Genomic DNA, 98,882 nt, shown 5'->3' with positions numbered 1-98,882 from the left:
AAAATAAATCTGGGAAACATCGAAAATGCATCCCCTGAAATTTGTTCTCCATCGCCGTCTTATCATATCCGTCATTCGCAAGTTGACGAAACGTTGACCATTGCGGGCGAAATGAGAGTAATGCATTGTTATCGGTGCCCCCCAAATATTCATACGCCGTTAACAGCGAAGCCAGCGCATTTTGCGCCGGGAGACTGTCGTCGTCCAACAGCCATATGAATTCTGCTCTCGTCTGTAAGGCACATTCAAGTGCACGATAAAACCCACCTGCCGATCCCCAGTTCTTACGTAACGTCACAACGCGGACGCGGGCGCCGAAACTCCCATCCGCTAGCTCTGCGATTTTTTCTTCTGATCCGTTATCGATAACCACAACATTTCCGACACCTTGCGCTAATACTCTACGCAGAACTTGTTGTAATAATGCCCAGCGGCGCCCATAGGTAACCGTCGCAACACACACATTTTCCGCAGCAACGCTATGGTCGGCCAGCATCGCAGAACTCTTTCTTGCAATAGACGCTAATAACCTCGCGAATTCCCGGATTCTTGGCTTCCTTCAGCATATCCATGATAACAACGGGCGTGAACGCGTAGACCGGAGACACTTCATATGGATTCCTGCCCCGTGCAAGCGCATGACTAGCAACATACATCAACGGGACTTGAAGCCCGCACTCCCCAGCATCGCTGGGCACGAATCCCGCATTGCGCAACGCTTGCTTAAGCGACGATGATGAGAAAAGCACCAAATGCCGCGGTGGCTCGAGTCCACGCCAATTCGGTCCGAATCGTTTACGCCCCAGACTGTCTATATTCGGTGTTTGGAGCCACAATATACCTTCTGGCTTTAGTAAACGATAAATGTCCGACAGAAGGCTAAGTGGGTCGTGCACATGCTCAATGACATGACTACAAGTTATCATATCGTAGGCTTCTCGTTCGTGCGCCAACACTCTAATATCACCATGTTTCACATCCAAACCACGTGAACGTGCCACGGCAACGGCATCCGAATCTAGTTCTACCCCTCTCGCGCTCCACCCCATGTCCCGCGCAAACGAAAGCATTAGGCCGTTTCCACATCCAATATCTAAAAGCTGCCGTCCGCCTGTCGGCAACTCGCGTAGGTGCTGGATCACTGCATCCGCATGAGCCCGCACAGGTGGAACTGCCGGTATTAACCATTTCCCGATAGATAACGCCGGATAGGCGTTGATTCCAAAGCGGTCCTTCCGATAGCCGTTAACTAACGCACGCATCCAGTGACTCAATCCACCCTTTCCGACGCCGTTAACCGCCACCTCACGGTCGTTATGCGTATAATAGGCTGCATACGCAAGCCCGATAGTCGCCGCCGTAGGCCTCGGATCTAGGTACCCGGAACCGCATCCTTGACACTGATATAGGTTCCAAACGCCCGGGGCGCAGTGGAATACCGTATCCGTTAGGTCTTGGTACAGCAAGACGCGCTCGCTATTCCAACAGACAGGGCACGTCTCCACGCGCTCCAATCCGTTCGTAGGCCATGCCTCAGCTGAGTAATTCGCGTCCATTATGCGATTTTTCTAATTTGGAACGCAGCGCCCGCGACCACGCTTCCCGCTACGCCCAGTAAAAACAGACTCAGCGCAACGGGTTCAGACAGATGGTCTTCGAAGAAGAGCGCCGCAAGCAATAGGAGGGTACCACTCGCTAAAAATAATAGCGCACGATAACTTTCTCTGCGCTGAATCGGATACAATCTTATCGCCGCAACGAAAAGCAAAACGGTATCAAGACTGACACGCGATGTCCACGCAATAGCGACACCTTCGATTCCGGAAACTGAGATTCCCACAATCAACATCAAAACATAAACGGGCAGCTCGAAAAAATGAAATTTTGCAGTAAGATCCGAACGGCCGGCACTTAGGAGAAGATTATATGGTACATGGGCAAACCCGTTTATGAAAACACCTACCACTAGCCAACGCCATACCCGAAAGCTATGCCACGCCATTTCCGGACCCACCCACCACGCGAGTATTTCCTGGGCAAAGAGCATAGCCACCAACAATCCGGGAAACCACGCCACCAACAAAAGGTTCGTGACAGTACGCACAATGTGCGACAGTCGCGCAGTCGATACGGTATGCGCATTCGTCAGGGCTGGAAACAGTGCACCCATCATGGCCACTGGTAGGGAAGTTAAACGCACAATTGCGTCGTATGGAACCGTGTAATACGCGACGGCCGTAACGGACAAGATGGCGCCAATATAAAAACGGTCAAGATATGTCATCATTGGACCAAGTACGTTCGAAACGGTTAACCATCCTCCAAAATGAAACAACGAACGCAGGTCAGACTGACTGCAGGATGAACTAGTAGGCACACGTTCTCGCGCATCAACAAGCATGGCAAGCGAAATGCTCGCCGCAATACGTACTACCAGCAGAGAGAACAGTACCCATTCCAGGTCATGCGTGTATATCGCCACCCCGAGTGGGGCCAAGAAATACGCCACCCCCGTCGGAATCCGAACCAGATTGACGTGTGCGAATCGCTCCCGGCCCTCGAGCAACGCGATGCGCGAATTCGAATAAAGCATGAATGGAGCACATCCAGCTAGCCAAAAAAAGCCAATTCGAGCTTGCGCGTGCAGGTCTGCGGGGATTTTAATGGCGTCCCCGACCAGCCACGGAATAAGAGCTACAATTAACAACATCCAACCTATACCGATGGCTACCATAATTTGTGTGGCACGTCGCGCGAGCACGAACTGTCGTGCGACCGGTACGTCTTGCCCAATTTGCTCGGCGATAGCGCGGGTCAGTGCGCGCCCGAGCCCAAGATCGAGCATTCCGATATAGCCGACTAACATCCACCCTAGGGATAGGATCCCAAACCGTTCCGCCCCTAACCGCTCTAACAGCTGGGGAATCGCCGCCAGACCAGCCAGCATCGGCAACAAAACCCCGAGCACGTTCCAAAGGATGTTGCGGCGCATGCGTCAGATTGCGAATGGCTTACGAAGGTTCAAAGTTACGTGCTTTGATAAATAAATGAGTTCGGTGAAATTGCATCGGCGTACAGCACGATCGCATCTACGCGGCCGCACCGTCCCAGCTTGGTTAAAATGTCGTCAGTGCCGAGAAATACGATTCAACCGTTCGACGGATACCTTCCGGAAGTGATGTCGTCGGCCGCCATCCGAGTCCGCGTAGTTGGCCCACGTCCAGCAGCTTACGCACCGTGCCATCAGGTTTGCTGGTACCGAATACGAGTTCCCCTTCAAACCCCACCGCAGCGCGGACCAGCTCCGCCAGCTCACGGATGATGACGTCCTCGCCGACCCTGACGTTGACGCCCCCCCGCCATAGCGCTCCAGGAGAAACCGGCAGGCGTCGGCGAGATCGTCCACGCGCAGGAACTCGCGGCGCGGGCTTCCGGTGCCCCATACGGTGACGCTCGGCGCCCCGCCCCGACTCCTTGGCCTCATGGAATTTTCGGATCAGCGCCGTTAGGACGTGGGAGATAGTCAGGTCGAAGTTGTCCCCGGGCCCGTAGAGGTTGGTCGGCATGGCGCAGATCGCGTTGAACCCGTATTGACGCCGGTAGGTCTGGCACATCTTGATGCGGGCGATCTTGGCCACAGCGTACCACTCGTTGGTGGGCTCCGGCGAACCACTCCATGTAAATCACAGCATCTTAAACCCCGCGACACCCTTCGCGCGCTTATCGAAAGACCCGGTTTCACCGCAACCGTGAGCGGCGTTGCGGTGTCCGATCAGGCAGTCCGTAAATCCGGCAGCCGATCGACGATAATCGTGCAAGGCGGCCAACGCCACGTCGGCATCCTCCACCTCAACCTCGTGGGTGGACAATAACCGTTCCAGAGCACTGATAATAGCCTCCTTATCGTATCCGTAGGCTGACTCCAGCACCCAAACGACTTCGCTCAGCACGATGCAGTTGACATAACTGGTGCCGGACTCGAGGTAGCGTTTGGCCTAGGCGGCCTGAGCCTCGTCGTCGACCACCAGATAGCGGATGAGCACGTTGGTATCGAGTCCGTTCATCACGGAGCCTTGACGCGGTGACGGATTGCCTCGTCCATCGACTCGACCGCGACAGGCTTGCGGCCTTTGCGGCGCAGCAGGCCGTACAGCTCACCGATATGATGCCTGGCAGCTTCCAAAACGACCTGGCCATCATCTGCGATCCTAAACCGCACCTTGTCTCCACGATTGAGCTTCAACCGCTCGCGAATATCGCGCGGGACCGTGATTTGTCCTTTGGAACTCAACCGGGCTTCCGACATGGCGCACCCCTGATAGGCGGGAATAATCCTTACCAAGCGTAAGTATCCGTAGATCCACTGTCAATGCGGGGTGGAACTGTGGCGTTGTCCCGGACATATTGGTAAATCGAAGCATCCGGTAACATGGCATCGAGGTACGCCCCGTGAGCACCCGGGCGGCCACAGTACCGACGCGTCCCGGTCAAGGGGTGGTCGCCACCGGGGAATACGATTCAACCGTTCGACGGATACCTTCCGGAAGCGATATCGTCGGCTGCCAACCGAGTCCGCGCAGTTTGCCCACGTCCAACAGCTTGCGCGGGGTACCGTCCGGTTTACTGGTATCGAAAACGATCTGGCCCTCGAAGCCCACCGCTCCCCGTACCAGCTCCGCCAGCTCACGGATGGTGACGTCCTCGCCGACCCCGACGTTGACGATCTGCTCGCCGTCGTAGTTCCGCATCAAGAACAGACAGGCGTCGGCGAGGTCGTCGACGTGCAGGAACTCGCGGCGCGGGTTTCCGGTGCCCCATACCGTGACGCTTGGCGCCCCCGCCTCCTTGGCCTCGTGGAACTTGCGGATCAGCGCCGGGAGGACGTGGGAGGTCTTTAGGTCGAAGTTGTCGCCGGGACCGTAGAGGTTGGTCGGCATGGCGCAGATGGCGTTGAACCCATATTGACGCCGGTAGGCCTGGCACATCTTGATGCCGGCGATCTTGGCCACCGCGTACCACTGGTTAGTGGACTCCAGGGCGCCGGTGAGCAAATATTCTTCCTTGATCGGCTGGGGCGCAAGTTTCGGGTAGATGCAGGACGAACCGAGAAACAGGAGCTTCTTCGTGCCCGAGTGGTAGGCCGCATCGATGGCATGCGTCTGGATCAACAGGTTGTCACGGATGAAGTCCGCGGGATAGGCGTCGTTGGCGAGTATCCCGCCCACCTTGGCGGCCGCGAGGAATACGTATTCCGGGCGGTGCTCCTCGAAGAATGCCCGGACCGCGGCGCCGTCCGTCAGATCGAGCTCCCTATGGGTCCTGGTCAACAGATTGGTATGGCCATGTTGCTCCAGTACGCGGCAGATCGCGGCCCCCACGAGCCCACGATGGCCAGCGACGTAGATGCGCGAGCGTGGATCCATCGGTGCCGCCGGCGCGCTCATTCGTGCCGGTCCGGGACGGTGAAACCGGCGCTGCGGCAGAGTTCGTCGCGGCACGCGGGGGCCAAGGCCGGAGCGGCATCCCGTGCGGTGGCGGGGGCGGGCCGGGCAATCCATCCGCCCAGGCGATTGTCTGCATCCACGCTGCGCGTGGTTCGCGCTCTATCCAATGCGCTCATTTCTCAGCACCCCCCTGCGGTAGGCGGGTGAAGTCGACGACCGCCTGCGCATACGCGCTGAAGTCGCCGAGTCGCGTGGTGGCGATCGCATGGACGATCTGCCAGTCGATGGCCTGGTAGTTGTGCACCGCGATGTTGCGAAACCCGACGGACTTTTTCAAACGGGCGGCCAACTCGTGGTTGATGCAACCAATCTCGGACAGGGCATCGAAGGTTCCCCCCATCGTGTCGGGCGCCGCGATATTGCTATAGGCGATCAGGTGGGCACCGATATCCACGCAGAGCTGCACCGCCCGGGTAAGATTGATCGCTACGATGTCCTGGGCATCCACGTCCTTTACTAGCGCCGCGGGCTCCCGCGGGCATTTCTCCTGTACGCGCTGTATGCTCCGCCGCAGGGCCTCCAGCTTTTGCTCGACTATTTCCCGATCCATGCGCGCCTCCGCTCGGCCAGGATCCGGCGCTGGTAGGGCATGAAATCCGCCTCCGCGAAGACATGGCGCTTGATGAGTTCGGCGTACGCAGCGTTACTACCGAAAATGCGCCGACCCCCTTTGAGGATTTGCCCCAGCAGCGGTTCCCCCACGACATGCAGGTCGATCAGATCGACTGGCCGCCCCGTCGCCTCGGCCACTTCGCCGATGAGGCGCATCCGCTCCGCCACGCTCAGCGCCCGCCCGGCGTCGACGGCCAGATCAATATCGCTGTCGGGATGACCCCGGCCGGCAGCCAGCGAGCCGAACACCACCGCCATCCGGAGATCCGGATGGCGGTTGAATACGCTTAGCATTAAATCCAGAAGGTTTTGATCCATTTTACTTCAACCTGATCGGTGCTGAATTCCTGCTACAACCCGGCGTGATCTCACGTTGCGAGCACCGCGCTCGTATGGGTTATCTGTTACTTCGCCTGAAGCGGAAACCGCTCGGGGTGTGAAATGATTTCTTCTGTTAGATCGACGTCCAGATCCGGCCAGTAATAGTGCCCCGGAGTCGGTTCCTCAACATTCAGGATTTTTCCCATAGCCACGTCCGCGAACCACGGGAAGTTGTCATAGGGCATGAACAACTCACGGTCACCGGCCAGTAGCCAGACACCGTGATTTGAAATGTGCGTGACCTCAACCGGGGGAGTGCTTTTGCCAAGCGCGCTCATTCGTGCCGGTCCGGGACGGTGAAACCGGCGCTGCGGCATAGTTCGTCGCGGCGCGCGAGTTCGAAATCGGCATTGATCATCTCGCGCACCAACTCCGCGAACGATAGTTGCGGGCGCCAACCGAGCTGGTCGCGCGCCTTGGCCGGATCGCCGAGCAGGGTCTCGACCTCGGTGGGACGGAAGTAGCGCGGATCGACGCGCACGATCACCGCCCCGGGGGCGAGGCCCTGCGGCAACGTGTAGCGGCCGGCGGGGTCTACCGTCTCTACGGTGCCGGTCTCCGCGCGGCCGGAACCCTCCCAGCGCAGCCCGATACCGAGCCCGCGCGCGGCGGAGTCGACGAACTCGCGCACGCTGTGCTGCTCACCGCTGGCGATAACATAGTCCTCAGGGGCCTCCTGCTGGAGCATGAGCCACATCATCTCCACGTAGTCGCGCGCGTGCCCCCAATCGCGGCGCGCGTCGAGGTTGCCGAGATACACGCAGTCCTGCAAGCCCAGGGCGATGCGTGCCAGCGCGCGGGTGATCTTGCGGGTGACGAAGGTCTCCCCACGGATCGGGCTTTCGTGGTTGAAAAGTATCCCGTTGCAGGCGTAGATACCGTAGGCCTCACGGTAGTTGATGGTGATCCAGTAGGCGTAGAGCTTGGCCGCCGCATAGGGAGAACGCGGATAGAACGGTGTGGTCTCCCGCTGAGGCACTTCCTGTACCTTTCCGAACAGCTCCGACGTGGAGGCCTGGTAGAACCGGGTGCGCTTCTCGAGCCCCAGGATGCGGATCGCCTCCAGCAGCCGCAACGCGCCGAGCGCGTCGGAGTCCGCGGTGTACTCGGGTTCCTCGAAGGAGACCGCCACGTGGCTCTGGGCCGCCAGGTTGTAGATCTCATCCGGCTGCACCTGTTGGATCACCCGGATCAGGCTGCTGGAATCGGTCATGTCCCCGTAGTGGAGGATGAACCGGGGGTTGGCGGTGTGGGGGTCCTGGTAGAGATGGTCGATCCGGTCGGTGTTGATCAATGAGGTCCGGCGCTTGATGCCGTGGACCTCATAGCCCTTCCCCAGAAGGAGTTCGCCCAGGTACGCCCCGTCCTGTCCGGTGATGCCGGTGATCAATGCCTTCTTCATCGTTCGCCCGTGGTGGTTGGTTGGTGGTTCATCCAGCCGGCGCGATGGGCATGATACGCCCGCCGCGCGGATCCGGTACCGGTTCGGTCAGCAACGCTTGTACTTGTCCTCGAAGCGCACGATATCGTCCTCGCCGAGGTAGCTGCCGGATTGCACCTCGATGATCTCCAGGGAGATGGTGCCCGGATTTTCCAACCGGTGCCGGGTCCCCAACGGGATATAGGTGGACTGGTTCTCCGTCAGCATGAACACTTCTTCGTCGCGGGTCACCCGGGCGGTGCCGGTGACCACGATCCAGTGCTCGGCGCGGTGGTGATGCATCTGCAGGGAAAGCGATGCGCCGGGGTTAACGGTGATGAGTTTGACCTGGAACCGCGGCCCGGTGCAGATCCCCTCGTAGGCGCCCCACGGGCGGTAGACCTTGCGGTGGACCTTGTGTTCCTCGCGGCCCTGGTCCTTGATCTGCTGGACGATCCCCTTCACCTGCTGGGCGTGGTCCCGGTGCGCCACCAGTACCGCATCGGCGGTCTCCACGATCATCAGGTCCGTCACCCCGACAGCGGCCAGCAGCCGGTGTTGGGAGATCATCAGGGAGTTGGTCACCTGTTCGGTCATGACATCGCCCTGCACTACGTTGCCGGACGCATCGCGCGGACAGACATCCCACAACGCCGGCCAGGATCCGATGTCCGACCAGCCGGCATCCAGCGGGACCACCGCGGCCGCCGCGGTCTTCTCCATGACCGCATAGTCGATGGAGTCCCCGGGGCAGGCGGCGAAACTCGCCGCGTCGACGCGGTAGAAATCCTCGTCACGGCTGCCCTGCTCGTAGGCCGCCCGCGCGGCGCGCGCGATGTCCGGGCGGTGCGTCTCCAGCTCTTCCAGCCAGCGCGCGGCGCGCATCACGAAGATGCCGCTGTTCCACAGGTATTCGCCGGAGTCCAGATACGCCTCGGCGGTGGCACGATCCGGCTTTTCGACGAACTCGGCCACCGCGTAGGCGCCCGGCAGGCCGTCGCGCGCGGCGCGGATGGCTGTCCCCTTGCGGATATAGCCGTACCCGGTCTCCGCGCCCATCGGCACTACCCCGAAGGTGGCCAACCGGCCCTCTTGCGCAAGAACGGTGGCCTCGCGCACTGCGGCCTGGAAGGCCGGGGCGTTGAGAATCACGTGATCCGCGGGCATCACCGCCAGCACCACGTCCTCGCCCCCGGCACAGGCCGCATGGGCGGCGATCGCCAGGGCCGGCGCGGTATTGCGACCGGCCGGTTCCAGCAAGATGAGACCGCCGGTGCGCCGGAGCTGTCGCAACTGCTCCGCCACCAGAAACCGATGCGCCTCGTTGCACACCAGGATCGGCGGTGCCAGCTCCGGGAGCCCGTCGAGCCGGCACACCGCCTCCTGGATCAACGGCCGGTCCGCCACCAGGGGCAACAAGGGTTTGGGGTAGTATTCCCGCGATAGTGGCCACAAACGGGTACCGGAACCGCCCGCCAACACCACCGGCTGCAACTTCATCGGATATCTCCCGGGGTGGGCTTGCGCCGGTTCGAAGGTACTGGCGCACATCGAAGCGCGGCGGTAAAGCCAACTACGACGGCGCGCAGGGCGCGCGTCCCACCGGTGACGCGCGCCGTTCCCCCCGGGTAGGATCCGGAAAATCCTCTGATCCGCGGATTCATTTTGGTGAGATCTCTCATCGAGTCAGTGGTATCCGTCCGCGGCCGGCCCGAGTGCGTATGGCACTTAAACTCCGGGCGTTGAAGCCGGACCAGACGGTTGAATTGAGCCACGAAAACCTCGGAAACCTCATATCTTGATCGGTCGGTTCCGCAGCGGTTGTGGCGTTCGGTCGTCTGGATGGAGCGCAGCGCACTCCTCGGGACCCGCCTTCCAGCCCGGCGCGATCCCCGGCTACGGCCTGCATCCACGCTACGCAAGCGATTCGCGTTGAAATCAGCGCGAACCGGAACCGTGATGATAATACGCCCGGTTGGATTCCACCAAAGGCCGGGAGCCGGCCCTAGCCGCGGGCTGGTGTAATGTTTAGGCACGCTACCGCCCCGTCATGCCGCGCGCCCCTCGGCATAACCGCCACCGGACCCCGCAGGGCCAACAAACCCCACTGCCCTCAATCCCGGGGCTACCGCCCCTCCGCCACCGGGAGGATATCGGGAACCAACACCGGCTGGCCGCCGAAGGCCGCCACGAGCCGATCATGACCGGCCTGGGCGTTCGTGACATCCGTCAGCAGACAGGCATCGTGACGGGGGGCAGCCCGCGCTTCGCGGTATACCGGCCGGCCCAGAAACTGCGTCCGATCCGTATCCGGGTCGAAAGTCCCCACCACGTTGAGTCCCCGCTCCACCGCACGCACCGATGCAATCTCCGCCAACTCGGAGACACCGGCCAGCAGCAGCCGGCGCCAACCCTGGGCGTCGCACACCCGCAGCGCCCGGTCGCAGGAAGTGGCCGCGCGCCGGTAGAAATCGAAGGAGACTTGAAGATATTGGCCAGTAAGCCGCGCCTTCTCGGTGAAGCCTTTCGGGGTCAGGTAGTAAAGGTAGCGGTTGGCTGGCGCGTGCTGGACCTTGACGTATCCCTTGCGGATACAGCGTTTGAGGTAGGAATTAGCCAAGCCCAGGGCCACTCCCAGGTGGCGCGCCAGGTGGCGCTGGCTCACATCGGACTCGTGCCCGATGGCCTCCAGCAGCGCCCGGGTCAGTTCCTCCTCCCGCCCTATCGCGTTCATGGGATGAACACTATAGGGACCTCGAAATGTAGGGTCAAGCGCGGCTTACGTGATATCAACGCAGGGGTTCCAGGTAGGCGGCGTCCAACTGCACCGGGGTATGTTGCCCGCACACGTGGAGCAGCACCGTCACCCGATCCCGCCCGTTGGCCCCGTGAAAGATGCCTTCGTAGCCCGCCAGGGGACCGACCACGATGCGGACCCCCGCACCGGGCCGAAAGCCCGGTGCGGGCAAGTCCTGTACGCCTTCACCATCTTCCCGCGAGCGCAGCAGAGCCACCAGCGAATCGGGGACCCGGGCCAACGCGGCGCCAAAACGCACCAGGCTGACCACCCCCAGGGTGGAGCGGATCGGCCCCCAATGATCCCGCTCGGCGTCGAAACACACGAACAGGTACCGGGGGAACATGGGCTCCACAGTGAGCACCGCCTGTCCACGGCGGCGCCTGCGTTGCCGGACCAACGGGAAGTAGGCCTCAAAACCCTGCCGGCGCAGGTTCTCCAGCGCGACGCGTTCCTGGCGCGGTTTGCCATAGACCAAGTACCAGGATTTGCGGTTGGATGTCATCGAACACCGTCCGGCAGTGGCACGCCGCGATCGCGGCTACTTCTTGTGGTCCGACTCGCGGTCCGACTTGGGGTCCGGGCCTACGGTCAGCCGATCCCGGTTGCGCTCCAATACCCGGGGTCCGACCCCCTTGATCGCGCTCAACTGGTCCACTGACGTAAACCGACCGTGGGCTTCCCGGTAGCGGACGATGGCCGCGGCCCGGCCGGGACCCACGCCGTCGATGCCAGCGGCCAGAGCCGGTGCATCCGCCTCGTTGATATTGAGCGCACCGGCGAAACCGGACCCGGGAAGCACGCACAGGAAGAGCGTGAACAGCGTCGTGCGGAATGTGTGTGACATGGCAGTTCCCTCCTATGGAAAATGGGGTGATTCCACCCCGCTACGTTCCTTGTATTGCCGTATTGCCCGGAAGGGCGGTGCTGCCGCGCGGCCGATCCATTCCTGAATCGTGTCGTACTGCGGACCCCGTGCCCCGACCTTCCCGGCCAGACCACAGCGCCCACCTCCTTCCGTCTGCCGATCCTAACATCCCGGCGGATCATGTCAATGCGTCGATCTCCGTCTGGATGGCCGCCAACGCCGCAATGGGATCCGGGGCCTGAGTCACCGGACGGCCCACCACCAAGTAACTGGCCCCCGCCTGTAGCGCCTGGGCGGGGGTCATGATGCGCCGCTGATCGTCCCGCCCGCTCCCCACCGGGCGAATCCCGGGGGTCACCAGCAGGAACCGGGGACCAAACTCGGCACGCAGCCGCGCCGCCTCCGCGGGCGCGCAGACCACACCGTCCAGTCCTGCGGCGCGCGCGAGGCGCGCGAGCCGCAGTACGTTTTCCTCCGGCCCGCCGTTGAGCCCGACCTCCGCCAACTCATCGGCACCCACGCTGGTCAGTACGGTCACGCCCACCAGAAATGGCCGCTCCCCGTGCCCAGCCAAGGCATCCCGCGCCGCCTCCAGCATGCGCCGCCCACCAAGGGTGTGCACATTCATCATCCATACGCCGAGATCCGCCGCAGCGGTGCAGGCCTGGGCCACGGTGTTGGGGATATCGTGGTACTTGAGATCCAGAAACACGTCGAACCCAGCGGCCGTGAGACGCGCTACCACTTCGGGACCGGCCCGGGTAAAGAGTTCCTTCCCCACCTTGAGGCGGCAGTGCCGGGAATCCAGCCGGCCGGCCAGGGCGAGGGCGGTCCTGGAGTCGGGGCAGTCCAGGGCCACGATGATCCGCGGGCCTTCGATGCGGAACGGGGACGACGCGGCGGCGTTCATTTTAGCGATACCCTCCTGACAGGGCGCCCGTGCTGCGCGGTGGGACTTGCGAAGGCCGCGTCATCATTGGGTCTGGCGCGTCTTCAGGCTGGTCGTGGTGGTGGCGAGGAACGCATGGACGCTCATCCCGCGCATCGGCTTCAGGGTACTCCAGCGGCCACACCCCGGACACTGCCAGTGCAGGGCCTTGCCGTTGAAACCGCAATGGGTGCAAAAATAGGCGGGGACATCCTCGAAGAGTCGTTCCATACGCTCCCCCAAGGTACGCAAATCCGACCGCCGCTCCCCTTCCGCCCGCGTTCGGTACAGACGGACCAAACGTTGGATCCCCAACAGGGAGGGATTGCGGTTCAAACACTCGGCCAGGAATTCCGCGGCATCCGGAGTACCGCGCTGCTGCTCCAGCAGGTCCGCCATGGCGACCACCGCCGCGGTGTTGGGGTGACGCTCCAGCAGATTGCGCAGGAAATCCCCCAGGGCGTCCGGACGTTCCTGGGCCTGGAAACACTCCTTCAGCGGCGTCAGGACTTCCGACAGATATTCGACGTCCTGCTCCGGGACCCGCATGAAACTCTGGCATGCGGCCTTGTAACGGCCCAGTTCCATCTCGATGTGCCCCTGCATGATGGTGGCCCGCACACACCCGGGGTCGTGAGCCAGGGCGCGTTTGATGCCGCGCAAGGCACCTTCAAGGCCGTCTTCACGCCGTGCCTGCTCCGCGAGCTCACAATGATACTGCGCGATCACGGGACCGAGGGGTTTGCCGCTGACGCTCTCCAGGCGTTGCGCCGCGTCGATGGCGTCCGCCCACTCCTTCTCCTGTTCGTAGATCCCCACCAAGTGCCGCAACGCCGCTTCGGTGTGGAGTTTAGCGTCGGTGAGTTCCTTGAACAGGCTTTCGGCCCGGTCCAATAGGCCGGCGCGCAGGTAATCCTCCCCGAGCTCCAACAGCGCCATGGCGCGTTGCACCCGGGTCAGGCTGGGACGCGCGATCAGGTTCTGATGGATGCGGATAGCGCGGTCTACCTCGCCTCGCCGGCGAAACAGATTGCCCAAGGCCACGTGGACCTCGACGGTGTCGCTGTCCACCTCCACCATCCGGGTGAATACCTCGATGGCCTTGTCGGGCTGTTCGCTGATCAGGTAGTTGAGGCCCTGCACGTAGTGAACGTCGAGTCCTTTGGTCGACCGGCGAGCGCTGCGACGCGCGGCGTACCAGCCGGAAGCCGCCGCGACGGGGAGCAACAGCCACAGGAGTTGCAGCATGTCAATGTTCGTGCTTGATCGGAAGGGTGCGGAGATTTTCCAGCTCCGCTTCCACCTGGCGCGCGGTCCTTCGCAACCGCAGGACTTCACGTTTCGACCTGAGGACCATGCCGAGACTGGCCACCACCCCCAGCACGGCTCCGATCACCACGGCCAGCACCAGCGCCAGTGCCAAGGGAACGTGCCGGGTGCCAAAGTAGAAGTTCAGCGGCACCACCCCGGCGTTGAGCACGGCAAAACTCAGGGCCACCGCGACCACCACCACCAGGACCACGAAACCGACGATCCGCACCATGCTTCCTCCGCCTCCGGCGACCTCCCACTATTCTAGCCCGCATTGCGCGCCGGCGTCCCGCCGCTACACCCCCGGTCCGGGCGTCGTCTCTGCCCCAACTCGGCGGCGTGCCCGCTACGCCGTCGGCAGCGCACGCGCCGGCGCCGTGACCAGACGCTGCGGGAGAACACTGAAGGGATCCCACGCGCGGAACACGACACGAGGCGTTAGTCCGAGCAAGCACGACGCTACCGCGGCGGTGTCACATCGGTCCTCGATTTTCTACGCGCAGATGGCGCGGACCGGCACTTGGGCATGGCCCTGGGCCGCTGTATATAACCCGTTGGAACAAAAACGACGCGGAACAGGCCGCCGATGACCGGCATCGGAAAGGGATGGGATAATGCGACGAAACGCACTGCGTGCGTCGACGCGGGAACCCGTGTCAGGGGTTCTCGGGATTGAGGTCGTTGTTGACCCGTTCCCGCAGTTCCTTGCCCGGCTTGAAATGGGGGACGTATTTCCCGGGCAACTGCACGGAGTCTCCGGTCTTGGGGTTGCGGCCGATCCGCGGCGGGCGGTAATGCAGCGAGAAACTCCCGAAACCCCGGATTTCGATCCGCTGGCCGGTGGCCAACGCCTGGCTCATCTGCTCCAGCAGGCTCTTGACGGCCAACTCCACGTCCCGGTATTTAAGATGGCTTTGCTTGCGGGCCAGTATTTCGATCAATTCGGACTTTGTCATTCTTCGAATCCTTAAGGCCTGTTAACCGGATTCAGCTGTCGTCCAGGGCGCGGCGGCGGCAACGCAAACCAGTCTCCCCCGCCTGGTGGAGCCCGCGCTAATAATCATTGCACTCCTGCGGCAATGTCAAATCGGTCCTCGCCTTCCAACCGCGCCGCGCTACGCGCAAATGACTCGGGCCGGCTGCTAGTTCGACCCCCGCCCAACCACGGGACGCGGGAGCGGGACCGCCGCAATCAGTCGTTCTTCTCCAACTGTTCCTTCAGGAGATCGCCCAGGCTCGTGGTCCCGGAGTTGGAAGAGCGGTTGTACTCCTGCACCGTCTCCGCCTCATCCTCGTGATCCTTCGCCTTGATCGACAGGTTGATCGTGCGGTTCTTGCGGTCCACGCCGATAAACTTGGCCTCCACCTCGTCACCGACCGTCAGTACGGTGCGGGCGTCCTCCACCCGGTCACGGGCCAGTTCGGACGCGCGCAAATAACCCTCGACGCCATCGCCCAACTCCACCACCGCCGCCTTGGCGTCGACCTCACGAACCACACCCTTGACCACACAGCCCTTCTCGTGGGTGGCGAGGAAATTCGACATTGGGTCCTTGTCCAGCTGCTTGATCCCGAGCGAGATCCGTTCCCGCTCCGGGTCGACGCTAAGGACCACGGTCTCAATCTCATCACCCTTTTTGTACTGATGAATGGCCTCTTCGCCGGGTATGCTCCATGAGATATCCGACATATGCACGAGGCCGTCGATCTCCCCGTCCAGCCCTACGAAGATGCCGAAATCGGTGATCGACTTGATACTGCCCACGACCCGGTCATTCTTGTTGTGGGTGGCAGAGAACGCCTCCCACGGGTTCGACTGGCACTGCTTGATGCCGAGAGATATACGGCGGCGTTCCTCGTCGATGTCCAGGACCAGGACCTCCACCTCTTCACCCATCTGCACGACCTTCGCGGGACTGACGTTCTTGTTGGTCCAGTCCATCTCGGACACGTGCACCAAACCCTCGACGCCCTCTTCGATCTCCACGAAGCAGCCGTAATCAGTGATGTTGGTCACCTTGCCGAACATGCGGGTGCTGACCGGGTATCGGCGCGCCAGATCGACCCACGGGTCCTCGCCAAGCTGCTTCAGGCCAAGGGAAACCCGGTTGCGTTCCCGGTCAAACTTCAGGACCTTGACCTCGATCTCGTCCCCGATGTTGCAAACCTCCGACGGATGCTTCACGCGCTTCCACGCCATATCGGTGATATGCAGCAACCCGTCGATGCCGCCCAGGTCCACGAACGCGCCGTAGTCGGTGAGGTTTTTGACTACGCCCTTGATCACGACGCCTTCCTGAAGTTTATCCAGCAGGGCCTCGCGCTCAGCCGAGTATTCGGATTCCAGCACCGCGCGGCGCGACACCACAACGTTGTTGCGCTTGCGGTCGATCTTGATGACCTTGAATTCCAGCTCCTTGCCTTCCAGGTACGCGGTATCGCGGACCGGCCGGATGTCGACCAGAGAGCCCGGCAGGAAGGCGCGCACCGTGTCGAGATCCACGGTGAAACCGCCCTTGACCTTGCCGCTGATCTGCCCGGTGACCGTCTCGCTCTGTTCGTGGGCGCGCTCCAGATGGACCCAGGTCCGTGCCCGTTTGGCCTTCTCCCGGGACAACCGAGTCTCGCCGAAGCCGTCTTCCACCGCGTCCAGGGCAACCTCGATCTCATCGCCAACCTTGACTTCGAGGCTTCCATCCTCGGCGTAAAATTGATCGATGGGGATCACCCCTTCGGACTTCAGCCCGGCGCTGACCACAACCATGTCAGCGCGTATTTCCACCACCATACCGGTGATGATGGAACCCGGCCGCATCTGGGTATTCACCAGGCTCTGTTCAAACAACTCCGCGAAGCTTTCACTCATTCCAGGTCATCTCTAGGGTTCTGTCCCGCCAGTTATCCACACGCCGGCCCGCGCCGACCTCCGCCGCGACCGGTACCTACGGCGCCCTCAAGCGCCGCCGCAAGCCGGGGAAAGTTACAGCAACTCGCAGATGCACGCCACCACTTCCTCGATTCCCAACCCGGTGGTGTCCAGCAGGTGCGCGTCCGGACTGGGCTTCAAAGGGGCCAGGGGCCGGGCGGCATCCCGGGCATCGCGCTGCGATATCTCTTCCGAAAGTGCGGCTAGGTTAGCATTCAGCCCTTTCTCTTTCAACTGCTTATAGCGCCGCAACGCACGCTCCTGCGGGCTCGCGGTGAGGAATATTTTGCGCCGTGCGTCCGGGAACACCACGGTGCCCATGTCGCGCCCATCGGCCACCAGCCCGGGGGCGCGGCGAAACGCCCGCTGACGCCCCAGCAGGGCCTCCCGCACCGCCGCCAACACGGCCACCTGGGATGCCTGGTCCCCACACGCCTCGGTGCGGATGGCGCGGCTCACGTCCACCCCCCCCAGCCGAACCCGGGGATCCCCCTCTCCCGCGGTATCGAATTCAACCGGAAGGCCACGGGCCAGGTCCGCCAGCCGGTCCGCGTCCGTCAGGGGCACGCCCGCGCCCTGCGCCGCCAGGGCCACCAACCGGTACAGCGCGCCGCTGTCGAGGAAGTGCCAGCCCAGGCGGGTGGCCAAGCACCGCCCCACGGTGCCCTTGCCCGACCCCCCGGGGCCATCCAGGGTGATGACCGGAATGTCCTTCGGGCGGTTCACCCCACCGCTGCCTCGATCCCGAGCCCGCTGCGCGCCGCGGCCTCGACGAATCCGGGAAAGGAGGTCTCCACGTTGCGGCAATCGTCCACCACCACCGGTCCCGCCGCACGCAGGGCGGCCATCGCGAACGCCATTGCCACCCGGTGATCCCCCTGGCTGTCGACGTGTCCGCCCTGCAGGGCGCCACCGCGAATGCGGATCCCGTCCGGGGTCGGCTGTGCCTCCACTCCCAACGCCAGCAATCCCTGCGCCATCACCTGGATCCGGTCGCTCTCCTTGACCCGCAGCTCCTGTGCCCCGGTAAGGACGGTCTCCCCCGCGGCGCAGGCGGCAGCCACGAACAGGGCCGGAAATTCATCGATGGCCAGGGGCACCAGTTCCGGCGGGATGCGGATCCCGCGCAGCGTCCGCGCGCGCACCCGCAGATCCGCCACCGGCTCTCCGCCGCACTGCCGGGTAGCAATAATCTGGATGTCCGCTCCCATCCGCTGCAGGATCTCCAGCACCCCGGTGCGCGTCGGATTGATGCCGACACCCTCCAGCACCAGGTCCGAACCCGGCGCGATGCTGGCCCCCACCAGAAAGAACGCCGCCGACGAGAGGTCCGCGGGAATCTCCAGGTCCTGCCCGCGCAGGCGCCCGCCCCCTTCCAGACACACCCGGCGTCCGTGCACCTCTATCGGGTATCCGAGACCGGCGAGCATGCGCTCCGTATGGTCCCGCGCCGGAGCCGGCTCGGTGACACAGGTCCGCCCGCGGGCGTACAGGCCCGCCAGCAAGATGCAGGACTTGATCTGGGCGCTGGCCACCGGTAGCGCGTAGTCGATGCCGTGCAGGGTGGCTGCGCCCGCCAGGTGCAGGGGCGCAGTTCCCTCCGGGGTGGTTTCGATGTGCGCCCCCATGGACCCCAGGGGTTCCGTCACCCGCTTCATGGGGCGCCGGGACAGGGAGCGGTCCCCAGTGAGTTCCACACCAAACCGCTGGCCCGCCAGCAACCCCGCCAACAGCCGCATGGAGGTGCCGGAGTTACCCAGATCCACGGGGCCCGAGGGGGTACGCAGGCCGTGCAGCCCCACGCCGTGCACCGTGACGCGCCCGTGCTCCGGGCCCTCGATGGACACCCCCATGGACTGGAATGCCCGCAGGGTGGCCATGCAGTCTGCCCCCTCCAGGAAGCCCTCGATTCGGGTGGTGCCCTCGGCGATGGCGCCAAGCATCAGCGCGCGGTGGGAAATCGACTTGTCCCCCGGGACCCGGACGGTTCCGGACAGGCGACCGCCCGGCCGGACCTGAAAGATAAGGGGCGCGGTCATGGGGACTCGGGGCCTCCGCCGCCGCTACTGGCCGCCCCGCCCGTGGTCCACCGATCCCGGGCCGCCTTCGCACCGCGGAACAGGCCCTCCAATTGAGCGCCATCTCCGCGCCGGAGCGCATCCAGCAAACCGCCCAGATGTGCGTGGAAGCCGCTCAACGCCGCCACGATCGCATCCCGATTGGCGGCGCAGATGTCACGCCACATTACCGGGTCGCTGGAGGCGATGCGGGTAAAGTCCCGGAATCCGCCCCCCGCGTAGCGCAGCAGCTCGACTCCGTCGGGACGTTGGACCACCCAATCCACCAGCCCGTAGGCCAGTAGATGGGGCAGATGGCTAACCGCGGCCAGCACCGTATCGTGATGGTCGGGTTCCATCTCCACGACCCGGGACCCCACGGCTTCCCAAAGGCCCCGGATCCCCGCCAGGGCGTGGGGTGCGGTCTCGGCTAACGGCGTGAGGATCGTGCAGCGGTCCTGGAATAGGTCGGCCCGGGAGGCCTCCACACCGCTCTGCTCGGTGCCCGCGATGGGATGTCCCGGCACGAAGCGCGCACACCCGGCGCCGAGTGCCGCGCGCGCCGCCGCGACCACGCTGCCTTTCGTGCTGCCCACGTCGGTCACCAGGGCATCAGGTGCCAGCCGCGGCGCCAACTGCACCAGCAACGCGCCGATTCCACCAAGGGGCACCGCCAGCACCACCAGATCCGCCCCCGCTACTGCCCGCACCGGGTCCTGCTCGTAACGGTCGATCACCCCCAACTCCAGGGCCCGATCCAGGTTTGCCACACTGCGCCCGCAACCGACCACCTCGGCACAGACCCCGGCGCCGCGCGCGGCGCGTGCCAGGGAGCCGCCGATCAGGCCGACGCCGATCACGCACAGACGCTGGAACGCCATCAGGCCGGTCCCGACACGTTGGAGCTGCCGCGGTTCACAGGCTGGCGCGGGGGTAGGAACCCAGCACCTTGAACAGGGTGGCTTCCCGTTCCAGTTCCACCAGGGCCTGGGCGACGGCCGTATCCGCGATGTGGCCCGCAAGGTCCACGAAGAAGACATATTCCCATACCCCGCGGCGCGACGGGCGGGACTCGATCCGGGTCATGCTGATCCCGTTGCGTGCCAGCGGCTCCAGCAACCGCGCAAGGGCGCCCGGCTGATTGCGGGTGGACACCAGCAGCGAGGTCTTGTCGGCACCGCTGGGCGGCACTTCCTGAGGCCCGATCACCAGGAAGCGCGTGGTGTTGTCCGGCTCGTCTTCAATATTCGACGCCAGCACCTTCAGGTCGTAGAGTTCCGCCGCGGTGTCACCGGCGATGGCCGCCGCCCCCGGCGCGTCGCGCACCTGACGCGCCGCCTCCCCGTTGCTGCTCACCGCGATCCGCTCCGCCTGCGGCAGCGTGCGATCCAACCACCCGCGGCATTGGGCCAGCGACTGCTGATGCGCGAAGACCTGCCGCACTGCCTCGATACCATCCACGCGGCCCAGCAGGTGATGGTGGATGCGCAACTCCACTTCTCCGCAGATCCGCAGCGGCGAGCGCAGGAATCGATCCAGCGTGTGGTGCACCACACCTTCGGTGGAATTTTCCACGGGCACCACGCCGTAGTGGGCGCCACCCGCCTCCACTTCGCGGAACACATCCTCGATGGTCCCCAAAGCGGCGGTGCCGACCGCATGGCCGAAATGGCGCAGGGCCGCGGCCTGGGTGAAGGTCCCCTCGGGGCCCAGGAACGCCACCTTGAGGGTCTCCTCCACCGCGAGGCACGACGAGATGATCTCGCGGAAGATCCGCAACAGGTCCTCGTCGGGCAACGGGCCGCGGTTGCGGGCCCGGACCTGGCGCAGCACCTGGGCCTCGCGCTCCGGCCGGTAACAGCCATTGGCATTGCCGGCGGTGCGCTTGAACTGGGCGATCTCGCGCGCATGGCCGGCACGCTCGCTGATCAGGTCCTGGATCTGCTCATCCAGGCCATCGATGCGCGCGCGCAACTCCCGCAGTTTGTCTTCTTCCCCCATGGGGCACCGTAGGCGGCGGGCGATGGACCCGCGCCCCGTCAGTCACCGTTGTTCAAAACCCGTACCGCCAGCACCCCCTGGATGGAGCGGATCTCCTGAACCGTCGATTCGGGCACCGGCGCGTTAACGTCCACCAGATTATACGCGACCTCGCCCCGGGATTTGTTCAGCATGTCCAGGATGTTCAGCTGCGCCTTCGCCAGCGCGGTGGAGATCTGGCCCACCATGTTCGGGACGTTGGCGTTGACCACGGCGAGCCGGTAGCCTTCGGTGCGCGGCATGATCACTTCCGGGAAGTTGACCGAGTTGTGGATGATGCCATGCTCCAGATAGTCGCGGACCTGATCGGCCACCATGACCGCGCAGTTCTCCTCCGCCTCCCGGGTGGAGGCCCCGATGTGGGGCAGGGCGATCACCCGCTCATGGGCCATCAGATCCGGGTGCGGGAAGTCGCACACGTAGGCATGGATCCTGCCGCTCTCGATCCCCTCCCGCAGCGCCGCGTACTCCACGATCCCGTCGCGGGCGAAATTGAGCAGTACTACGCCTTTCTTCAGGACCTTGAGCCGCTCCTGGTTGATCATGTTGCGGGTCGCGTCGGTAAGCGGCGTATGGAAGGTCACGAAATCGGCGCGCGACAGCAGATCGTCCACGCTGGTCGCCTGCTGCACGTTCGAGGAGAGCTGCCAGGCACGCTGCACCGTGATGTCCCGGTCATAGCCGATCACCTTCATTCCCAGCGCGACCGCCGCGTTGGCCACCTGCACGCCGATGGAACCCAGGCCGATCACCCCCAGGGTACGGCCCGGCAGCTCGAAGCCCACGAACTGCTTCTTGCCCGCCTCCACCTGCTTGTGGACCGCGGCGCCGTCGCCGCGCAGCTTGCGCGCGAAGTCCCACGACTGGCAGATGTTGCGCGCCGCCAGCAACATGCCCGCCACCACCAGTTCCTTCACCGCGTTGGCGTTGGCACCGGGCGCATTGAACACCGCGACGCCGCGTTGCGTGAGCGAGTCCACCGGGATGTTGTTGACTCCTGCACCCGCGCGGCCCACCGCCTTTAAGCTCGCGGGGACCTCCATGGCGTGCATGTTCGCCGAGCGCAACAGGATCCCATCCGGGCGCTGGATCTCAGAGGCCACCTCGTAGCGCTCGCGGGGCAGGCGTTCGAGCCCGACGCTGGATATGTTGTTCAGGGTGAGTATCTTGAACATGGATCGGTTATCCTGTGTGCAGTGTACGCCGCGTGGGCGCGGGTTCCGGTTCCACAGCCCGGGCGCTGTGCGCGCCAAGCCCGCGCTACCGCCGCGCCGTCATCCCCGGCGCCGTTCGAACTCCGCCATGAAGTCCACCAGCGCGTCCACTCCGGCTTCGGGCAGCGCGTTGTACAGGCTCGCGCGCATGCCGCCCACGGAACGGTGGCCCTTCAGGGCCACCAGGCCCGCCGCCTTGGCCGCGGCGAGAAAGTCGGCATCCAGCGCCGCGTCGGTCAAGGTGAAGGGGATGTTCATCCACGAGCGCGATGCAGGCTCCACCGGGCTGTGGTAGAAATCCGAGGCATCCACCGCCGCGTACAGCTTCTCCGCCTTGCGCCGGTTGCGGACCGCCATGGCCTCGAGACCGCCTTGGCGCTTGATCCACTGGAAAACCAGCCCGGCGACATACCAGGCATAGGTGGGCGGCGTGTTGTACATGGAGTCGGCATCGGCCTGCACCTTGTAGTCCATGGCCGTGGGCGTGGCGGGATGCGCCTGACCGATCAGGTCCTCGCGCACGATCACGACGGTAAGCCCAGCCGGACCGATGTTTTTCTGGGCACCCGCGTAGATCAGACCGAAGCGTGCGACGTCGATGGGCCGGGACAGAATGGTCGAGGACATATCCGCCACCAACGGCACATCACCGGTCTGCGGCACAGAGTGGAACTCCACGCCGCCAATCGTCTCGTTCGGTGTGTAATGCACATAGGCGGCGCCGGCATCGAGGCGCCAACTCTCCCGGATCGGAATGCCGGAGTATCCCTGTGCCTCGCTGCTGGCCGCCACGTTCACGGTGCAGTAGCGTTTGGCCTCGGCGATGGCCTTCTTCGACCACGCGCCGGTGTTGACGTAGTCCGCGCGATCACGCCCACGCAGCAGGTTCAACGGCACTGCCGCGAACTGGCCGGTGGCGCCACCCTGCAGAAAGAGCACCTTGTACGCCGGCGGCACGGCGAGAATCTCCCGCAGGTCGGCCTCGGCGCGCTCCGCGATGGAAACGAAGTCCTTGCCGCGGTGACTCATCTCCATCACCGACATCCCGCTACCCTGCCACTCGGGCAGCTCCTCACGCGCTTGTTGCAGCACCTCCTCAGGAAGCACCCCGGGACCGGCACTGAAATTGTATACGCGGCTCATGGTCGATCACCTCGAACGATGGATATGCCGGGGACTACGGCCGACGCGGCACACGGTAGACCGGTAGGACCGGATCAGGTTTTGCGCGCCACGCGCGCGCCGGCCCCTACTTACTCCTCCAGGATACGCTCCACGCCTACCAGCTTCTCGTCTGCGCCGAGACGGATCAGACGCACGCCCTGCGTGTTGCGCCCCAGCACCGGAATCTCCGCGACCCGGGTACGCACCAAGGTACCGGCCTCGCTGATCAGCATGATCTCGTCTTCGTCATCCACCAGGGTCGCGCCCACCACCCGGCCGTTGCGCTCGCTGCACTGGATCGCGATGATTCCTTGGCCACCGCGCCCCTGGGGGGAATACTCGCTCATCGCGGTACGCTTGCCGTAGCCGTGCTCGGTCACCGTAAGCACTGCGCTCTCGGTCGCGATCATGAGGGCAATGACTTGCTGGCCTTCCTGGAGCCGTACACCCCGCACGCCACCGGCGGTGCGTCCCATGGCGCGGACCTCTCCTTCGGGGAAGCGGATCGCCTTTCCGGCGCTGCTGATCAACATGGCTTCCTGCGCCCCGTCGGTGATCGCCACCCCCACCAACTGATCGTCGCCGCGCAACTCAATGGCAATGATCCCGCTCGCGCGAGGGCGGGAGAAGTCCGTCAAAGGCGTCTTCTTGACCGTCCCGCCGCGCGTCGCCATGAACACGAAACGGCCTTCCTCGTATTCCCGCACCGGCAACAGGGCGTTGATCCGCTCCCCTTCTTCCAGTGGCAGGAGATTCACGATCGGCTTGCCGCGCGCCGTGCGCCCGGAATGGGGGAGCTGGTACACCTTGAGCCAATAGACGCGGCCGCGGCTGGAGAAACACAGCAGGGTGTCGTGGGTGTTGGCGATAAACAGCTTGTCGATGAAGTCCTCTTCCTTCATGTTCGCGGCGGCCTTGCCCTTACCGCCGCGGCGCTGCGCCTGGTAGGCATCCACCGGCTGGGTCTTGGCATAGCCGGCGTGGGAGAGGGTCACCACCACGTCCTCCTCGCCAATGAGGTCTTCCATGGTAAGGTCTTCGTGGGTGGACACGATCTCGGTGCGGCGTGCGTCCCCATAGCGGTCGCGCACATCGGTGAGCTCCTCGCGTACCACCTGGGCGAGCCGCTCCGGATCCGACAGGATCTGGAGAAAATCGTCGATCTGATCCAACAAGGTCTTGTACTCGGATACGATCTTGTCCTGTTCCAGCCCGGTAAGCTGATGCAAGCGCAGGTCCAGGATCGCCTGGGCCTGGTTGCTCGAAAGACGGTACTGTCCGTCCACCAGCCCCAACTCCGGCGCCAAGCCATCGGGCCGCGACGCCGCCGCGCCGGCCCGTTCCAGCATCTCGGTTACCACCCCGGCCTTCCAAGCGCGCGCCATCAGCGCTTCGCGCGCCTCAGCGCGCCCCGGTGACGCCTTGATCAGGGCGATCACCTCGTCGATATTGGCCAGGGCAACCGCAAGGCCTTCCAGAATATGGGCGCGTTCCCGCGCCTTGCGCAGGTCGAACAGGGTGCGCCGCGTCACTACCTCGCGGCGATGGCGGATGAACGCCTCCAGGATGCGCTTGAGATCCAGCAACTGGGGCTGGCCATCCACCAGCGCCACCATGTTTATCCCAAAGACGCTCTGCAGCTGGGTATGTTGATAGAGGTTATTGATGACAACCTCAGGCACCTCGCCACGGCGCAGTTCGATCACCATGCGCATACCGTCCTTGTCGGACTCGTCGCGCAGCTCGGTGATCCCCTCGACGCGCCGCTCCTTGACCAGTTCCGCGATCTTCTCCAGCAGGCGCGCCTTGTTGACCTGGTAGGGCAACTCGGTGACGATGATGGCCTGACGCCCGCGGCTGTCGTCCTCCACGTGGCTGCGGGCGCGCACATAGATCCGCCCGCGCCCGGTACGGTACGCCTCGCGGATGCCGGCGGCGCCGTTGATGATGCCGGCGGTGGGAAAATCCGGGCCCGGGAGATGCTCCATCAACTGACCGATGGTGCACTCGGGGTCGTCGAGCAGCGCCAGGCAGGCGTTGATGACCTCGGTCAGATTATGCGGCGGGACGTTGGTGGCCATGCCCACCGCGATACCCGCCGATCCGTTGACCAGGAGATTGGGAACCCGGGTCGGGAATACCGCCGGCTCGCGCTCGGACTCGTCGTAGTTCAACGAAAAGTTGACCGTCTCCTTGTCGAGATCGGCGATGAGTTCGTGGGCGATCCGCGCCATGCGCACTTCGGTATAGCGCATGGCGGCCGGCGCGTCGCCGTCCACGGAACCGAAGTTGCCCTGGCCGTCCACCAGCATGTAGCGCATGGAGAAATGCTGAGCCATCCGCACTATGGCATCGTAGACTGCTGATTCACCGTGCGGATGGTATTTGCCGATGACGTCACCGACGACGCGCGCCGATTTCTTGTAGGCCTTGTTCCAGTCGTTGCCCAGCTCGCTCATCGCGAACAGGACCCGGCGATGTACCGGTTTGAGCCCGTCACGCACGTCCGGAAGCGCCCGGCCCACGATCACGCTCATGGCGTAATCGAGGTAGGACTGCTTCATCTCATCTTCGAGATTGACCGGGAGGATTTCTTTGGCGAACTGTGCCATTCGGTGGGAACGATGCCGTTGCTCGGGTTACGTGATTGAGTAAAATCCGGGTTTAAACCGCCCGGATGGCGTTCCAGTACCTTACGCCATTCTTGAAGAGGCCATAATACCATAGGGTCACGCCGGGTGGCATCCGCACGGCTACCCGCCGATCAGACGTTCGCCGGGTATGTCTTGAGCAGCGCCTCGATCTGGCCCCGGTCCGGACGGTGCACTACACCCTTCTCCGTCACCAGCACGTCCACCAGTTCGGCGGGCGTGACGTCGAACGCCGGATTCCATGCGTCCACGCCCTCCGGGGCCACCGGCTGCCCGGCCAGATTCAGCACCTCCCGGGGCGCGCGTTGTTCGATGGGAATCGCGGCGCCGTCCGGGGTTTCCAGGTCCAGCGTGGAACTTGGGGCCACCACCATGAACCGTACCCCATGGTAGCGGGCGGCGATCGCGGCGGAATAGGTGCCGATCTTGTTCGCCACGTCCCCGTTGGCCGCCACCCGGTCGGCGCCCACGATGAGCCACTGCACCTTACCGGAACGCATCAGGTGGGCGGCGGCGCCGTCCACGAGTATGGTCACCGGGATGCGGTCCGCGAGCAGTTCCCATGCGGTCAACCGCGCGCCTTGCAGCCACGGGCGCGTCTCGTCAGCATAGACCTGCTGCAGTTTGCCGGCCCGGTAGGCACTGCGGATCACCCCCAGCGCGGTCCCGTATCCGCCCGTGGCCAGCGAACCGGTATTGCAATGGGTCAACACACCGCACGGACCCTGAATCTGCGCGGCGCCGAGTTCGCCCATGCGGCGGTTGGCGGCGATATCCTCCTGATGGATCGCCCGTGCCTCGGTCAGCAAGTCTGGGGTCGGATCGCCGGGCGCCAGGGCCGCGATGCGCCGCCCCATACGTTCCAGGGCCCAGGCCAGATTCACAGCGGTGGGACGCGCCGCCGCCAGGGCTGCGAGGTCTTCGCGCAACGCCTCGGTCCAGTCCGGCCCGGCCTGCGCCCAACGCGCGGCGGCCGCCAGTACCACGCCGTAGGCCGCGGTGATGCCAATAGCCGGCGCCCCGCGCACCACCATTTCGTGAATCGCCCAGGCAACGCCCGCGGCGTCGGTCAGTTCCAGGTGCTCGGTACGCCCCGGCAGCACCCGCTGGTCCAGCAGCCGCAGCCGGCCATCGTGCCATTCCACCGCGCGCACGGTGTCGAAACGGTCGTTCATCTCTGACGCCCCTTGCGGCCCGCCGCGCCGGCGGCCGAGCCCGGATCCACGGGCATGATACACGAAAGCCCCATCCATCGGCGGACCCGCCGGCACCCTATGGCGTTCCCCGTCGCCCGGATGGAGCGCAGGCCGGAATCTGGGGATTGCGACGCGCCGGTAGGCGCGGTCCCCGGGTTGCGCTGCGCTCCATCCAGGCTACCCGAGCACCAGGCGTTAACGCCGGCCCGAACCGCGTTGCGTCCCGCCACGGAAAAGCCGCGCCTTGATCCGCGCGCGCCGTCGCCATTTTTCTACGATACCAGCACGAAGTGAAGTGTCATGCGGGCTGGTGCCATCGACCGCATCGGCCCATAACGAAACGGCGGGGGCCGTCGCCGGTATCCTTGGGTTCATATTGGTATACTACGCGCCGGTCACACCGGGAGGCGGATTCCGGCCATGGAAGAAATCGACACGCTGATCCAGGCACGCTGGGTGATCCCGGTGGAACCCGCCGGGGTGGTCCACGACCACTATGCGCTGGCGGTACACCAGGGACGGATCCTCAACCTGCTGCCGCAGGCCGCCGCGCGGGCGCGCTACCGCGCCGCTCAGGTTCACGAGCTTGCCGACCACGCCCTGATCCCGGGCCTGGTCAACGCCCACACCCATGCGGCCATGTCCCTGCTGCGGGGGCTGGCTGACGACATGCCTCTGATGACCTGGCTCACGGAACACATCTGGCCCGCGGAGTCGCGCTGGGTCGGCGCCGAGTTCACCCACGACGGCGCGCGGCTGGCGTTCGCCGAGATGCTGCGCGGCGGTACTACGTGTTTCAACGACATGTATTTCTTTCCGGAGGTGACCGCCCGCCAAGCGTCGGCCTGCGGTATGCGCGCCTGTGTCGGAATGATCGTCATCGACTTTCCCAGCGCCTGGGCATCGGGATGGGAGCAATACCTGGAGAAGGGCCTGGCGCTCCACGATGAGTTTCGCAACGACCCTCTGATCCGCACCGCCTTCGCGCCCCATGCGCCCTACAGCGTGTCGGATCCCGCTCTCGCCCGAATCCGCGTGCTGGCCGACGAGTTGGAGGTCCCGGTGCACATGCACGTGCATGAGACCGATGACGAGATCCGGCAAAGCATGGAGCGCTTCGGCGTACGCCCGCTGGAGCGGCTGCGCGGCCTGGGCCTGGTGTCACCGGCGCTGCTGGCGGTACACATGACGCAACTCACCGACACGGAAATCGAATCTGTGGCGCTGGCGGGCGCCCATGTGGTGCATTGTCCGGAGTCCAACCTCAAACTGGCGAGCGGCTACTGCCCGGCGGACCGCCTCACCCGGGCGGGCGTCAACGTGGCATTGGGAACCGACGGGGCGGCCAGCAACAACGATCTGGATCTGCTCGGCGAGATGCGCACCGCCGCGCTGGTAGCCAAGGCGGTGGCCGGCAATGCCGCTGCCGTACCGGCAGCGCTGGCGCTGCGCATGGCCACCCTGAACGGCGCGCGGGCCCTCGGCCTGGGTGAACAGATCGGTTCCCTGGAACCGGGCAAGGCCGCCGACATCACCGCGGTGCACCTGGGCGAACTGGAGACCGAGCCGGTGTACCACCCGGTATCGCAACTGGTCTATGCCGCCGCGCGCCATCAAATCACCGACGTGTGGGTAGCAGGCCGCCAACTGCTCAAGAACCGTGTCCTCACCACCCTGGACGCCGCCGAGATCCGCGACAAGGCGCGCCGCTGGCGGGATCGGATAGCAGCGCCAGACGCGCAGTAGCGGCACGAACGCGGGCCCCGCGTGTATACTGGCTGGGTTTCCGGCGGGACCCGCGCGCGCGACGCGATCGGCGCGCCGGCCCCGCACATCCGATCCGCAGGCCATGTCCATGAGCGTCCCTGAACCGAACATCGATCCCCAGGAACTCGCCCACTTCGATGCCCTGGCGTCGCGCTGGTGGGACCCCGACGGAACATTCCGCACCCTGCACCATATCAACCCCTTGCGCCTGGACTTCATCCGGCGACGCGCGCCGCTGGCAAACCAACGGGTGCTGGATGTGGGCTGCGGCGGCGGGCTGCTCACCGAGGCGATGGCCGGCCAGGGCGCGCAGGTCACCGGCATCGACATGAGCGAGGCGCTGTTGTCGGTGGCGCGCCTGCACCTGCTGGAATCAGGTCAGCAGGTGAGCTACCGGCAAACCACCGTGGAGCAGTTCGCCCAGGAGGCGCCGGGGATGTTCGACATCGTGACCTGTTTGGAGATGCTGGAGCACGTCCCGGACCCCGCCTCGGTGGTCCACGCCTGCGCGACCCTGCTGCGCCCCGGCGGCCACATCTTCCTATCCACGCTGAACCGCAACCCCAAGTCGTATCTGTTCGCGGTGCTGGGCGCCGAATATCTGCTGGGCTTGATACCCAAGGGCACCCACGACTACCAGAAGTTCATCCGCCCCTCGGAACTGGAGACCTGGATGCGCCGCGCCGGCCTGAGCCTGGCGGAATTGACCGGCCTGCACTACAACCCGATTGCCGGCAGCTACCGTCTGGGCGCCGGTATCGACGTTAACTATCTCGTCCACGGCCGGCTTCCGGGGGGCGCGCATGAAGGCTGAGCGCCGCGCGCTGGGTTCGGCCGATCCCACCCGCTGGCCGGTACGCACCGTTCTCTTCGACCTCGATGGCACGCTGCTGGATACCGCGCCCGACATGGCCTATGCCCTGAACCGGCTGCTGGAGGAACGCCACCGCCCCTGCTTGCCCTTCGAGCGCATCCGTCCGCTGGTCTCCAACGGCAGCGCTGGCCTGATCCGCTACGCGTTCCAACGCGCGCCCCAGGACCCGGATTTCGAAGACCTGCGTCAGCGTTTTCTGGCGCTGTACCGGGACAACCTGGTGCGCGATACCCGGGTATTCCCGGGTATGGACGAAGTGCTGTCGACATTGGAATCGGCGCGGATCCAATGGGGCGTGGTCACCAACAAGCCTGCATGGCTCACCGACCCGCTGCTGCAACAACTCGGACTATGGGAACGCGCCGCCTGCGTGGTAAGCGGCGACACCACCCAGAACCGCAAGCCCCATCCCGAACCCCTATATCACGCCTGCAAGGTCGCCGGCCACCCACCGCAACGCTGTCTCTACGTCGGTGATGCCAAGCGTGACATCGAGGCCGGTCAACGCGCCGGAATGAAAACCCTGGTCGCGCTGTTCGGCTATCTCGGAGACGAGGACGGTCCGGAATCGTGGGGCGCCGACGGCATGGTGGAACACCCCGCCGACCTGCTGGATTGGATCGCCCACGAGGGCTGTGCCGATGATGCAGAACCTGTTTGATTGCACGCCGCGGCGCCGGAAATCGCCATGACCGGAGCCGGTGGTGTCACTCTGTTGTGGCTGGTTGCCCTGCTGGCGGGCGGCGCCGGCCTGCTGGCCGGCCTGCTTCTGCAGGCGCGGCGCACCGCGGGCCTGCGCGAGGAGAACGCACGGCTCGCTACGCGCGTGGAGGTGGAACATCGCGCCGGGGAGGAGAAGCTCGCCGCCCTGCAGCAGGCGCGGGAACAGCTGGCGGAGACTTTCGCCGCACTGTCCGGTCAGGCCTTGCGCACCAACAACGAGGAGTTCCTGCGCCTGGCGCGCGAAAACCTCAAGCAGTTCCAGATTCAGGCCGCATCCGAACTGGAAAAAAAAGAAAAGAATATCGAAGGCCTGGTCAAGCCCATCCGCGAGACCCTGGAGAAGACCGAACGCCAGATCCAGCTCATGGAACAGGAGCGCCAGAAGGCCTACGGATCGCTCTCCCGCTACCTGGAAACCATGGCCCAGACCCAGCAGCAGCTTCAATCGGAGACCCGCAATTTAGTCAAGGCACTGCGCCGCCCGGAGGTTCGGGGTCAGTGGGGAGAAATGACCCTCAAGCGGCTCGCGGAACTGGCCGGCATGGTGGAGTACTGCGACTTCTATCCCCAGGAGCACCGCGCCACGGAAGACGGTGCGCTGCGCCCCGACATGGTGGTGCGTCTGCCCAACGGCCGGGAGATCGTGGTGGATGTGAAGACCCCTTTGGACGCCTACCTGAGCGCGGTGGAGGCCGAGGATGACGCACAGCGCAAGCTGTTCCTGGAACACCACGCCCGCAAGGTGCGCGAACGCATCCGGGAACTCGCGGCCAAGTCCTACTGGAGCCAATTCCCAAAGAGCCCGGACTTCGTGGTCCTGTTCATGCCCGGGGAACAGTTTCTGAGTGCCGCGTTGGACCAGGACCCGGGGCTGATCGAAGAGGCGTTGCGCCAGCGGGTGGTGGTGGCCACCCCCACCAGTTTGGTGGCCCTGCTGCGGGCAGTTGCCTATGGCTGGCGCCAGGAAACCCTGGCGGAAAACGCCGAACAGATCCGCGCGCTGGGTGAGCAACTCTATGAACGCCTGGGGCGATTCTCGGAACACTTGGCGAAGCTCGGACGCCACCTCGGCAGCAGCGTCGAGCAGTACAACCGGACGGTGGGCTCCTTCGAGCGCCAGTTGACGCCGAGTGCCCGGCGCTTCACCGAAATGGGCATTCAGGAACGCCCGGGCCTGGACACACCGGAACCCCTGGAAAAAACCGTCCGCTCCTTGGCCACGGGTGGTGACGAGCCCCCCAGTCCTGGTGATTCATGAAGGCGGTAGACCGCTTCTGTGGTAAACCGGGGAGCACACGATAAATCCATGCGGCCCGCCCGCGCCGCACTTCGATCCACACCGAATCATGTCTCCTCACGGCCGGCATTTGACACGCCGGCGGCTCATTTGGACTAGCGACGCGGACCTTGATGCCGGACCTCACCCCCACCATCGATCCGTACGTCCAGGGCCGGGGCGCGCCCTTGGGTTCCCGCGAGTACTACAGCCTGCGGTTCCTGGCACCCGAGGTGCGCGACGACCTCACCGCGGTCCACGCCTTTGGACGGGAGGTGGCGGGGCTGGTGGAAGAATGCACCGAACCCACGGTGGCGCGCGCCAAACTCGCGTGGTGGGAACACGAGGTCCATGGACTCCGATCCGGATGCGGCCAACATCCGGTGAGCCGCGCCCTGGGCCGGGTCCTGCAGCGCCACCCCCTGGCACCGGAGCGTTTTCAGGAAATGTTCAACGCGGCACGCGACGAACTGGATACGCCACGCTACCGGGACTTCCCGCAACTGCACCGGCATTGTGCCCGCCTCGGCGGCACCCTGAGCCTGATGGCTGCGGAAGTGCTCGGCTACGAAGACGCGCGCACCCCAGTCTACGCCCGGGATCTGGGGATCGCCCTGCAACTCACCGATCGGTTGCGCGACCTGGGGCGGGATCTGCGCCGCGGCCGCTTGGGCCTCCCGCTGGACGAGCTGGCCGGTGCCGGATTGGAGGAGTCCGAACTGCTGGCCAACCCCTGCAGCGCGGCCCTCCGGACGTTGCTGGAAACCCAGACCGAGCGCGCCGCGCAGCATCTGCAACACGCCGTTGGAAAACTCCCCGCAGTGGATCGCTGGCGCCAGTTGCCCGGGGTGATCCAGGGACGCCTGTCACTGATGCTGTTGGAGGAAATGCGGCGCGACGGCTACCGGATGCTGGAACGCCGGGTGGAGCTGACACCCCTGCGCATGCTGTGGGCCGCCGGGCGGATCGCGCGCCGTGAACGCCGGCGTCAGCGCCGCCGCTAACCTTAAATGGCGCGCGCTTAAACGCCAGCCGCCGAAACCAGCCCGATCCGGGTTGGGTTATGCCACGCAACCCACGCAACCCACGCAACCCACGCAACGGAAGAATCGCGACTTTCTGCGTGGGCCCCATAGCCCGCGTGCCGTTCCCCGTAGCCTGGATGGAGCGCAGCGCAATCCGGGGACCGTCCTTCCCGCGCGGCGCAATCCCCGGATTCCGGCCTGCGCCCTGCACCCGGGCTACCCGGGCGGCTAGCGTTGAAGCCCGCCCGAACCGTATTGAACTCAGACACGGAAACCGCGTAGCGTTGGGTTCCGCGGCCATTTTTTACGCTATGGACCTACGCAGTGCCATCCGGGCTAGGCGTCGAACGCACGCCCAGTGACCCCGCGGCTGTCCGGCCCTATGAGGTACAGCAACGCTGGCACCACCGACTCTGGCGCGGCCCGGATCCCCGGATCCTCCCCGGGGTAAGCTTGGTTCCGCAAGCGCGTATTCACTACCCCGGGATCCACGCTGTTGACCCGCAGGTGGCGTTCGTTCTCGAGCTCGTCCGCGAGGCTCTGCATGAGACCTTCCAGGCCAAACTTGGAAGCGCCGTAGGCGCCCCAATAGGCCCGGCCCTGGCGGCCCACCCGGTCTGACACGAACACCACGGAACCATCGGGGGCGGCGCGCAGCAGCGGCATACATGCGTGGGTCAGGAGAAATGGCGCATGCAAGTTGACCTGCATCACGCGAAACCAAGTCTCCGCATCGTAGTGCTCCAGTGGGCTCAACACGCCCAGGATCGCGGCATTGTGCAGCATCCCGTCGAGACGCCCCAGTTGCTTGCGTAGCGCCGCCGCCAATTCCCGGTAGTGGTTCGGCTGCGCACCGGCAAGATCCATGGGATAGATCGCAGGCTGGGGATGGCCGGCCTGCTCGATCTCGTCGTAGAGGGTCTCGAGACGGGCCACCGCCTTATCCAGCAGCACCACCGTGGCGCCGTGGGCCGCGTAGGCCCGGGCCGCGGCGCGTCCGATCCCCTCCGCCGCACCGGTCACCAGGATGACGCGCTGCGCCAACAGGTCCGGCGGCGAACGATAGTGTTTCAAGGACTCCATCGTGTTTCCATCGGCAGGCCGCGGGCCCTGGCCGGCAGTCATGCCCGGAAGATCACGGGTGGTCCCCGGCAAGCCGGTCCATGAGGGCGAACAGGACACCCGAGACCACGAACGTGAGGTGGATGCCGACCTTCCAGGCCAGCTGCCGATCGTCGGCCTCCGCACTGTTCATGAACACCTTCAACAGCTCGATACCGGAGATGGCCACCAATGAGCCGAACAGCTTGAGTTTGAGGCCGGAGAACGAAACCTTGCCCATCCAGTCGGGCCGGTCCACGTGACCGGCGGTATCGATCTTCGACACGAAGTTCTCATAGCCGCTGAAGATCACAATCATAAGAAGGTTCGCCACCAGCGACATGTCCACCAGCGTAAGGATGGACAGAATCACGTCCTTCTCACTGCTGCTCACCACGCTGGGCACGAAATGCAGCAGCTCCTGGACAAACTTCACCAGCAGCATCAACACCGCCAGCGCCAGCCCCAGATAGAAGGGCGCCAACAGCCACCGGCTCCTGAACAACAGGGACTCGATTCCGGCCTCTAGCCTCCGCATCCGCGGCCTCCGTACCCGCTCGATCGGGTTTCGACCCCGGCAGCGGGGCCCGCGGCCGCATGATACCCCAAACCGGCACCGGTGGGGGCCGTCCCGGCCGCCACCTCACTTCATCAATTCCACCGCGACACCCCGCGCGCGCCGGGCATCGGCGCGCGCGGATATAACGCTGGAAATTCGGCTCGGTCCGGTACGCGCCGGCGGCCACGTGGTCGCCGGCGGACTACAGATGAAACGCCTTCAGGTACGCCTCCGCGCGGAAGACTTCACGACCGCGCACATCGAAGGACACCAGGGTTGGGGCATACGCGATCCCCAGCTCCCGGGCCCAGGACGCAGCCCCGCGGGTGCGTCCGTCCGGGGCCTGCACCGGCGTCTTCGACCACATACCCAACAGCACCACGTCGAAGCGCGCCAGCAGGACCCGTGTGGCCGGGCGCGGGAACACGTCCTCGTGCATATCGTCGCAGGCGCGGCACTGGCCCGGTTCGAACAACACGAGGAGCAGCCGCCGCGCGCCGCCCCCGTGAGGTGGTAGGGTGGCTGCAGAAAGGAGGGGTCCTTGCGGGAACCGGCACATCCCCCGGCTCGCCGCGGTCCGGCGCGGCGCCCGCCAGCCAGCCAGCCAGCCAAAGGGACAGGAACAACCCCAACCCAGCGTGGGGTGACACGCGCGGACGCCCGTGCGGCGTTCTCCCTACCGTTCCGGCCAAGGCACGAGGCCGGCGCTGTGGGCGACCACCGTTGGGGCACGCTACCGGCTGCTCATCGGCGGCGTTGCGCGTTTGACAGGGAAATGGGCTCGCAGCATGAGCGCGCTTCACGACACGTTGGCCCGTGGACCGGTGAATCGGTCTCCCGGTGTGAGACGCTACACCAACGTCGCCCCTGCCACGGTGCCGAATCTGGCGTTCAATCCCCGTACCTTATAACCAGAACCGATCTCAAAATCGCAGATCGGGCGTTCGGGAGCATGGGCGACCGAGATGCATTTTGAGATCGGTTCTAATCATCCCCCCGCCCGGGATACCTCAATCCGTACTCGCGTCGCTCCCGTCCAGGCGGCCTGTCCTTGCCGCGCATAGTTTTCGCATCCTCCTTTCCGCCAGACCGTGAAAAGGAGTTTTCAGCCATGGCTGCCCGCTTACAAACCGTGTCGGACCAAGCACCGTCCGTGATGGAAGCGCCAGAAACTTCCAAGACCGCCCGTCACCACCGGGGCCCAAGGGACACCCAGCAGCGTCTGGTCGAGACGCTGCGTACGACCCGTGCCTTGCAGACCACACTGGAGGTGGAAAAGCTGGTGGAGATCTTCTGTGAGGAGATCCGCGAGCGGGTGCCCCACGACGCCGCGATCTACCGCAATGCGACCCAGAACGTCCTGTTCAAGTTGGGCGAGGAAGCCCGCCACAGCTGTACCTACCGATTGGCCATGGGGGCACATTCCCTGGGGGAGTTGGGTTTTATGCGCAGCACCCGCTTCTCCGCCGCGGAGACGGCACGGCTGGAGGAGTTGCTGGCCCTCCTGCTCCATCCGCTGCGCAACGCGCTTTCGTACCGCTACGCACTGTGGTCCGCCTCCAAGGACCCACTTACCGGCGTCAACAACCGGGGCGCGCTGGACGCCGCCCTGAAGCGCGAGATCGGTCTCGCGCACCGGCATGGAACGCCTCTTTCCCTGCTGTTGATGGACATAGATCACTTCAAGTCCGTCAACGACCGGTATGGACATACCCTGGGCGACTGTGCCCTGCGCCACATCGCGGAATGCGCGGCCAGCTGCATCCGGGGCAGCGACATGCTGTTCCGTTACGGCGGCGAAGAATTCGTGATACTGGTCAGCAACACCGAGTGGTTCGGCGCCCTGATGCTGGCGGAACGGATCCGCACGGCAGTAGAGGCCATGGAGTGCACCTGCAACGACGTGCGCCTGAATATGACCGTGAGCCTGGGAGTCAGCACCCTGGAGCCAGGGGACGAGCCCACCACCCTGTTCGGGCGCGCCGACGAGGCCCTCTACGATGCCAAGGTGGAAGGCCGAAATCGGGTGCAGTTCACAGACCGGGCGGCCCGTTGAGCGGCATACAGTGACCCGCTTCACAGCTTTCCCGGGGACGCACCTATAGGCTGTAATCCGACGAATCCCGGTTACGGCCTCTCTGGTCCGGGGGCACATCATCGAGGCGGCCGACGGGGCCGCTCTGGAGCAAGGAATCGGGGCGATGGTTCGGGGCGATGGTCTGGAGCGACGGTCCGGAACCACGGCAGCCGAAGAAGGTCGGAAACCAGCAGAGCTGGTTACGGGAATACGGAAGGATCACAGTGGGAGATACGCCGATGATACAGCGGCAGCCTATCGAACAGCTGGTACAAGCCGATTTCCGGCTGATCGCGATCGAGACCACCACCCCGGACCGGGTGATGGAAATGTTTCGCAGCTTCAGTCAACGCACCGGCAAGGCCGTGTACCATTGGACCGCGGAGGATGGAATGTTCCGCCTCGGCGGCTTTGAACACATCATAATCCCCCACACCCAACGCGCGCTGGACGTGCTGGATTACATCGCCTCCAACAGTCTGTACGGCGTCTACCTGCTGCGGGGCATTATGGCGCCGCTGCAAGACAAACGCTGCATCGCGGCCCTGCGACGGATCGCGGAAGCCCAGGACGGCACCCCGAGATTGATCGTCCTGCTGGATGAAAAGGTCAGCCTGCCGGCGGAACTCCGGGATCTCAGCGCCCGTGTCAAACACGGACTGCGCAAGGTCTCCTGAGCCGCAACCCGGCGGGAATCCGCCTCCGGCACTCAATACCAGTGGTACTCTCCGTAACGGCCTTCCCCAGTCACTTTAGGGGAAGGCTCTTTTACGTGTTGTGGCAGTAGAAATCGCCGCACACGCACCCATCGACCAAACCGCGCTTGACCCGCTGCACCCGCAATGGCTGGCGGTAAGCGCACGGACCCAGCCCGGATTTTTCCCCGGTCGCCGGCCGCAGCCCCAATGCACGCGCCGGGTCTGGGCGTACCCCGTCTGCCGGTCCCGGCGTAGCCGCGGCAACGCCATTGGCGCTTTGTGTCCACGCGCGACGAACACCAGCGCGCGGAGTCCGCGCTAACCGCGCCGCGCCGCGATTCCGCGGGCCACGGTCTCCGCAGCCGCGCAGTGGCGCGCCAGCACACACTCGCCACAGCGGGGCCGGGGACGGCAGACGTCCTTGCCGTGGCGGACCAGCAGGGCGTGGTACTCGTTGAACAACCCGGTCTCCGGTCCCAATACGCGCTCCATCCCGCCGCGCAGAACCTCATAGGGTTCCGCACCCTGGACCACCCCGAGACGCCCGAAGATGCGCCGCGTATAGGCATCGATCACGAACACCGGACGATCGAAGGCGTACAGCAGGATGTCGTCGGCGGTCTCCGGGCCGATCCCATGGATGGCAAGTAGCGCTAGGCGCAACCGGCCGGTACTCCACCGGGACAGCCTGCGCAAACCCCCGGCGTCCCGGTACCAGGCGCAGAAACTGCGCAGGCGCCGGGCCTTGACGTTGAAATAGCCCGAAGGGCGGATCCAATCGGCGAGTTGCGTCGACGGCACCGTGGTGATCACGCGTGGGTCGAGGGCGTTGTGGGCCTTGAGGGCAGCGATTGCGCGCTCCACGTTGCGCCATGCGGTGTTCTGGGTGAGCACCGCCCCCACCATGACCTCAAAGGGTGTATCACCGGGCCACCAGTGTTGGGGCCCGTAGGCACGCTGCAGTATCCGGTAGATCGAACGCAGGCGCGCGCCCGGCAATTTGATGGCCGCGTGCGCTACCGCATTCACCGGCAATGATCCCGGCCGGCACGCCGGTGTCACGGCACGGACGCCGGGTCTATTTCCCGCCGCCACCGGGCGCCGCGCCTGGGTTGCGACGCCGGCCCGTGTGCTGCCGGCCGCCGCCCCCTTCCATCCCCGCCGCCTGCTGCAGGGCGCGCACCTCCTGCGGTGTACACTCCCGCCACTGCCCCGGTGGCAGTCCGCGGGTCAACTCCAGCGGCCCGAAACGCACACGGATCAGACGGCTGACCGCGAATCCCTGAGATTCCCACAGCCGGCGCACCAGGCGGTTGCGGCCCTCCCGCAACACTACGTAGTACCAATGATTGGCACCACGACCGCCCCCTTCCCCTGCGGTGATGCGCTCGAAACGCGCCAGACCGTCTTCCAGCTCGACGCCCTGAGTCAGGCGTTCCCGTACCAGTCCATCGGCCTCGCCGAGCACGCGCACCGCGTACTCCCGCTCCAATTCGGCCGAGGGGTGCATCAGCCGGTGGGCCAATCCACCGTCCGTAGTAAACAACAGCAGGCCGAGGGTATTCATATCAAGCCGCCCGACGGCGATCCAGCGTGCCGCAGTGAGGGGAGGCAAGGACCGGAACACCGTGGGCCGCCCGCCAGGGTCGTGGCGTGTGGTCACTTCCCCCTCGGGCTTGTGGTACAGGATCACCCGGGTCCGGGACACCTGCGGATCGGTCGTCTCCACCGGCCGGCCGTCCACGGCGATAGTGTCGGCAGCGCCCGCCCGATCGCCGAGGGCGGCGCGGCGCCCATTCACTGTGACGCGCCCATCCTGGATCCACTGCTCTACGACGCGGCGCGATCCGAGGCCGGCGCGGGCGAGGATCTTCTGGAGCTTCTCGGTAGCGGTAGCGGTAGCGGTAACGGTAGCGGTGGGTGCGGCAGGTTCCGCGCCCGCGCGACGCCGCGCTGGCCCACGGCGGCCTCCCGGCCCGGCGCCCATCAGTCCCGTTCGTCGGCGAACGCGGGATCCGACGCGGCGACGGAGTCCTCCGTAACGTCGCTGGAAAGACCCTCCGCAGCGGCGTCGCCGCTAGCTTCCCCGTCGCCCGCCTCCGCGTCCGCAACGTCGCCGCCCTCACCCGCCTGCGCCGCCGCGTCCTCGCCCTCATCCAGGGGAAACGCGACGTTCAACTGGGACAGGTCGCGCAACTCAGCCAGGGTGGGCAACTCATCCAGACTTTTGAGGTTGAAATCATCCAGAAAGCGCCGCGTAGTACCGTACATGGCGGGCCGGCCGGGGACTTCCCGATGGCCCACGATCCGAACCCATTCCCGCTCTTCGAAGGTCTTGATGATGGACGAGCTCACGCTTACGCCGCGGATGTCCTCGATCTCACCCCGAGTAACGGGCTGACGGTAGGCGATCAGCGCCAGGGTCTCCAGGAACGCGCGGGAATAACGTGGCGGGCGCTCCTCGCGCAGCCGCGACGCCCATTCCGCGAGTTCGCGTCGGACCTGGTAGCGGAATCCGCTGGCCACCTCCACCAGCTCCACGCCGCGCCCGGCGCATTCCGCGCCCAGCGCCTCAAGCGCCGCGCACACCTCGTCCCGTCCCGGACGCTCGTGCTCGGCGAACAGCTTGAGCAGCCGGTCTACGCTGACCGGCTCTTCGGCCGCCAAGACCACGGCCTCCACGATCCCCTTAAGCGACTGAGCTTCCACTGACCACGGTCTCATTATCGATGTCGTTGAGTTTGCCGCCCACCGCCTTCACATGGATCGGGCTGAACGGTTCCGCTTGCACCAATTCCAGCAGGGATTCGCGGATCAGTTCCAGCACCGCCAGCAGGGTCACCACCACGCCCATGCGGCCTTCCTCGGCCTGGAACAGGCGAGTGAACTCCACGAACTCGCGGTTCTGGAGGCTCGCCAGCACCTGGGACATGCGCTCGCGCACTGACAAGGGCTCGCGCTGCACGTGATGATGGGTGAACATCTCGGCCCGCGAGAGTACCTCCCGAAACGCTAACAGAAGTTCCTGGAGGGTCACCTTGGGCACCGGCCGCGCCACCGCCACCGGCGGCATTTCGGCCCGGACCGGGTGGATCTCGCGGCCTACGCGCGGCAGGATCTCCAAATCCGCCGCTGCCTGCTTGAATCGCTCATACTCCTGGAGTCGGCGCACCAATTCGGCGCGCGGGTCATCCTCGTCGTCCGTCTCCACGGGCCGCGGCAACAGCAGGCGGGATTTGATCTCCGCCAGGATCGCCGCCATCACCAAGTACTCCGCCGCCAACTCCAGGCGCAGTTCCTTCATCAGTTCCACATAGTGCACGTACTGGTGGGTGATCTCGGCGATGGGGATATCCAGGATATCCACGTTCTGGCGCCGGATCAGATACAGCAGCAGGTCCAGGGGGCCTTCGAAGGCCTCCAGGAACACCTCCAGGGCGTAGGGGGGGATATAGAGATCCAGGGGAAGCGAGGTCACCGGCTCACCCCGGACCATGGCCAGCGCCAGTTCCCCTTGGACCGGGGCGGCGCCCTGGGTCCCCGGGGGGCCGTGCGGCTCCCGGACCGAAGTGGCTTCGTTCATCGGTACACCAGACCCATCACCTCGCGCACCTCGTCCAAGGTCTGCCGCGCCACGTCCCGGGCCGACTCGGTCCCCTCGGCGATGATACCACGGACCCGGCTGGGGTCATCGAGAAACGGCTGCGCCCGCTGGTGGAAACCGTGGATTTCCGCCACTACCGCATCTACCACCGGCTGTTTGCATTCCAGGCAGCCGATCCCCGCCGAGCGGCAGCCGTCCTGCACCCAGCGTTGGGTCTCCTCCCCGGAATAGACCTGATGGAAACGCCAGACCGGGCATTTGTCCGGGTCGCCGGGGTCATTCCGGCGCACCCGGGCCGGGTCGGTGGGCATGGTGCGCAGCTTTTTGGCCACCTCATCCGGATCGTCGCGCAGGGCAATGGTGTTGTGATAGGACTTGGACATCTTCTGACCGTCCAGCCCCGGCATCCGCGACGCCGGCGTGAGCAGCGCCTGGGGCTCGGGCAACAGGATCCGCGCGCGGCCCTCCAGATAACCGAACAGCCGCTCCCGATCCCCCAGGGTCAGGTTCTGCTGGGTCTCCAGCAAGGCCCGCGCCTCTTCCAAGGCCTGCTGATCGCCCTGTTCCTGATAACGCCGGCGCAGGTCCCGGTAGAGCCGCGCGTTCTTCTTCCCCGCCGTGCGAATCGCGGCCTCCGATTTCTCCTCGAAATCCGGCTCGCGCCCGTAGAGGTGATTGAAGCGCCGCGCCAGCTCCCGGGACATCTCCACATGAGGCACCTGGTCCTCCCCCACCGGCACGAAGCTCGCCTTGTAGATCAGGATGTCGGCAGTCTGCAGCACCGGATAGCCGAGGAAACCGTAGGTGGCGAGGTCTTTCTCCTTCAGCTTTTCCTGCTGGTCCTTATAGGTCGGTATACGTTCCAGCCAGCCTAACGGGGTGATCATGGACAGCAACAAATGGAGTTCTGCGTGCTCCGGGATCCGCGACTGGATAAACAAGCGCGTGGCACTCGGATCCACACCCGCCGCCAGCCAGTCGATCACCATATCCCAGACGCTGTCCCGGATGGTCTGGGGTGCGTCGTACTGGGTAGTCAACGCGTGCAGATCGGCGACGAAGAAGAAACACTCGTATTCGTGCTGGAGCCGCACCCAGTTCTTGAGCACCCCGTGATAATGGCCCAAGTGCAGACGACCCGTGGGCCGCATGCCGGACAGGACGCGTTGATTGGGTACCGGAACGGAGCTCACAGGCCCCCCGCCTACAAGCCAGTCACGAAGTAGATCGCGTGCTCGATCCAATTGATCGGCGGTACGATCAGGTAAGCCAGACCGCCAGTGATCAGCAGTACCAGCAGGATCGGAAATCCATAGGGTTCGATGCGGCTCACCTTCCAGGCCCACGGCCCCGGCAGCAAGCCCACCAGCACCCGACCCCCATCCAGGGGTGGCAGCGGCAGCAGATTCAGGACCATCAGCACCAGGTTGATGGTGATCCCGATCTCGCCCATATAAACCATCGGCGCGGTAAAGCTGCCCAGCATCGGTGCCAGCACCAGGCCGATCTTGGCGATCAGGGCCCAGAACAGGGCCATGACCAGATTGGAGGCGGGGCCGGCGGCGGCGACCAGGGCCATATCGCGCTTGGGGTTGCGGAGATTCTGCCAGGTGATCGGCACCGGCTTGGCCCACCCGAACAGGAACGGCGCGTGCAACACCAGCAGCAGGACCGGGATCACCACGGTGCCCAGCGGGTCGATATGCTTGATGGGGTTGAGCGTAAGGCGCCCGAGCATCATGGCGGTGGGATCACCGAGGCGGCGGGCCACCCAACCGTGGGCCGCCTCGTGCACCGTGATGGCGAACAGGAGCGGAAGCGCCAACACCGCGATGGTCTGAACAAGGGTGAAGCCCGGCATCCGCGGGATTATATCCGGCAATCGCCGTCGGCATAAGCCTTGACGCCACCCTGCCGCTGGGCTAGTCGGGTTTTCTCACCCGCGCTACGGAACGTACGGAACAGAACGGGCGTGCCTTCGTTCGTGGGTTCCGTGGCCAGCTTTTTTCGATACGGGCTTCAATAAGCGCCATTCGGATCAGGCCCGACCGGGGGCCTGATCCAGCGTCCGGCGACCGGGACTCCAACCCCGCGCCCACCGCCCGGACCGCTACTCCCGGGGCCTTCCCAGGCCCAACAGTCACACCGTCACGACTACACGGCGCTCTCGGACAGGCACTCGGTATCGCCCTTGCCCTGGCGCAGCACTACCGGTACACCCTGTTCCCAATGCAGCACGGTGGTCGACTCCATGCCCCCGGGTCCACCGTCGATGACCGCGTCCACCTCATGCTCCAAGCGGGTACGGATCTCCTCGGGATCGGTGAGGGGAAACGTTTCCCCCGGCAGGATCAGGGATGTGCTCATCATGGGTTCGCCCAGTGCCGCCAGCAACGCCTGGGCGATCGTGGACGCGGGGACGCGTATCCCAATGGTCTTGCGGCGTGGATTCTGGAGCCGCCGCGGTACCTCCCGGGTTGCGCGCAGGAGGAAGGTATAGGGACCCGGCGTCAGGCTCCGGATCAACCGATAGGCGGTGTCCTCCACGCGCGCGTAGGTGGCGATCTCCGAGAGGTCCCGGCACACCAGCGTGAAATCGTGGCGTGCGTCCAGGCGGCGGATCCGGATGATACGCTGTAGGGCGTCCTTGTCCCCGATATGACAGCCCAGCGCATAGCAGGAATCCGTGGGGTAGGCCACGATTCCACCGTTTGCCACGATGTCCGCCGTCCGGTGGATCAGTCGCAACTGCGGGTTCTGTGGGTGAATATGGAAAAACTGGCTCATATACAGAGGCGGCTCGCCCCAGACCCCGAATCGGCGGGGTGGCGGGGATATTTTAACTCCCGCCCGCCGGCCGCTTTCAGTAGAATAGGCGGCTGCGGGAAATGCCAGCGAGTCTACCATGGGACTGCCACCGGCCGATATTCACCTGCTCGCCGACGCACTGCGCGATGCCGTCGATGAAGTGGTGGAAATCTACGAACAGGATGCGCCGCCTGCCACCGGGCAGGTGACCCCGAAGCTGCTGGCGGAGGCCGCCGGTCAACTGATCGAGATCCTCAAGCGGATCGACTCGGACCACAACGCCGACACCCCCCCGCTGGATCCGGACCCACACCCACCGGGGCCGGCCTCCGAGGAGGACCTCAGCCAACTCGCCGACTACGGGCTCAGTCTGCTCGGAGATCTGGCGGCATGGGCGGAACGCCTCGGCGTGCAAGACCGCAAGCGCGACCTGGAACTGCTCGCGTTTCCGCTGGCCCTGTGGGTGACCCGCCACGGCGGAGAACTGCGCACCATGGAACCGGTGGTCAACGCCGTGGCGGTCCTCGCGAACCAGTCCAAGGACAACCGCGCCCTGGAGGAATTGTATGGCGCGACCGGGGAGTTGATCGACGCCGCCGCACTGACCATCCGCCAGGACCTGGAGAAAGGCAATCCCGGCAGGCCCTGGCGGGTGTTGAATCTGAACCGCGCCATCATCGCCACCCGGACCCACAACCCACGAATCATGGAACAGGCCTTCGGGACCCTGGTCCAAAATCTGCCGGAAGACGCCCCCGCATTCTTCCGCGAGGGCATGGGGCAAATGGATGCCCTCGACTACCCCGCCCCGGTGCGGGCCGTAATGGAACGCTACTACCGACGCTGGTGCCTCCAACACACCCTGCACTAAACCCCAACAGAGGATCCGCTCCCACCATGAAGCTGCTGTTCGACATGTTTCCGATCATCCTGTTCTTCGTCGCCTACAAATGGGGCGGCATGTACGTCGCTACGGCGGTGGCGATCGCCGCGACCTTCGGTCAAGTTGGCTTCTTCTGGCTGCGCCACCATCGCGTCGAAAAGATGCACATCGTGACCCTGGCCATCATCGTGGTTTTCGGCGGCGCGACCCTGCTGCTGCGCGATCCGATGTTCATCAAGTGGAAGCCCACCGTACTGGACTGGGCCTTCGCCGTGGCGTTCATCGGCAGCCGCATGGTCAGCGGCAAGACCCTGGCCGAACACATGATGGGACACGCGGTCAGCCTCCCCTCCGCCATCTGGGGGCGATTGAACGCGGCCTGGTCGGTGTTCTTCATCGGGATGGGGATCCTAAATCTGGTGGTGGCCTATCACTACTCCGATGACATCTGGGTGGATTTCAAACTGTTCGGAACCCTGGGCCTGACCCTGGTGTTCGTGTTTCTGCAGGCACTGTACCTGGGGCGCCATATGGAACCCGAACAGAAACCGGAGGAAGGCGGCTGATGCTCTACGCCATCCTGTCCGAGGACACGGAAGACAGCCTGGCACGGCGCGGCCCCGCGCGCCCCGCGCACTTGGCACGCCTGCAGGCCCTGCGCGACGCAGGTCGCCTGGTCTTGGCCGGACCCCATCCCGCCATCGATAGCGAGGACCCGGGTCCGGCGGGCTACTCCGGCAGCCTGATCGTGGCGGAGTTTCCAACCATGGAGGCGTGCCGCGCGTGGGCCGACGCGGATCCCTACGTAGCCGCCGGCGTGTATGCCCGGGTAACCGTGAAACCGTTCAAAAAGGTATTGCCCTGATGGCTGGATCGGATCGCGTGAACTTGCTACAGGAGCGGATCCGCGCCGCCCTATCACCCGCCGCGCTGGAAATCGTGGATGACAGTCACCGCCACGCCGGACACGAGGGCGCCAAATCCGGCGGTGGACACTACAATGTACGGATCGTCTCCGAGGCATTCCGCGGCAAGGCCCTGCTGGAGCGCCACCGCCTCGTCTATGCCGCCGTGGGCGACGCCATGAACCGCGAGGTCCACGCGCTGAGCATCCAAGCCCAGACCCCGGAAGAAGCCGCCGCCGGCTGAAGCGCGACGTCGCTGGAATAGGCACGACTCCGTCGTAACCAGTGCATGAGGAAACGGGTTCGGACCGGACGGACGCCTAGCGCGGTGCGTCACGCAGGTGTTGGGCGGCACTGCCGAGGAGTTGCAGGGCCGCCTGGGTCTCGGGGCGTTTCATCACCTGGAGGAACCCACCAATGCCCCCGCGCGGCGCGGGCTTGCCGTCCTGCTCTTCCAGTGCGTGAGTAAGGGCCCCCAACAAGCGGACCACGCTTTGCTGGACTTCCTCCCGCTCCAGCAACGCCAGGATCTGCAACAGGGCGCCGCTGCGGGTGAGCCGATCCACCAGCACCAGGGCCTCGCTCCACAACCCGGCGAGCCGCCCCACCATCTCTTCGCTCAGTGCGTCCTGGACCGCGCCCGCCACCCGCGCCAGATGCACGAGCCGCTCCACATCGCCGTTCGCTACCAGCACGCCCAGGGCCGGAAGCGCCTGACCGATACCGCTGCGGTTGATCCGATCCAGCAGGTCCAGGGATTCGGCCAGGGTCGCGGACACGCGACCCACCATTTCGTCGGTCAGGGCATCCCGTGCCCCCTGCACCAGCCCCTGCCACTCGCTGGGCGCTTCGTGGTGCGCCGTCCCATCACCGATTGCCTCGCTCATCGCTGTCACCCCGCGCGCCTAGAGGATCCCACGGGCCGAGGCCCAGTAGAGCTGGTTGTAGGCCATTTTAAACCAGTGCATCGCCTGGGTCGGGGGCTTGGGATCCGGCGGGTTCTGGTAGTTGAACATCGCGTAGGTCGCCCGGTCCTTGCCTGCCTCGATAAAGCAAAACACTTTTCCGTCGTAGTCCCGCACCGGCGCGCCGACGCGTATCATCGCCGCCAGATTTTCGCCCAGCGTATCGGCTTCGAAGTGCGCCGTGGAACCGGCCTTGCTGATCGGCAGGTTGGTGGTGTCCCCGAGCACGTAGACGTTCTCCCGCCCTTCCATGTTCAGGCGGTGACGGTCCGTGGGAATCCAGCCGCTCTTGCCCAGCCCGTTCTTCTCGATCACCTCCATGCCACGATGCGCCGGTATGCTGATCAGCAGGTCATAGGGCGTCTCGGACCCTTCCTCGCTGAGCAATACTTTGCGCTTGCCGTCCACCTCTTTGAGGTTGAACAGCGTCTCGTAGCTGATCCCGAGGCGTTCGAACTCGGGCGTTGCCCACTTCGCCACGTTCTCGAGCCCATGGGTACGCCCAATCGGGTAGGTATAGTGCAGTTGCGTCTTGTCCAGCAGGCCCCGGTCCTTGAAATAGTCATGGAGCATGAAGGTGATCTCCAGCGGCGCCATGGGACACTTATGCGGAACGCCCACCGCGATCACCACCTTGCCTCCCTCGAATTCACGCAGGCGCCGGAAGAGCTTCAGCGCCGAGGCCTCGGTGTAAAAGAACTCCCCGTGTTCCTCCAATCCAGGTATCCCCTCGGGATAGATCCGCGAGCCGGTAGCGATTACCAGCACATCGTAACCGTAGGCCTTACCGCTCTTGGTCTTCACGCGGTTGGCATCCAGCTCGAATTCCTCCACCGGATCTACGTGGAACTCGATGCCCGGTTCGAGCAGGCTCGCCTGGTCCCGGTACAGGTCCTGGGGCATCATGCGCCCGACCGCGACGTACAGCAGGCCGGGCTGGTACATGTGCCGGTCCGACGCCGACAACATCTGAATCGCCACCTTGCCGTCGCGCATTTCACGGTGCAGCCGGCGCGCAAGATTGTTCGCCAGTATCGTCCCGCCCATCCCGCCGCCAACTATCAGAATCCTCATGGCCTCCTCCTCGCGCGTATCGTTCGGTGCTACTGGGATGACGGCGGGTGGGGTGCCGCTGGGCGCTCCACGCCCGGCCCACCACCGCCTGCGCCCTGGCGTGTGGCTACTTCAGCTTGCGCACCCGGATGTGCCACACCCCATCCTTCTCCTCGGTTCCGACCATCTCATGGCCGACTTTGTTCACCCACTCCGGTACGTCCGCCGCTGAACCCTTGTCCGAGGACAGCAGTTCCAGCACATCACCCACCTCCATCTCCTTCAACTGTCCGATCAACTCCATCAGGGGACCCGGACAGAAACTTCCAGTGGCATCGACTACCTTAACCTTATCATCACCCATGTCCACCACCCATCTGATTCATTCCATGCTCCGGCGAGACGCAGCGCGGAAGGTCGCTCAGAACACCACGATCTGGCCTTCGGCCCCATCACTGAGGAACCGCGTCAGTCCCAACGGCCCATCCAGATACTCCTCCAAACCCGACGCCTCAACGCCCAGCACGTCCAGGGCCATGGAACACGCATACAATCGCGCGCCGCCGAGCTCCTTGGCTTGCTCGAACAGGCGCTTGAATGACGGCACGTTCTTGCCTGCCATACGCCGGCCGAAGTCACCCTCCGCGGGCGCCTGCGCCGCCGTGCCCTGCACGAAATAGGGCAATGCGTTCATGGAAAAAAACACCGTGACCTCGGTTCCGCCGGCGGCCGCGGTCGCCGCCGCCATGGCCGCCATCTGGATCCGCTCGTGGGCCCCGGATACACACAGGATACTGAGTTTGTCCGCCATTCCCTAACTCCTCGTCCAACCAGGCTCCCCTGCACACCACCGCCGCAGGTGGTCCCGGGCGCGTGTCCGACCGCACGGACGCGGGCTCCCTTGCCCGTGCTATGTCGGCAAAGATCTTCCTGAAAAACTGCCTGCTCCGCAGCGGGCCGGGGGGAACCGCGCGTGGCCGTTTCCAGCAGCCCGTCCAGTTACTCAGAAGCGCCGTCCGATCCCGAAGCCTACCAGCCACGGGTCGATCTGCACATCCACGCGACGCACCGCTCCGGGAGACGTGAGGATCGCGGTGGTTCCCAGGTCTATGTACTTGAGATCCATGTTCGCAAACCAACCGCCGCCCAGGGCGAAATCGGCCCCCAGCTGCGCCGCCACGCCCAAGGAACTGTCCAGGTGCACACTCGTGGTACCCAGGGCCGCGTTCAGACTCGGGCTGGCCTGCTCGGCGTAGAAGTCAGTATAGTTGACCCCAAGACCGAGATAGGGTTGCACCCGGGCGCCCGGCAGGAAATGATATTGCAGGGTCAGGGTGGGCGGCAGGGTTCGCGCGTCGGCGATCTTGCCGAGACCTGCGATACTGCCCTGCCCGCTGATATCATGCTGGCTGGAGCCGAGGATCAGTTCCGCCGACCAACGCGGCCGGAAGAAGTAGCTGATATCCAATTCGGGAATGGCGTCGGTACTCACCGACACACCAGAGCCCGGCAGGGTGGAGACCACGCCGCTGGAATCGTTGGGCACCAGGACCACGCCCCGCAGCCGTACCATCCACCGCTCGCCCTGCGCGTGGGCCAGTCCGATGCCCGCCGCCACGCTCAACAGCACCGCCAACATCCACAGCGCACCAATGCCGGTCCGTCGTCTCGTATTCCTCATGGTCATCTCCCCGTTTTCGATGCCGCGCCCGGTCGTCACTGCACCCCCCAGCGGGCGCTCCCGCCGGGGCCCGCGTGGACCGATGGGACTCTATGGACCCGCGCGCGATGTTCAATGATGGTGATGATGTCCCGGCCCATGGCAACCGCAACCAGGTGCAGTCCCGGTGCGCAGGGAACGCATGGCCTGCTCCCGGCCGCGCGCCATTGTCCCCTGCACCGCCGGGGCACTGACCAGCCTGCGCGCCCCGACCCGGCAATGGGGGCACGCCGGATTGGGATCCGACATACCCTGCAGCGATTCAAAGCGGTGTCCGCACCCCGGACACTCATATTCGTAGATTGGCATGACGCCCTCCGAATCTGATAGACGGTGGGATCGCTATCCACGGCGACCACGGTCGATTGGTACCCCGAAGCCGTCAGGCGGCTCCCATCACCTTGCTGGTATTGACCATCTCGCCGACCCGGGCATGGGGCGGGCGTAAATGGCCGGTCTCCACCTCCCAGATCCAGCCGCTCACCGTCACATGGTCGGGAATCAACGGATGGCTGCGTACGTATTCGATCTGCTTGGCGCAGATCTCATCCACGTCATCGAACATCTTGATCCATTTCCCGAACCCCCCCTTCTCCAGCTTCAACTCCGGCAGGGCCGGGTCGAGCTGCAGGCGATCGACGTCGATCCCTTTGTCTTTTAGTGCTTTAACCAGGGTCTCGGTGCGCGCGGACATCATCCCGCACTCTGTGTGATTGATGATCACGATCTCCTCAGTGCCAAAGAAATTGCAGGTCAGCATCGCCGAACGAATAGCGTCATCAGTGATCAGTCCGCCGGCATTGCGGAACACGTGCGCGTCGCCCCGATCACCACGGATTCCCAGGGCCTCGTCCACCGGCAGGCGTTCGTCCATGCAGGCGCAAACCCAAAGCCGGCGGTTGTTGGGAATCTTCAGTTGCCGACGCAACGCCCAACCCTTACGTTCAGAAAAATCGGACTCCAACTGTTGCTTTAGTGTCATGGCACTCTCTCCTTCCGGATGGTTCCGGTCGCCGCGGATAGCACGAAATACCATTGCGAGATCCGTGCCAGCGAGAGAAGTCTCACCGTATCAGTTGCTTGTAGATTTAGCGCGGCAGGCGCGGGGAACGTGGGTTTCGCATCACGCGTGACGTGCCGGCGATACAGCGAAGCGGGATCAGTGTCTTAGCGGAATCGAAGCCACGGTTCCCGGTAGGCAGTATCACAGCGCCCTTTTGCTCACGGGAGCAGCGACACACCAAGTGCAGCGCAGCACAGGGATTGTGGAATCCGGGAAGTGTGGGTGCATAGATGCATAGGGCCGGAATGGGCAAGGTGCCTGACCGGATGTTGAAACCGTTAGATCCCGGCCGGTTGCAACGCGCTGCGCCACGACGCGGGCCCGCGCCTCGCTCCATTTCTCGGGCGCTTGCCCGTTTGCAAGACGTTGCGTCGCATCCCTGATCCGCTGGACGGGCTGCCTTTTTTACCGCCGGTTAAGCGCCCGACGCGGTACCCGCTGGCCGCATACGCACACGGTAGGTGTTGGGATTGATACCATGAATAACCAACTTCTGATGCACGGCTCGCGGCGTGATCTCCATCATCCGGGCCACGGCAGTGACATTTCCGTCGCAACGCTCCAGCGCCTCGCGGATGAGGCGGGATTCCAACTGCCGCGCCGCGTTGCGCTTCAGGTCTTTGATGCTCGCGTCGGTGTCGCGGATACCGTCTACGCTGATACGCGCAGGCGCGACCTTTATCCCTACATCCTCGATGACATCACCGGGGGCGAACAGGAACGCCCGCTCCATGGCGTTCTCCAGCTCTCGCACGTTGCCGGGCCAGTCGTAGGCCATCACGTGGCCCCAGGCCAGTTCCCCGAGCATCTTACGCTGCCCGTCGTATTTCTCCGCCAGTAGATCGAGAAAATGCCGCACCAGGGCGGGCAGGGCCTCCTTCTGCTCGCGCAGAGGCGGTATATGAATCGGCACCACGTTCAGACGATAGTAAAGATCGCGGCGGAATTTTCCGGACGCCACCAATTCCTCGATGTTCTGATTGGAAGCGGCAATGATGCGGACTTCCGCCTTGAGTGTCTGCTTGCCGCCAACCCGTTCGAACTCGTTGTCCTGCAGCACCCGGAGCAGCCGCGGCTGGGCCGCCAAAGGAAGCGAGTCGATTTCGTCCAGAAACAGCGTTCCACGTTCCGCGCGCTCGAAGAACCCGTGATGAACCTCGTAGGCACCGGTGAACGCTCCGCGCTCGTGACCGAACAGCATGCTCTCGATGAGGTTCTCCGGTATCGCACCACAGTTCACCGCCACGAACGGCTGGTTCCATCGCCCGCTCATCGCGTGCACCGCGCGCGCGATGACTTCTTTACCCACGCCGGTCTCGCCGGTAACCAGAACCGTGGCTGGCGTCGGCGCAACGATATCCACCCGCTCCAGGGCGGCGCGCATGACCTCGGAGGCGGCCACAATCAGGTGCCGGGCATTCTCCGGCGGGCGCTCCTTGCTGGCCGCGTGGCACCACGCCTTGCGCATCTTCTCCTCTACCCTCACGACGATGTCTACGGTTGTCGACTTCGCCGTGATGGTATTGCCTTCGCTGCGGTATTCGTCACCCGGTTTGTCCACGGCCTGCTCCGGGTCCGTGTAGACGCACACCTCGCAGCACCCGTCGTTGGTCGCGATACGCTTGCGTAGTTCCACCTTCGCGTAACCGAAATTGCGCGCGGCAATGCCGCCGAACACACTCGACGTCATACGGCACAGCTCCGGCGCCTCCTTCACGGCATCGCCGAACGGACAACGGGTATTCACTACCCGGACCACGCCGGGCTCGCTGGATGCACGCGAGAAGTTCCCGCCGATCTGATTCTTGATCCGCACGATCATATTGGCATACTGATCACGGCTGATGTCCCCATGGACACCCATCTGCCGGCGGCAGGTATCCTCCAGGCAACTGCTGGCGGCGATTCCCAGATGTTCGATGTGGCTGGCGTCCCCGGTTCCCTTATTCCCGAGTTGGGCGGCGATCTTCACGCTCTGCGTCACGAACGTTTGCAGAAACGTGATCGGCGTAAGCTTGCGCTGCTCGAAGTCGCTCATCGCATCCTCCTGATTCCCGACCCGCCACGATGGCCCCGGGGCACGTCTATCCCCAACCCAAAGCAGGAACCATACCAACAAAATTTTTATAAAAAATACAATTGATTACTATGGGCACGTCGCGTTGGAAGGGAAATCTGACTTCCCAGTCTTCCCACCACCATGGGCAGGGCCATGCCCGGGATCCCGCGCCATGCGTGCCCCTACAGTGTAGTTCAAAAATGAGAATGCAGATTTCCTGGAAGGAACTGTTACTTCGCGGACGCTGGGGTACGCCAGCCACGGGGGGGGGGTGGAGACCTTCCGGGGCCAAGCGGAGCACCAACCCGCATTGCCCACCCGGATCCCGCGCACTCAACAGGAGCGACCAGCCTCCCCTGTCACCGACGCGGCGGCATGTCAGCTACGCTTTGCGCCCCTGCACGACGCACGGCGGTGCGGTATCCAAATCTAATCCGTCAGGGGAATACCATCGGGAACCAAGTGCTTGGAGACCTGCGCCAAGCCGCGGTCCAAGGCGATCAGCAACGCCCGGTAAGCGGTGCGGTTGAACTCATCCTCGTAGGCGCCCTTACCCCGGAGTACCGACACGTACCGGCTACCTTGCACCGGGCCGGAACGGTACACCCCCTTCACGAGCACGCGGCCATCCCCGGCCAGGGCCCGGATCTGCACCGCGACCGCGAAGGTCGGCCGACTGACCCCCGCGGCGCTGTGGGTCCGGTAGTCGAATTCCACCACCTGCGCCACTATGGTCACCTGCGGGGCGCCCGCGCCAAACGGGGTGAACCAGCGCCCCAGCGCCGCCGGTCCGGCTTGGGCGAGCATCCGGTCCGCTGTCTGCAAGGCGCGGCGTGCCGCATCCTCACTGGGCAGTGTCACGGTTTTGGAATCCTCCGCAAGACGGAAATCCGCCCGTGCCGACACCGGCGTGACCGGCGCTAGCGTCGCCAGCGCGCGGCCGAGCTCCGCGTCGTCCGGATGCAGTACCGCCACCGGAGCGCAGGCCACGGCCCCCAGCAGCGTCAACCCGGCGGCAAACGCTATCGGCGCGCGCCGCAGTATCCCGTATCCGTTCCTCGCGTTCATCGCCCCGCCTCCGCCCGCCCGATACCGCCCCGCCGCTCACAGGGCATAGCCGAAAGCCTCCTTGAACCGGTCTCCAAAACCTGCCCGGTCGAACCGGTGGTTCTGGGTACCGTGGTGCTCGATCTTGACGGCCCCCATCAGGGATGCGATCCGCCCGGTGGTCTCCCAGTCCAGGTCGTTCATCAGACCATACAACAGGCCCGCGCGATAGGCGTCACCGCACCCGGTGGGATCCGCCACGCGGGTCACCGGCGCCGCCGGGATGTCGATCTGGCGCCCGCCGCTGTAGATGGTGGAACCCGCGCCACCGCGGGTGATGATCAGTGCCGTTACGCGTCCCGCCAGCTCCTGCGCGCCGAGCCCGGTCCGCTCCTGCATTAGTTGAAACTCGTAGTCGTTGAGGGTCACCCAGGTCGCCTGGTCCACGAACGCGCTCAGGGCCGGGCCGTCGAACATCGGCATGCCCTGTCCGGGATCAAAGATGAACGGAATCCCCGCCTGCGCGAACTGCGCGGCGTGTTCGATCATGCCCTGGCGTCCATCGGGCGACACGATCCCTACCGTTATTCCATCGCCGCTCGGTACCCGGTTCTGGTGCGCGGAGTTCATGGCGCCGGGGTGGAAGGCCGTGATCTGGTTATCGTCCAGGTCGGTGGTGATATAGGCCTGGGCGGTATAGGCCCCTTCTACCGTCGTGACATAGTGGCGATCGATATCGTTCTCGTCCAACCACGCCGCATAGGGGCCAAAATCGTTGCCCACTGTGCCCATCGGACGGCTCGATCCTCCGAGCAGACGGAGGTTGTAGGCGATATTCCCCGCACACCCGCCGAACTCACGGCGCAACTCCGGCACCAGGAACGAGACATTCAGGATATGCACCTGTTCGGGAAGGATGTGGTTTTTGAACCGGTCGTGAAACACCATGATGGTATCAAAAGCAAAAGACCCGCAAATCAGTGCCGACATGCCCGCTCCCCGATTCCACCGTGAAAACGCCAACCACGATACCGCCGGCGCACTTCATCAGCAACCCGCCCGCCAGGAAACGCAGCGGCGCGAGGCGGTGGATCGGCGCAGCAACCCCGGAATCGGCCGGTGCCGCTGCCGTTGCGGCCATCCGCGCCATCCGTGGATGGCGGGTGGGTGAACAATATCGGAGCGTTTGGCGGGCGTTCCCGCCGGATCCCACGGGCGCAGCCAAGTGGATAAGGATCACGAAACCGGTGCGATCTCCCACGCGCCTCGCAACGCGCAGATTACCCGGCCCGGCCCCGAGGGCCGGCATCCCCCACGACGGCCCGGGTCTTCACAAACACCCGCAGGGCGGTTAGCAGGTCGGTGCGGGTGGGGAACGGCCCGTGGGCCTGGAAACCCCGGCTCTGGAAGTACCATCCACTGGCGCCCCCTTCGGCGAATTCCTGAAAGAAAACACGGTCGGTGTGAAACAGGGTTCGGCTCATGGGATACCTCCTGGCCGGCCCAATGGATGTGCCCCGGTGGGCACGGGCCGCCGTTACAGATTCGACCCATACCCAGCCCCCGAGTTCCCTCCGACCCGGGGCGAAACCCGGTACGCAAACGTGCGCCCGCCAGCATGAGGTGCACCAGTCCGATTGGACGGATTTTCCAGCGCGATCCCCAGCCCGCCATTGGAGCCGTCTCTTGCCTCAAGAGGCGGGTTAGCCGGAGAGGAGTTTTTCGAGTGCCCGTTCGTCGAGGATCTGGACGCCAAGCCCGCGCGCCTTGTCCAGCTTTGAGCCGGGGTCGGTGCCCGCCACCAGAAAATCCGTATTGCGGGATACGCTGCCGGCCACCTTGGCACCCAGGGCCTGCAGGCGCGCCTTGGCCTCGTCGCGGCTCATGGACGCCAGCGCACCGGTAAGCACGCAGGTCTTGCCCGCAAGCGGCTTGCGGGCGGTCCGGTCCGGGGCCGCCCAGTGGACACCGGCCTGGAGCAGCTTTTCAATCACCGTGCGGTTGTGAGGTTCCTGAAAGAAGGCGCACACGCTGCGGGCGGCCACCGGCCCGACGTCCGGAACCTCCTGCAAGTGCTCCGGCTCCGCCGCCATCAAGTCCTCCAGTCCACCGAAGTGTCCCGCGAGATTCCGGGCGGTGGCCTCCCCCACCTCGCGGATCCCCAACGCGTAGAGGAAGCGTTCCAGAGTGGTGGACTTGCTCTTGTCCAACGCGCCCAGCAGATTCGCGGCCGATTTCGCCGCCATGCGCTCCAGCGCCGCAAGCTGGTCCTGGGTCAGTGCATACAGGTCGGCGGGGTCGCGGACCAGCTCCTGGTCCACCAACTGATCCACCAGTTTGTCGCCCAAGCCGTCGATGTCCATCGCACGGCGCGCGGCGAAGTGCCGGATCGCCTGCTTACGCTGCGCGGCACAGTACAGGCCACCCATGCACCGGTGCGCCACCTCACCCTCCAACCGCACCACCTCCGAACCGCAGACCGGGCAGGTCTTGGGCAAATGCCAGCGCCGGGTCCGGGGCGGCCGTTTGGCGGGGATCACCCCGACCACCTCAGGGATCACGTCACCGGCGCGGCGCACGATCACTGTGTCTCCGACCCGCACGTCCTTGCGGTCCACCTCGTCCTGATTGTGGAGCGTGGCGCGGCTCACAATGACACCGCCCACCGCGACCGGTTCCAGGATCGCCACCGGCGTCAGCACTCCGGTACGACCCACCGAGGCCAGGATCTCCCGCACCACGGTGGTCTCCTCCTGGGCCGGGAACTTATGGGCGACCGCCCAGCGCGGGGCACGCGAGGTAAACCCGAGCCGCTCGCAGTCGGAAAAGGCATCCACCTTGTACACCACGCCGTCGACTTCGAAGGCCAGCCGCTCCCGGCGTTGCAACATCTGCCGGTAGTAAGCCAAACAACCGTCCAACCCCTCGACGGCGTGAAAATCTTCCCCCACCGCGAAACCCCAGGCCTTGAGGTGAGTCATCACCTCCGAGTGCGTCGCGGCGAAGGGCTCCGATACCTCTCCCAGCCCCCATGGGAAAAATGCCAGCGGGCGGCGCGCGGTGACACGGGAGTCCAGTTGACGCAGGCTGCCGGCGGCGGCGTTGCGCGGGTTGGCGAATACCGCCTCCCCCTGTTGTGTGCGTTCGACGTTGAGGCGTTCGAAGGCTGGTTTCGGAATGACCACCTCTCCGCGCACATCAAAGGCGTCCGGCCAACCGCGCCCGCGCAGTCTCAGGGGCACATTGCGGATGGTGCGCACATTGGCGGTGATGTCCTCGCCGTGACTTCCGTCACCACGGGTTCCACCGTGCAACAACTGCCCGTCTGCGTAGCGCAGGCTCACCGAAAGCCCATCGAATTTTGGCGCCGCGTGGTAGCTGATGCGCTCGGCGTCCAGCCGGTCGCGTACCCGCCGGTCGAATTCCGCCAATTCCGTCTCGGAGAACGCGTTATCCAGGGACAACATCGGGATGCGGTGGTGAACCTCCCCAAACCCCTTGACCGGCTCCGCACCGACCCGCTGCGTAGGGGAGTCCGGTGTTACCAACTCCGGGTGGTCACACTCCAGGACCTGCAGTTCGCGCAACAAGCGGTCGTACTGCGCATCGGAGATCTCAGGCTGATCCAGCACGTAATAGCGGTAGTTATGTTCCGCCAGTTGCTCGCGCAGCTCCCGGGCACGGCGCGCCGCGCTGACCGGAGCCTTCACCGGAGTACCCCGGGCAAGCGGCGACGCCGCTCGTATTCCACGAGTTCGGCCTGCAGGGACTCCATGCGCTGGACGGTCAGCGGATTGCGCCGCTCGTCCCACAACTCGCCGTCGAGCCGGTCGGCAAGGCGTTGCGCAACCTCGAGCATGGACTGGAACGCCTCCGGTCCCGGCTGCGGCCCGGGCAACTGTTGCAACAACACCACCCCGGGGGTACTCAGAGCGTCCATGGTCTCCGGTTCGAAATGGCCCGGCTCCACCATGTTCGCGACGCTGAATAAGACGGGACCGGTGTCGCCCAGCGCGCGCAGGTGGTAGATGCGCAGCTCACCATATTGGAGCCCTTCCGCCGCGAACGCGGCGGCGAGTTCCGCACCGCCGAAACGCGCCCCCGCGGGGGCCGCCACATGCAGCACCACCAGCTTCTGTTCAGGAAGTGGGGGTATTGGCGGTGGGGGCGGTGGGGGCGGTGGGGGCGGTGGAGCCGACGGCACAGGTTTGGGCCGCGTCGCTGCGGGCCGCGGCGACGCGGTTGGAGCGGTCCGCTCCGGCATCATCTTCACGGGTGGCGGAGTGGTCCGGGTGTCGCTTTGATCTGCAACAATGATCCGTTCCAGCCGTTCCAGTTCCTGGGCTACGGTGGCGGGCTCAGGTTCAGGCTCTGGATCCGAAGGTCCCGGCCCGCGCCGTGGCGCTTCCCCTCCGAACGTGTCGGCACTGCGCCGCCCGAACCGGTCCCATGCGTAAATCCCGGCCAGAATCACGACCCCTACCACCAACAAAATCAGCCGCAGTGCATCCATGTCGCTCAGGTCCAAGATTGTGCGCACACCCATGCCGGCACCGGCGGCGCAGCCGCCGCACACCTGCCATGCCTCAGGGCAGTAGAATAACGGGCGCGGTGATCGTTTGGGAACGGCCCCGGGCACGATCGATCCGGGGCCGGGGGAAAAGCGCGACGCCAGATGGCCTGGGACCTCCACTCGGGACCCGTTGCACCAGGGGGGGACTGGCCACCCAAGACCGGGCGCGCATGAAGTAACCACGCGGCCGGCGGAGCCGCATCGATCGCCACCCACATGCATCCCGTCATTGATGCGCCACAGCGGTAAGGGTATGGCTTTTGGAAGGCCTCCCCGGGGCACCGGCGCGGCCGCCGTTCCGCGCCGCATCGGCTATAGAGGAGGGATTGATGGGGCGTCTGATTCCACGGGTATTCGCCCTCGGAGTGGCCGGTTGCGCCGGGCCCACCGATACCGCGCCCGGGTTTGGCCCGGCTCCAGACGCGCGGCGCACCCCGGCCAAAGCGGCCGCACCCACCGGCAAGGTGACCCGGGATGGCATCTTCAAGCTGGTGCGCAAGGGCAGCCTGGCCCCCGATCCCACCGCCGGCGCCAGTCATCGACCTGGCGACGAAGACGACCCGGATCCCGCTCCGCAAGGATCTCTACTTCGCTTATCAGTATCGGCTGTCCAATCTTCCGGCCCACGCGTCGCAGGTCACTCTGAAGCGGGTACTCTTCCACCCGGTGATGTAACTTCCGGATGGAACCCGATCCACGCAGACCACCGATACCGTCCACAAGCGGGTGTCTCGCGGCGAGGTCTTCGCCCTGGACGGCTATGCCCTCAACGAGGACTACGAGAGGGTAGAGGATGTATGGACTTTTAATATCTGGTACGCGGGAAGACGGCTGGTGGAGCAGAAATTCACCACCTACCGGCCCACGAACCCGCAACCGGGACCTCCGTAGCCCACCACGCCCGCCGGTCTGCGGAATCCCACCGATCGTTGCGGGCGCCGTCGCGGCAGTCCGATGACAGTGGGGCGCAGTCGTGGCGTGCGCACCGACCGGGGACCCACCAAGCGCTGCGGCCCCCGGACGCGCAAACCGGTCGTCAGATCCCTACCTGCAAACCCACCTTCATCACCTGCGCGGCCGGGATCTGGTAGAAGGCGGTGGCATCCTGGGTATTGTTTGCCATGTAGGTAAAGAGGTGGTCGCGCCACGCCGCCATCCCGTTCCGCTTGCGGCCTGCAAGCAGGTCGACATGGCCGATAAAATAGTGAATGTCGTCCAGATCCAGCGTCAGTCCCAGCTCCGCGCAGGCGGCGAACTCCGAGGGGATGTTCGGGCCTTGCATGAAACCATAGCGCAACACCAGACGATAGAAGCCAGCGCCCAGCTGCTCGAGCTCGATGCGCTCGTCGCGGTCGGTCTTGGGCACCGGCTCCATGACTACGGTCGTCACGATCACCCGCTCGTGCAATACCCCCGTATGCCGCACCAATTTCTGAAGCGCCGGTGGTGTCTGCTCCAGCCGGCCGGTGAAAAATACCGCTGCCCCGGGTATGCGCGGTATCCGCTCGCCCTCCACCCGCCCGATGAACGTCTCGAGATCGGGCGTGGAACGCGCGATCTGATCGGCCAGCAGGCCTGCGCCGCGGCGCCAAGTGGTCATGACCGTAAACAGTACCAAACCGATCAATAACGGCAACCAGCCGCCGTCCGGAATCTTGAGCAGGTTAGATCCCAGGAACCCCAGGTCGATTGCGAGAAACCCGAGCAGAAAAACCATTGCCGCGGGCAGCCCCCACCCGCCGCGCTCGCGCGCCACGTTGAACGCCAGCACGGTGGTAATCACCATGGTCGAGTTCACCGCGACGCCATACGCCGCCGCCAGATTGCCCGATGAACGGAAGGCGAGCACCAGCCCGATCGCGGCGATCATGAGCAGCCAGTTCACCGTGGGCATGTAGATCTGGCCACGCGCATCGGGGGAAGTCTGCTTGACCGTAAGCCGGGGCAGCAGCCCGAGCTGGACCGCTTGACGGGTAAGCGAATAGGCGCCGGTAATGACTGCCTGCGACGCGATGCAAGTTGCAATGGTCGCCAACACAACCAAGGGGTAAAGCGCCCAGGTCGGGGCAAGGTTAAAGAACGGATGGATGGTGGTTGAAGGCTCTGAGATCAACAGCGCGCCCTGGCCAAAATAGTTGAGCAGCAGCGCCGGCAGCACGAAGACGAACCAGACCTTGCGGATCGGCTGGCGTCCGAAGTGTCCGAGGTCGGCATAGAGCGCTTCGCCGCCCGTTGTGACGAGGAACACGGCATACATGGCGAGGAAGCCGGTCATCCCGTTGACCGCGAAGAACTTCACCGCGTACCAGGGATTGACGGCGAGCAATACTGCAGGCGCGTGCAAAATCCCGCAGATCCCGAGCACGGCCAGGACCGCGAACCAGATCAGCGTCAGCGGGCCAAATACCGCGCCCATCTTTGCCGTTCCGTGGCTCTGTACCGCGAATAGCACGAGCAGAATGACGACCGTGAGCGGGATCACGAAACTGTGCAGATGGGGCGCGGCGATCTGCAACCCTTCCACCGCGCTCAGCACCGAGATCGCCGGGGTAATCATCGCCCCCCCGTAAAGCATCGACGCGCCGAGCACCCCGACCAGAATCAGAACGCGGCGGCGGCGCCGGCCTTGATCCCGCTCCGGCCGAAGCAGCGCCAGCAATGCGAAGGTGCCGCCCTCGCCCCGGTTGTCCGCGCGCAGCACATACACCATGTACTTGAGCGAAACGACCAGGAGCAGCGTCCATAAAATGAGCGAGAGAATGCCGAGCACATTGCCCTGCGTGATAGCGATGGGATCCTTGCCGGCGAAACACTCGCGCAAAGCATAGATGGGGCTGGTGCCGATGTCGCCGTAGACGACACCGAGCACGGCGACCGCGAGCACTGCGAAGGACTTGCTGTGCGGCGCCGCGGGCGGCGCGCGCTTCAGCGCTTCCTGCTGGGCATTGCGTCCCGGTTCGTTTCCCTGCTTGGCCATGCGCGGAGCCCCTGCGTTTTGAGCGACGGATTGTCCGCGTGCGTGGGCACCATGTCTAGCGGTCGACGCTACCGGCCCGCGGACCCCGACGGCGGGCCGTCAAGACAAGTGCCGGCCATGACTGACGATCACCGGCTGCCCGGTCGGCGCGTTGGTCGGGGAGGCGGTGACGAACGTTGCGAAGTCGGTGACGTCAGCGACGGTGGCGGTGAATTGGCCATCGACGGTTTCCTTTGGAAACATACATAAGTATTTTAAATTCAATTATATATAACGTTAGAGGCGATAACGTTCGAGGCGCGTAGTCCCCCGCGGCGGCGAGTGGTCAAGACTCGGACCGGGGCGGTCAACCGGCGGCGGCCATGCGCACCGCCGCGTCTACGTCCACGGCGACCAGCCGCGAGACGCCGGGTTCGTTCATGGTGACGCCGGTCAGCTGATGGGCCATCTCCATGGTGACCTTGTTGTGGGTGATGAAGACGAACTGCACCCGCTCCGACATCTCCCGCACCAGGTCGCAGAATCGGCCCACGTTGGTGTCATCAAGGGGCGCGTCCACCTCATCGAGCATGCAGAACGGCGCCGGATTCAGCTCAAAGATCGCGAACACCAATGCGACGGCGGTAAGCGCCTTTTCACCCCCGGAGAGCAAATGAATATTGGTGATGCGTTTGCCCGGCGGGCGCGCCAGTACCGCCACCCCGGCGTCCAGCAACTCGTCCCCGGTCATTTCCATATACGCCTGACCGCCGCCGAACAGCCGCGGGAAGGTCTGTTGCAGCACTTGGTTGACGCGATCGAAGGTGTCCTTGAACAGGGCGCGGGTCTCGCGGTCGATCTTGCGGATCGCGTTCTCCAGGGTGGTGACCGCCTCGGTGAGGTCGGCGTGCTGGGCATCCAGGTAACGCTTGCGCTCCTGTTCCTGGTCGAATTCTTCGATGGCCGCCAGGTTGATGGCACCCAGACGCTGGATGCGCTGCTCCAATGCCTCAAGCTTCTCCCGCCACAGGTCCGGATCCGCATCCGCGGCCAGGGCCTCGTTCAACTCACCAAAGGCTAGGCCGGTCTCCTCCAACTGCTCCGCCAGCGACTGGCGCCGCACACGGATCTCCCGCAGCGCCAACCGCTCCTGCTCCAGGGCGGCACGCAAGGCCTCCAGGTGGCCTTCGATCCCGGTGCGCGCCTGCTCCTGACCCCGCAGGGCCGCGTCGATGGCCTCCACTTGGCGCCGGGCGGCCGTGAGTTCCGCCTCCACCGCGGCCCGGCGCGTCAGCAGGACGGCAAGTTCCGCCTCCAGGGCCTGGAGCGGTTCCACGCCCTGGGCAAGATCCGCCATCAGCGCGTCGCGGCGTTCCGCGAGACCCGCCTGCTGCTGTTGCATCCGCGCCAGGTTCTGCTCCGTGGCACCGCGCGCGCTGCGCTGGGATTCCACCCGCAGCGCCACCCGGTGGTTGGCGTCCCGGTCCGCCTGCGCCTGCTCCCGCACCGTCTCCAACCCGCGGCGCAGGGCATCGCGCTCCGCGCTCAGCTGCACACGCTCCCCTTCCAGATCCGCCATCGCCTGGAGCGCCGTCTCCAGCCGCCCGCGGGCATCGCGGATCTCGGTCTCCGCAGCGGCGGCCTGCGCGCGCAACTCCGCCGCCTCCCGGACGATGGCATCGGCGCGCACCCGCTGCTGTTCCAGGCGCGCCTGCCGGGCGCTCAGTTCCGCCCTCAATTCCCCATGACGACGATGTAGCTGATTGACCTCCGCCTGCAGGCGTTCGCGCTCATCCTCCGCCGCCTGCAGCGCCCGCCGGCCGTCTTCCACAGCGCCCTGCTGCGCTTGCTGTTTAGTAGAAATATCATTAATGATTAACTTTAATTCATTGATTTCTCTTTCTCTTACGAGAACACCAAGGTTCTTGTTTGCGTCCCGTACCACACGCAGCCAGCCGCTGCCGAGCCAGATCCCGTCCGGGGTCACTACCGACTCGGTGGCACCCATCTCACGCCGCAGGGCGAGCGCCTCCCGGAGATCGGCAGCCGCGTAGACCCCCGCCAGCAGACCCGCCACCGGCCAAGCCGACTGCACCTTCCGGGACAGAGGAATCCAGCCTGCGCGCGGCAACGGCAACGCTTCCCCTGGAGGAGCATTGGCATCCAGTAACGTCAGGGTACCGCCGTCCAGGGCATCCAGCGCCTCGAGCACGCCGTCCACACCGGGACCGCACACCGCCTCCAGGTATCCGCCGAGCACGGTCTCTACGGCGCGTTCCCAGCCCGACTCCACATCCAGCTGCTGGGCAAGCCGGGGGGCATCCTGAAGTCCCTGACCCTCCAGCCATGTGCGCACCGCGCCTTCCTGCTGCCCGAGAGCCGCCTGCTGCAAGGCCTCCAGAGAGACCAGCCGACCCTGCTGGGCCTGCAGCGCCGCACGGGTCTCTTCCAGATCCGCGCCGCGCTGACGGGTCTGCTCCCGCAGCCCGTTGATCCGCCCCACCGCCCCATCGAGATGCCCCTGACAGTCGCGGACCGCGCCGGCAAGGGCGTCCCCGTCCTGCACCAGGGCGCGGACCTCCGCCTCTTGGGACCCCGTCTCCAGCGACTGCTGCTCCTGAGCGATCCGCTCCAGGCGCTCGCCAAACTGCAGGCACTGGCGTTCCAGGTGATCGATACGGGTACGTTCCACCTGCGCTGCCTGGGGTGGTTCGGCGGCGCGCAGGTTGAACGCCTCCCAGCGCGCCTGCCATTCCTGCATCGCCTGTTCCGCCGCGCCGCGCCGTGTCGCGGAGGTCTCCGCCGCAGTCTGGGTACGTTCCAGCTCCGGTTCATCCTCCGCCAGGGCGGCACGAATGGTGTCGAGCTGCTCACGGTCACGACCGATGTGCGCCTCCACCGCAGCGATTGCCTGCTGCGCCTGGCCCAGGTCCTGCTCCTGGCGCTGGCGCTGCTCGCGGCCGTACTGGATCCCCTGCTCGGTGCGGGATAAATCGGCGCCCAGACCGTAATAGCGCCCCTGCACCTGATTGAAGCCATCGTTGGCCTCCACCTGGGCTTCCCGCTGGCGCTCCATATCCGCCTCCAGGGCGCGCAACTCAGCGGTGGCGGCCTGCAGCGCGGTTTCCCGCTCCTGCAACCGGCGCTGCTCCGCCTCCGCTTCCCGGTCGAGACTCCGCAAGCGCAGCGTCAAGTGCTCGGCCTTGAGTTGGCGTTCCTCGCGCTTTAGCTCCTGGTACTTCTCCGCGGCACGGGCTTGGCGTTGAAGACGTTCAAGTTGTTTAGCAATTTCATCTCTTAAATCATTTAATCTTGAAAGATTTTCCTTGGTGTGACGTAATCGGGTCTCGGCCTCCCGCCGACGTTCCTTGTACTTGGAGATCCCGGCGGCCTCTTCCAGGAAGATGCGCAATTCGTCGGGCTTGGCATCAATGAGGCGCGAGATCATGCCCTGCTCAATGATGGCGTAGGAACGGGGTCCCAGGCCGGTGCCCAGAAATATATCGGTGATATCCCGGCGCCGGCAGCGGGTGCCGTTCAGGAAATACACGGACTGCCCGTCCCGCGCCACCTGGCGGCGGATGGAAATCTCGCTGTAACCCGCGTACTGGCCGCCGAGGCTGCCGTCGCTGTTGTCGAAGACCAATTCCACCGTGGCCTGCCCCACCGGCTTGCGGGCGCTGGAACCGGTGAAGATCACGTCGGCCATCGACTCTCCGCGCAGGCTCTTGGCGGAGCTCTCCCCCATTACCCAGCGTACGGCGTCGATAACATTGGACTTGCCGCAACCATTGGGACCCACAATCCCTATCAGGGAACTGGGAATGTGGATCGAGGTGGGGTCGACAAAGGACTTGAAGCCGGCGAGCTTGATCTTGAGCAGGCGCATGGGATGGTCGGTTTCTCGGCGGTCGGGAGTTGTAGTAGAGTAGCGGCGACCATTATGCACGACATCCCCTGGGAAACGCATCCTCCCCACACCCAGCATGCCGACCCGACCGAGCACGGACCTGGAAACCTTTGACAATCCGCAGGCGGAGCGGGATTACTTCATCCGTGTTCGAGTTCCGGAATTCACCTGCCTGTGCCCGAAGACCGGTCAACCGGATTTCGCTACCCTGCATATCGATTACGTACCGGACCGGCGCTGCATCGAACTGAAGTCCCTGAAACTCTATGTGTGGTCGTACCGGGACCAGGGGGCGTTCCACGAGGCGGTCACCAACCGGATCCTGGAGGACTTGGTGAGCGCCTGTGCACCGCGCTTCCTGCGCGTGACCGCCGAGTTCAACGTGCGGGGCGGCCTCTACACCACGGTGGTGGCGGAGCATCGCCGCCCAGACTGGACTCCGCCGGTGGCGGTGCACCTGCCCCCCGGGGCGCCGGCCGCGGGGTAGCGCAGCGCACGGACGCCCCCCTCACCCCATGGCCGCGCCCGCTTGAACCTCTACGTCGGTATCGATCTTGGCACATCCGGCTGCCGCGCCACGGCCATCGACGACGCCGCCACGATACAGGGCGCGTGGGCCGTGGAACTCCCACCCGGAACCCGCCGCCCGGGAATCCACGAACAGGTAGCGCAACGCTGGTGGGATGCGGTCCAGCGCCTGCTGGAAGCGCTGCCCCCGCAGTTGCCACGCCACGCGGTGCGGGGCATCGCGGTGGATGGCACCGCCGCCACGGTATTGCTAACCGACAGTAACGGTACTCCCCTCACCCCGGCCCTGGTCTACGATGACACCCGGAGCATCCCGCAGGCGCTGAATATCGCCGCGGTTGCGCCACCGGACAGCCCGGCCCTGGGCGCCACCTCCGGACTCGCCAAGCTGCTCTGGCTGCGGGAACAGCCCGCAGCCGTGCGGGCACACCACGTGCTGCACGCCGCGGACTGGATCGCCGGACGCCTGCAGGGCGCGTACGGCACCAGCGACGTGAACCACTGCCTGAAAATGGGCTACGACCCGGTATCGGACAGGTGGCCCGACTGGCTGGACCACCTGGGCATACCCCGGGAATGGCTGCCCCGGGTGTTGACCCCCGGCACCGTTCAGGGGCAGTTGGCACCAGAGGTCGCCAACGCTTTCCGGCTGCCCGCCGGCGTGCGCGTAGTCACCGGTACCACCGACAGCACCGCGGCATTTCTGGCCACCGGGGCCCGGCGACCGGGAGAGGCGGTGACCTCTCTGGGCTCCACCCTGGTATTGAAGGTGATCGCCGCGCGGCCGGTATCCGCCGCCCGCTACGGGATCTACAGCCAGCCACTGGGAGAACAGTGGCTGGTGGGCGGGGCCTCCAACAGCGGCGGCGCGGTGCTGCGCCAGTTCTTCACCCAGGCCCAGCTGGACGCCATGACCCCGCGTCTGGTGCCGGAGCGGCCCACCGGTCTCGACTACTATCCGCTGCCCGCGCGGGGCGAGCGCTTCCCGATCGCCGATCCCGCGCTGGAACCGCGGCTCGCCCCGCGGCCCGCGGACGCACTCATCTTCTTCCAAGGGCTACTGGAAGGGATTGCCGGTATCGAAGCCCGCGGCTACCGCTTATTGGCGGAACTCGGTGCCCCGACACCGATCGCGGTGTACACCGTGGGCGGCGGCGCGGGCAATCGCCCATGGCGTCAGATCCGCGCCCGGCTCCTCGGCGTCCCGCTGTTAGAGGCGGCGTGCCTGGACGCCGCCTATGGCGCCGCGCTGCTCGCCCGGCGGGGCAGCGGACTGGGACCGAAATGAAAAACGCGGGCCCGGTGACCGGTGCACGCTATTTTTTGCGCGGCGTAGGACTACTCCGCCACCCGCGGCTGCGCTCCGTGGTGATCCTGCCGCTGCTCATCAACGCCCTGCTGTTCGCCGTCGTGATCGGCGCCGCCACCTCGGAATTCAACGGCTGGGTGGACCGGCTGATTCCCGCGTGGCTGGAGTGGCTGCGCTGGTTGCTGTGGCCGCTGTTCGCGGTCACCGTGCTGGTGGTCGTGTTCTATACCTTCACGGTGCTGGCGAATCTGGTGGGCGCCCCCTTCAATATTTTGCTCGCGGCGCGCGTGGAGGCCCTGCTCGGGGGCGCGGCACCGGCCCTGGGCACGGGCTGGCGGAGCCTCGCCCGGGAAGCGGCGCGCGGCATCGGATCGGAGTTGCGCAAGCTGCGCTATTTCACCGTGCGCGCCATCCCGCTCCTGCTGCTATTTCTGGTGCCAGGGGTCAATCTGGTGGCCCCGTTTCTATGGCTGGCGTTCAGCGCCTGGATGCTCACCCTGCAATACGCGGACTATCCCATGGGCAACCACGGAATCTTGTTCCCGGAGCAACGCCGGCGGATGGCGGCACAGCCATTGCTCGCCCTCGGTTTCGGCGGCCTCACCCTGCTGGCCACCCTGACGCCGGTGGCGAATTTCCTGGCAATGCCCGCTGCCGTGGCGGGGGCCACGGCGATGTGGGTGGAAAACCTGGCACTACCGGGCGTGCACACAACCCGGCGCGCGGAGCGCGGAACGCCGCAACCGTAACGCACACGCCGTCGAGGCGTGCACACCGGGGTCCCCATCCCGCGCACGCCGCAGTGCCTACGGGACCGCGGTGGGAAATGAGACACTCGACGGGTGGCGCGCAGCGCAATCCGTGAGCCGACCTGCCAACGCAGTGTGATCCTCTGATTCCGGCCGGCGTCCTGCATCCGGGCTACCCGAGCGACGCGCGTTGAAACCGGCCCGAACGGGGCGGGATTCGGCCGCGCAACCCACGTGAGAGTCGCGCGTTGGTCTGCGGGTTCCGTGGCCATTGCGGCGGTCCCTGTGGCCTGGACGGGGCGCAGCGTAGTCCGGGACCGGTTGCTAACCGCGGGCCAGATGCGCGCGTAGCCGCGCCACGCCTTCCTGGAGATGCTCCAGGGAGGTGGTATAGGCGAAGCGCAAATGACGCTGCGGCGCGTGATGGCCGAAATCGCGCCCGGGCGTCACCGCGACCCCCGCATGTTCCAGCAGGTCCCGGGCGAAGCCATCGCTGTCTTCGGTGAACGCGGAACAGTCTGCATAGATATAGAAGGCGCCGGCGGGCACGGCCGGGATCCGGAAGCCCAGTTCCCGCAATGCCGGAAGCAGATAGTCGCGGCGTGCCTGAAACTCGCGCCGGCGCGCGTCCAGGACCGCCAGGGTGTCGGGGTGGAACGCGGCCAGGGCCGCGTGCTGAGCCGGGGTTGAGGCCGCCAGAAACAGGTTCTGGGCCAGCTTGTCCAGCTCCCGCACATAGGCCGGCGGACTCACGATCCAGCCGACCCGCCAGCCGGTCATGCCGAAGTATTTCGAGAAGCTGTTGATGACGAATGCGTGCTCGGCGCCCGCCACGGTGGGCGCGGCGGCGGCGTAGACCAAGCCGTGGTAGATCTCGTCGGCGATCAGTACCCCGCGCCGATTCCCGGCCACCGCCCGGATCCCGTCCAGTGCCGGGGCGGTGACCAGGGTACCGGTGGGATTGGACGGCGACGCCAACAGCACCGCAACGGTATCGGCATCCCAGTGACGCTCGACCTGCTCCGGGGTCAGTTGATAGGCACTGGCGGCATCCACCGGCAACCCAACGGCGCGGCCCTCGAACAGACGTACGAAATGACGGTTGCAGGGATAGCCGGGATCCGTCATCAGTACCGCGCTGCCGGGATCCACCAGCACCCCAAGCACCAGTTGCAACGCGCCCGAGGCCCCCGGCGTCACCACCACCTGCTCGGGATGGACGGCTACGCCGTAGTGACGGTGGTAGTGCTCCGCGATCGCCGCGCGCAACTCCGGCAGGCCAAGCGCAGGGGTGTAGTGGGTGTGCCCCGCGCGGAGCGCACGGCAACCCGCCTCCATGATGGCCGGGGCGGTGGCAAAATCCGGTTCCCCGATCTCCATGTGGACGATGGACCGGCCCTGGGCCTCCAGGGCGCGGGCCCGCGCGAGCAGGTCCATCACATGAAAGGGCTCGATATCGGCCATGCGGCGCGCAATGCGGGGGGGCGGTGTGGTCATGCTCTCCTGGCCGGCAGTGTGCACACGACCCCGGCCACCCGGCGAACGGCTCCGGGACGACCCGCGCGTGCCGGGTTCAGCCCCCGGCCGCGCGTGACCCTGGGTGCAGGCGGCGCAACAGGTCCAGGTCCACCCACGTGGCGCCATGGACCGCGCCGGACCGGATGTGAAATGGCTGCTCCGGCTCTCCCAGGTGATCCACGACCAGCAGCGCGCCGCTGAAGTCCTGTTCTTGAGTGTAGTGGCTGACGGTAACCACGGTGGGCACGCCCGCCGCGCGCGCCGCGCGCAATCCGTTTTCGGAGTCCTCGAGCGCCAGGCATTCCGCCGCCGCCAGCCCGCCCTGGGCCAGGGCGTAGTGATAGATATCGGGGGCAGGTTTCTTGGCAGGCACGACATCCCCCGCCGCGATCACCTCGAACCATCCGGCGGACCCCGGCTCGACGCAGTACTCGAGCAGGCTGAGCACATTCTCCGGGGAGGTGGTCGTCACAATCAGCAGGGGAATACCGGCCGCACGCGCCTCGGCCAACAAGCGCCGGACCCCGGGACGCAGGGGGATCCGTCCGGTCTCCAGCAGGGCCGCGTAATGCCGGTTCTTGGACTGATGCAGCGCGGCGATGAACGCGTCCAGCGGCATTGGGGGCCGAAACCCGCTGTGGTAACGATCCATGTAGCACCGGATCCGCTCCTTGCCTCCCGATACCGCCAACAATTCCCCATAGCGGGCGTCGGACCAGTGCCAATCCAGACCCGCGTCCTGAAACGCCTGGTTGAAGGCGACGCGGTGACCGTCACGCTCGGTGTCCGCCAGGGTTCCATCCACGTCGAAGAGCAGTGCCGCCGGCACACTCATTCCGGGTCCCTCACGCGTGCGCGCGACCCACCCCTCGCCGGCCCTCTGCATGTCCTGGGACTTGTCATCTAAGCAACTGTTCTGAAAAGGACAAACCAGTAGAAACTTATAACGGCTTACCTTACCACGGCAACCGCTCTGCGGCCAGATGTCGGTATGGTATCCACACGTGATATGCATCACCGCCGCCCGCTCGGTTGCGCCTATAACGTCTTTCTGGTATAGCTTTGCGGCTTCACCAACGGGACCTTCGAGGAGTTGACGGATGCCTGCTAGCAAGAACGCTGCCAAGAAGGGTGACAAGGGCGCGCCAAAAAAGGCCGCCACGTCCGCCCGAACGACCGCTGCCAGCAAGAAGAAGGCCGCGCAGCCTTCTGCACCGAAAAAGGGCGCCGTAGTAACGGCCAAGGGTGGTACAAAGAAGTCCGCAGCGGCGAAGGCGGCCCCCCGCAGCGCGCCGAAGAAACCGGCGCGCGCCGTGGCCCCCAGCCGGAGCTCATCCCGTACCCAAGCCGCTTCGGTGGCGGAAGGCGCCGGCCTGCTGCCCAGCATGGGTTTTGTCCCGTATGAGCCCAAGAAGGGCGAGGACTACATGAGCGATCCCCAGAGCGCGCACTTCCGGGCGATCCTCATCGCGTGGAAACACGAGCTCCTGCAGGAAACCGAACGTACGGTTCATCACATGCAGGACGAGGCGGCGAACTTTCCCGATCCCAACGATCGCGCCACCCAGGAAGAGGAGTTCAGTCTGGAGCTGCGCACCCGGGACCGGGAGCGCAAGCTGGTCAAGAAGATCCATGAGGCCCTCGCACGGCTGGAGACGGGGGAATACGGTTACTGCGAAGCATGCGGCGTGGAGATCGGCATCCGCCGGCTGGAAGCCCGTCCCACCGCGACCCTGTGCATCGACTGCAAGACCCTGGACGAGATCCGCGAGAAACAGATGAGCGGACTCTGAGGGACCGCTGTATACGAGGACCCGCGAGCGTCGGCGCCCGAGTGCGCATCATGGGAAGACGCCTCGCAAGGCGTGTCAATCCGGTAACCGTATCAGGTCTTCCAACGGAAACGAACCGGAAGTCCGGGGTCCGTGGCACGACCCACGCCGGGCCCTGCCCGTCACGCACCGTTGGAGGAGACGTCGCCGTAGTAACCGTTTCCTGCCCCGGATGCGCGGCCACGGCGCGGCGCGATTCCCGACGCCGCGTTAGTGAGCAGAAACTCCCAAAACGCCCGCGCCACCACCGACAACTGTTTCGCCGCCGGATGGACCACATACCAGTGCTTTAGAATCGGGAAGTGGGCCACGTCCAACATCACGATCTCCCCGCCCGTCGCGTTGGCTGCAAGCGTGTGCCGTGACAGCACCGAGACCCCCAATCCCCCGGCGATCGCCTGCTTGATCGCCTCGTTGCTGCCGAGTTCCATGCGCACCTTCAGGGTGAACCCGTGCGCAGCGAACAGGCGTTCGACGGCGATGCGCGTTCCGGATCCAGACTCGCGCATCAGGAAAGGCTCCGCTGCGATAGACTTGAGCGCGATCTTTTTCTTCCCGGCGAGTGCGTGATCCGCCGGGGCAAGTACCACCAGCGGATTGTCGAGAAACGCGTGGCAGGTGACGTCGAACTCCTCGGGCGGCTGGCCCAGTATGTACAGGTCGTCCTCGTTGTGGGCGAGGCGTTCCAGCACGCGTTCCCGGTTACTCACCTTTAGCGACACTTCGACACCCGGATAACGCCGGCAGAAATCGCCCAGCAACCGGGGCGCGAAATATTTCGCGGTGGTGACCACCGCCAAACGCAGATGACCGGTCTTGAGCCCCTTCAGATCCGCGGCAATCATCTCGAAACGGTCCAGGCGCTCGAAGATCTCCCGGCAAGTCTCGTACAAGGCACGCCCGGCGTCGGTCAGGTACAGTTTCTTGCCGATCTGTTCAAACAGCTGCAGGCCCACGTGATCGGCCAGCTTCTTGATCTGCATGGAAGCCGTGGGTTGGGTGAGATGCAGCGCCTCAGCGGCGCGCGTGAAGCTGCCGAGGCGGGCGATCGCCTCGAAAACTTCCAATTGGCGAAACGTGGTGTGACGCACTCTCCCCTCCAAATAACCGGCTTTACAACTATAGATATTTATCTATCTTAAAGATAGATAAATTTGACTGTCATAAATGTCTACGCTCACGCAGTATCGCCACCACGGTGCCGGACATGCCCAGCCCCCCCAGGATGGGATCTTCACCAACCGGACCCGCACAACGAGACCCGCAAACCAGCCGTGGAGGCCATCATGGGTAAATCAGAAGCGATCCCCAGCGCCAAGGAGCGCTACAGCGCCGGCGTTATTCCTTACAAGAAAATGGGTTATTGGCAGCCGGACTACCAGCCCAAGGATACCGACATCATCGCCCTGTTCCGGCTCACGCCGCAGCCCGGCGTGGATGCCGACGAGGCCGCGGCCGCGGTGGCGGGTGAGTCGTCCACCGCGACCTGGACCGTGGTGTGGACCGACCGCCTCACCGCCTGCGAACTCTACCGCGCCAAGGCCTACCGCGTGGACCCGGTGCCCAACACCGGCGAGGGCACCAAGACCGAGGCCCAGTATTTCGCCTATATCGCCTACGATCTCGACCTCTTCGAAGGCGGCTCGATCGCCAACCTGACCGCATCGATCATCGGCAACGTGTTCGGATTCAAGGCCGTGAAGGCCCTGCGCCTCGAGGACATGCGCATCCCGGTCGCCTACTTGAAGACCTTCCAGGGCCCGGCCACCGGCATCGTCGTGGAACGCGAGCGCCTCGACAAGTTCGGCCGCCCGCTGCTCGGCGCCACCACCAAGCCGAAGCTCGGGCTCTCCGGGCGCAACTACGGGCGCGTGGTGTACGAGGCCCTGAAGGGCGGTCTCGACTTCGTGAAGGACGACGAGAACATCAACAGTCAGCCGTTCATGCACTGGCGCGATCGTTTCCTCTATTGCATGGAGGCGGTAAACAAGGCGTCCGCCGCCACCGGCGAGGTGAAGGGGCACTACCTGAACGTCACCGCCGGCACGATGGAAGAGATGTACGAACGCGCTGAATTCGCCAAGTCGCTGGGCTCGGTCATCGTCATGATCGATCTGGTGATCGGCTACACCGCGATCCAATCGATGGCGAAGTGGGCGCGCAAGAACGACATGATTCTGCATCTGCACCGCGCCGGAAACTCGACCTATTCACGCCAGAAGAACCATGGCATGAACTTCCGCGTGATCTGCAAATGGATGCGCATGGCGGGCGTGGACCACATCCATGCGGGCACCGTGGTCGGCAAGCTCGAAGGTGATCCGCTCATGATCAAGGGTTTCTACGACACCCTGCGCGAGACCCATACGCCGCTGTGCCTGGAGAACGGGATGTTCTTCGAGCAGGACTGGGCGTCGCTCAACAAGGTCATGCCGGTCGCCTCCGGCGGTATCCATGCCGGTCAGATGCACCAGCTTCTGCATTACCTCGGCGAGGACGTTATCCTGCAGTTCGGCGGTGGCACCATCGGCCATCCGCAGGGTATCCAGCAGGGCGCGGTGGCCAACCGTGTGGCGCTGGAGGCAATGGTCATGGCACGCAACGAAGGTCGCGACTACATGAAGGAAGGTCCGCAGATCCTCCAGACGGCCGCCAAGTGGTGCTCACCGCTCAAGGCCGCGCTCGACACCTGGAAGGACATCACGTTCAACTACGAATCGACCGACACCGCGGACTTTGTCCCGACGACGACGGCCAGCGTCTGAGCCTTGATAAGGAGACCACAGCTAATGATGACAAATCACGGTAATCGGATCACGCAGGGTCAGTTCTCGTATCTTCCAGACCTGACCGACGAGCAGATCCTCGCCCAGATCAAGTATGCACTGAAGAACAATTGGGCGGTCAACGTCGAGTACACCGACGACCCGCACCCGCGCAATACGTATTGGGAAATGTTCGGCATGCCGATGTTCGACCTGAAGGACCCGGCGGGCATCATGATGGAGATCAAGGAGTGCCGTAAGACTTTCCCGAACCACTATATCCGGGTCACGGCCTTCGACAGCACGCGCGGCTGGGAGACGCCACGGATGTCATTCATCGTGAATCGGCCGAAGAAGGAACCAGGCTACCGGATGCTGCGTGAGGATAAAAACGGTCGCAGCGTGGGATACACGATCATCCCCTATTCCACGGACAAACCGGAAGGCGAACGTTACTAGTCGACACCGGGGGCGGGTGGCGGGCCACGGACCGTCACCCGCCCCCGTATTTCGCAACCGGAGTGGATCACATGACCGAGAACGCGAAGGTAGACCAGGGGCTGAATTCCGCTGTGCTTGCGGACGACACGCCCGTGGATCTGGAGGCCGAATTCAAGGCCTCGAACGTACAGGAAGTACTGGACAAGCTCGACCGCGAACTGATCGGGTTGAAGCCCGTCAAGACCCGGATCCGCGAGATCGCGGCATTACTCCTGGTGGACCGCCTGCGTAAGCAGTACCAGCTCACCTCGGAAACCCCCACGCTGCACATGTGCTTCACGGGCAATCCCGGTACCGGAAAAACCACAGTGGCAATGCGCATGGCGGAGATTCTGCACCGGCTCAACTATGTGCGCGAAGGCCATTTGATCGCGGTCACCCGCGACGACCTGGTCGGCCAGTACATCGGGCATACCGCGCCCAAGACCAAAGAAGTCATCAAGAAGGCCATGGGCGGGGTGCTCTTCATCGACGAGGCCTACTATCTCTACAAGCCGGAGAACGAGCGCGACTACGGACAGGAGTCCATCGAAATCCTTTTGCAAGTTATGGAGAACAACCGCGACGACTTGGTGGTGATCCTCGCCGGCTACAAGGATAAGATGGATCGTTTCTTCCAGAGCAATCCCGGTATGCGCTCACGCATAGCGCATCATCTGGACTTCCCAGATTATTCCGCGGCCGAGCTGATGGCGATCGCCAAGCTCATGCTGGCTGAACAAAACTACCGCTTCAGCCCGGATGCAGAGCAGGCCTTCTCAAAATACCTTCCTTTGCGCATGAAGCTCACGCATTTCGCAAATGCACGCTCGGTACGCAATGCCTTGGACCGGGCGCGCCTGCGGCAAGCGAACCGCCTGTTTGCTGGCAAAAAAAGGAATCTAGTCAAAAGCGACCTCATTACCATCGAAGCTGAAGACGTGCTGGCCAGCCGCGTGTTTCGCGATGGGCACTCCGACAGCGAGGGCGACAACGGTGGCGTCCCGCGCACGTAGGGTGTGCCTTGACTCGAGGGCACGATCCCTTAGGGCCTTCGGCGCACTGAGGCAAGGGGGGAAGCCATGCCGTTAGTGGATATGCGGGACATGCTGAACCACGCGTACCGCAACGGTTACGCGGTAGGCAGTTTCAATCTTGTCAGCCTCGATTTTCTGGGAGCAATCGTAGCCGCGGCGGAGAATTGCCGCTCGCCGGTGATCCTGGGACTCTCCGAGCTACACACCGCGCACTACGATCTGGAACTCCTAATAGCGGCAACGGAACGCGCAGCGCGGCGCGCGGCGGTTCCGGTATCGATACTCCTTGATCACGGCATGAGCCCGGAATCCGCCGTGCGGGCCATCAATCTCGGCTGCAACGGCGTGATGGTAGACGGCTCCCAGGATTCGTTTCCCGCCAACGTGGCACTAACGCGGGCGGTCGCCGACGCGGCTCACGCGTGTGGGGTTGCAGTAGAAGGGGAAATCGGCAACGTGGCGGGAATCGACGGTGGGGCTGTCGATCGCGATTCAGGCGACGTGAATTACACCTTAGTCGAAGAAGCCAAAGCCTACGTGGCACGCACCGGTGTAGACTTCCTTGCGGTGTCGATCGGGACGATCCACGGCCGGATACGGGGCCGTCCCAAGCTCGACTTCGAGCGCCTCCGCCGCATCAACGACGCGGTTCGGCTTCCGCTCGTCATCCACGGCGGGACCGGGCTGTCCGACGAACAGTTCCACAAACTCATCACGCACGGCGTTGCCAAAATCAACTACTACACCGCACTTTCCGACGCCGCGGGCAACGCCATGCGGGCCAGTGCGCGCGCTGATACCCGGTGCGGCTACACTGGCCTGACCCAGGGAGTCGGCGTTGCAATACGCACTGAAGTCGAACGCTGCATGCGGGTGTGGGGGTCGGCCGGCCGCGCCGCCGAGGTGCTGATGCAGTGCCAGCCATGGCACACTATCGAGCACGTGATCATCTTCAACGTCGAGGGTGCCGACGACACCGACGTCGAGGCAATCATGTCCGAGGGCCGGGAGGTACTCGCCGCCATCCCGGGGGTGCGCCGCGTGTTTACCGGCTGGGCCGTGGAAGATGCGCCGGCCTATCGGTTCTGTTGGCTGGTGCAGTTCACGCACGCGAAGGTCATCGACAGCTACCGCGAGCATCCTGGATATGCCGCGTTTGCCGCCGGAATATTCCAACCCATCACCGCGCGCCCCATTTCCATCGATTTCGCGGAGGTGTCGGAGGCGCCACAGCGCCGGGGAATCAGGATGCCGGAGTCGTTGCAGGCTTGAAGTGACCCCTTCCGTACGCGCCAATCAAGTCACGAACGATGCGCAGGAAGAGCGTTCATCCGGGTGGCAGTCCGCCGACCTCCGGGTCAGCGGACTGCCGGTAGGCCTACATCAGGCCGTTAGATTGATAGTACCAGCTCCGCTGGCGCCGCTGCCGTCGTTGTCGCCGTCCGTGCCGGACGCCGACGTGGTATTGCTCACCCCTTGCACGGCACCGCTGCCGTAGTGGTGGTGATGGCCGTGGTGGGCACCCTGCAGGGCCTGCATTAGGGTCGCAAAACTGCTTTGCGCCGAACTCAGATTGCCGCTCTGCAAGGCATTGCCGACGGCGGTCAAATCGCTTGTCAGCGTGGAACCGCCACTGCTCGTGGCACCGACTGCACCCACCTGGGTTGACGCACTGCTTCCGCCCTGACTCGTGGAAACGCCCTGGAAGTCCTGCTGTAGGGCCGCAAAGGCCTGCTGCGCGCCGGAAAGGTCGCCGGCCTGCAGGCTCTGTGCGAGCTGCTGGAAGTCGGTACGCCGCTGCTGGTTGAAACTGCTGGAGTTGGCCTGATAGGGACTATAGGCCGAACTGATCGCTGCTATTGACATGACGGTCTCCTTGGTAGAGAGATTTCAACTACCGATCACGCACATGCGTGACCAATACCTCCGCGAGCAAGAACTATGCCCCAACCTCTAAATTGATCAGCCACAGAGTGTAAAACTTGGTAAACCAGGCAGTGTCGCCCACACGCTGAGCAACCCGTGGACATCGTCTGCACCGCGACGCCGTAGCGGCAATACCCCTGACACCGGGCACTTGTGCTCTGTAGGTCATCGTCCGCACTATGCCCTGGCCGCGCCGGCCGAATATTGGCCAGCGTGGCCAGGGGCAGGGCCTGCCACAGCATCCGCCGATCCTCTACCGATGGTCGAGACCGCGCCGCACACGGATCCGAAGGTGCGGCCGGGGCTGCGAATTTCCCCAGGCGGCAACTCCTTGCCGCCGGTGCCACGAGCTGCGGGTTTCAATAACCAGCATGGGACGGTGCCTCCTCCCGGCGCCAAGAGCTGACCGGAAGCGCGGCCGCTACCAGACCCAACACGCGTAGGACCGCATGACAGCAAAGACAGCAAAGGGGAGACCCACAATCTGCGAGCGGCTCACTCGGGGCCAGCGCAGATCCGCCGCCATTCCGCCGCCTTGCCGATGTTCAGACGAGCGCTCCCACTCGCGGGACTTTCCGTTATTCGGTGGGTGTCCCAAAGTTCTCCTTCCCAAAGTTCTCCCTTCCCAAAGTTTCCCCCTTCCCCTTTCGGTGGGTGTCCCAAAGTTCCCGCCACCAAAGTTCCCGCCATCCCAAAGTTCCCGCCAAAGTTCCCCGCGATAATATGAGCCGACCTGTCCCGCCACGTTCATTAGGGCACCCTACTTGGTCTGCTTTCCCCGCCAAACCCTATACCGTATAATATATGCTACACTATCTCAGTTATTGTAGCGTACAAGGTGCAATAAGATGGCATACAAATCCTACGTTGTTGATCGCGCCCTTAAAAAGCTGGGCGGTGACCTCAAAGACGCCCGGCGGCGGCGGCGGATCAAGGCCGAGCTGATGGCGGAACGATTGGGTGTTACCCGGTCGACGCTCGACCGTATGGAAAAAGGGGTCTCCAGCGTAAGCATCGGCACCTACGCGACCGCGATCTACAGCCTCGACCCGGCGAAGCTGGAACTCTTAGCCAATATCTTCTCGCGTGAAAGTGATGTGTTGGGTCAGATCGTCTCCGACCGAGAGCTACCCCAACGCATCCGGGGGGCATCAAGGCGATGAAGCTGCGCGTCACCATGGATTGGCCTGCCTGCCCAGGACTTGTGGGCGAATTGGACGTGTTCAGTACACGGGACACGGAAACTTACCAGTTCACCTATTTCGAGGAATGGACGGCGAAGGGGTTCCAGATCGACCCGGCCCTGGACCTGGTGCCAGGGTTCGCGTATCACAGCCAGGCGTTGCCCGGTGTGTTCGAGGACATTGCCCCCGACCGTTGGGGCCGGCTCGTCCAGCAGCGGGCCGGGAGCGGTTTTACCAGCGATACCGATTACCTTCTTGGCGTCAGCGACTTCATGCGCATGGGTGCGCTGCGGCTCGCTGATGTGAGCCGCCCGGATGTGTATCTGGCTGACAATCACAATGTCCCCAAGTTGATTCACATCCGGGAACTGGAAGCGGCCTGCGGGCGCTTGGAAAAGGGCCTGGAAACCGAAGAGGATCTGCGCCAGCTGTTCGGACCCGGTTCATCTCTGGGCGGCGCGCGCCCGAAGGCAGCCGTCCAAGACGGCAAGACACTCTGCATCGCAAAGTTTCAGTCGGGCCAGGATACCGAGCGCGCGGCCGCCTGGGAGGCGACCACGCTGGATCTTGCGCAGAAGGCGGGTATCCCAACAGCCCGCCATCGCCTGCTCGGTAAGGACACCGAGCGCCCTATTCTGCTACTGGAACGATTTGACCGGCAGGGGACCGAGCGCATCCCTTTTGCGTCGGCGATGACGCTTGCAGGCCTGCGCGATGGTCAGGATGCCAGTTATGGCGAACTGGCCAGTGTTGTGGCCAGCCTGTCGTCTCAGTCGAAAGCGGATAGCTTCGATCTGTGGCGGCGCATGGTCTTCAACGCGATGACCGGCAATACCGACGACCACTTGCGCAATCACGCCTTCCTGCGCGATCTCCAGGGTTGGCGGCTCTCCCCTGCTTACGACTTGAACCCAAACCATGAGACCTACGCGCGCCGGGCACACACGCTGGCCTTCCTGCCTGGTGAAAAGAAGCCCTCCCTGGAACTCTGCCAGGATATGGCTCCGTACTTCAATTTAGACAAGAAGCAGGTCGAGCATGGTTTGAAGGCCATTGGCACTGCCCTGAAAGCGTGGAAGACCATTGCCAAGTCGAATGGCCTGACCGACAACGAAATCCAGCGTAAGGCTGACGCCTTCGAGCATGAAGACAGTGTGCGCCTTATTACTGCCGCGCAGAAACAGTCGAGAGGTATGAAGCGGTGAATGGTGATTTTCGGGTGGCACGCGTTTACCTGTGCGCCAGTACCGAGGAACAATATCTGAGCCGACAGGCCAGCATCATTGATGAGGCCAACGCGGCGGGCATCCTCGATCGCAAACAGCTCAACGTCGTCTCCGGCCTGCTCCGGCAGTGGTGCACCAACGTCATGCGCTCCAAGGTCGAGCCCATGAGGAAGGTCGCCCAGATGATCCGGGACCATTTCGAGGGCATCGTCGCCTGAGCGCGGACCCGACGAACCAATGGCTTCCTGGAAGCCCTGAACGGGCTGTTCCAGGCCGCCAAGCGCAAGGCCCGCGGCTACGGCAGGTTCACCACGATCCGCACTGTGATGTTCCTGCTCGCCGGTAAGCTCGATTTCTCGAAACTCAACCCGCATGTGGTGTATTAGCCCACTCGAAATTCAAAAGAGCCCCCAATGGACCGCTCTCACACCAGCGCAGTAGATCAGTCCTAAGTCCGACAGACGCCTAGGCGCTATACAAAGGGTTGCTGGCCGACGTCCGTCTTGACGTAGTCCCAAATTGGGACTAGCCTGTTCCCATGTGCATCATCGCCGTGTCGACCCTGAAGGCCTTCTGGATCAACAACACGGATTACCAGGACGCCGAAGCCCCGGCGATGGCATGGTACCGCGAAGCGGTGAGGGCCGATTGGTCGACACCCGGTGACGTGAAGCAGCAGTTTCGCAACGCCAGCATTCTGAAAGACGGACGTGCCGTCTTCAACATTGCGGGCAACAAGTACCGCTTGGTCGTCTGGATCAACTATCCCTACCGGGTTCTATATATCCGTTTTATTGGCACCCACAAGCAGTATGACCAAATCGATGCACAGACAATCTGAGAGCGCACCATGAACATTCGCCCCATCAAGACCGAAGCCGACTACAGCGATACGCTGCGCGAGATCGAAACGCTGATGCCGGCGGAACCCGGAACGGACGCCGGCGACCGGCTTGATGTGCTGGTTACCCTAGTCGAAGCCTACGAGCGCAAGCACTTCCCGATGGATCTGCCGGATGCTGTGGAAGCCATCAAGTTCCGCATGGAGCAACAGGGGCTGACCGTTGATGACCTGGTGCCGGCGATTGGGCGGAAGAACCGAGTCTATGAAGTCCTTGCACGCCGACGCCCACTAACCATCAGGATGATTCAAGCGCTGAACAAAGAGTTCGATATCCCTGCCGAAAGCCTGCTGAACCAGCACATCTCTAGGCGGACCGCATAGCGCTTCCAAGCGAAGGGGACAGATTTATTTGGCGCGCATCTCGCGAGGTTGATTGCCCGGCTTGCGGAACTCAATGCGCCGCCCAGTGATTTTCTCGATCTCGTCGATGAAGCGACCATTCCCAGTCAACTGACCTCGCTGTACCGCCTGCCGGATCAGATCCCACTCGCCTTTCGGAATCGTCGCTCGCACGAACGCTCCGTAACGTTCGCAGCGTTGCCCACGCGTTTCCCCAAGCGATAAATAGCAGGGATCTTCGTCAAGCCACGACGATTGCTCCAGCCCAGCCTTGACCTGGTAGCTCGACCACCGGTAGTCCTGCGGCGATGCCACCATGCGCGCCCTTACGGGATTCAGATCGACATAGCGGCAACAGGACAGAAGGTATGCTTCTGTCTGAATGGGACTTGATTTGTACCGACTCTCCCAAAGGGTCCCACGCCGCCCCTCAAGCCGATTCACATAACGCGTCTGCCGCCCCGCCAACCGCTTCATCAAACGACCCAGCATCGCAACCTCATCGGGCGGCTCAACAACCAGATGGACATGATTGGTCATCAGGCAATAACCGTACACCTTGACGCCAAGTTCGGTCTTCCAGCGTTTCAGGGTATCGAGGTAATACCTGAAATCCTCTTCCCCAGCAAACACCACTTGAAGGTTGTGACCGCGTTGCACAATATGATGGGCACAATTCGGCACCACCACCCTGCCTATCCTTGGCATAGAGCGTTCTCCCGCGTGGATCACGCGCCTCAGATTACTAAATCGCCAGGCTCATATAAATCTGTCCCCTTTGGTCCCTGGCTAATGGATGTCCCCTTTGGTCATCTATTTGGCACTCACGTTGGCCCCCGCCATGCCTACAGCAATGAATACGGAATTCGGCGCAATGCTATACAGATCGTTGATGCCAGCATACGCCTTAGTCCAGGAACCGTTGACGCCGGTGGTGCTGTAGAGGACCCTGCCCGCGGTTCCAACCGCGACGAACTGTGCGTCCGGGCCGAAGGTGATGGAATAGAGGCTTTGCGTGGTCGGAACCGGCTGCGCGGCAACCCAGGTCACGCTGTCGGTACTCGCGACCACCGCGCCGGCATCGCCGACGGCGACATAGGTACCCGCGCCATAGGCGACACCCCGCAGGTTGTTGAGGGTGTTGGAGGCCTGCGCCGTCCAGGTGATGCCGTCCGGGCTGGTCAGCAGCGTGCCCTGGGCGCCCACCGCGATGAACTGGCCGTTTACGTACGATACACCAAGCAGGTTCTGCGCAGTCCCCGAGGTGCGCGCGGTCCACGCACCGGTAACGCCGGTATTCGTATTCGAATAGATGACCCCTGCGTTGCCGACCGCGACATAGGTGCCGGCGCCGAAGGCCAGCGCGTTCATCCCGCTAGCGCCGGCGATGGCCGTGGCTGCCGTCCAGGTGACGGTGTCGGGGCTGGTGATCACAGAACCGTCGGCCCCCAGCGCAACGAAGAGGGTACCGTCGTACACCACGTCGGTCAGGTTGACGGTGGGCCCGATCGGCAACGACGACGGCTGGCTCCAGGCCGTGACACCGCCGGGACTGGTGTAACTGAATGGCGCCGTGAACACCGTTGCGGCATTGCCGACCGCAACATAGTTGTTGTTGCCAAACGCCACACCGTTCAGGTCATTCGCGGTCACCAATTGGGTGCCAACGACCCAAGGCGTGGTGGGCCCGATCAAACGCGGTGTCGCGGTGACAACCGGCGAAAACGGTCCCACTTGACTGCCGTTGTCCGATGAAGTGATGGCGAACGCGTATTGCGTGCCGTTGGTCAAGCCGGTCAGGTCATACGGCGACGTGATCTGGTTGATGATGTGGTCGGCGTTACCGAGTCCGGTAGTCGACCCCTGGCTGTAGAAGACCCAATACGTCAGATTCGGATTGCTGTTCCAAGTGAGAACCACCTGCGATTCACCCGGCGCGACCGTAACGCCGGTTGGCGTGGTGGTAGGTTGCGACCCCTGGCCCAAACACCCGCCCAGCAACAGGGATAGGAACACCGCACCCGATCTGAATAGTGATTTCACTGCATCCGCCTTCAAGTCAGTTGATCGTTTCGAATGGATGGCTCCCAAAGAGCCTATGGGGTTTCATCCCGGGAGTCCCGCAGGACCGCTCGGTGGGTACGGCGTCTATTCGGGTCGGGGCCCGTGATCGCATACCTGCGCGACGGGTTACCGGGCGCGGCACCGTCCGCCAGCCCGGCCGGAGGGATTGTAAGAAAACAATGAGTTATTAACAATATATACTTGTGCTGCCTTGTGCTGCCTTGTGCTGCGTGGAGCGGTCGAGACCGGCGTCGTGCGGCCAACCGTGGGGTCCGCCAGTGGCACTGCAACGGCCCTGGCCGATTCTGGAGGCCACTGCAATCAGGAATAATACGCGCATGGATCCGCCACCCCTGGCCCCGGGCACCTACCGCGGGCGGTTCGCACCCTCCCCCACCGGCGCGCTGCACTTCGGCTCCCTGGTGGCAGCGATGGCCAGCTACCTGCAGGCCCGTCGCCACCAGGGCGAATGGCTGCTACGGGTGGAGGACCTGGATACACCCCGGGAGGTACCCGGGGCGGCTGCGGCGATGCTCCACACCCTGGAGGCCTTTGGGCTGTACTGGGATGGCGCCGTGCAGTACCAAAGCCGGCACCACGCGGCCTACGAAGCAGCGCTGGAACACCTGACCCGCGGCGGGCACATCTACCCCTGCGGCTGCAGCCGCCGGGAGATCGCCGACACCGGATGGGACGGCGCCGACGGTGTCGTATATCCCGGGACCTGCCGCAACGGATTGCCGCCGAGGCGCGCGGAGCGGGCGCTGCGGGTACGCACTGACGCGGCGGTGATCGCGTTCCAGGACGGTCTGCAGGGCGCGCTGCGCGTCGATCTGGAGCGCGCGGTGGGCGACTTCGTCGTGCGGCGTGCCGACGGGCCATTCGCCTATCAACTCGCGGTGGTGGTGGATGACGCCGCGGCCGGCATCACCGAAGTCGTGCGCGGCAGCGACCTGCTCTACTCCACGCCGCGCCAGATCCATCTGCAACACCTCCTCGGGCTCGCCACGCCCCAATACTTGCACGTCCCCGTTGCCACCGACCTCAGCGGCGCAAAACTGAGCAAGTCCGCGGGCGCCGGGGCGCTGGACTGGGAATATCCACTGGCAGGGCTGGTCCGGGCGGCCGCGTTCCTCGGACTGGAACCGCCCGCGGAGGTGGAGACCTCCGATGTGGCGACGTTCTGGGACTGGGCGATCGGGCACTGGGACCCTGCACGACTGCCGCGCCTGCGGGTACGCGCCGTCGACGCCCGGGGCCGGGTGCCTCGCTGAGCTGGCGCCTGGCGGTCTCCGGGCGTCGTGATGCACGGGTGAACTTGACGCCCGGGTCCGCTAAGATCGGGACAAGGGGCGCCCAGGGAGCGGCGCGGCACGCGGGATCGGGGGAGCCGGGATGTCTGAAGAAAAGGTCTACGACGTGCCGGGGGCGTTCGCCGCCCGCGCCCACTGCTCCAGCGAGCGGCAATACCAGGAGCTCTACGAGCGCTCGATCCGCGACCCGGAGGGATTCTGGGCCGAACAGGCCCGGCACTTCCTGCACTGGACCCGGGACTGGGACCGGGTGCTGGAGTGGGACTATGCCACCGGGCAAGTCCGCTGGTTCGAGGGCGGACGGCTCAACGCCTGCTACAACTGCGTGGACCGGCACCTCGCAGCACGCGCCGATCAGGTGGCAATCCTCTGGGAAGGGGACGACCCGGCGACCGACCGGCGCATCACCTACCGTGAACTCCACGCCCAGGTCTGCCGGTTCGCCAACGTGCTCAAGGCACGCGGCGTGGCCAAGGGGGACCGGGTCTGCATCTACATGCCGATGATCCCGGAAGCCGCGGTGGCCATGCTCGCCTGCGCGCGCATCGGGGCGGTGCATTCGGTGGTATTCGGCGGGTTCTCCCCGGAGTCCCTGAAGGACCGGATATTGGATTCCGATTGCCGCGTGGTGATCACCGCCGACGAGGGACTGCGGGGCGCGCGCGCGGTGCGATTGAAGGACAACACCGACGAGGCGCTCTTATCCTGTCCGGCGGTGCACAGCGTGGTGGTGGTGCGCCATACCGGCGCGCCGGTGGCGTGGAAGGACGGCCGCGACGTCTGGTACCAGGACGCGGCCGCGGACGTGAGCGCCGATTGCCCGCCCGAAGAGATGGACGCCGAGGACCCGTTGTTCATCCTCTACACCTCCGGCTCCACTGGCAAACCCAAAGGGGTGTTGCACACCACCGGCGGTTATCTGCTGTACGGCGCCATCACCCACCGGTATGTGTTCGACTACCACGACGGGGACATCTACTGGTGCACCGCCGACGTGGGCTGGGTCACCGGCCACACCTACATCGTGTACGGGCCGTTGGCCAACGGCGCCACCACGCTGATGTTCGAGGGCGTGCCCACCTATCCGACGCCCTCCCGGTTCTGGGAGGTGGTGGACAAGCATCAGGTGAACCTGTTCTACACCGCGCCCACGGCGATCCGCGCCCTGATGCGCGAGGGCGACGCGCCGGTCCAGGCCACCAGCCGCGCCAGCCTGCGCTTGCTGGGCTCGGTGGGAGAACCTATCAACCCGGAGGCCTGGGAGTGGTATTACCGCGTCGTCGGCGGCACCCGCTGCCCCATCGTCGACACCTGGTGGCAGACCGAGACCGGCGGGATCCTGATCACCCCGCTGCCGGGTTGCACGCGATTGAAGCCCGGCTCGGCTACCCGTCCGTTCTTCGGGATCCGGCCCGCCATCGTGGATGCCAGCGGCACCGAGCTGGAAGGCGCGGCGAGCGGCAATCTGGTCATCACCTTCCCGTGGCCCGGGCAGATGCGCACCGTCTACGGCGATCACCAACGCTATATCGACACCTATTTCAAACAGTATCCGGGACGCTATTTCAGCGGCGATGGCGCACGCCGCGACGCCGACGGGGACTACTGGATCACCGGCCGGGTCGACGACGTGATCAACGTCTCCGGCCACCGGCTCGGGACCGCGGAGGTGGAGAGCGCCCTGGTGCTGCACGAAGGCGTCGCGGAGGCCGCGGTGGTGGGCTACCCCCACGACATCAAGGGCCAGGGGATCTACGCCTACGTCACCCTGGTGAAAGGGGTGGAACCCAGCGACGCCCTGCGCCAGGAACTGGTGGACCTGGTGCGCCGGGAGATCGGCGCCATCGCCACCCCGGACGTCATCCAATGGGCGCCGGGCCTGCCGAAGACCCGCTCCGGCAAGATCATGCGCCGCATCCTGCGCAAGATCGCCGCCAACGAGTTCCACGAGTTGGGGGATATCTCCACCCTCGCCGATCCGGGCGTCGTGGAGCAACTCGTCACCGCGCGCGCGCAGCACTGAGCCCGCGGCATCTGGCGCTGACAAAACGCCACGGGGTCATCGTCCCGCGCGCGACAACTTCCGTGCAACCGCCACGCACCGATCGACGTTTCGCGGGCCGATCCCGGGGCCCCGGCGCGGTTCCTCACCGATACGGTGGCGGTGCGCGCGCGGGTGGCCTACGCCACCACGACGGTCATCCCCTTGCTGGCGGGGCGGAGACGCGGTGCGGCCCAGCGCACTGGCCTGACCGAGGCGTCCGGCGCGGTCTATAATCGGCTGCGGCACCCGACGCCCCATCCTGCTACGCGAGGTCATCATCGCCCTGGAACCGTTCATACCCGCCTGGTGGCTGCCAGGACCCCATTCGCAGACCCTCTGGCCCAACCGCCTGCGCCCGCGGCCGCGGGTGGCGCTGCGTTGGGAACGCCTGGAGTTGGCGGACGGGGATTTTCTGGATCTGGCGTGGACCGCCGCAGGCGCCGGCCCGACGGTGCTGGTGCTCCACGGACTGGAGGGATGCGCGTATTCCACCTACGCGCTGGGACTGTTGCGGGCCATCGAGCGGCGCGGCTGGCGCGCCGTGGTGATGCACTTCCGAGGCTGCAGCGGCACCCCCAACCGCCTGCCCCGCAGCTATCACTCCGGGGAAACCGGTGACCTGCAGACCGTGGTCGAACACCTGCGGGCACGGGAACCCGACGTGCCGCTCGCGGCAGTGGGCTATTCCCTGGGTGGCAACGTGCTGTTGAAGTGGCTCGGCGAGCAGGGCGTCGACGCGCCCTTACGGTGCGCGGTCGCGGTATCGGTACCCTTCGAGCTGGCAAAATCGGCGCAACGCCTGGAACGCGGCTTCTCGCGCGTGTACCAGTGGTCGCTGGTGCGGCGCTTGCGGCGCTCGGTGCGGGAAAAGTTCCGTACGGTCCCGAGCCCGCTGGATCTGCGCGGTCTGTCCAACTGCCGGACCTTCCGGGCCTTCGACGACCGGATCACGGCACCCCTGCATGGCTACACTGACGCCGACGACTATTACCGACGCTGCAGCAGCCGGCCATATCTCGCGCGGATCCGTATTCCGACACTGGTGTTGCAGGCGCGTGACGATCCGTTCCTGACCCCCGACGCCATTCCCGGGCCCACGGAATGCGCCGCATCGGTACAACTGGAGATCCAAGAGGCCGGCGGCCATGTGGGCTTCGTGTACGGCCCGGTCCCATGGCGCGCCCGTTACTGGTTGGAGGAGCGCATCCCGGCGTTTCTGGCGTCGCGACTGAAGACACCTGATCCACGCTAACCCGTGGTGACTGGCGCCGTCCCATGCGCGCAACGCTCCCGGGGAACGCAGGCAGTTGAAAATAACCCGGCGAGCTTATTCCACATCCGGTCAGAGCGCGTGTCTCAAACCGACCTCGAAGCCAATGACCCGGGTCGCGCTGCGCGGTTCGAACACCGACCCCACCTGCGCACCTCCCTGCCTGAGGGGCTGGCTGGCCCCCTGCCCCAGGTTCCACCATTCCACGTAGGGACCTGCCGCCACTGCCCAACCGTTGGGTAACCGGTAATCGAAACGCAGGCCGAGACGCCCGGCGAAACGATCCTCGACCCCCAGGGTCTGTCCGTCAAACACGCCGCCGAAGTCCACCCCGAGCTGTGCGGCGAAACTTCGTGTCACGCGCCCATCCAGTATCACGGTCGTGCGGGCGTCCAGCGGCAGGCCCACGGTGCCACCCACAAAGCCGTAGCCCCAGCGGTAGGTCTCCGCGACACCGAAAGCCTGGGGTGTGGAGTGGATGTCCCGCTCCCAACGCCGGTACCCCAGCCCGCCGTATACGGAGGACCGCCAGCGGCCCAACGCCGGCAACCGGTACCCGCCGCGCACGGAAAAATCCAGGATCGCCGCGTCCGTACGGCTCTGCACCGCCGCGCCTGCCTGGGTCTGGCCATAGTAGTCCACGGTGCCACGGCGGTACCCAAGCCGGCCTTCCGCCTGCCAGCGGCCACGGGTATACCCCAGGGTCGTGACGAATCCCGGGAGCGCGCCGGTCTCCCGATCCAACACGGCATTGTTGACGAATTCGTCGTAATGGAACTGGGCCACGGAGAACGCCACGCCCCCATTCCACGTCCCCGCACCTTCCCCCTGGCTCCCCTGCGCAACGGCCGCAAACGGGACCAGCAGGCATGCCACCAACACCGTGAATCGCATCCAAGGCCTTTCGCCGGATCGTGGCCCGGCGTTCGTTCTTATTGAACTACCCCCTGCTGTGCGGATGGTACCCCAAATCCTGCCTTACCCCAACCGCGCGCATGCCTCCGGGGGCGCTCATGCACCGGTCGCGGGGTATCGCTGGAACCGAACCGCGCAGAGTCCCGAACCGGGCCGCGCGGTCATCCCTGCGCCTCGCCATCACCCAGCCAACGCTGCGTATACAGACAGACCAGCACGCCCAAGTAGAAACCTCCAATGACATCGCTGACGAAATGGTAGTCGGTCACGATCAAGGCCAGGCCAAGCGCCGAGAGGCCCGCCGCGTAAACGGGCCGGTAACGTCCGTAATAGAGCCACAGGGCAGCACCCAATGCCGTAAAGACCGCCATGTGGCCAGACGGAAACCCGTTGAGTCCGCTCCCGCCGTGGAACCAATGGAAGGCGTAGGACACCCGGTGCGCCAGCCATGCGCGCGTATTGCTGCGTGAGAAGACAAGCTTTAGCACTTCTTTGGCCACATAGCTGGCCGGTATACAGGTACCGGCCAGCCGCAGGAACCGCGCCTCGTAACCCCGCCCACGCCGCGACAGGACCCAATAGCCCGCCCAGCTGAACGCGGTGGCCACCAGCACGAAAAACTGGAGCAGGTCGGGAATGTTGCCGGTATAGGACCGCCAACGCGGATCGAGTTGCAAGAGCCGGTCGAAGAACCGGGCCACCGGCACGTCGACATAGTGATCGCAGAGGACCACCAGCCCGGACACCAACGCCAAACTCACCATCAGGGATCTAGCCCGCATATTTCACTGTTCTCCTGCGCTAGGCGCCGCGGCACTCATCGACGAACACCCGTGTAGCATCACGCACCTCTGCTCCGCCGGGGCGCCATCTTGCGCCGGATCGTGGACCCGACTGCACCAGCATACGAAGTGAGTAAGCGGGTAAGCCGGCATCCGGGTCTATGTATCCGCTGCCAAAAACGGGCGCGAGCCAGCGGGGAGTGAAATCAATCATGTTGGCGCAGGCGCAACAAAGGATGCACGGTCCGTCGAACGTGATTCGGGTTGGCGACCCGATTCCCAGGCGCGCCAGCATGGGCCGGTGCCCCTTTGTTCCGGCAGGCGTTTCGGGGATAATAGCGCGCAAGCCCCGGCCCCGCCCGTCAACTAGGCTTCGCACCTGGGAATCGTGACCCCGTCCAGCCCCGCCCATCCGCTTTTGTATCCCCGGCGACGCCCCAGGGCTGGAACCGCCTGCCCGGCGGCCCCCGGCGCATGCCCACACCTGCCGATCCGCGCAGACGGCTTGCCGACCTGATCTGCCATGCCTGCATCGCCCATCCTCCTGCCGGCTCCACCAGGCCCCGACGAACCCTTCGACCTCGATCTCCCGGAGGGTTCCCTGGACCAGTTGCTGGCTTGGTTCCACACCTACGGTGACATCTATCGCCTGCGCTCGCCTCGCATACCCGCCCCGATCTATGTCGTCAACCATCCGGATGACGTCAAACGCATCCTGGTCAACCAGCACCGGCACTACGTGAAGGGAATCGGCATTGAGCGCGTCAAGATCCTGCTGGGCAACGGGATCATGGTCAGCGAAGGTGAATTCTGGCGCCGCCAGCGGACCCTCATCCAGCCGGCCTTCCACCGCCGCGTGGTCACCGGGCTGGAGGAGACGGTATGGGCCGCGAACCGGGACCTGCTGCACCGCTGGAGCCTGGCGGCGCGCAACGGGGAACCAGTTAATGTCACCCGGGACACCAGTGATCTGGCCTTGCAGATCGTCCTGTGTTCCCTGTTCGGTACCGATCTGCCGGCAATAGCCGCGGCCGTGGGCGGCAACCCATTCGCGATACTGACCCAGGAGCCGTCCCGGGATCTGCGCTTCGCCGCGCGGTTCCGATCCCTGGGCCGGCTGGTCCTGGATTGCGCACAGCGGCGCCGCGCCGAAGGGCGGGAGCATTTCGACCTGCTCGCCATGCTCATGGCCGCGCGCGACCGGGAAACCGGCGCCGCCATGACCGACAAGGAATTGCTGGACGAAGTCATGACCCTGATCGTGGCCGGGCACGAGACCACCGCCAGCACTTTGAATTGGACCTGGTACCTGTTGTCCCGGAATCCCGGGGCCGAACAGCGCTTGCACGCGGAACTCGGGGCCCAGGGCGACGCCCAAACACCCACTGCGGCGGCGACCGGCGCGGCGGTGTCCTACGCGCGCCAAGTGCTGGAGGAGGCGCTGCGCCTGTACCCACCGGGCTGGCTGCTGACGCGCCGCGCGGTCGCTGAGGACCGCATCGGCGATTACCCGGTGGCACTGGGTACCCATGTGTTCATCTCCCCGTATCTCGTGCACCGCCATCCCCGTTTCTGGGAAGAGCCCGAGGCGTTCCGACCGGAGCGCTTCGCCCCCGCCGCAGCCACCGCCCGTCACCGGTACGCGCACCTGCCCTTCGGCGCCGGACCCCGGCAGTGCGTGGGCCAGTTGTTCGCGATGATGGAAATGGAGATCCATCTGCGGACCATCGCCCAGGCGCTGCAACTGCGCCGCGCGGACGATACGCCGGTGATCCTGGAGCCACAAGTCAATCTGCGCACCCGCGATGACCTGCTCATGATCCCGGCGCTGCGCACCCATTGAGAGAGCCTCGGCAATGACCGACTGCGATACTCTGTCCGCGGTACTGCGCCGCGCCGCCGGCACTGCGGGCACCATCACGTATCTGGACAGCAGCGCCCCGGAACGCACGGTCGCGTTCCGGGAGGTGTATACGCGGGCGCTCGGATTGCTGCATCATTTTCAGAACGCCGGGATGGCACCCGGCGCCCATGTGATCCTGCTCGTAAACCGCAACGAGCAATTCGTGGACGCCTTCTGGGCCTGCCAGCTCGGCGGGCTCATTCCGGTCCCGGTAGCGGTGGCCAATACCCCTGGTAACCGCCTTCGACTGTTGCGAATCTGGGCGGCGCTGGAAACGCCCTGGCTGTGCACCACCGAGGCGGTGCTGGAACGCTACGCGGGATTTGCGCGGGACACGGGCCACGCCCCTGCGCTGGACACGATGCGCGCGCGCGCCGTCCTCCTGGACCGGATCACCGATACCACCCACCCGGGAGCCGAAGCGTCGCCAAACACCGAGCAGACGGCGCTGATCCAGTTCTCCTCCGGATCCACCCGCGCGCCCAAGGGCGTGGTCCTGACCCACCGCAACCTCCTGACCAACATCCGCGCCATCATCGCGGGGATTCACCTCGGCGCGGACGATTCCGCGTTCAGTTGGATGCCGATGACCCATGACATGGGTCTGATTGCGCTTCATCTGACTCCGACCGCGTGCGGCATCGACCACGTGCTGATGGCCACCGAAATGTTCATCCGGCGCCCCCACCTGTGGCTGACCCGGGCCGCGAAGAAGCGATCCACGGTCTTATGCTCGCCCAACTTCGGCTACCAGCTCTTCCTAAAGTCCGTGGACCCGACGCAACTGGAGGGCATGGATCTCTCCGCGGTCCGGCTGGTGACCAACGGCGCGGAGCCGATTTCGGTGCCGCTATGCCGCAAATTCCTCGCGCGCATGGCCCCCTACGGCCTGGGCGCACAGGTGATGTTCCCGGTCTATGGGCTCGCAGAGGCGAGCGTCGCGGTCACCTTCGCTGAACCGGGCGCCGCGCTACGGGTCCACTGGCTCGGGCGCGACTCCCTTCAGGCAGGCGGCCCAGTGCGCCGCTGCGCCGAGGGTGATCCCAGCGCGGTTCCCTTCCCGTGTGTCGGCCGACCGATCCGCGACTGCGAATTGACTCTGCGCGATGCGGCCGGGACAGATGTCGCCGAGGGGGTGATCGGCCATGTGCTCATCCGCGGGCCGAACGTAACGGCCGGCTACTACGGGCGCGAACGACTGGACCGCAGTGCCTATACGCCGGACGGGTGGCTGAACACCGGAGACCTGGGGTTTCTGGACGACGGTGAACTGACGATCATCGGGCGTTCCAAGGAAGTGATCTTCGTCAACGGGCAGAACTTATTTCCCCACGACGTGGAAGCGCTGCTCTGCGAACACGCCGCTCTGGCACCCGGACGGGTCGCAGCCTGCGGCGTACCCGACGCCGCGACGGGCGCCGAAGAGCTGTTGATCTTCGTGACGTTCCGGGAAGGTCCCGAGCGCTTCGTCCCGGTGGCGCGACGCGTCCGCCAGGCGTTGACGGAACAGCTCGGCTTGGCGCGCGCATGCGTGATTCCGGTATCGCGGATTCCCCAGACCACCAGCGGGAAATTTCAACGCTACCAGTTGGCGGAGCGCTACGCGGCCGGGGAGTTTGCCGCGGTGCTGGAGGATCTGGCTACCCGGATGGGCCCCGGCGCCGATGACGCGGCGGGATCCGGCACCGATGTCGAACAAAACCTCCAGGACATCTGCCGCCGTTGCATCGATGGGGTCCCGATCGGACTGCACGACAATATCTTCGAATTCGGCACCAGTTCCCTGACACTGGCCCGCATCTACGAGGAGATCGAACAGCGCTATCCGGACACCCTGGAGATCACCGATTTCTTCGACTACCCCACGATCGCCCAGCTCGCTGCGCACATTCGCAGCCGCCCACCGCGCGACCCGGAACCCGCCCCGGCGCGGGCGCCGCGGCGCCCGCGCGACGAGCACCGGTAAGAAATGGGGTTAGGACGAATGGCGCTTATTTGGCGCCCGTATCGTTAAAGAAATGGCCACGGAAACCATGGCGCAAGCCACGAGGTTCCCGTGGCTGGACTCAACCGGTTTGGACGGGGGTTTGGACGGGGGCTTGAACGCCCGGTCCACCGCACGGTGCCGCGATCGCCGCCGACGGCCCGCGCGGCTCACGCATAAAGTGGCTTGCGGTATTTCCATTTCTTGTACATCCACAACCAGTCGTGCGGAGCGGCGCGTACCTGGCGCTCCACCGCCCGCACGTAGACCTCCACCACATCGTGGTCTTCCATCGAGTAGGGCGGGACCGCCAGCCGCTCGAAAGAAACCTCGTAATAGCCGCGCTGCAGCCGGCGCATCGCAACGAAATACACCGGCGCCTTCTTCATGGCGGCGATCTTCTGTGGCCCTACATAGAACGCGGTATCGAGACCCATGAAGCGGGTCCAGTATTTGTCCTCCTCCACACGGGGAGTCTGATCCGCCACCAGCGCCAACCCGCGCGGTCCGTCGTGCCGGCGCATGACCTCCGCGATGAACCGATCCACGGGGATCAGGCTGCCACCGAACCGCGCGCGCCGCTCCACCAGGAGCCGGTCGATCATGGGATTGCGGGCGGGCTTATAAACCGCGTCCACCGGGAACGGGCATACAAGCCGGCTGGCCAGCAACAACCACTCCCAGTTGCACTGATGTGCGGCAAGGAACAGCACGGCCTGACCGGCCACGGCACCGCGCAACCCTTCCAGGACCTCCGGATTCGCGATCCTCACCCGGCGGCGGATCTCCGACTCCTGGATGGTCATGGATTTCACGGTTTCCACCAGCACATCGGCGAACTGGCGGTAACAACGCTTGGCGATGACGCGGACTTCGCGCTGGCCCATCTGCGGAAATGCATCGCGCAGATTCGAGCAGGTCAGGCGCTTGCGGAACCGGAACACGTGATAACTCAGCGCATAGACGAGCCATGCCAGCATGTAGAGGACCGGGAGCGGAAGACGGGAGATGAGCTTCAGAACGGTTCCCACGGACCCTCGACCCTGGTCTGGACAATCGGCGTCGCGTCCCCGCCGGGTCATCGGCCTAGCCCAGCGCGCGACAGTGGACCCGGTGCCGCGGACGCGCTACCCTGAACCGGTCCGGTATCCGGCAGGATCCCGCGGTATCATAGAGTTACGCTTCACGACGGTCAAACCATGATCACCTCGTTCGCGGCCGAGCCGGAGGAACTGCTGTCCCCCGGGTTCCGCGGCCGCCCTTGCATCGGCCGCCTCACCGGCACCTCCGCCCAGGTCTGGCAGATCCCGCTGCGCGCACCGGATCGAGTGCTGGAACGGATGCACGCGCTGTTGGCCCCGGACGAACAGCGGCGGATGACGCGCCTGCGTTTTTCGCACCACCGTGCCCGTTTCCTGCTGGCGCGCGGCGCGCTGCGCCTGCTACTCGGCGCCTATCTGGACATGCCCGCGGACCAACTCGTATTCCGGTACGCGCGCCACGGAAAACCAGGGTTGAGTGGGGGACCGGACCCACAAGGGCTGGAGTTCAATCTCTCCCACTCCCACGAGTTGTGTGCCTGCGCATTCAGCCGCGCGCGGCCGTTGGGCATCGACATCGAGTACCGGTACCGGTCCGTGAACGTCGCGGGCCTGTCACGCCGGTTGTTCTCCGCGACGGAAATCGCGGAGCTGGAACGCACGCCGCCGGCGCTGCGTACCCATGCGTTCCTGAATGGCTGGACCCGCAAGGAAGCGGTACTCAAGGCGACCGGGGAAGGTCTGACCGGTTCGCTGCGCCGGGTCGGCGTGTCTCTCGCCCCAGACAAGCCGGCGCGTTTCCAGGCCCCCGGTCCCGCTGGTTGGAGGCTGGAGGCCTTGGAGCTCGGTTCCGACTACGTGGGCGCCCTGGCCCTGGCGCCACCCCACCGCGACGGGCCACGGGATGCGCTGGACATAAACCGGGACTGCGCCGGACTCGGCGCGTGGGCCGTCCCCCAACCTTAGGACAAAAGCGTCATGCACATCGTAGTGATCGTCGCTGCCGGGTGCAGCGCCGTGTTCACCCTGCTGACCGTGGCAGGGTTGATCCGCCCCAGGTTCGGGTTGGCCCGCACCCAGGAACAGTCTCTGATCCGCAACGGCGCCCTGGCGCTGGTGGCCTATCTGGTATTGGCAGTGGCCCTGGGTGCTGGCGACCCCAACCAGAAGTTCCTCACCCCCGGCGCCGTGCCACTGGCCCCATCCGCCTCAGCAAACCCGCCGGCGGCGGTATCCCAGCGCTGACTGGCCCCGCCCGCGCCGTGCGTCATCCCCGCCCAAGGCAAGCCCAGATGCGGGCCGGCGCGACCGCGATGCTGCAGTCCAACCGTGGTGATAGATCACCGACGTGCGCTGGTACACCCTGCCGTTGATGATTAAACTGCCTACACCAATAGTCCATGTCGGCGGGGACGGCACGCAGCCGGGGGATCAGGATTGGCACACCCACCGGTCACAGGCACAGGCGCAACGGGGGACCGGCGAGCTTGTCCATGAACAGTATCGGCATCGGCAGCTATTCAGCCGGGGCGTTTTTCTTTTTTCTCCTGACCCTGGTGCTGGTAACCGGTTGGCGGGGCCGTGCGCAAGGCACGCTGCTGATCGCCGCCACCGCCGCGACCGCCCTCTGGTCGGCATCGCTGGCCGTGCATCCCACCTACGCCATCCCGCGCGAACCACTAGCGCAGGCCCTGTCGAGCCTGCGCTACCTGACGTGGTTCTGGTTCCTGCTGTACCTCCTGCGGCGGATGCAGGCCGGCACGCGTCTGCGCACGGTCAGCGTCCTGGTCTATGCCCTGCTGGTATTCATCACTCTCACCCCGGCGCTGCACGGGTTGTTCCGGGCGGGTGGGCTGACAGCGGCGCTGTACACCAAGACCGTGCTGGCGGGCGAGGTGTTGCTGTCCGTGAGCGGACTATGGCTGGTGGAACTGTTGTTCCGCAACACCCCGCCGGAGCACCGCTGGGCGATAAAGTTTCTGTGCCTGGGCATCGGCGGTCTATTTGCCTACGACTTCTATCTATACTCCGACGCCCTGCTGTTCAGTCATATCGACCCCCAACTCTGGGCGGCCCGCGGGGCAGTGGACGCCTTGGCGGTGCCCCTGATCGCGGTGTCGGCGGCGCGTAATCCCGAATGGTCCCTGGATGTGTTCGTCTCGCGTGGCGTGGTCTACCACAGCGCCACCCTGCTGGGCGCCGGCGCCTACCTGCTGGTCATGGCTGCCATGGGCTATTACATCAAGGTGTTCGGCGGGGCATGGGGCCCGCTGATCCAGATCGTGTTCTTCGTCGGTGCCGGCATACTCCTCATCGCGCTGTTGTTCTCCGGCCAATTCCGAGCCCGCACGAAGGTGTTCCTGAGCAAGCATTTCTTCAACTACCGGTATGATTACCGCGAAGAGTGGTTGCGCTTCACCAATACCCTATCGAGCTGCAAGGCCCACGCCGATCCGCGCGAGTGCGTGATTCGCGCCATCGCCGCCATCGTGGAGAGTCCCGGTGGGCTGCTGTGGATGCGCCGCGCATCGGGTTCCATGGCCCCCACCACCGGCTGGAACCTCGCCCTGCCTGAAAACGCCGTCGAACCCGCCGACGCCTCCCTGATGGCGTTCCTGCGCCAGCGCGGCTGGGTGGTCAACCTGGACGAATACCAGTCCAACCCGGAACTCTATGCGGGATTGGATCTGCCGGATTGGATAGGCGGCCTGTCCGCGGCCTGGGTGGTGGTGCCGTTGATCGACCAGAACCAGCTGTGCGGCTTCATCGTGTTGACCCAACCCCGTGCCGATGTGTCCTTCAACTGGGAGGTCCGCGATCTGCTGAAGACCGCCGGTTGCCAAGCCGCGAGCCACCTCGCGCAGCTGGAGACCCTGGAAGCGCTCGCCGAGGCCCGGCAGTTCGAGGGCTTCAATCGGTTGTCCGCGCTGCTACTTCACGACCTGAAGAACCTGATCGCGCAGCAATCGCTAGTCGTCAGCAGCGCGTCCCGGCACAAGCACAACCCCGCTTTCATCGACGACGCAGTACGCATCATGGCCCACTCGGTGGAACGGATGAACCGTCTGATGGGCCTGTTGCGCACCGGTCTCGCGGACGCGCGATCGCAACCCACGGAGCTCGGCGGGCTGTTGGAAGAGGCGGTAACGGAGCGCTCCCGCGTGGAACCGGTACCCACATTTCACGGTTTATCCGCGCCGATTCACGTCATGGCGAACCGGGACCGGCTCCTCACCGCGGCGCAAAACCTCATCCAGAACGCGCAGGAGGCCACGCCGAAGGATGGGACCGTGCGCGTGACCCTGACGCGGCACGGGGCGCGCGCGATGATCACCATCGAGGACACCGGCGCGGGGATGGACCCGGCGTTCGTACGCAACCGGCTGTTCCGGCCCTTCGACACCACCAAGGGCGACACCGGGATGGGGATCGGGGCCTACGAGAGCCGCGAGTACGTGCATGAACTGGGCGGCGACCTCACGGTCATCAGCGCGCCCGGCAAGGGGACCCGGTTCCGCATCGAGCTTCCCTGCTTGAGCGACGTTGCGGAGACGGAGTCCGGGAACTACACGGAGGGTATCGGTTGAACACGGAAAAGAAGACCTTGCTGGTGGTGGAAGACGACCCGGGCCTGCAAAGCGCACTGCGCTGGGCATTCGAGGGCTTCGAGGTGATTACCGCCGAAGACCGCGAGACCGCGATCGCGCAATTGCGCCGGTACCAGCCCCACGTCATGACCCTCGACCTGGGGCTGCCGCCGGACCCCGGCGGCGCCAGCGAAGGGCTGGCCACCCTGGAGCAGGTGCTGGCGCTCGCACCCCATACCAAGGTGATCGTGGTGACCGGGAACAACGACCGTGACAACGCCGTGCGCGCCATCAGCCTCGGTGCCTGGATGTTCTGCCAAAAGCCGGTGGATGCCGAACTGTTGGGCTACATCGTGGAGCGCGCCTACCGGCTCCATGAACTCGAAGCGGAATCCAACGCCCGGCACCGCGGCGGCACGGACTCTCCCCTGGCGGGCCTCATTGCCACCAGCCCCGAGATGCTGAAGGTATGCAATACCATCGAGAAGGTGGCGCCGGCAGACGTGAGCACCCTGCTGGTGGGGGAAAGCGGCACCGGCAAGGAGTTGTTGGCCCGCGCCCTGCACGAATTGAGCCCGCGTGCCAGTCATCGCTGCGTAGCCATCAACTGCGCCGCGATTCCGGAGACGCTCCTGGAAAGCGAGCTGTTCGGCTATGAAAAGGGCGCCTTCACCGGCGCCGCCACGCGGCGCCAGGGACATATCGAGAACGCCCACGGCGGAACCCTGTTTCTGGATGAGATCGGGGATCTGCCGCTCTCCCTGCAAGCGAAGCTGCTGCGTTTTCTACAGGAGCGGACCATCATGCGGGTAGGCGGGCGGGAGGAGATTCCGGTGGACGTGCGCGTGGTATGCGCCACCCATCGGAATCTCCAGAAATTGATCCCGGAAGGCACGTTCCGGGAAGACCTCTACTACCGCGTCAGCGAGGTCACCGTCCGCATCCCGGCGCTGCGTGAACGCCACGGCGAAGCCGTGGTGCTGGCCCGCCACTTCCTGGACCGCTACGCCCAGCAGCACGGGCGCACAGTGCTGTCGTTCTCCGCCGACGCCTTGAAGGCGATCGAGACGCATTCCTGGCCCGGCAACATCCGTGAGCTGGAGAACCGGGTCAAACGGGCGGTGATTATGGCCGAGGGCAAACAGATCACCGCCCAGGAGCTGGAGTTGGAACCCGGCGACGCGGACCCCCTGCCCTTCAGCCTGCGCCAGGTGCGGGAGAACGCCGAGTGCCAGGCGCTGCTGCGGGCGCTGCGCTACGCCAACGGCAACGTCTCCCAGGCCGCGGAACTATTGGGCATCACCCGCCCCACGTTCTACGCGCTCGCCAACAAGTACCACCTGGACCTGGGACGTAACGGGCCCTGACCCAAGAACGAAGCGTTAATGTGATCTTTATGACTACATTATTATCGGGATTAACATGTCATTATTTTTTACACATTTACTACACCAATTTTTGCTTTTGC

Annotated in this window: 95 protein-coding genes and 2 pseudogenes; 35 read left to right on the top strand and 62 right to left on the bottom strand. The window is 64.8% G+C overall.

The genetic code is table 11. The annotated features are described in order from the left end of the window. The 28 genes and pseudogenes from B7Z66_08625 to B7Z66_08490 all read right to left on the bottom strand — a co-directional run. The coding region (locus B7Z66_08625) for a hypothetical protein (protein OYV76570.1) at positions 1-496 on the bottom strand (496 nt) is incomplete at its 3' end. Further along, positions 480-1,556, bottom strand: coding sequence for a hypothetical protein (locus tag B7Z66_08620; protein OYV76563.1), 1,077 nt, complete (start codon positions 1,554-1,556; stop codon positions 480-482). The genes B7Z66_08620 and B7Z66_08625, both read right to left, overlap by 17 nt. Further along, a complete protein-coding gene (locus B7Z66_08615) occupies positions 1,556-2,992 on the bottom strand; it encodes a hypothetical protein (protein ID OYV76562.1) in 1,437 nt (478 codons plus the stop codon). Before B7Z66_08615 ends, B7Z66_08620 begins: the two co-directional genes overlap by 1 nt. 124 nt (positions 2,993-3,116) lie before the next feature. After that, positions 3,117-3,638 (bottom strand): annotated as a pseudogene (locus B7Z66_08610) (hypothetical protein). 45 nt (positions 3,639-3,683) lie between these two features. Then, on the bottom strand, positions 3,684-3,950 hold the full coding sequence (locus tag B7Z66_08605) for a hypothetical protein (GenBank protein ID OYV76561.1): 267 nt from the start codon (positions 3,948-3,950) through the stop codon (positions 3,684-3,686). A 113-nt stretch (positions 3,951-4,063) separates the two neighbouring features. After that, complete coding sequence (locus tag B7Z66_08600; protein OYV76560.1) at positions 4,064-4,306, bottom strand: hypothetical protein; 243 nt, start codon at positions 4,304-4,306, stop codon at positions 4,064-4,066. A gap of 181 nt (positions 4,307-4,487) precedes the next feature. Next, complete coding sequence (locus B7Z66_08595) at positions 4,488-5,423, bottom strand: GDP-fucose synthetase (protein OYV76569.1); 936 nt, start codon at positions 5,421-5,423, stop codon at positions 4,488-4,490. A 193-nt stretch (positions 5,424-5,616) separates the two neighbouring features. Further along, positions 5,617-6,054 (bottom strand): hypothetical protein, encoded by a 438-nt coding sequence (locus B7Z66_08590; protein ID OYV76559.1) that lies wholly within the window; start codon positions 6,052-6,054, stop codon positions 5,617-5,619. Further along, complete coding sequence (locus B7Z66_08585) at positions 6,039-6,434, bottom strand: DNA polymerase III subunit beta (protein OYV76558.1); 396 nt, start codon at positions 6,432-6,434, stop codon at positions 6,039-6,041. The genes B7Z66_08590 and B7Z66_08585 overlap by 16 nt, the downstream gene beginning before the upstream one ends. Positions 6,435-6,520: 86 nt before the next feature. After that, complete coding sequence (locus tag B7Z66_08580) at positions 6,521-6,775, bottom strand: integron cassette protein (GenBank protein ID OYV76557.1); 255 nt, start codon at positions 6,773-6,775, stop codon at positions 6,521-6,523. After that, entirely contained in the window at positions 6,772-7,899 is a 1,128-nt protein-coding gene (locus B7Z66_08575) for a GDP-mannose 4,6-dehydratase (protein ID OYV76556.1), read from the bottom strand. Before B7Z66_08575 ends, B7Z66_08580 begins: the two co-directional genes overlap by 4 nt. A gap of 87 nt (positions 7,900-7,986) precedes the next feature. Beyond that, positions 7,987-9,417: a mannose-1-phosphate guanylyltransferase/mannose-6-phosphate isomerase gene (locus B7Z66_08570; GenBank protein ID OYV76555.1), complete on the bottom strand. Its 1,431-nt coding sequence runs from the start codon at positions 9,415-9,417 to the stop codon at positions 7,987-7,989. Positions 9,418-10,042: 625 nt separating this feature from the next. Beyond that, a complete protein-coding gene (locus B7Z66_08565) occupies positions 10,043-10,651 on the bottom strand; it encodes a hypothetical protein (protein ID OYV76554.1) in 609 nt (202 codons plus the stop codon). Between the two features lie 55 nt (positions 10,652-10,706). Continuing rightward, positions 10,707-11,219, bottom strand: coding sequence for a transcription/translation regulatory transformer protein RfaH (locus B7Z66_08560; GenBank protein OYV76553.1), 513 nt, complete (start codon positions 11,217-11,219; stop codon positions 10,707-10,709). Positions 11,220-11,255: 36 nt separating this feature from the next. Next, the gene (locus tag B7Z66_08555) at positions 11,256-11,561 is read right to left on the bottom strand and encodes a hypothetical protein (GenBank protein OYV76552.1); all 306 of its coding nucleotides are present in this window, start codon (positions 11,559-11,561) and stop codon (positions 11,256-11,258) included. A 199-nt stretch (positions 11,562-11,760) separates the two neighbouring features. Then, on the bottom strand, positions 11,761-12,492 hold the full coding sequence (locus tag B7Z66_08550; GenBank protein OYV76551.1) for an orotidine 5'-phosphate decarboxylase: 732 nt from the start codon (positions 12,490-12,492) through the stop codon (positions 11,761-11,763). A gap of 63 nt (positions 12,493-12,555) precedes the next feature. Next, on the bottom strand, positions 12,556-13,758 hold the full coding sequence (locus B7Z66_08545) for a lipopolysaccharide assembly protein LapB (GenBank protein ID OYV76550.1): 1,203 nt from the start codon (positions 13,756-13,758) through the stop codon (positions 12,556-12,558). 1 nt (position 13,759) lies between these two features. Next, complete coding sequence (locus B7Z66_08540) at positions 13,760-14,053, bottom strand: hypothetical protein (GenBank protein OYV76549.1); 294 nt, start codon at positions 14,051-14,053, stop codon at positions 13,760-13,762. Between the two features lie 424 nt (positions 14,054-14,477). After that, on the bottom strand, positions 14,478-14,777 hold the full coding sequence (locus tag B7Z66_08535; protein OYV76548.1) for an integration host factor subunit beta: 300 nt from the start codon (positions 14,775-14,777) through the stop codon (positions 14,478-14,480). A gap of 236 nt (positions 14,778-15,013) precedes the next feature. Beyond that, positions 15,014-16,687 carry a 30S ribosomal protein S1 gene (locus B7Z66_08530; GenBank protein ID OYV76547.1) on the bottom strand — a complete coding sequence of 558 codons (1,674 nt, stop codon included), beginning with the start codon at positions 16,685-16,687 and terminating at the stop codon, positions 15,014-15,016. Between the two features lie 114 nt (positions 16,688-16,801). Next, positions 16,802-17,473, bottom strand: coding sequence for a cytidylate kinase (locus tag B7Z66_08525; protein OYV76546.1), 672 nt, complete (start codon positions 17,471-17,473; stop codon positions 16,802-16,804). Next, positions 17,470-18,786, bottom strand: a complete 1,317-nt coding sequence (locus tag B7Z66_08520; protein OYV76545.1) for a 3-phosphoshikimate 1-carboxyvinyltransferase — start codon at positions 18,784-18,786, stop codon at positions 17,470-17,472. The genes B7Z66_08525 and B7Z66_08520 overlap by 4 nt, the downstream gene beginning before the upstream one ends. After that, complete coding sequence (locus tag B7Z66_08515) at positions 18,783-19,685, bottom strand: prephenate dehydrogenase (protein ID OYV76544.1); 903 nt, start codon at positions 19,683-19,685, stop codon at positions 18,783-18,785. Before B7Z66_08515 ends, B7Z66_08520 begins: the two co-directional genes overlap by 4 nt. 34 nt (positions 19,686-19,719) lie before the next feature. Continuing rightward, positions 19,720-20,805 carry a chorismate mutase gene (locus tag B7Z66_08510; protein ID OYV76543.1) on the bottom strand — a complete coding sequence of 362 codons (1,086 nt, stop codon included), beginning with the start codon at positions 20,803-20,805 and terminating at the stop codon, positions 19,720-19,722. Positions 20,806-20,843: 38 nt separating this feature from the next. Continuing rightward, positions 20,844-22,019: a 3-phosphoglycerate dehydrogenase gene (locus B7Z66_08505; GenBank protein ID OYV76542.1), complete on the bottom strand. Its 1,176-nt coding sequence runs from the start codon at positions 22,017-22,019 to the stop codon at positions 20,844-20,846. Positions 22,020-22,118: 99 nt separating this feature from the next. Beyond that, complete coding sequence (locus B7Z66_08500; GenBank protein OYV76541.1) at positions 22,119-23,201, bottom strand: phosphoserine transaminase; 1,083 nt, start codon at positions 23,199-23,201, stop codon at positions 22,119-22,121. A gap of 110 nt (positions 23,202-23,311) precedes the next feature. After that, positions 23,312-25,834 carry a DNA gyrase subunit A gene (locus B7Z66_08495; protein ID OYV76540.1) on the bottom strand — a complete coding sequence of 841 codons (2,523 nt, stop codon included), beginning with the start codon at positions 25,832-25,834 and terminating at the stop codon, positions 23,312-23,314. 152 nt (positions 25,835-25,986) lie between these two features. Continuing rightward, the gene (locus tag B7Z66_08490) at positions 25,987-27,048 is read right to left on the bottom strand and encodes an S-methyl-5-thioribose-1-phosphate isomerase (GenBank protein ID OYV76568.1); all 1,062 of its coding nucleotides are present in this window, start codon (positions 27,046-27,048) and stop codon (positions 25,987-25,989) included. Between the two features lie 441 nt (positions 27,049-27,489). On the opposite strand from B7Z66_08490, the gene B7Z66_08485 reads away from it, so the two are divergent. The 5 genes from B7Z66_08485 to B7Z66_08465 all read left to right on the top strand — a co-directional run bounded on the left by B7Z66_08485 (position 27,490) and on the right by B7Z66_08465 (position 32,713). Continuing rightward, positions 27,490-28,815 carry an N-ethylammeline chlorohydrolase gene (locus B7Z66_08485; protein OYV76539.1) on the top strand — a complete coding sequence of 442 codons (1,326 nt, stop codon included), beginning with the start codon at positions 27,490-27,492 and terminating at the stop codon, positions 28,813-28,815. A gap of 109 nt (positions 28,816-28,924) precedes the next feature. Further along, entirely contained in the window at positions 28,925-29,650 is a 726-nt protein-coding gene (locus B7Z66_08480) for a bifunctional 3-demethylubiquinol 3-O-methyltransferase/2-polyprenyl-6-hydroxyphenol methylase (GenBank protein OYV76538.1), read from the top strand. After that, the gene (locus B7Z66_08475; protein ID OYV76537.1) at positions 29,640-30,371 is read left to right on the top strand and encodes a phosphoglycolate phosphatase; all 732 of its coding nucleotides are present in this window, start codon (positions 29,640-29,642) and stop codon (positions 30,369-30,371) included. Before B7Z66_08480 ends, B7Z66_08475 begins: the two co-directional genes overlap by 11 nt. A 27-nt stretch (positions 30,372-30,398) precedes the next feature. Next, positions 30,399-31,691, top strand: a complete 1,293-nt coding sequence (locus tag B7Z66_08470) for a recombinase RmuC (GenBank protein ID OYV76536.1) — start codon at positions 30,399-30,401, stop codon at positions 31,689-31,691. Positions 31,692-31,843: 152 nt separating this feature from the next. After that, positions 31,844-32,713: a hypothetical protein gene (locus B7Z66_08465; GenBank protein ID OYV76535.1), complete on the top strand. Its 870-nt coding sequence runs from the start codon at positions 31,844-31,846 to the stop codon at positions 32,711-32,713. Between the two features lie 357 nt (positions 32,714-33,070). Here the strand turns inward: B7Z66_08465 and B7Z66_08460 are convergent, their stop codons facing one another. The 3 genes from B7Z66_08460 to B7Z66_08450 form a co-directional block, all read right to left on the bottom strand. After that, a complete protein-coding gene (locus tag B7Z66_08460; protein OYV76534.1) occupies positions 33,071-33,817 on the bottom strand; it encodes a YciK family oxidoreductase in 747 nt (248 codons plus the stop codon). A 52-nt stretch (positions 33,818-33,869) separates the two neighbouring features. Further along, on the bottom strand, positions 33,870-34,373 hold the full coding sequence (locus B7Z66_08455) for a hypothetical protein (protein ID OYV76533.1): 504 nt from the start codon (positions 34,371-34,373) through the stop codon (positions 33,870-33,872). A 223-nt stretch (positions 34,374-34,596) separates the two neighbouring features. Further along, complete coding sequence (locus B7Z66_08450) at positions 34,597-34,872, bottom strand: hypothetical protein (GenBank protein OYV76532.1); 276 nt, start codon at positions 34,870-34,872, stop codon at positions 34,597-34,599. Between the two features lie 633 nt (positions 34,873-35,505). Between B7Z66_08450 and B7Z66_08445 the strand changes: the two genes are divergently transcribed. Both B7Z66_08445 and B7Z66_08440 read left to right on the top strand, forming a co-directional pair. After that, positions 35,506-36,450, top strand: coding sequence for a hypothetical protein (locus B7Z66_08445; GenBank protein OYV76531.1), 945 nt, complete (start codon positions 35,506-35,508; stop codon positions 36,448-36,450). 158 nt (positions 36,451-36,608) lie between these two features. Then, entirely contained in the window at positions 36,609-37,148 is a 540-nt protein-coding gene (locus B7Z66_08440) for a hypothetical protein (protein OYV76530.1), read from the top strand. Positions 37,149-37,487: 339 nt separating this feature from the next. On the opposite strand, the gene B7Z66_08435 is transcribed toward B7Z66_08440, so the two are convergent. From B7Z66_08435 to B7Z66_08405, 7 genes are all read right to left on the bottom strand, one after another. Continuing rightward, positions 37,488-38,153, bottom strand: a complete 666-nt coding sequence (locus B7Z66_08435) for an endonuclease (GenBank protein ID OYV76567.1) — start codon at positions 38,151-38,153, stop codon at positions 37,488-37,490. A gap of 94 nt (positions 38,154-38,247) precedes the next feature. Beyond that, a complete protein-coding gene (locus B7Z66_08430) occupies positions 38,248-39,156 on the bottom strand; it encodes a 23S rRNA pseudouridylate synthase B (protein ID OYV76529.1) in 909 nt (302 codons plus the stop codon). Beyond that, positions 39,156-39,878 (bottom strand): SMC-Scp complex subunit ScpB, encoded by a 723-nt coding sequence (locus B7Z66_08425; protein ID OYV76528.1) that lies wholly within the window; start codon positions 39,876-39,878, stop codon positions 39,156-39,158. The genes B7Z66_08430 and B7Z66_08425 overlap by 1 nt, the downstream gene beginning before the upstream one ends. Next, positions 39,859-40,752 carry a segregation/condensation protein A gene (locus tag B7Z66_08420; GenBank protein OYV76527.1) on the bottom strand — a complete coding sequence of 298 codons (894 nt, stop codon included), beginning with the start codon at positions 40,750-40,752 and terminating at the stop codon, positions 39,859-39,861. Before B7Z66_08420 ends, B7Z66_08425 begins: the two co-directional genes overlap by 20 nt. Then, the gene (locus B7Z66_08415; GenBank protein ID OYV76526.1) at positions 40,749-41,966 is read right to left on the bottom strand and encodes a tryptophan--tRNA ligase; all 1,218 of its coding nucleotides are present in this window, start codon (positions 41,964-41,966) and stop codon (positions 40,749-40,751) included. The genes B7Z66_08420 and B7Z66_08415 overlap by 4 nt, the downstream gene beginning before the upstream one ends. Positions 41,967-41,977: 11 nt before the next feature. Continuing rightward, on the bottom strand, positions 41,978-42,634 hold the full coding sequence (locus B7Z66_08410; GenBank protein OYV76525.1) for a site-2 protease family protein: 657 nt from the start codon (positions 42,632-42,634) through the stop codon (positions 41,978-41,980). Positions 42,635-42,927: 293 nt separating this feature from the next. Further along, complete coding sequence (locus B7Z66_08405) at positions 42,928-43,560, bottom strand: threonylcarbamoyl-AMP synthase (protein ID OYV76524.1); 633 nt, start codon at positions 43,558-43,560, stop codon at positions 42,928-42,930. Positions 43,561-43,678: 118 nt separating this feature from the next. On the opposite strand from B7Z66_08405, the gene B7Z66_08400 reads away from it, so the two are divergent. From B7Z66_08400 to B7Z66_08385, 4 genes are read left to right on the top strand one after another with little or no spacing between them, the layout of a single operon-like run. After that, on the top strand, positions 43,679-44,452 hold the full coding sequence (locus tag B7Z66_08400) for a hypothetical protein (GenBank protein OYV76523.1): 774 nt from the start codon (positions 43,679-43,681) through the stop codon (positions 44,450-44,452). 26 nt (positions 44,453-44,478) lie between these two features. Beyond that, positions 44,479-45,030, top strand: a complete 552-nt coding sequence (locus B7Z66_08395; protein OYV76522.1) for a septation protein A — start codon at positions 44,479-44,481, stop codon at positions 45,028-45,030. Next, on the top strand, positions 45,030-45,329 hold the full coding sequence (locus B7Z66_08390) for a hypothetical protein (protein ID OYV76521.1): 300 nt from the start codon (positions 45,030-45,032) through the stop codon (positions 45,327-45,329). The genes B7Z66_08395 and B7Z66_08390 overlap by 1 nt, the downstream gene beginning before the upstream one ends. Then, positions 45,329-45,613 (top strand): BolA family transcriptional regulator, encoded by a 285-nt coding sequence (locus B7Z66_08385; GenBank protein OYV76520.1) that lies wholly within the window; start codon positions 45,329-45,331, stop codon positions 45,611-45,613. Before B7Z66_08390 ends, B7Z66_08385 begins: the two co-directional genes overlap by 1 nt. A 76-nt stretch (positions 45,614-45,689) precedes the next feature. On the opposite strand, the gene B7Z66_08380 is transcribed toward B7Z66_08385, so the two are convergent. The 10 genes from B7Z66_08380 to B7Z66_08335 all read right to left on the bottom strand — a co-directional run bounded on the left by B7Z66_08380 (position 45,690) and on the right by B7Z66_08335 (position 54,266). Continuing rightward, the gene (locus B7Z66_08380) at positions 45,690-46,256 is read right to left on the bottom strand and encodes a hypothetical protein (protein OYV76519.1); all 567 of its coding nucleotides are present in this window, start codon (positions 46,254-46,256) and stop codon (positions 45,690-45,692) included. Between the two features lie 18 nt (positions 46,257-46,274). After that, positions 46,275-47,408 (bottom strand): pyridine nucleotide-disulfide oxidoreductase, encoded by a 1,134-nt coding sequence (locus tag B7Z66_08375; protein OYV76518.1) that lies wholly within the window; start codon positions 47,406-47,408, stop codon positions 46,275-46,277. 106 nt (positions 47,409-47,514) lie between these two features. Next, positions 47,515-47,751, bottom strand: a complete 237-nt coding sequence (locus B7Z66_08370) for a hypothetical protein (protein OYV76517.1) — start codon at positions 47,749-47,751, stop codon at positions 47,515-47,517. 57 nt (positions 47,752-47,808) lie between these two features. Beyond that, positions 47,809-48,198 carry a hypothetical protein gene (locus B7Z66_08365; GenBank protein ID OYV76516.1) on the bottom strand — a complete coding sequence of 130 codons (390 nt, stop codon included), beginning with the start codon at positions 48,196-48,198 and terminating at the stop codon, positions 47,809-47,811. Positions 48,199-48,390: 192 nt separating this feature from the next. Then, the gene (locus tag B7Z66_08360; protein OYV76515.1) at positions 48,391-49,107 is read right to left on the bottom strand and encodes a hypothetical protein; all 717 of its coding nucleotides are present in this window, start codon (positions 49,105-49,107) and stop codon (positions 48,391-48,393) included. 72 nt (positions 49,108-49,179) lie between these two features. Next, positions 49,180-49,416, bottom strand: a complete 237-nt coding sequence (locus B7Z66_08355) for a hypothetical protein (GenBank protein OYV76514.1) — start codon at positions 49,414-49,416, stop codon at positions 49,180-49,182. A gap of 73 nt (positions 49,417-49,489) precedes the next feature. Continuing rightward, a complete protein-coding gene (locus tag B7Z66_08350; GenBank protein ID OYV76566.1) occupies positions 49,490-50,089 on the bottom strand; it encodes a carbonic anhydrase in 600 nt (199 codons plus the stop codon). Positions 50,090-50,585: 496 nt separating this feature from the next. Then, entirely contained in the window at positions 50,586-52,208 is a 1,623-nt protein-coding gene (locus B7Z66_08345; protein OYV76513.1) for a Fis family transcriptional regulator, read from the bottom strand. 450 nt (positions 52,209-52,658) lie between these two features. Beyond that, complete coding sequence (locus tag B7Z66_08340; GenBank protein ID OYV76512.1) at positions 52,659-53,297, bottom strand: hypothetical protein; 639 nt, start codon at positions 53,295-53,297, stop codon at positions 52,659-52,661. Positions 53,298-53,333: 36 nt separating this feature from the next. Beyond that, positions 53,334-54,266, bottom strand: coding sequence for a carbohydrate kinase family protein (locus B7Z66_08335; GenBank protein ID OYV76511.1), 933 nt, complete (start codon positions 54,264-54,266; stop codon positions 53,334-53,336). Between B7Z66_08335 and B7Z66_08330 the strand changes: the two genes are divergently transcribed. Then, a complete protein-coding gene (locus tag B7Z66_08330; GenBank protein OYV76510.1) occupies positions 54,265-54,447 on the top strand; it encodes a hypothetical protein in 183 nt (60 codons plus the stop codon). The genes B7Z66_08335 and B7Z66_08330 overlap by 2 nt on opposite strands. Positions 54,448-54,556: 109 nt before the next feature. Here the strand turns inward: B7Z66_08330 and B7Z66_08325 are convergent, their stop codons facing one another. The 3 genes from B7Z66_08325 to B7Z66_08315 all read right to left on the bottom strand — a co-directional run bounded on the left by B7Z66_08325 (position 54,557) and on the right by B7Z66_08315 (position 57,822). After that, complete coding sequence (locus tag B7Z66_08325; GenBank protein OYV76509.1) at positions 54,557-54,760, bottom strand: hypothetical protein; 204 nt, start codon at positions 54,758-54,760, stop codon at positions 54,557-54,559. Positions 54,761-54,979: 219 nt separating this feature from the next. After that, positions 54,980-56,986, bottom strand: coding sequence for a DNA ligase (NAD(+)) LigA (ligA, locus tag B7Z66_08320; GenBank protein OYV76508.1), 2,007 nt, complete (start codon positions 56,984-56,986; stop codon positions 54,980-54,982). Then, positions 56,983-57,822 (bottom strand): hypothetical protein, encoded by an 840-nt coding sequence (locus B7Z66_08315; protein OYV76507.1) that lies wholly within the window; start codon positions 57,820-57,822, stop codon positions 56,983-56,985. Before B7Z66_08315 ends, ligA begins: the two co-directional genes overlap by 4 nt. Positions 57,823-58,323: 501 nt before the next feature. Between B7Z66_08315 and B7Z66_08310 the strand changes: the two genes are divergently transcribed. After that, the gene (locus B7Z66_08310; protein ID OYV76506.1) at positions 58,324-58,524 is read left to right on the top strand and encodes a hypothetical protein; all 201 of its coding nucleotides are present in this window, start codon (positions 58,324-58,326) and stop codon (positions 58,522-58,524) included. A 361-nt stretch (positions 58,525-58,885) separates the two neighbouring features. Here the strand turns inward: B7Z66_08310 and trkD are convergent, their stop codons facing one another. Both trkD and B7Z66_08300 read right to left on the bottom strand, forming a co-directional pair. Beyond that, a complete protein-coding gene (trkD, locus tag B7Z66_08305) occupies positions 58,886-60,826 on the bottom strand; it encodes a potassium transporter Kup (protein OYV76505.1) in 1,941 nt (646 codons plus the stop codon). Positions 60,827-61,172: 346 nt separating this feature from the next. Then, positions 61,173-64,694 (bottom strand): chromosome segregation protein SMC, encoded by a 3,522-nt coding sequence (locus B7Z66_08300; protein ID OYV76504.1) that lies wholly within the window; start codon positions 64,692-64,694, stop codon positions 61,173-61,175. A 97-nt stretch (positions 64,695-64,791) separates the two neighbouring features. Here B7Z66_08300 and B7Z66_08295 point away from each other — a divergent pair, with 97 nt between their 5' ends. Genes B7Z66_08295 through B7Z66_08285 form a run of 3 tightly spaced genes read left to right on the top strand, consistent with a single transcriptional unit; the run spans position 64,792 to position 67,301 of the window. Next, the gene (locus B7Z66_08295) at positions 64,792-65,202 is read left to right on the top strand and encodes an NADPH-dependent 7-cyano-7-deazaguanine reductase QueF (protein OYV76503.1); all 411 of its coding nucleotides are present in this window, start codon (positions 64,792-64,794) and stop codon (positions 65,200-65,202) included. Between the two features lie 42 nt (positions 65,203-65,244). Beyond that, entirely contained in the window at positions 65,245-66,531 is a 1,287-nt protein-coding gene (locus B7Z66_08290) for a carbohydrate kinase (GenBank protein ID OYV76502.1), read from the top strand. Continuing rightward, positions 66,528-67,301, top strand: coding sequence for a sulfate transporter CysZ (locus B7Z66_08285; GenBank protein ID OYV76501.1), 774 nt, complete (start codon positions 66,528-66,530; stop codon positions 67,299-67,301). The genes B7Z66_08290 and B7Z66_08285 overlap by 4 nt, the downstream gene beginning before the upstream one ends. A gap of 324 nt (positions 67,302-67,625) precedes the next feature. Here the strand turns inward: B7Z66_08285 and B7Z66_08280 are convergent, their stop codons facing one another. Beyond that, positions 67,626-68,765 (bottom strand): aminotransferase, encoded by a 1,140-nt coding sequence (locus tag B7Z66_08280; GenBank protein OYV76565.1) that lies wholly within the window; start codon positions 68,763-68,765, stop codon positions 67,626-67,628. A gap of 109 nt (positions 68,766-68,874) precedes the next feature. Then, on the bottom strand, positions 68,875-69,654 hold the full coding sequence (locus tag B7Z66_08275; GenBank protein OYV76500.1) for a phosphatase: 780 nt from the start codon (positions 69,652-69,654) through the stop codon (positions 68,875-68,877). A 265-nt stretch (positions 69,655-69,919) separates the two neighbouring features. On the opposite strand from B7Z66_08275, the gene B7Z66_08270 reads away from it, so the two are divergent. Further along, positions 69,920-70,612, top strand: coding sequence for an RNA polymerase-binding protein DksA (locus B7Z66_08270; protein OYV76499.1), 693 nt, complete (start codon positions 69,920-69,922; stop codon positions 70,610-70,612). Positions 70,613-70,773: 161 nt separating this feature from the next. On the opposite strand, the gene B7Z66_08265 is transcribed toward B7Z66_08270, so the two are convergent. Then, positions 70,774-71,742 (bottom strand): LysR family transcriptional regulator, encoded by a 969-nt coding sequence (locus B7Z66_08265; GenBank protein ID OYV76498.1) that lies wholly within the window; start codon positions 71,740-71,742, stop codon positions 70,774-70,776. 195 nt (positions 71,743-71,937) lie between these two features. On the opposite strand from B7Z66_08265, the gene rbcL reads away from it, so the two are divergent. From rbcL to B7Z66_08245, 4 genes are all read left to right on the top strand, one after another. Next, positions 71,938-73,416 (top strand): ribulose-bisphosphate carboxylase large subunit, encoded by a 1,479-nt coding sequence (gene rbcL / locus B7Z66_08260; GenBank protein OYV76497.1) that lies wholly within the window; start codon positions 71,938-71,940, stop codon positions 73,414-73,416. A 24-nt stretch (positions 73,417-73,440) separates the two neighbouring features. Further along, positions 73,441-73,875, top strand: a complete 435-nt coding sequence (locus B7Z66_08255) for a ribulose bisphosphate carboxylase small subunit (protein OYV76496.1) — start codon at positions 73,441-73,443, stop codon at positions 73,873-73,875. Positions 73,876-73,946: 71 nt separating this feature from the next. Then, a complete protein-coding gene (locus B7Z66_08250; GenBank protein OYV76495.1) occupies positions 73,947-74,912 on the top strand; it encodes a CbbX protein in 966 nt (321 codons plus the stop codon). 66 nt (positions 74,913-74,978) lie between these two features. Next, the gene (locus tag B7Z66_08245; protein OYV76494.1) at positions 74,979-76,205 is read left to right on the top strand and encodes a fructose-bisphosphate aldolase; all 1,227 of its coding nucleotides are present in this window, start codon (positions 74,979-74,981) and stop codon (positions 76,203-76,205) included. Between the two features lie 111 nt (positions 76,206-76,316). Here B7Z66_08245 and B7Z66_08240 read toward each other — a convergent pair whose 3' ends face one another. Further along, positions 76,317-76,799, bottom strand: a complete 483-nt coding sequence (locus tag B7Z66_08240) for a hypothetical protein (GenBank protein ID OYV76493.1) — start codon at positions 76,797-76,799, stop codon at positions 76,317-76,319. Between the two features lie 908 nt (positions 76,800-77,707). Between B7Z66_08240 and B7Z66_08235 the strand changes: the two genes are divergently transcribed. The 5 genes and pseudogenes from B7Z66_08235 (at position 77,708) to B7Z66_08215 (ending at position 80,494) form a co-directional block, all read left to right on the top strand. Continuing rightward, entirely contained in the window at positions 77,708-78,022 is a 315-nt protein-coding gene (locus B7Z66_08235) for a hypothetical protein (protein ID OYV76492.1), read from the top strand. Continuing rightward, positions 78,019-79,248: a hypothetical protein gene (locus B7Z66_08230; protein OYV76491.1), complete on the top strand. Its 1,230-nt coding sequence runs from the start codon at positions 78,019-78,021 to the stop codon at positions 79,246-79,248. The genes B7Z66_08235 and B7Z66_08230 overlap by 4 nt, the downstream gene beginning before the upstream one ends. A 101-nt stretch (positions 79,249-79,349) precedes the next feature. Next, positions 79,350-79,655: pseudogene (locus B7Z66_08225) on the top strand (ISL3 family transposase). A 152-nt stretch (positions 79,656-79,807) separates the two neighbouring features. Beyond that, entirely contained in the window at positions 79,808-80,110 is a 303-nt protein-coding gene (locus B7Z66_08220) for an addiction module toxin RelE (protein OYV76490.1), read from the top strand. Between the two features lie 9 nt (positions 80,111-80,119). Then, complete coding sequence (locus B7Z66_08215; GenBank protein OYV76489.1) at positions 80,120-80,494, top strand: transcriptional regulator; 375 nt, start codon at positions 80,120-80,122, stop codon at positions 80,492-80,494. A gap of 24 nt (positions 80,495-80,518) precedes the next feature. On the opposite strand, the gene B7Z66_08210 is transcribed toward B7Z66_08215, so the two are convergent. Then, complete coding sequence (locus B7Z66_08210; protein ID OYV76488.1) at positions 80,519-81,220, bottom strand: transposase; 702 nt, start codon at positions 81,218-81,220, stop codon at positions 80,519-80,521. Positions 81,221-81,325: 105 nt separating this feature from the next. After that, the gene (locus B7Z66_08205) at positions 81,326-82,528 is read right to left on the bottom strand and encodes a hypothetical protein (protein ID OYV76487.1); all 1,203 of its coding nucleotides are present in this window, start codon (positions 82,526-82,528) and stop codon (positions 81,326-81,328) included. A 386-nt stretch (positions 82,529-82,914) separates the two neighbouring features. Here B7Z66_08205 and B7Z66_08200 point away from each other — a divergent pair, with 386 nt between their 5' ends. The 3 genes from B7Z66_08200 (at position 82,915) to B7Z66_08190 (ending at position 87,185) form a co-directional block, all read left to right on the top strand. After that, on the top strand, positions 82,915-83,850 hold the full coding sequence (locus tag B7Z66_08200) for a tRNA glutamyl-Q(34) synthetase GluQRS (protein OYV76486.1): 936 nt from the start codon (positions 82,915-82,917) through the stop codon (positions 83,848-83,850). A 121-nt stretch (positions 83,851-83,971) separates the two neighbouring features. Next, positions 83,972-85,912: an acetate--CoA ligase gene (locus tag B7Z66_08195; protein OYV76485.1), complete on the top strand. Its 1,941-nt coding sequence runs from the start codon at positions 83,972-83,974 to the stop codon at positions 85,910-85,912. A 295-nt stretch (positions 85,913-86,207) separates the two neighbouring features. Continuing rightward, positions 86,208-87,185: a hydrolase gene (locus B7Z66_08190; protein OYV76484.1), complete on the top strand. Its 978-nt coding sequence runs from the start codon at positions 86,208-86,210 to the stop codon at positions 87,183-87,185. A 90-nt stretch (positions 87,186-87,275) separates the two neighbouring features. On the opposite strand, the gene B7Z66_08185 is transcribed toward B7Z66_08190, so the two are convergent. Both B7Z66_08185 and B7Z66_08180 read right to left on the bottom strand, forming a co-directional pair. Beyond that, on the bottom strand, positions 87,276-88,097 hold the full coding sequence (locus B7Z66_08185) for a hypothetical protein (GenBank protein OYV76483.1): 822 nt from the start codon (positions 88,095-88,097) through the stop codon (positions 87,276-87,278). A 182-nt stretch (positions 88,098-88,279) separates the two neighbouring features. Then, on the bottom strand, positions 88,280-88,900 hold the full coding sequence (locus B7Z66_08180; protein ID OYV76482.1) for a hypothetical protein: 621 nt from the start codon (positions 88,898-88,900) through the stop codon (positions 88,280-88,282). A 523-nt stretch (positions 88,901-89,423) separates the two neighbouring features. Here B7Z66_08180 and B7Z66_08175 point away from each other — a divergent pair. Continuing rightward, on the top strand, positions 89,424-90,743 hold the full coding sequence (locus B7Z66_08175; GenBank protein ID OYV76481.1) for a hypothetical protein: 1,320 nt from the start codon (positions 89,424-89,426) through the stop codon (positions 90,741-90,743). Positions 90,744-90,756: 13 nt separating this feature from the next. Next, positions 90,757-92,769 (top strand): hypothetical protein, encoded by a 2,013-nt coding sequence (locus tag B7Z66_08170; GenBank protein ID OYV76480.1) that lies wholly within the window; start codon positions 90,757-90,759, stop codon positions 92,767-92,769. A 188-nt stretch (positions 92,770-92,957) separates the two neighbouring features. Here B7Z66_08170 and B7Z66_08165 read toward each other — a convergent pair whose 3' ends face one another. Then, positions 92,958-93,869, bottom strand: coding sequence for a hypothetical protein (locus B7Z66_08165; GenBank protein OYV76479.1), 912 nt, complete (start codon positions 93,867-93,869; stop codon positions 92,958-92,960). Positions 93,870-93,986: 117 nt separating this feature from the next. Between B7Z66_08165 and B7Z66_08160 the strand changes: the two genes are divergently transcribed. From B7Z66_08160 to B7Z66_08145, 4 genes are all read left to right on the top strand, one after another. Then, on the top strand, positions 93,987-94,793 hold the full coding sequence (locus tag B7Z66_08160) for a hypothetical protein (GenBank protein ID OYV76478.1): 807 nt from the start codon (positions 93,987-93,989) through the stop codon (positions 94,791-94,793). A 12-nt stretch (positions 94,794-94,805) separates the two neighbouring features. Continuing rightward, complete coding sequence (locus B7Z66_08155; GenBank protein ID OYV76477.1) at positions 94,806-95,072, top strand: hypothetical protein; 267 nt, start codon at positions 94,806-94,808, stop codon at positions 95,070-95,072. A gap of 248 nt (positions 95,073-95,320) precedes the next feature. Next, a complete protein-coding gene (locus tag B7Z66_08150; GenBank protein ID OYV76476.1) occupies positions 95,321-97,414 on the top strand; it encodes a hypothetical protein in 2,094 nt (697 codons plus the stop codon). Positions 97,415-97,434: 20 nt separating this feature from the next. Beyond that, positions 97,435-98,781: a PEP-CTERM-box response regulator transcription factor gene (locus tag B7Z66_08145; GenBank protein ID OYV76564.1), complete on the top strand. Its 1,347-nt coding sequence runs from the start codon at positions 97,435-97,437 to the stop codon at positions 98,779-98,781. The last annotated feature ends 101 nt before the right edge of the window (positions 98,782-98,882 follow it).

It is taken from the genome of Chromatiales bacterium 21-64-14 (assembly GCA_002255365.1).
Classification (GTDB): Bacteria; Pseudomonadota; Gammaproteobacteria; order 21-64-14; family 21-64-14; genus 21-64-14.
Note: the sequence above shows the minus strand (reverse complement) of the source record. Positions and strands in the feature narration are given on the sequence as shown.

Coding starts and splice junctions, on each gene's coding strand:
- B7Z66_08390 (OYV76521.1), top strand. CDS start 45,030: ATGCTCTACGCCATCCTGTCCGAGGACACGGAAGACAGCCTGGCACGG.
- B7Z66_08580 (OYV76557.1), bottom strand. CDS start 6,775: ATGAGCGCGCTTGGCAAAAGCACTCCCCCGGTTGAGGTCACGCACATT.
- B7Z66_08370 (OYV76517.1), bottom strand. CDS start 47,751: ATGGGTGATGATAAGGTTAAGGTAGTCGATGCCACTGGAAGTTTCTGT.
- B7Z66_08245 (OYV76494.1), top strand. CDS start 74,979: ATGCCGTTAGTGGATATGCGGGACATGCTGAACCACGCGTACCGCAAC.
- B7Z66_08185 (OYV76483.1), bottom strand. CDS start 88,097: ATGCGATTCACGGTGTTGGTGGCATGCCTGCTGGTCCCGTTTGCGGCC.
- B7Z66_08470 (OYV76536.1), top strand. CDS start 30,399: ATGACCGGAGCCGGTGGTGTCACTCTGTTGTGGCTGGTTGCCCTGCTG.
- B7Z66_08250 (OYV76495.1), top strand. CDS start 73,947: ATGACCGAGAACGCGAAGGTAGACCAGGGGCTGAATTCCGCTGTGCTT.
- B7Z66_08410 (OYV76525.1), bottom strand. CDS start 42,634: ATGCCGGGCTTCACCCTTGTTCAGACCATCGCGGTGTTGGCGCTTCCG.
- B7Z66_08430 (OYV76529.1), bottom strand. CDS start 39,156: ATGGGCGCCGGGCCGGGAGGCCGCCGTGGGCCAGCGCGGCGTCGCGCG.
- B7Z66_08230 (OYV76491.1), top strand. CDS start 78,019: ATGAAGCTGCGCGTCACCATGGATTGGCCTGCCTGCCCAGGACTTGTG.
- B7Z66_08180 (OYV76482.1), bottom strand. CDS start 88,900: ATGCGGGCTAGATCCCTGATGGTGAGTTTGGCGTTGGTGTCCGGGCTG.
- B7Z66_08365 (OYV76516.1), bottom strand. CDS start 48,198: ATGGCGGACAAACTCAGTATCCTGTGTGTATCCGGGGCCCACGAGCGG.
- B7Z66_08475 (OYV76537.1), top strand. CDS start 29,640: ATGAAGGCTGAGCGCCGCGCGCTGGGTTCGGCCGATCCCACCCGCTGG.
- B7Z66_08500 (OYV76541.1), bottom strand. CDS start 23,201: ATGAGCCGCGTATACAATTTCAGTGCCGGTCCCGGGGTGCTTCCTGAG.
- B7Z66_08215 (OYV76489.1), top strand. CDS start 80,120: ATGAACATTCGCCCCATCAAGACCGAAGCCGACTACAGCGATACGCTG.
- B7Z66_08240 (OYV76493.1), bottom strand. CDS start 76,799: ATGTCAATAGCAGCGATCAGTTCGGCCTATAGTCCCTATCAGGCCAAC.
- B7Z66_08400 (OYV76523.1), top strand. CDS start 43,679: ATGGGACTGCCACCGGCCGATATTCACCTGCTCGCCGACGCACTGCGC.
- B7Z66_08200 (OYV76486.1), top strand. CDS start 82,915: ATGGATCCGCCACCCCTGGCCCCGGGCACCTACCGCGGGCGGTTCGCA.
- B7Z66_08620 (OYV76563.1), bottom strand. CDS start 1,556: ATGGACGCGAATTACTCAGCTGAGGCATGGCCTACGAACGGATTGGAG.
- B7Z66_08235 (OYV76492.1), top strand. CDS start 77,708: ATGGCATACAAATCCTACGTTGTTGATCGCGCCCTTAAAAAGCTGGGC.
- B7Z66_08300 (OYV76504.1), bottom strand. CDS start 64,694: ATGCGCCTGCTCAAGATCAAGCTCGCCGGCTTCAAGTCCTTTGTCGAC.
- B7Z66_08555 (OYV76552.1), bottom strand. CDS start 11,561: ATGTCACACACATTCCGCACGACGCTGTTCACGCTCTTCCTGTGCGTG.
- B7Z66_08285 (OYV76501.1), top strand. CDS start 66,528: ATGAAAAACGCGGGCCCGGTGACCGGTGCACGCTATTTTTTGCGCGGC.
- B7Z66_08165 (OYV76479.1), bottom strand. CDS start 93,869: ATGACCCGGCGGGGACGCGACGCCGATTGTCCAGACCAGGGTCGAGGG.
- B7Z66_08350 (OYV76566.1), bottom strand. CDS start 50,089: ATGACACTAAAGCAACAGTTGGAGTCCGATTTTTCTGAACGTAAGGGT.
- B7Z66_08530 (OYV76547.1), bottom strand. CDS start 16,687: ATGAGTGAAAGCTTCGCGGAGTTGTTTGAACAGAGCCTGGTGAATACC.
- B7Z66_08295 (OYV76503.1), top strand. CDS start 64,792: ATGCCGACCCGACCGAGCACGGACCTGGAAACCTTTGACAATCCGCAG.
- B7Z66_08545 (OYV76550.1), bottom strand. CDS start 13,758: ATGCTGCAACTCCTGTGGCTGTTGCTCCCCGTCGCGGCGGCTTCCGGC.
- B7Z66_08515 (OYV76544.1), bottom strand. CDS start 19,685: ATGGCGTTCCAGCGTCTGTGCGTGATCGGCGTCGGCCTGATCGGCGGC.
- B7Z66_08495 (OYV76540.1), bottom strand. CDS start 25,834: ATGGCACAGTTCGCCAAAGAAATCCTCCCGGTCAATCTCGAAGATGAG.
- B7Z66_08590 (OYV76559.1), bottom strand. CDS start 6,054: ATGGATCGGGAAATAGTCGAGCAAAAGCTGGAGGCCCTGCGGCGGAGC.
- B7Z66_08175 (OYV76481.1), top strand. CDS start 89,424: ATGCCTGCATCGCCCATCCTCCTGCCGGCTCCACCAGGCCCCGACGAA.
- B7Z66_08280 (OYV76565.1), bottom strand. CDS start 68,765: ATGGCCGATATCGAGCCCTTTCATGTGATGGACCTGCTCGCGCGGGCC.
- B7Z66_08535 (OYV76548.1), bottom strand. CDS start 14,777: ATGACAAAGTCCGAATTGATCGAAATACTGGCCCGCAAGCAAAGCCAT.
- B7Z66_08275 (OYV76500.1), bottom strand. CDS start 69,654: ATGAGTGTGCCGGCGGCACTGCTCTTCGACGTGGATGGAACCCTGGCG.
- B7Z66_08550 (OYV76551.1), bottom strand. CDS start 12,492: ATGAACGCCGCCGCGTCGTCCCCGTTCCGCATCGAAGGCCCGCGGATC.
- B7Z66_08570 (OYV76555.1), bottom strand. CDS start 9,417: ATGAAGTTGCAGCCGGTGGTGTTGGCGGGCGGTTCCGGTACCCGTTTG.
- B7Z66_08195 (OYV76485.1), top strand. CDS start 83,972: ATGTCTGAAGAAAAGGTCTACGACGTGCCGGGGGCGTTCGCCGCCCGC.
- B7Z66_08520 (OYV76545.1), bottom strand. CDS start 18,786: ATGACCGCGCCCCTTATCTTTCAGGTCCGGCCGGGCGGTCGCCTGTCC.
- B7Z66_08340 (OYV76512.1), bottom strand. CDS start 53,297: ATGAACGCGAGGAACGGATACGGGATACTGCGGCGCGCGCCGATAGCG.
- B7Z66_08330 (OYV76510.1), top strand. CDS start 54,265: ATGCCCGCTCCCCGATTCCACCGTGAAAACGCCAACCACGATACCGCC.
- B7Z66_08505 (OYV76542.1), bottom strand. CDS start 22,019: ATGTTCAAGATACTCACCCTGAACAACATATCCAGCGTCGGGCTCGAA.
- B7Z66_08460 (OYV76534.1), bottom strand. CDS start 33,817: ATGGAGTCCTTGAAACACTATCGTTCGCCGCCGGACCTGTTGGCGCAG.
- B7Z66_08335 (OYV76511.1), bottom strand. CDS start 54,266: ATGTCGGCACTGATTTGCGGGTCTTTTGCTTTTGATACCATCATGGTG.
- B7Z66_08485 (OYV76539.1), top strand. CDS start 27,490: ATGGAAGAAATCGACACGCTGATCCAGGCACGCTGGGTGATCCCGGTG.
- B7Z66_08440 (OYV76530.1), top strand. CDS start 36,609: ATGGTCTGGAGCGACGGTCCGGAACCACGGCAGCCGAAGAAGGTCGGA.
- B7Z66_08585 (OYV76558.1), bottom strand. CDS start 6,434: ATGGATCAAAACCTTCTGGATTTAATGCTAAGCGTATTCAACCGCCAT.
- B7Z66_08355 (OYV76514.1), bottom strand. CDS start 49,416: ATGCCAATCTACGAATATGAGTGTCCGGGGTGCGGACACCGCTTTGAA.
- B7Z66_08155 (OYV76477.1), top strand. CDS start 94,806: ATGCACATCGTAGTGATCGTCGCTGCCGGGTGCAGCGCCGTGTTCACC.
- B7Z66_08560 (OYV76553.1), bottom strand. CDS start 11,219: ATGACATCCAACCGCAAATCCTGGTACTTGGTCTATGGCAAACCGCGC.
- B7Z66_08345 (OYV76513.1), bottom strand. CDS start 52,208: ATGAGCGACTTCGAGCAGCGCAAGCTTACGCCGATCACGTTTCTGCAA.
- B7Z66_08210 (OYV76488.1), bottom strand. CDS start 81,220: ATGCCAAGGATAGGCAGGGTGGTGGTGCCGAATTGTGCCCATCATATT.
- B7Z66_08160 (OYV76478.1), top strand. CDS start 93,987: ATGATCACCTCGTTCGCGGCCGAGCCGGAGGAACTGCTGTCCCCCGGG.
- B7Z66_08565 (OYV76554.1), bottom strand. CDS start 10,651: ATGAACGCGATAGGGCGGGAGGAGGAACTGACCCGGGCGCTGCTGGAG.
- B7Z66_08600 (OYV76560.1), bottom strand. CDS start 4,306: ATGTCGGAAGCCCGGTTGAGTTCCAAAGGACAAATCACGGTCCCGCGC.
- B7Z66_08255 (OYV76496.1), top strand. CDS start 73,441: ATGATGACAAATCACGGTAATCGGATCACGCAGGGTCAGTTCTCGTAT.
- B7Z66_08595 (OYV76569.1), bottom strand. CDS start 5,423: ATGGATCCACGCTCGCGCATCTACGTCGCTGGCCATCGTGGGCTCGTG.
- B7Z66_08270 (OYV76499.1), top strand. CDS start 69,920: ATGCCTGCTAGCAAGAACGCTGCCAAGAAGGGTGACAAGGGCGCGCCA.
- B7Z66_08375 (OYV76518.1), bottom strand. CDS start 47,408: ATGAGGATTCTGATAGTTGGCGGCGGGATGGGCGGGACGATACTGGCG.
- B7Z66_08315 (OYV76507.1), bottom strand. CDS start 57,822: ATGGGTGTGCGCACAATCTTGGACCTGAGCGACATGGATGCACTGCGG.
- B7Z66_08465 (OYV76535.1), top strand. CDS start 31,844: ATGCCGGACCTCACCCCCACCATCGATCCGTACGTCCAGGGCCGGGGC.
- B7Z66_08385 (OYV76520.1), top strand. CDS start 45,329: ATGGCTGGATCGGATCGCGTGAACTTGCTACAGGAGCGGATCCGCGCC.
- B7Z66_08170 (OYV76480.1), top strand. CDS start 90,757: ATGACCGACTGCGATACTCTGTCCGCGGTACTGCGCCGCGCCGCCGGC.
- B7Z66_08220 (OYV76490.1), top strand. CDS start 79,808: ATGTGCATCATCGCCGTGTCGACCCTGAAGGCCTTCTGGATCAACAAC.
- B7Z66_08150 (OYV76476.1), top strand. CDS start 95,321: ATGAACAGTATCGGCATCGGCAGCTATTCAGCCGGGGCGTTTTTCTTT.
- B7Z66_08420 (OYV76527.1), bottom strand. CDS start 40,752: ATGAACGAAGCCACTTCGGTCCGGGAGCCGCACGGCCCCCCGGGGACC.
- B7Z66_08455 (OYV76533.1), bottom strand. CDS start 34,373: ATGCGGAGGCTAGAGGCCGGAATCGAGTCCCTGTTGTTCAGGAGCCGG.
- B7Z66_08615 (OYV76562.1), bottom strand. CDS start 2,992: ATGCGCCGCAACATCCTTTGGAACGTGCTCGGGGTTTTGTTGCCGATG.
- B7Z66_08380 (OYV76519.1), bottom strand. CDS start 46,256: ATGAGCGAGGCAATCGGTGATGGGACGGCGCACCACGAAGCGCCCAGC.
- B7Z66_08510 (OYV76543.1), bottom strand. CDS start 20,805: ATGGGGGAAGAAGACAAACTGCGGGAGTTGCGCGCGCGCATCGATGGC.
- B7Z66_08395 (OYV76522.1), top strand. CDS start 44,479: ATGAAGCTGCTGTTCGACATGTTTCCGATCATCCTGTTCTTCGTCGCC.
- rbcL (OYV76497.1), top strand. CDS start 71,938: ATGGGTAAATCAGAAGCGATCCCCAGCGCCAAGGAGCGCTACAGCGCC.
- B7Z66_08445 (OYV76531.1), top strand. CDS start 35,506: ATGGCTGCCCGCTTACAAACCGTGTCGGACCAAGCACCGTCCGTGATG.
- trkD (OYV76505.1), bottom strand. CDS start 60,826: ATGGCCAAGCAGGGAAACGAACCGGGACGCAATGCCCAGCAGGAAGCG.
- B7Z66_08540 (OYV76549.1), bottom strand. CDS start 14,053: ATGGTGCGGATCGTCGGTTTCGTGGTCCTGGTGGTGGTGGTCGCGGTG.
- B7Z66_08575 (OYV76556.1), bottom strand. CDS start 7,899: ATGAAGAAGGCATTGATCACCGGCATCACCGGACAGGACGGGGCGTAC.
- B7Z66_08310 (OYV76506.1), top strand. CDS start 58,324: ATGGCATCTTCAAGCTGGTGCGCAAGGGCAGCCTGGCCCCCGATCCCA.
- B7Z66_08490 (OYV76568.1), bottom strand. CDS start 27,048: ATGAACGACCGTTTCGACACCGTGCGCGCGGTGGAATGGCACGATGGC.
- B7Z66_08480 (OYV76538.1), top strand. CDS start 28,925: ATGAGCGTCCCTGAACCGAACATCGATCCCCAGGAACTCGCCCACTTC.
- B7Z66_08325 (OYV76509.1), bottom strand. CDS start 54,760: ATGAGCCGAACCCTGTTTCACACCGACCGTGTTTTCTTTCAGGAATTC.
- B7Z66_08405 (OYV76524.1), bottom strand. CDS start 43,560: ATGAGCCAGTTTTTCCATATTCACCCACAGAACCCGCAGTTGCGACTG.